Consider the following 112,610-nt stretch of genomic DNA (forward strand, 5'->3'; position numbering starts at 1 on the left):
TCGGCATCATTTCGCCGAGGATCATCGACAGCGACGTGGCCAGGATCAGCGCGACCGCCAGCGAGACGCCGTTCGCCACGCCTTCGGAGAACCCGACGGCGGTGAACAGCGGATGCAGCAGATCACCGATCACCGGTTCCGCGAGGTAACCGGTGATCAGGGTGGTGATGGTGATCGCCACCTGCGCGCCGGAGAGCTGGAACGAGAGCGTGCGGTGCGCCTTCTGCACGGTGTGCGCCCGTTTGTCGCCGACCTGGCGGACGTTCGCGTCGACCGTGCTGCGCTCGAGCGCGGTGAGGGAGAACTCGGCGGCGACGGCGAGGCCGGTGCCGACGGTCAGCAGGAGGAACAGGAGAATGCCGAGAACGGCGAGCAGGATTTCCATCATTTCCTGCCGGCGGGGTCGGCAGGAAGAGCCGCGGAACAGCCGGGTGTGCCACCCGGCTCGATACTGTCACCAGGTGACTGCGCGTCGCGCACGAAAAGAGTCACTCCTCGATCGGAATCCACTGACACCGCCGCTGTACTGCGGCGATGGGACAATCTTAACGTGTTCCCCCGGCCGCGTGGGCACGGTGCCGCCGCACGCTCTCCTCGACCAGGTCGAGGACGGGGCCGAGATCGTCTCCGGGCTGGCCCATCGCGAGGTGGGAGACGAGACCCTCGAGAACGAGTTCGAGGTACGCGGTCAGGACGTCGACGTCGACGTCGTCACGCAGGATCCCGGCGTCGCGCTGACGCTCCAGACGGCGGCGGGTCGCGGCGGTCAGCTGGTGGGACCGCTCGGCCCAGCGGGCACGGAACTCGGGGTCGGTGCGCAGCCGTCGGGAGACCTCCAGCCGCGTGCCGAGCCAGTCGGCGGGGTGTTCGCTGCGGTTCGTCAGCAGCTCGCGCATCACCTGGACGAGACCCTGCTCGGCGACGATGTCGGCCATGCGCACCGCGTCGTCCTCGGCCAAGGCCAGGAAGAGCGACTCCTTGTCGCGGAAATGGTGGAAGATCGCACCGCGGGACAGGCCGGTGGCTTCTTCCAGCCGCCGGACGGTGGCGCCCTCGTAGCCGTGGCGTGCGAAGCACACGCGGGAGCCGTCGAGGATCTGGCGCCGGCGTGCGTCGAGGTGATCCTGGCTGACCCGTGGCATCCTGGGATCCTGTCACCGGGAACCCGGTTAATGCAATCCGTACGTACGTACTGTGACCAGTTCGCGGGATGATCCGCCCGACCGGGAACCGGACGGCGCCGAGACACGTCCGACCACTCGGCCGGATCGGCTGACACGCCGTCCGCCGCTTGGCTACTCTTTGTCCATCACCGTGTGTGAGTGCTGAGGGGAAGGTGCGGGTGTGAACATCATCGGCGACGCCGCGAGCGCGATCAAGGCCGTCTGGGGTGACCTCACCACGCCGAAGGAACCGACCGTTTACGGCGGCGGGGGCGGCGGTGGCGGCGGGTTCGAGATGAGCCCCGAGGAGCTGAAGACCGTCATCGGGCTGTGGCAGGACGAACTGAAGAAGGTCTCCCAGGACGGCATGAAGATCGAGGACATCCTCGCCGATCTGAGGCCGCCGGGCCAGGACGAAGCCAGCTCCAGCTACGTCGATTCCGGCGTCGATTCGCTGCTCGCCTTGCAGAAGCAGAACGACTCGATGAAGGAATACATCACGGGCTACATCGCGAAGCTCGAGATCGCCAGGACGAAGACGATGGTCACCGACCAAGCCAACACCATGCGCACGACCTGAGGATGCCGAACGTGTTGAGGAAACGCGCCGCGGTGGCGGCGCTCATGCTCGTATCCGTCGCGGTGGCGGGCTGCACGGGGGAGAACCCCGGGAAACCGTCGCCCAGTAGCGGATCGGCGCCGTCATCGGACTCGTCGGCGGCACCGGAGGACCCGAACGTCCCGAAGGTGGCGGATCCGCTGGACGCCTCGGCGTACGTCGGCGACGCCTGCAAGCTGCTTCCCGCCGCCGCGGCCGCGGAGCTGGGGTTCACCGAGCCGGGCGAGCCCAGGTCCGAGTCGAGCAATCCGAGCTGCGGCTGGTTCATCAGGGGCAAGGGGGAGACGCTGCAGATCATCCTCGGCAGCGGAAACCGCGAAAAGGGCGCGGGTGGCCTGGCCGGAATGTACAAGGCCAAGGAATCCGGGCAGCTGCGGTTTCTGGAGCCCGGCCCCGAGGTCGACGGCTATCCGACCGTCTACTACGGAATCCAGGACCGGCGGGCGCGGGGGAACTGCGATCTCGCGGTGGGCGTCGCGGACGACCTGACGATCAACACCCTGGCCGCCGGCTACGGCGACGAACAGAATTCGTGCGGGACCGCGCGGAAACTCGCGTCGGCCATGATCAAGACACTCAAGGGGGCATGAGAGTGGACGGCAAACAGATCTTCGAGAACTTCACCCAGGGCGACACCCGCAACCTGCGTTCGGCGGCCGATCGCATCGCCGAACTCTCGGACGCCTATGTCGAACGCGGCATGGCCATCAAGTCCCTGCAGACACGGATGACGTCTTCCTGGACCGGTTCCGCCGCCGACGCGGCGAACGCCGGCGCGGGCCCGCTGGAGCAGGCCTTCAAGGAGACCGCGCAGCCGCTGTTCCAGACCAGGGATTCGGTGACGACGCAGGCCGACAGTTTCGACGACTCCGGGCAGACGGTCGTCCCCGTGCCGCCGAAGCCGGACAAGCCCAACCCCTGGACCACCGGCCTGAAGGGCGCGATCCCGATCGCCGGGCCGTTCATGGTCAACAACGACATCAAGAACTACCAAGAGGGCGTCGCGAAGCACGAGGCGGCGAACCAGAACAACGTCCGCGTGATGGACCAGTACGACTCGGTCACCAGCAGCACGAGTTCCAACCTGCCGACCGACTACGGCGTGCTGAAGAACGACGGCGCGGACGTCAGCGTCAAGACCCCCGGCGGTACGCCCCCGGTCCACCCGCCGATCATCCCGGTCAAGCCCATCCGGAACGGCGGCGGGGACGACAACGACGGCACCGACACCAGCGGCACGGACGACAACGGCACCGACCCGAACCAGAACAGGCCGGGCGGCGACGATCGCACGCCGACCAAACCGGGCCCGAACGACGACCGTCCGGTGATCCCGAGGGACCGGCCCGACCCCACCATCCCGCCGCCCACGCGCAAGCCGGGCGGCGACGGGGACGACACCACGCGGCCGTCCGGCGGTGGCAAGGGCAAGCCCGGGCCGACGACCGAGATCCCGGGCAGGATCCCCGGCCGTGGCCCCGGTGACTCGGACAACGTCATCGGCCTGCCGAACGGCCCCGGCCAGAACTACAACCCCAACGGTCCCGGCCAGAACCCGCCGGGAAGCACCGGCGGTCGCAACGTGCCCCCGCCCAACAGCGCCGCGGGCAGGCTGCTCGGTGGCGAGGGCGGCACCGGCGGCGGCCGGGCGGGCGCTCCCGGTTCCGGCGGTCTCGGCTCGGGCCGGGGATCCGGTATGGGCGGTCTCGGCGGCCTCGGTGGCGCCGACCACCTGGGCGGCGGTCGCGGAGCGGGCGGTCGTGGCGGCGGGCAAATGGGTCCGATGGGTGCCGGTGGCCGGCGTGCCGATGGGGACGATGACGACGAGCACCAGCGTCCCGACTACCTGATCGAGGCCGACCCGGACGCGATCTTCGGCACCGACCAGCGGACCAGTCCGCCGGTCATCGGCGAGTAGCGGATGACCGTGAGAACAGGCCGGGTGGACGTCCCGGTCGAAGCCTTGGCGGTGCTCGCCGAACGCGAACGCGTCGGCGACCTGCACATCACGCTGCGTCCCGAACCGCGCTGGCTGTCCAGGACGGCCCGCGCGGAGGCGGACAAGCGCGTGGAAGCGGCGCTGGCGCAGGCCGGGCTGCTGGATTCGAGCGGCCGCGCGTCGGTCGACTTCCTGGACTGGCTTCCGGTGCTCACGAAACCGGCCATCGAGTACTACGGCTGGGTGAACACCGGCGGCCAGACCTACGGCGTCCTCGCCGCTTCGCTGGGACTGCAGGCGGTCCTGGCGGTGGCGTCGGGTGACTGGGTCGGGCTGCAGGAGATCGATCGGCGACGGCTGCCCGAAACGCTGATCGAGCAGCTGCCGCCCGTCCCGGCGGGCGGCGGAAGGCTGCGCACGGTCCGCGCGTACGAGCTCGAGGAAGCGGCCCGCCGGGGCCCGGACACACATTCGCTGCCACCGGTGATCGCGGACATCGTCAGCCTCGTGCAACGGCCGGTCGAGGGGAGCGGCGAGCTCTACGTCGGCAAGCGGGACGAGGTCGGCAGGCATGTGGCCGCCGAGGATCCGCTCCATTTCGCCGACACGGACTGGGGCCGGTACCTGAGCTACACGACCGGCCATGGCAACGACGCCGTGGTCCACATCGGACCGGCCGGCCCGGCGGAGCTGGCAGACGCGCTCAGGCACGTCTCCAGCACCCTGGCCGGCTAGGCCGTCACCACGGGAACACCGCCCTGAGCGCGGCTGAGATCGGTTCGAGGTCGGCGACGAGACACTCGAGTTCTTGGGCGCTCAGGGCGTTGTACGGCGTCTCCGCGAGCCTGTCGGTCATGGCCTCGACGCGTTCCTTCGTGGCGCGCCCGGCCGGGGTGAGCCGGCCGTCGTCCCCGACGAGACCGCGGTCGCGCATCCCGTCGACGACCGCGGTCAGCCGGGCGGCGGGGAGGTGCCAGACCCGGCCGAACTCGTTCGCGGGGATGTCGACGGACAGGGCGTGGAGCACATGGGACTCCGTGCCGCCGATGCCCTCGGCCAGCAAGGCGACGGTGTGGCCGTCGCCGCGGTGTTCACGCAGGAGAGTGGCGGCGTGCCACAGCCTGGCCACGGGTTCCTGCGGGACCGGGACTGTGCGGAGGGCGGCGTAGAGGGCGCGTCCCTCCACCGGCGCGCTGGTCGCGGCTTTCAGCAGGAGGTCGCCTGCGCGGGTGATCTCGGAGGCGTCGGCGAGTTCGCCGAGGATCCGTCGCATCCCCGCGACGCATCCTCGTTCGCGGGCGGCCAATGCCGCCTCGGGGGTGGTCAGCTCCCAGACCGTCGGGATGTGGCGGGCCACCTCGCCGGGGGCGAAGTTGTAGAAGATCGCGTGGACGACCTCGGCGGGCACCGACCGGCCGAACGGCGCGGCCCGGCCGGCGAAGTAGGCGTCCCATTGGCCGCGCAGACCGAGCGCGATCAGGGCCTCGTCCGACTCGTCGGCGAAGTAGGGCACCAGACCGATGGGCTCGATCAGGTCGTACATGCGGCGGGCGTTCGGCATCTCATCCCCTGAGGCTTCGTGGCGGCACCCTCGTGGCGGCCGCTCACCTTGTCCACGAACGTCCGAGGCCGGAACAGACACTCGAGCCACAGGGATTCGCCGAGAGGCGCTAATGCCCTGAGTCAGAAGTTCGCGTCGTTCGTTCTTCTGGCCTCGGGGTGGGTGAAGGGGACTTTCACCGCATGGGACGCGGGTACAGCGCCCTTCATCGGCGGCTGGATGTCCGCTTGGTGTCCATATCCGGTTAGTCGGCGGGGTCGTGAGTGATTAAGAGCGTTAGAACGCTCTTAATCACTCACGACCCTCGCGTAGAACCAGGCAAAGTGTCCAAATCGGGCGCGACTTGACGACTCGGCACTAAAGAACGCGCGCCCGGGCACCGGCCCCGGCTATTGTGACAGCGCTGTTGTATTTCTGGCGGGGTCTGGGAGGACGAGAACGTGACACGGCTGTATCCGGAAATCGAACCGTACGACCACGGGATGCTCGACGTCGGCGACGGGCACCTCGTGTACTGGGAGGTCTGCGGGAATCCCGACGGCAAACCCGCCGTCACGCTGCACGGCGGCCCCGGTACCGGCTGCAGTACCGGCCTGCGCCGGTACTTCGACCCGGCCAAGTACCGCGTCGTGCTGTTCGACCAGCGAGGCTGCGGCCGGAGCACCCCGCACGCGGGGGAGCCCGAGGCCGACCTCTCCGCCAACACCACCGACCACCTGATCGCGGACATGGAACGCCTTCGCGAGCATCTGGGCATCGAGAAGTGGCTGCTCTTCGGCGGTTCCTGGGGCTCGGTGCTCGCGCTGGTCTACGCCGAGCGCCATCCGGACCGGGTCTCGGAGATGGTCCTGATGGGCTTGGCGACCGGACGGCGGAGCGAGACCGACCTGCTCACCCGCGGTCTCGGCGGCGTCTTCCCCGAGGCGTGGGCGAAGTTCCGCGACGGCGTTCCCGAAGAGGATCGCGACGGTGACCTGGCGGCGGCATACCTCAAGTTGCTGATGGACCCCGATCCGGCGGTGCACGAGAAGGCGGCGGCCGACTGGTGCGCCTGGGAGGACGCGATCATCCCGACCTCGCCGCCGTACAAGAGCTTCGAGACGCCGGAGTTCCGGCTCGCCTTCGCCAGGCTGGTCACGCACTACTGGAGCCAAGGGTCCTTTTTGGACGAAGGCGTGGTGTTGCGGGAAGCCGGGAAACTGGCGCACATCCCGGCCGTGCTCGCCGAAGGAAGTCTCGACCTGGGCAACCTCATCGGCACCCCGTGGGAGCTGGCGCACGCGTGGCCCGGCAGCGAGCTGGTGGTCATCGACGAGGTCGGTCACAGCACTCAGGACGAGCCGATGCGCGAAGTCCTCATCGGCGCGACGGACCGCTTCGCTTCCTGAGCCACGGATCGCGCGTGAAGGCCCCCTTCCCTCGGCTCAGCCGAGGGAAGGGGGCCTTCACGCGCATCCTCAGGGGATGACCAGCGCTGGGGCGGTTTCCGGGGTGGTGGCGTCCGAACGGGTGGTTTCGGCGAGCCGCAGCCCGGTGGTGCGGGGTGCGATCCGGTCGAGGTTCCACGAACTCAGCAGCAGGGCCACCTTCGCCCGCATCTCGGTCCGCAGGCGCAGGAACGAATCGGCGGGATCGGCGCCGACCTCGCCGAGCAGGAGCCACCAGGCCCACGCGGCCGCGCCGGCGTTCGCGACGAAGTCCGGGATCACCGGGATGCCACGGGCCGCCAGCCCCGCTTCGGCGTCGGGCGTGGTCGCCGCGTTGGCCGCTTCGATGACGACCTTCGCCTTGACGACGCCCTGGTTCCCGGCGCGCAGCGCGTAGGAGATCGCCGCCGGGACGAGGATGTCCGCCTCCGTCGCCACGATCTCGTCGCGGGGGAGCAGCCGGACGTCGGCGGGGAGCCTGCTCCGGTCGATCTCGCCGTAGGAGTCCCGCAGCTCCAGCAACGCCGGGATGTCGAGACCTTCGGGCCGGTACAGCGTCCCGGCCGCGTCGGCGACAGCGACGACCTTCATCCCGGCTTCGTGCAGGTACCAGGCCGCGCCGCCGCCCATGGTGCCGATGCCCTGGATGGCGACCGTGGTCTTGTCGGCGGCCCACTCCCACGCGTCGGCGACGCCGAGGCAGGCCTGCGCGACGCCGTAGCCGCCGATCACGTCGCCGAGCAGGAGCCCGCCGGGGACCGGAGTGCTCAGACCGGCCTGCACGCGGCGAAGGGTGCGCGCCGGATCGGCCGAACGACGGATCGCGGCGTGGTACGACTGCTCGAGCCCGAGCTTCGCGAACACCTCGTCGATCAGGTGCTGGGGCACGCCGAGGTCTTCGGCGGTCACCCAGTGGTTGTCGATCCACGGCCGCAGGAACGAGCAGAACCGTTCCAGCACACCGAAAGCACGCTCGTCCTTCGGATCGAAGTCGATGCCGCCCTTGGCCCCGCCGACCGGCAGGCCGAAGGTCGCGGTCTTGTTCGCCATCCCCCTCGCCAGGTCTTCGACCTCGGTCATCGTGCAGCCCGCGCGCATCCGGGTCCCGCCGGTCGCGATACCGGAGACCAGGCTGTGCACTACGAGGTAGCCGGTGGCACCGGTGACGGGGTCGGTCCAGACGAGCCTCATCAGCGGTTCGGCGTTCCTCGCGGCCATGCGGCCACCTCCTTCGTGGATTCGGGGTCGTTCCTGCGCCACTTCCGAGGGTGCGCCCACGTGGGCGCGCGCGTCCATTTACCGAATCTGAACGATGATGTGCAGAGAAACTGGTGTAACGCGTCACCGGGCGTCCGCGACCGCACCCGATTACGTTGGGGCCATGGAGCTTTCGTTGCACCGCCTGCGGATGCTCCGCGAGCTGAGCAGGCGCGGCACCGTCACGGCGGCCGCCGCTTCGCTGCATTACACCGCTTCGGCGGTATCGCAGCAGCTGGCTCAGCTGGAGCGGGACGTGGGCGCGAAGCTGTTCGAACGATTCGGCAGACGGGTGCAGCTGACCGAACTGGGGTTGCTGCTCACCGAGCACGCCGAGGAGATCCTGGGGTCGGTCGAACGGGCGACACTGGCCTTGGAAGAGGCGCAGGAGACCGTTTCGGTGCGCCTCATGGCCGGAGTGTGGGCGTCGGTCGCTTCGGGGCTGCTGCCGCACGCTCTGGCCGCGCTCGCGGGTGAGCATCCGGGCATCCAGGTCCGGACCCGTGAGCTGGCTCCCGAGGACACCGCCGACGCCGTGCGTGACGGCGAACTGGACCTGTCGTTCGTCCTCGACTATTCCGACGCGCCGATGCCGTGGGACGCGGGCCTGGAGCGCGCGGTGATCGCGGTCGAACGGCTGCACGCCGCCGTACCCGCCGGCGCGGTGCCCGCGGGGAGTGCGTCCTTGCTCGAACTGGGTGAGCATCCCTGGATCCTCGCCAGCCCGAAGAGTCATTTCGGCCGCGCGGTGCGCACGGCGTGTCACCGGCACGGGTTCGAGCCCAAGATCAACCACGAGGTCGAGGAGCAGTCCACGGCGATGGCGATGGTCAGGGCGGGGCTCGGGGTGACCCTTGTTTCCGACCTCGGGCTCGGGCTCCGGCCGCCGGGGATCGACGTCGTCGCGTTGACCACACCGTTGCTCCGGACGGTTTCGATCGCCTACCGGACGACCTCGTCGCGGCGGCCGGCGCTGCAGCTGGTGATCGAGGCGGTGCGGAACGCGGCGGCCGCGCTGGGCCTGGGCACGGAGCCCGCTTTGCCCTGATCATCCCGTCCCGGAAGGTGGTCCGGCGATCCTGCCCGGCAAGAACCGGACTGATTTTGTCGGACCCCGCGTGTAGCGTCCGAAGTCAAGGTATCTCAGTTATCGGACAACCGACTGGACGGCGGAAAGATGACTACTGTTCATGATTTCCCCGAGAAGTCCGGGAGCGCGTCGAACGCGACGGCGAAGGTCCTTTCGGACCGCGCCGAAGGTGAGGCGTATGTGGCTTCCGTGTGCTTCAAACACGGGCCACCGAGACTTCTCGGCGTAGAGCTGGAATTCACCGTGCACTACGCCGACGAACCCGCCCGGCCCCTCGATCCCGACGATCTCGCCGGCGCGCTCGGCCCGCACACACCGCGGACATTGCGCCCCGACAGCCCCGCCCTCCCGCTTCCGGCAGGTTCACCGCTGAGCCTCGAGCCCGGATGCCAGGTGGAGATCTCCGCTCAACCACAGACCACGCTGCGTCACCTGGACGCCGTCGTCTCGGCCGATCTGGCCCATCTCGAAAGTCTTCTCGCCGCACGAGGCCTGTACCTGGGGGACACCGGGATAGACAGGCATCGCGCCCCCGCCCGCAAGCTGGGCACCCCGCGCTACGCCGCGATGGAACGCCGTTTCGCCCCGATGGGCGACGGCGGCGCGACGATGATGTGCAGTACCGCGGGCCTGCAGGTCTGTGTGGACACCGGCGAGGCGCACGATCTGCCGGTCCGCTGGGCCGCCGTCCACGCGCTCGGCCCGCCTCTGCTCGCCACCTTCGCCAATTCCCGGATCCACGCCGGACGCGACACCGGCCACGCGTCCGCGCGCTGGCTCGCCGTCATGGAAACGGAGAAGGCCCGCACCCGGTCGGCGGAACCGGGCAAGGATCCGGCCGGTGGGTGGGCGGGCAGGGTCCTGGACACCCCGTTGATGGTCCTTCCCGGCCCCGACGGCCGCTGGGACGCGCCCGATTCCCTGACCTTCGCCGACTGGATCGACGGACGGGGCGAGGGTGCCGGGCTCGGCAAGCCGACCGAGGACGACCTGGCCTATCACCTGACGACGTTCTTCACCCCGGTCCGTCCACAGGGGTATCTGGAGATCCGTTACCTGGACGCCCAGCCCGCCGCCAGGTGGCTGCACCCGGTGGCCCTGCTGGCCGCACTGCTCGCGCGTCCGTCCACAGCGGACAAGGTGCTCGAACTGTGCGAACCGGTCATGGGCCGCTGGGAGTGCGCGGCCCGGTTCGGCCTCGCCGACCGGGCGATCGCCGACGTCGCGAGCAAGGTGGTGGACCTCGGCTGTGCCGAGCTGGGCACGACCGGTCTGCCGCCGGAGACCATCACCGAGATCAGCGAGGGCGTGCAATCCCTCGTGAGGGGTTCGAGGAGCCACCAGTCATGAGCGTGGAAAGCACCGAGACCAACCCGCTTCGCGCGCTGAGCCCGCAAGACCTGCGGGCTCACGCGGCCGAGGCGCTCACCAGGGCCCGTGAGCGCAGTGTCGCGCTGACGAGCGTCGACGACGAAGACCTGGTCCGCCAGCATTCGAAACTGATGTCGCCGCTGGTCTGGGACCTCGCGCACATCGGCAGCCAGGAAGAGCTCTGGCTGGTGCGCGACGTCGGTGGCCGCGAGGCGCTCCGGCCCGACATCGACGACATCTACGACGCGTTCCAGCACGCCCGCGCGGATCGCCCGGCGCTGCCCCTGCTGGGTCCGGAGGAAGCCCGCAGGTACGTCCGCGAGGTCAGGGAGAAATCCTTCGACATCCTGGAAACCGTTCCACTGCAAGGCAGGCGGCTCACCGAGGACGCCTTCGCCTTCGGCATGATCACCCAGCACGAGCAGCAGCACGACGAGACGATGCTGGCCACCCATCAGCTGCGCAAGGGTGATCCGGTGCTGCACGCGCCCGCCCCGCCGCCGTCGCGGTCCGGGCCGCTGCCCTCGGAGGTGTTCGTACCCGGCGGTGCCTTCACCATGGGCACCTCCGCCGAGCCGTGGGCGCTGGACAACGAGCGTCCGGCGCACGAGGTCGCGGTGGAGGCGTTCTTCATCGACACCGCGCCGGTCACCTGTGGGGCGTACGCCGAGTTCCTCGACTCCGGTGGTTACGAAGACCCGAAGTGGTGGAGCGAGCGCGGCTGGGCGTATCGCAGCGAACACGGCATCGACGCGCCGCGGTTCTGGAAACGGGAGCAGGACGGCTGGTGGCGGACGCGGTTCGGCGTCTACGAGAAGGTGCCGGCCGCGGAACCCGTGGTCCACGTTTCCTTCCACGAGGCCGAGGCGTACGCGGCCTGGGCGGGACGACGCCTGCCGACGGAGCCGGAATGGGAGAAGGCCGCCCGGTTCGATCCGGCGACCGGCCGGTCGCGCCGGTTCCCGTGGGGCGACGAGGAACCCACTCCGGACCACGCCAACCTCGGGCAGCGGCACCTGCGGCCCGCGGAGGTCGGCGCGTATCCGGCGGGTGTGTCGCCGCTGGGCGTGCATCAGCTGATCGGTGACGTCTGGGAGTGGACCAGCAGCGGTTTCGAGGCGTATCCGGGATTCGCCGCCTTCCCGTACAAGGAGTACTCGGAGGTGTTCTTCGGCGGGGACTACCGGATCCTGCGCGGGGGCTCGTTCGGCACGGACGCGGCGGCCATCCGCGGCACGTTCCGCAACTGGGATCACCCGATCCGGCGGCAGATCTTCTCCGGGTTCCGCTGTGCCCGGGATGCCCGGCCGAGCGAGGTGGCCTGAGCGGCATGTGCCGTCACGTCGCGTATCTCGGCGAGCCGCGTTCGCCCGCCGAGACGCTCTTTCACGCCCCTCATTCGCTGCTCGTGCAGTCGTACGCCCCCCGTGACATGCGGGGCGGCGGCTCGGTCAACGCGGACGGGTACGGCCTCGGCTGGTACGCCGACGGTCCCGAGCCGCTGCGCCTGCGCCGGTCCGCTCCTTTGTGGACGGACGGAGACCTGCCCGCCCTCGCCGGATCGATCCGATCGCACGCCTTCCTGGCGGCGGTCCGGAACGGTACGACGGGGATGCCCGTGGTCGAAGCGGCGAACGCGCCGTTCACCGGCGGCGGCTACCTCTTCAGCCACAACGGGCTGGTGCGGGGCTGGCCGGACTCGATGGCCGAGCTCGCCGCGAAGCTGCCGATCACCCGGCTGCTGACGCTGGAGGCGACCACGGATTCGGTGCTGCTGTGGGCTTTGCTGCGGGAACGGCTCCAGGCGGGCGAAGACCCGCTCGCGGCCGTCACCTGGCTGACCGGAGTGGTCGAGGAGGCGGGGCCGGGTTCGCGGCTCAACCTCCTGCTGACCGACGGCCGGACGCTCATCGGTACCGCGTGGACGCATTCCCTGTCCTATCGGGACATCGGTGACGGCGTGCTCGTCGCGTCGGAACCGTGCGACGACGATCCCGGCTGGACTCCCGTTCCCGACCACCACGCCGTCCGGGTCACCGGCGCCGGCGTGGAGATCCTGCCCCTCGAAGCCGATCGGAGCCCTGAGGCACGATGACCGAACTCGACCTCGACGTACACCACAGCGAATCGGATATCACCGAGCAGCTGCGCGCGGACGTCCGTGCCGGCCTGGAGGCGGACCAGAAGTGGTTGTCGCCCAAATGGTTCTACGACGCGCGCGGCAGCGAGCTGTTCGAAAAGATCACCGCCCTTCCCGAGTACTACCCGACCCGGAGCGAACGGGAGGTGCTCGCCGCGCGCGGCGGTGAGATCGCCGAAAGCTCGGGCGCGCACACCCTTGTCGAACTCGGCTCCGGATCGAGCGAGAAGACGAGGCTCCTGCTCGACGCGCTCACGAGCCACGGCACGTTGAAGGAGTTCGTCCCGCTCGACGTCTCCGAGACCGCGCTCGCCGAGGCCGCGGAAGCCATCACCGCCGACTACCCGTCCCTCGAGGTCCGGGGCGTGGTCGGTGACTTCACCCAGCACCTCGACCTGCTGCCGGGCGACCGGCCGCGGATGGTGGTCTTCCTCGGCGGCACGATCGGCAACTTCCTCCCCGCCGACCGCGCCACCTTCCTGCGCTCGGTCCGGGAGGTGCTCGACGAAGGGGAGTGGTTCCTTCTCGGGACGGACCTGGTGAAGGACAGGGAGACCTTGGAGCGTGCTTACGACGACGCCGCCGGGGTGACCGCCGAGTTCAACCGCAATATGCTCCACGTGATCAACAACGGCCTCGGCGCGAACTTCGACCCGGCCGCGTTCGACCACGTCTCGTATTGGGACGAAGAGAACGAATGGATCGAAATGCGCCTGCGGGCACGTGAGCCGCTGGCCGTCGACATCCCGGGTGCCGACATGCACGTGAAGTTCGACGAGGGCGAATACGTGCGCACCGAGATCTCCGCGAAGTTCCGGCGGGAGGGAATCGCGGTGGAACTGGCCGAAGCCGGTTTCTCGGTGGAGAAATGGTGGACGGACTCGGAATCGCGGTTCGGGGTGAGCCTGGCAAGATCTGTCCGTGGCTAACCCTCTCACGTCGCTCGCCCGTGTGCTCGGCACCAAACCGTGGCTGATGGGGCTCGCGGGCGGGATCATCTGGGTGGACAAGAGACTCCACCGGCTGTTCAAGGGGAAGGTGAGCCTGGTCGCGCTGGCCGGGCTCCCTTCCCTGCGGCTGACCACGACCGGCCGGAAGAGCGGGCTGCCCCGCAGTACCAATCTTCTGTACTTTCCGCACGAGGAAGGTTTCGTGCTCGTCGGCTCCAATTGGGGGAGGCCGAACGATCCGGCGTGGACGCACAACCTGCGCTCGCATCCCGACGCGGTCGTCGCGCTGGCGGGCAAGGAGATCCCGGTCAGGGCCAGGGAACTGCTCGGAGACGAGTACGAGGCGATGTGGAAACGGCTGCTGGAGTTCTGGCCCGGTTACTCCATGGAGGAGAACGCCGCTTGCCGTGTGTTACCGATTTTCGAGTTGAAGACAACCACTCGATAGGTTCGTACCATCCTTTCGGCCGGTGACTGGGTTACCGGCCTGTGCCAGGCTCCTTGGGTGTTACGCGCCGTGACGTCGGCGGCGCACCGTGCGACGTGGTCCGACACGTCGCCAGCCGAGGGAGGAGTCGTTTTGCCGAGATCCACAAGGAGGCCGGTGCGCGGTTTCGCACTGGTAGGGGCACTCGTGGCGGGCGCCGCGCTGACCGGGGCGTCCGGGACGGCGGTCGCCGCCCAAGAGGCCGGGCCGCCCGCCGCCCAGGTCGGTGCGACGGCGCCGGTGAACTGGGGTGCCTGCACGGCGGACCAGCTCCGCGGTGTTCCGGCCGATCAGGTGAAGTTCTACAGCTGCTCGCGGTATCGCGTGCCGATCGACCACGACAACGCGGCGCTCGGCACGATCGACATCGCGATGCTGAAGCGGGCGGCGAAGACGCCCGACAAGAAGGTCGGTTCGCTGTTCCTCAACCCGGGCGGCCCCGGCGGCTCCGGGTTCCGGATGCCGATCGGCGCGGCGAACTACTTCCAGCCGCAGGTGCTGGACCGGTTCGACCTGATCGGGTTCGACCCGCGCGGGGTCGGCGCCAGCAACCCGCTCAAATGCTTCACCACGCAGGAAGACGCGGACGACGTCTTCGCCGCGCAGATCCCCGTGCCGCTGTCGCGACAGGAGATCTCCGGGACGCTGGCCTCGTACCGCGACTACGGCCAGTTCTGCAAGAACAACGCGGGCGCGCTGCTGAACCACATGTCCACCAAGGACGTCGTGCGTGACCTCGACAAGATGCGGGCGGCCGTCGGCGATCAGAAGCTGACCTTCGTCGGCTTCTCGTACGGGACCCTGATCGGGTCGACGTACACGTCGATGTTCCCGAAGCAGAGCCGGGCGATCGTCATCGACGGCAACGTCGATCCGGCGCTGCGCACCAGCGACGGCGTGCAGTACGACCGCGAGCGCGCTCGCGGGTTCGAGATCGCGCTGGACGCCTTCCTGCGCAAGTGCGCGCAGGTCGGGCCGAAGTGCTCGTTCAGCGCGGGCACGCCGCGGGAGAAGTTCGACGAGATCCGCGACCACCTGCGGCAGCAGCCGGTCAAGCTGCCCGACGGGAGCAGCTACGACATCAACGCGTTCACCAGCACGGTGGCCGGGGTGCTGTACTCGCCGACCTCGTTCCCGCCGCTGGCCGACGACCTGCAGGCGCTGTACAACGTCGTCCACCCGCCCGCGGCGCAGGCGCAGACGGCTCAGGCCGTCGAGCTGAAGGTGCTGCGGTCCGGGGCGAACGGGCGCGCGGACGCGAACCCGGACAGCCCGTACACCGGCGACGACTCGTACTTCGCCGTGAACTGCTCGGACAAGAAGATCACGATCAAGCAGGAGAAGGTCCCCGAGATCGCCGCGAAGTGGGAGAAGGAATCGCCCACCTTCGGTCGCTACCAGGCGTTCTCGGACGTGGCGGGCTGCCCGGTGTGGCCGGTGAAGAAGCCGGACGTCTACCGCGGCCCGTGGCAGGCCAAGACCGACACCCCGGTCCTGGTCGTCGGCAACTTCTACGACCCGGCGACCCAGTACCTGTTCTCGAAGCGGATGGCCGACGAGCTGGGCAACGCCCGGCTGCTCTCGGTCGACGCCTTCGGGCACTGCATCCTGGGCGACTCGCTCGGAGTGGACAAGGTGACGGCCGACTACCTGATCGATCTGAAGGTCCCGGCCAACGGCCAGGTCTTCCAGCCGAACGTCCAGCCGTTCGAAACCGCCTGATCCCAGGCTGAACACCGCGAAGGCCACCGTCTCGGCGGTGGCCTTCGCGGCGTCCGGGGACCGGTCCCGAACTCCCGGCCCTAGGGTTCCGGACGGGGAGGGCCGGATTGGCCGGACGAACTGCTCGTCCAGGAGATCCGGGTGGGTAACCAGGGCACCGGCTTCGGCTTGGTCGCGGCCGCCGGTGCGCCTGGCTCACCCATCGGCCTCAGGTGTCGATGCTCGCGTAGGCGTCCAGACCGTAGTTCGTGGCATACGCGTTCTCGACCCCGACCAGAAGGTCGACCACCTCGAAGTACCGGTCCCAGAACGGCGTCTCGCGCAGCGCCTCGACGAGCAGCTGGTACGAGTGGTGGTCGTCGGCCTCCCACACCCACACGTCGGTCACTCGCGCGGAGTAGAACTCGGTGTCGAAGAAACGGGACCGGACGCCCTTCACCTTGCTCTCGATGGCGGGGAGGACCTCGGTCTTGAAGGCCGCCACCCGTTGTTCGACGGTGAGCCCGAGCCACTCGGGTGTGGTCTTCACCAGCATGAAAGCGGTCACTTCGGACATGGTGCTTCCTCTCGATCAGGCGTAAGCGCCGGCTTCGATGTCCTCGGCCAGGCTCGGGCCGTACGGGGTCCACTTCAGGAGTTCGCGGGTGCGCGCGCTGGACGCGGACATGTCCAGCGCGAAGAACCGGCCGACGAACCCGAAGTGCTCGGCGGCGTTCTCCGGCGCCACGGACACCACCGGGACGTCGAGTGTCCGTCCGATGGCTTCGGCGATCTCCTTCGTGGTGACGGCTTCTTCCGCGACCGCGTGGAGGAGCGAGCCGGTGGGCGCGCCTTCCAGCCCCAGCCGGACGAGCCGGGCGGCGTCGGTGCGGTGCACGGCGGCCCAAGCAGCGGTGCCGTCGCCGAGATACCCGGAGACGCCGTGCTTGCGAGCGGCCGCGACGAGCGCGGCGACGAACCCGTGGTCGCCGACGCCGTGCACGGACGGCGCGAAGCGGGCACTGAGCACCCGCATGCCCTTTTCGGCGTACTCCAGCGCGAGGTTCTCGGCGCCGCCACGGTGGGAGTCGGGGCCGACGGCGGGGGAGAGGTCTGTCTCGGTGGCGGGGCGTCCGGTGGCCAGGGTCGAGAGGCCCGCGGCGAGAACGAAGGCCCGGCCGGTGCCGGTCAAGGCGTCGGCGAAGGTCTGGACGGCCGCCCGCTCGGCCCGGTCGGACTCCGCGGGGTTGGCCCAGTCGTGCTTGTTCGCCAGGTGGATGACGGCGTCGGCCGACTCGGCGCCCGCACGGAGGCCGTCGAGATCGTCCAGGTCACCGCGGCGGACCCGGGCGCCCTTCCGCTCCAGGGCGGCGGCGGAGTCGTCCGATCGGGCGAGGCCGGTGACCTCGTGCCCGGCGTCGAGCAGTTCGTCCATGACGGCCGAGCCGATCCAGCCGGTCGCCCCGGTGACGAATACGTGCATGGGAATTCTCCTTCTACTTGGTGTTACGGGAAAGCCGTGATTGCAGGACGACGAGCGCCCCGAGGACGAGCACGCTCACCCCGATCACCCGGAGTGCCGTGCTCGCGCCGGTGACGAACGCGGAGATCACTTCGGGGGAGCGGCCGGGCGCGGCGACGGCCAGCGCCTGCGCGACGGTGTGCGGATCGTGGGCCTCGCGGATGTCTTCCGGCAGCGCCGCGACGAAGCGTCCGGTGAGGACGGTGCCGATGACCGCGACACCGAGTGCGCTGCCGAACTCGCGCGTGGTGGCCTGCAGCCCGGCGCCGACCCCGGCCTGCGCCGGGGGCAGCGAACCGGAGATCGCGGCGGACAACGTCGGCAGGGCCAGCGTCACACCGATCCCGGTCACCACGAGCCAGGCCGCGTAGACCGGATACGGCGTCGAAGCGTCGCTTGTGGACAGTCCGATGAGGCCGCAGCCGCAGAAGAGGAACGCGATGGCGACGACGACGTCGACTCCGAAGCGCTGGGCGAGCTTGCCCACGTGCCGCGCGCCGAGGACGACAGGGACGGTGAGCGGGATGATCCCGAGCCCGGTCGGCAGCACCCCGAAACCCTTGCCGTACTGGAGGAAGGACGCGTTGACGTAGAACAGCGCGAACATCCCGAAGAAGATCGCGGTCATGCCGAGACAGGCGCTGCGCAGCGCGGGCACCCGGAACAACCGGGGATCGAGCAACGGGTGCTCGGCCTTCAGTTCCACGAACGTCCACAGGGCGAACAGCACGACCGAACCGGTGAATCCGGCCAGGACGATCGGGCTGGTCCACCCTGCTTCAGGCCCTTCGACGATGCCGAGCAGCAGCGCGACCGACGCGCCGACGAGCAGGATGGCGCCGAGCGGGCTGAGCGGTCGCTCGTGCCGCGGCGACACCGGCGCGATCCGGGCGACGAGTGCGACGAGCACCAGCGAGAGCGGCACGGCGGCCGCGAACAGCCAGCGCCACGATCCGCCCGCCAGTACGGCGCCGCCGCCGACGTTCCCCACGACACCACCGATCCCGGTCATCGACGCCCAGGTCGCGATGGTCACGCCCTTGCGCTCGGCGGGAACGGCGTGCAGCAGGACGGCGAGCGTGTTGGGCAGCACCGCGGCGGCCCCGATCCCGGTGATCGCCCGGCCCGCCAGCAGGAAGGGCACGTTCGGCGCGATCGCCGACAGCAGCGCGCCGAGCGCGAAAAGCGCCAGGCCCGCGAGCAGGACCCCCTTGCGGCCGAAGCGATCGCCCGCCGCTCCACCGGGAATCACCAGACAGGCGAAGAAAATGACGTAGGTGTCGACGATCCAGATCAAGGCCGACGCGGACGGGTGGAGGTCGCTCGCGGCGAGCATCGGGACGGCGAGGTTGATCGCGGCGACCATCCCGACGACGAGTACGACACAGGCGCACATGGCGGTCAACAGGCCGCGTCGGTCCGCCGCGGTTTCGGGAGCGTCGCGGATTTGAAGTCGGAGTGGCATGCCCACGACGCTATGGGCCTGCGCGTTCTTTGTGCCACGCAACATTGGCAATAGAGAGTTGCGTACGATGCAACTATGGCCGATCAGCTGGACCTGAACCTCTTGCGGGTGTTCGACGCCTTGCTGCGGGAGGGCAGCGTGACGGCGGCCGCCGAACGCCTGCATCTGTCGATCCCGGCGGCGAGCCGGGCGCTGGGCCGGTTGCGGCGCGCGATGGGGGATCCGATCCTCGTGCGTGCCGGCCGCGGGATGGTGCCGACGCCGTTCGCGCTCCGCACGGCCCCGAGGGTGCGATCGCTGCTCGACGAGGCGTCGGCCTTGATCAGCGCGGACCGCGAGTTGTCGCTCGGCGACCTCGAACGCACTTTCACCATCCGCATCAACGACGGCGTCGCCGCGACACTGGCGACGGCGGCCGTCGAGGCGACCGCCGCCGTCGCTCCGGGCGTCGTCCTGCGCTTCGTCGCGGAAGGCAGCGAAAGCACCGAAGCCTTGCGAGACGGTTCGGTGGATCTGGACATCGGCGCGGGGGACATCACGGCCCCCGACATCCACTCGGCGCTGCTGTACCACGAACGTGTGGTCGCGATCGTCAGGGCGGACGGTCCGCTCGGCGGTGTGCGGCGCCCGACACTGGCGCAACTTTGCCGCCATCCCCATGTTTCCGCGTCGCGGCGTGGCCGGGGCAGAGGACCGCTCGACGACGTGCTCGAGGCGGCAGGCCTCCAGCGCCGGGTCGCCGCGGTCGTCCCCACCTCCGCGGTCGCCGCGTTCCTGGTCGCGTCGAGCGACTACATCGGGCTCGCGCCCCAGCGGCTCGCCGAGCACTACGGCCGGTCACTCGGCATCCGCTGGTTCCCGATCCCCGCCGAGCTTCCGCGGATCGAGGTCTGCCAGCTCTGGCATGCGCGGCTGGACGCCGACCCGGCCCAGCGCTGGCTGCGTGACACGATCCACGCCGCGCTCGGGCCGTCCGGTGGTAGAGTCCCGAAGGTTGATCAACACCGATCGAGTACGAAAGCGAGGTGAGCGGCACATGCCGGAAGACAGTTCTGGACCGATCGGACGTGGTCGCCGTTCACCCGTGTGCGCGGTGCGCTGACCTTCTCCGGTCTCCTTTCCCTGTCTGGCTTTGTGTACGCACGCCAGAAAAGAGCCGGAATCATGAACACCTTCGAAATGCTGCTCAGGGTCGGCACCGGCGTCGGCCTCGGCGCCGTCATCGGTATCGAGCGCCAGTACCGCGCCCGGATGGCCGGACTCCGCACCAACGCCCTCGTCGCCGTCGGCGCGACGCTGTTCGTCCTGTTGTCCGCCCACGGTTTCGGCGGACTGAACACCAGCGGTGACGCCGACCCGACGCGGGTCGCCGCCCAGATCGTCTCCGGTATCGGTTTCCTCGGCGCCGGCGTGATCCTGCGCGACGGCCTGAACGTGCGCGGGCTCAACACCGCGGCCACCCTCTGGTGCTCCGCCGCAGTCGGATCCCTTGCGGGAGCGGGACTTTACATCGTCGCGCTCGCCGGGACGGCGGTGATCGTCGGGGTCAACGTGCTGTTGCGCCCGCTCGGCCGCGTCGTCGACCGTCGCCCGGAACAGCGGGAAGACGACCTCGTGAGTGGTCAGGACGGTTAGACCTGGTCTCGCGAAGACGACGCGGCAGCGGCGGGTCGAAGACCGGCTCTGGGAGCTGATCGAACCCCTGATCCCGTCCCGACCAGCGCCGCGCGGTCGGGGTGGGCGGCCCCGGATCGATGACCGTGCCGCGCTAGTTGTCGGCGGCGAACACCCACGACAGCATGCTGTTCGAGCCGCTGCTGGACACGAACCCGACCGTGCGCGGCCACCACGGCCGGGCGGGCCGGCTACGATGCCGACCGGACAAGCTGCACGCCGACTAGGGCAACGACTACCGCCGCTGCCGCCGCTACCTGACCCGCCGCGGTATCAAGGTCCGTATCGCCCGGTCCGCGCACTCTCGTCGGGAAGTGATCAGCCGCCTCTTCAGAGGCGTTCGATGCGGTCGGCCTGCGGGCCCCGGTCGCTCTGACGCACCGCGTACCGGACCCGGTCACCCTTCTGCAGCGGCTCCGACCCCATGATCACGGACGCGTGGGCGAAGAGATCGTCGCCGCCTGCGTCCGGGGTGATGAAGCCGAAGCCGCGGTCGTCGTCGTAGCGCGCGACGACGCCCTCGCCGCCTCGTACGGGCACGTCCCGCGTCGCCGGCCCCGCGGCCGCGGCAGGTGCCGACCGCTGCGGCGCCGTCTGGGGCTCGGCGCCCCGGACCAGGTGCACGTCGCGGGCCTGCGGGCCCTTGTCTCCACTGGTCACCTCGTAGGCGACGCGGTCGCCCTCCGCGAGCCACGTCAGCCCCTCGGCCAGGGCCCGGGCGTGAACGAAGACGTCCCCGGCGCCTGAGTCGGGGTTGATGAAGCCGAAGCCCTTGTCCTCGTCGTACCAGGCCACCGTGCCGTCGGCACCGTCCGCGATACCGGCCGCGGCGGGTGAGCCGGCCCCTGCTCCCAGCGGGATCACGTGCCCTGCCTGCGGGCCGCGCTCGCCTTCGACGATCACGAAGGCCACCCGCTGCCCCTCGCTGACCACGCCGCCGGTCACGATGGCGGAGCTGTGCACGAAGATGTCGGCGCCGCCGCCGTCCGGTGACGCGAAGCCGTACCCCTTGCCCGGCTCGTACCAGTTGACGGTGCCGAGCAGGCCCACGGCGCTGCCGGTGGCCGCATCGGCGGTGACGCGAACGCGCAGCGCCTGGGGCCCGCGGTCGTTCTCGCCGACCTCGAACACGACGGCCTGACCCTCGCGGAGCAGTTTCGCGCCGCCGTCCCCGACGATCTCGGAGGCGTGCACGAACACGTCCGGCGAGCCGTCCTCGGGCGCGAGGAAGCCGAAACCCCGTTCGGCGTCGAACCAGCGGACGGTCCCTTGCGGCATAAAAGGCTCCAGGTCGAGAGGGCGGGCACTGACCCCCAGTCTCCCTGACAGACCTCCGGCCCGTCGGGCCGGGCCCTCTGTACCGACTGGACACACAGGGCTCGGCGTGAGCCGAGGCGTGACTCACGTGAGTGCGGTGCTCACGAGCAGGACAGGAAGTCCAGCAATATCCCGGAGAACTCGCCGGGCTTCTCCAGATTGATCATGTGCGCGACTCCGGGGACGACCAGTCTCCGGGCGTCGTGTGCCTCGCTTTCGACCTGGTCCGCGATGGCGATGATGTCCGAGGAATCCAGATCCCCCACCAAGGTCAGGGTGCGCGGGGTCAGCTCGCCGACGCGCTCGATGGCCCGTAGCTCGTCCATCAGCGTGAAACCGGCGAGCCCGTGGCGCACGATCGTCTGCGTGTACATCTCCTGGCACAGCAGCCGGACCCGCTGATCGACTTCCGTGGGCGCGCGCCGGGGCCCGTCCACCCACATGCGCAGGATGCACTCGATGGCGGCGGGAAGATCGCCCCGCGCACCCGCCTCTTCGAGTTTCCTGTTCTGTTCCAGGACGAAGGGATCCTTCGTCACCATCGCGCTGAGGCCGGTCGCGACGAGGACGAGGTTCTCGACCAGCTCCGGATATGTCAGCGCGAAATCGACCGCGATCCGCCCGCCGCCGGACAAGCCGACCAGTGACGCGCGGGGGAGGTCCAGCGCGGTCATCAGCGCGCGGAGATCCTCGTAGTGCCTGAACCGTTCCGTCGGCGTGGACGACTCGCCATGTCCGCGCGCGTCGTACCGGATGGCGGTGTGACGCCGGCTGAGTTCGCTCATCTCGGCATCCCACATCCGGGAGTCGAGCATCCCGCCGTGGAGCAGGACGACGGGGTCACCCTCGCCCCGGATCTCGTACGCGAGCTCGCCGTTCTCGACCGGGATTCGACCGTGGGTCATACGTCCACGCTACCGAAGAACGCACGAAGGCCCCTTTCCCGAAAGTGCGGGGAAAGGGGCCTTCGCGCGTGGTGCTTACGCCTGGGTCATCTTCCGCAGGACGTACTGCAGGATGCCGCCGTTGCGGTAGTAGTCCGCCTCACCCGGGGTGTCGATGCGGACGTCCGCATCGAACTCCACCTTGGTGCCGTCGGTCTTCGTCGCGGTGACGTGGACCGTGCGCGGGGTCTCGCCGTCGTTCAGCTTCGTGATGCCCGAGATGTCGAACGTCTCGGTGCCGTCGAGGCCGAGCGACGAGGCCGACTCGCCCGCCGGGAACTGCAGCGGGATGACGCCCATGCCGATCAGGTTCGACCGGTGGATGCGCTCGAAGGACTCGGTGATCACCGCGCGCACACCCAGCAGGCTCGTCCCCTTGGCCGCCCAGTCGCGGGACGAACCGGAGCCGTACTCCTTGCCGCCCAGGACGACCAGCGGGATGTCCTGCGCCGCGTAGTTCTGCGCCGCGTCGTAGATGAACGCCTGCGGGGCATCGGCCTGGGTGAAGTCGCGGGTGTAGCCGCCCTGCACGTCGTCCAGCAGCTGGTTGCGCAGCCGGATGTTCGCGAAGGTGCCGCGGATCATGACCTCGTGGTTACCGCGACGCGAGCCGTAGGAGTTGAAGTCCTTCTTCTCCACGCCGTGCTCGGTCAGGTACTGCGCGGCCGGGGTGCCCGGCTTGATCGCGCCGGCGGGGGAGATGTGGTCGGTGGTGACCGAGTCGCCCAGCTTCGCCAGCACGCGGGCGCCGGCGATGTCGGTGACCGGGGCGGGCTCCGCCTGCATGCCCTCGAAGTACGGGGGCTTCCGGACGTAGGTGGACTCCGCGTCCCAGTCGAAGGTCTTGCCCCCGGGGGTCGGCAGCGACTTCCACCGCTCGCCACCGTCGAAGACGTCGGCGTAGTCCTTGGTGAACATCTCCTGCGTGATCGCGTAGTCGATGGTCTCCTGGATCTCCTTGGCCGACGGCCAGATGTCCTTCAGGAAGACGTCGTTGCCGTCCGAGTCCTGGCCGAGCGGCTGGGCCTCGAAGTCGAAGTCCATCGTGCCGGCGAGCGCGTACGCGATGACCAGCGGCGGCGACGCGAGGTAGTTCATCTTCACGTCGGGGTTGATGCGGCCTTCGAAGTTGCGGTTGCCCGAGAGCACCGAAACCGCGGTGAGGTCGTTCTCTCCGATCGCCGCGGAGATCTCGTCCGAGAGCGGGCCGGAGTTGCCGATGCAGGTGGTGCAGCCGTAGCCGACCAGGTGGTAGCCCAGCTTCTCCAGGTACGGCCAGAGGCCGGCCTTGTCGTAGTAGTCGGTGACGACCTGCGAACCCGGCGCCATCGAGGTCTTGACCCACGGCTTGACCGCGAGGCCCTTGTCGACCGCGTTCCGCGCGAGCAGTGCCGCGCCGAGCATGACCGACGGGTTGGAGGTGTTGGTGCACGAGGTGATCGAGGCGATCACCACGGCGCCGTGGTCGAGGATGAACTCGCCGCGGTCCGAGGTGCTGACCTTGATCGGGTTGGTCGGGCGGCCGCTGTGGCCGTTCGCCGCCGACTGGATGTCGACCGCGCCCTCGTCCTTGAACGACAGGGCGGCAGGGTCGCTGGCGGGGAAGGACTCCTCGACGGCTTCGTCCACATTGGTGTGCGGGACCTCTTCGCCGCCGACGTAGTCGTGGATCGACTTGCGGAACGAGTTCTTCGCGTCGGTGAGCTCGATGCGGTCCTGCGGGCGCTTCGGGCCGGCGATCGACGGGACGACCGTCGAGAGGTCCAGCTCGATGTACTCGGAGTACTCCGGCTCGTGCGACGGGTCGTGCCAGAGGCCCTGCTCCTTGGCGTAGGCCTCGACGAGCGCGACCTGCTCTTCGGAGCGGCCGGTGAGCTTGAGGTAGCGGACGGTCTCCTCGTCGATCGGGAAGATCGCCGCGGTCGAGCCGAACTCGGGGCTCATGTTGCCGATGGTGGCGCGGTTGGCCAGCGGCACCGCGCCGACGCTCTCGCCGTAGAACTCGACGAACTTGCTGACCACGCCGTGCTTGCGCAGCATCTCGGTGATGGTGAGCACGACGTCGGTGGCGGTCACGCCGGTCGGGATCTCGCCGGTGAGCTTGAAGCCCACGACGCGCGGGATGAGCATGGAGACCGGCTGGCCCAGCATGGCGGCCTCGGCCTCGATGCCGCCGACACCCCAGCCCAGCACGCCGAGGCCGTTGACCATGGTGGTGTGCGAGTCGGTGCCGACGCAGGAGTCGGGGTACGCCTGGCCGTTGCGGGCCATCACCGTGCGCGCGAGGTGCTCGATGTTGACCTGGTGCACGATGCCGGTGCCCGGCGGGACGACCTTGAACTCGTCGAAGGCGCCCTGGCCCCAGCGCAGGAACTGGTAGCGCTCGCGGTTGCGCTCGTACTCGATCTCGACGTTGCGCTCGAAGGCGTCGGCGCGGCCGAAGACGTCGATGATCACGGAGTGGTCGATGACCAGTTCGGCGGGGGCGAGCGGGTTGACCTTGTCCGGGTCGCCGCCGAGGTCGGTGACGGCCTCGCGCATGGTGGCGAGGTCGACGACACAGGGCACGCCGGTGAAGTCCTGCATGATCACGCGGGCGGGCGTGAACTGGATCTCGATCGACGGGTCGGCCTTGGCGTCCCAGTTGCCGAGCGCGCGGATGTGGTCGGCGGTGATGTTCGCGCCGTCCTCGGTCCGCAGCAGGTTCTCGAGCAGGATCTTCAAGCTGTAGGGAAGGCGCTGGGAGCCCTCGACCTTGTTCAGGCGGAAAACCTCGTAGGAGGAGTCGCCCACCTTCAGCGTGTCTTTGGCGCCGAAGCTGTCCTTGCTGGCGGGTGCGGTCACTTCTAACTCCAGTGGCGGGTCAGTTCGGTGTGTTCTCCAGGTCGTTCGGGCCGACCCGGAGCGAGTGTTGCGCACCCCCACCGTAGGTCCGGACCCGGGATGGCACACCTCGTTCGTCCTTTCAAACAGTACGCCCGTCCTGTTTGGCTTGGCAAGCCGACACGCGGGTCGCGAAGGTCTCATCGACCTGCGGCCGTTCGAGTGACGAAACGTTCGTCTGTTCGTCCCCCGTTGAGGGGAAATGGTGCCTACGGTGTGTAAGTTCCTGGTGGTGCTTCTGGTAATGCTGTGACGGCAGTGGCACAGTGAGTTCATTGTTCAAGATCGGGAGGTGGGTGGATCGTGCGTGGTGAAGCCGGGTCGGGGACCGGTGCCCGCCGTGGCATGACCATCGGCGCCCTCGGCATCGCCCTGTTGCTCGGGGTGACGGGTACCGCCGTTGCGGTGCCGCCGCCTCCGCCTAACCCCAGTGACTCCGAGATCAACTCCAGCAAGGCCGACGCCAACGCCAAGGCGGGCGACGTCGGCAGGCTCACGAACCAGCTGGCCCAGGCCGAGTCGAAGCTCGCGCAGCTCAACGACGACGTCGAGCTGAAGATGGAAGAGGCCAACAAGGCCAGGGTCGACGCGGAGACCGCGCAGGACGAAGCCGCGCAGGCCGATCGCGAGGCGCGGTCCGCGCGCACCGAATCCGACGCCGCGCAGGCGACCATCGACAAGGCCCGCGCCGACCTCGACAAATTCGCCGCCGCGAGTTTCCAGCAGGGCAGCACGATCGGCTCGGTGTCGGCGTATCTGACCGCCAACAGCCCGAAGGAACTCCTCGGCCGCGCCCAGATGCTCGACGCGGTCGGCGGCAGCAGGCTCAACGCGCTCGACGCGATGAAGCGCGCGCAGACGGACAAGTCCAACAAGGACGCGACCGCGCGCAAGAAGCTGGAGATCGCGCAGGAGCGCAAGCGCGCGGCCGAGGCGGCCAAGCACGAGGCCGACAACGCGCAGAGTGCCGCGCAGCACGCCCAGGACACCCAGGCCACGCAGAACCAGAAACTCGAAGCCGACAAGGCCAGCGTCGAGAAGCAGCTCTTCGAAGCGCAGCAGAAGGTCAACGGCCTGCAGGGGCAGCGGCAGCGCTACGAGGACTGGAAGGCGCAGAAGGCCCGCGAGGACGAGGAGCGCGCCCGTCAGGCCGCTCTCGCCGCGGAAAGGCCCAGCCAGGGCGGCGGTGGCCGTCCGTCCGGCAGGCCCGTCCAGTCGGCTCCGGCCGGGGCGAGCGTCGAGGCCGTCGTCCGGCGGGCGCTGGCGCAGCTCGGAGTGGTCTACGCGTGGGGTGGCGGCAACACCTCCGGCCCCACCCGCGGTATCCGCGACGGTGGTACGGCCGACCGCTACGGCGACTACAACAAGATCGGCTTCGACTGCTCGGGCCTGATGATCTACGCGTTCGCCGGGGTGAAGTCGCTTCCGCACTACAGCGGCTACCAGTACAACGCCGGGCGCAAGGTGCCGCTCTCCCAGATGCGCCGCGGCGACATGCTCTTCTGGGGCGGCAGCGCGCGGGGCATCCACCACGTCGCGATGTACCTCGGGAACGGCCAGATGGTCGAGGCGCCGCAGTCGGGCCTGAGGGTCCGGATCGCGCCGGTGCGGTACGGCGGCATCATGCCGTACGCGACCCGCCTGATCGGATAGAGCGTGTCTCCCGAACTGAAGGCGGCAGGTCGGGCGACGACACGCGCGCGCGTTTCTTTTCGGCCGGAGGCCTCGGATTTGCGGAGGCGGGCCGTTGACACGGCTGAGCGAGTAGCTCCCCCATGCCGCGGCCCGGCTGCGGAAATCCGAAAGCGCGCTTCGAGAGACAGAGGCTAGGCGTGTCCTACGCGGGGATCGTGCTGGCGGGCGGCGCCGCGCGTCGGCTGTCCGGTGTGGACAAACCCGCGCTCCCCGTCGGCGGGAAACCGTTGCTGGCCAGGGCTTTGACGGCCCTCGCGGACGCGGAGCCGGTGATCGTCGTCGGGCCGGAACGGCCGGGATTCGGCGACGTCGTCTGGACCAGGGAATCGTCACCGGGAACCGGTCCGGTGGCCGCGCTGGCGGCCGGGCTCGCGTTGGTGCGCACGGAGCTCGTCGTGGTGCTGGCCGGTGATCTCGCCGGCGTCCGGAAGTCCACTGTGGACCGGCTGATGGCGGCGCTCGGCCGGGCTTCGGGGGCCGTGCTGGTCGACGCCACGGGGGAGCGGCAGTGGCTGCTCGGCGCCTGGCGTGCGGAGGCCTTGCGCGACGCCCTGCCGGAAACGGTGGAGAACGCGTCGCTTCGGCGGACGTTGGGCGGCCTGGAGATCGTCGACGTGCCCGAGGAGCCCGGCGAGAGCGCCGACATCGACACGCCGGAGGATCTGGACCGGTTTTCCTGACCGAAGCCGGGGAACGCGGGCGGGTGGTTCGGCATCATAAGCCGGTGAGCGACCTGCATCCGGACGAGTACGAGTCGGACCTCCTGCGCGACGGCGAGGGATTCATCGAGGATTTCGACACGTGGTCCGCGCTGCTCGCGCTGGAGGCCGTGCTCGACGAAGCGCTCACCGAACCGGAGATCGCTTCGGGACTTCGTAAGGAGGGGCTGCGCGCCGAAGACGCCCGCACGGCCGTGCTCGGCGACGTCACCGCGCTCGCCCGGATCCGGATGGCGCGGGAACGGGCGGACGTGGTCTTCGAACGACCCCGTCGCCTGCCGTTCCGGCGGGTGACCTTCCGTGAGGCGGGCTGGTTGCTCGTGACGTGCGCGCTTCTCGTCGGGTACCTCCGGATCCTGCAGCTGACGTGGTCGTCGATGCCGTTGCCGTTCCAGCTGGTCGGCGTGCTGGGGCTCGGCGGCGTGATCGGGATGGCCGTCCTGGTCATCGGCCGCCGGATCCCCGGGCTCTTCGTCACCGAGGGCTGGCAACGCACCGAGGAGTGGGCACATCCGGAGATGGTCGGCTTGGGCGACCGGTGGGAGTTCGCGCTGCGGGAGATCGTCCTGCCCGCCCTCCGGGACCATCTGCGGGATCACCGGCGGATCCGCTCGGGCCTGGAGCTCGTCTTCGAAGAGCCGGACGCCTCGGAGGAGCTGGAAGCGGGGCTCGTGCGGACGGCCGCGGTGAAACGGCTGCGGCGGATCGTCGATCGGGCGGATTCGGTGGCCGTCGCGCTCGCCGGGCACCGGGGGACCGGCAAGACCACGTCGATCCGTTCGCTGGAACAGGGCCTGCTGAGCCGGTCGGACCGGGCGGCGCCACTGGTCGTGGTCGCCTCCGCGCCCGCCGCGTACGAGGCCCGCGACTTCGTGCTGCACCTGCACGCTTTGCTCTGCAAGGCGGTGCTGGCGAAGATCTCGAAGGGCGCGCGAACGGTGTCCGGCCGTCTCCGTCGGCGGCGGATGCTCGGGCGTTCACTCCGGAAGGCGTTGGCGTTCCTGGTGTTCTGGGGAGTGGCGGCGTCGGCCGTCTGGCTGCTGTGGGGCGGGACGCCTTGGCAGGACCTCTGGACGCTCGCCCTCGATGTCGCCAACGGGCGCGTGACGCCTCAGCAGGTGTGGACGGGACAGTCCACGGCGAAGCTCTTCGCTCTCGGAGTGGTCTCACTGTTCCTGCTGCGGCTGGTGTTCGGCGTGGTGACGTCCGGGGCCGCGGTCGTCCGGCTGCTGATCGCGCGGCGCCGGGACATCCGCCTGGCGGGCTTCCGTCGCCTCACCGAACAGCAACTCGACCGGATCCGGTTCCTGCAGACCTACACGACCGGATGGTCCGGGAAGCTCAGCATGCCGCTGAAGGGGGAAGCGGGCCGCACCTGGTCGACTCAGCGTGCCGAACAGCAGCTCACCCATCCGGAGGTCGTGGACAAGTTCCGCGAGTTCGCCGAAGAGGCGGCTCGGCGGGTCGACGTGGAGCGGGTCGCCGGCCGGGTGGTGATCGCGATCGACGAACTGGACAAGATCGGCGAGCCCGGCAAGGCGCACCAGTTCATCAACGACGTGAAGGGCGTCTTCGACGTTCCGGGGTGCCTGTTCTTCGTGTCCGTCTCGGACGACGCCGTCCTCGGCTTCGAACAGCGGGGGCTCGGCGTCCGGGACGCCTTCGACAGCGCTTTCTCGGAGATGGTGCGGCTCGAACCGTTCACTTTGGACGAAAGCAGGCTCTGGATCGCCTTGCGGTTGCGGGGGATCTCCGAACAGTTCTGCTACCTGGCCCATTGTCTGTCGGGAGGCCTGCCCCGCGACCTCAAACGCTGCGCCACGGAGATGGTCGATCTCGCGAACGAGGTCTATCAGCCGTCTTTGGAGATCGTCGCGCGAAGCCTCGTCACGGGGGAGCTGGCGGGCAAGGCCCGCGCCTTCATCGCCACCGCGGCCACGTTGGACCGATCGCCGGAACTGGTCGCGCTGACCACGGAACTGCTCGGCATGCCGGGCACGGAGGAGCCGGAAGCGCTGGCCGCGATCGCCGAACGACTGGTGGCCGACGGCGACACCGACGCCGCCGCGATCAGCGATCTGCGCTGGCACAGCGGCTGTTTCGTGCTGTTCTGCGCGACCGTGCTGGAGGTCTTCGACGACACGCTGACCGGCGACCGGCTGACGCCCCGCCTGCACCGGCTCGCCGTCGTCCGGCAGCGGATGGCGATGCATCCGAAACAGGCGTGGGACGACCTGGTGAAGTTCCGCGGCGAGGCCCCTTCACAGCCGTCATACCGCTGATCGGGTTGGCTACCGTCACGAACGGCTGTGTCACCGACCACTACGGTCACATCCGGACGCAAGAACGCAAGCGGGGAACACAGGAGGCACGAGTGACCGAGCCCGGCTACGCCGACGGCGCGCAGCAGCAGCCCGGAACGCCGGCGCGGGACGCCCAGTTGCTGGAGCGGACCGTGTTCGAGGTCAAGCGGATCATCGTCGGCCAGGACAGGCTGGTCGAGCGGATGCTGGTCGGCCTGCTGGCCAGGGGACACCTTCTGCTCGAAGGTGTGCCCGGTGTCGCGAAGACCCTCGCCGTCGAGACCTTCGCGCGAGTGGTCGGCGGCTCGTTCTCGCGCGTGCAGTTCACCCCGGACCTGGTCCCCGCCGACATCCTCGGCACCCGGATCTACCGGCAGGGCGCCGAGCGGTTCGACGTCGAACTCGGCCCGGTGGTGGCGAACTTCGTGCTCGCCGACGAGATCAACCGCGCGCCCGCCAAGGTGCAGTCGGCGATGCTGGAGGTGATGGCCGAGCGGCACGTGTCGATCGGCGGCCAGACCTTCCCGATGCCCGACCCGTTCCTCGTGCTCGCCACGCAGAACCCGATCGAGAACGAGGGTGTTTACCCGCTGCCCGAGGCGCAGCGCGACCGCTTCCTGTTCAAGATCGTCGTCGAGTACCCGACGGCCGAGGAAGAGCGCGAGATCATCTACCGGATGGGTGTCACCCCGCCCACCCCGCAAGAGGTGCTCAGCCCGGCCGAGCTGGTGCGGCTGCAGAACGTCGCTTCGCAGGTCTTCGTGCACCACGCGCTCGTCGACTACGTCGTGCGCCTCGTGCTCACCACCCGTACGCCGAACGACCACGGCCTCGCCGACGTCGCGGGCTGGGTGTCCTACGGCGCCTCGCCGCGTGCCAGCCTCGGCATCATCGCCGCGGCCCGCGCGCTGGCGCTGGTCCGCGGGCGGGACTACGTGCTGCCGCAGGACGTCGTCGACGTCGTTCCCGACGTGCTGCGTCACCGGCTCGTGCTGTCCTACGACGCGCTGGCCGACGGCGTCCCCATCGACCACATCATCACGCGGGTGCTGCAGACCGTGCCGCTGCCGCAGGTCTCGGCCCGTCCGCAGGGCGGCGCCGGGCAGGGCGGCCCGGTCCCGGCCGGCGCACCCGTCAGGTAAGGAATCCGAGTGAAGAACGAGAAGGGCGAACGTCCTTCCTGGGCTCCGCCGGTACTCCGCGGGGAGCGGATGGAGGCGGGCCTGCGCACGCTCGAACTCGACGTGCGCCGCCGTCTCGACGGGCTGCTGCAGGGAAACCATCTCGGCCTGGTGCCGGGGCCCGGTTCGGAACCGGGGGAGGCCCGGCCGTACCAGCCCGGTGACGACGTCCGCCGGATGGACTGGGCGGTCACCGCGCGCACGACGAGCCCGCATATCCGGGAGACCGTCGCCGACCGCGAACTGGAGACGTGGCTGGTGGCGGACGTGTCCGCGAGCCTCGACTTCGGTACGGCGCTGTGCGAGAAGCGTGACCTGGTCGTCTGCGCGACGGCCGCGGTCGCACATCTGACCGGCGGTGGCGGCAACCGGATCGGCGCGCTCGTCTCCAACGGGGCGGGCAGCATCACGCGCATCCCGGCGCGCGGCGGGCTCCCGCACGCGCGGGGGCTGGTCCGCAAGATCGCCGAGACCCCGCGTGCCGAGGAAGGCGTCCGCGGGGATCTCGCCGCGGCACTGGAGAAACTGCGCCGTCCGCCGCGTCGTCGCGGGCTCGCCGTCGTGATCTCCGACTTCCTCGGCGACACCGAATGGCAGCGTCCGTTGCGGGCGCTCGGCGGGCACCACGACCTCATCGCCATCGAAGTCCTCGACCCGCGCGACATCGACCTGCCCGACGTGGGCACCGTCGTGCTGGCCGACCCGGAGACAGGGAAACAGCGCGAAGTGCACGCTTCGGCCTTGCTGCGCAAGGAATTCGGCGCCGCGGCGCACGCACACCGGCAGGAGGTCGCGGCCGCGCTGCGCCGGGCCGGTGCCGCGCATCTGGTGCTGCGCACCGATTCGGACTGGATCGCCGACATGGTCCGGTTCGTGGTGGCCCGCAAGCGCCGCTGGTCCGGTGGTGTCGCGTGAGCCTCACCGGATTCGCGTCGCCGTGGTGGTTCCTGCTGCTGCTGGCGGTCGCCGCGGTCGCCGTGGGCTACGTGCTGTCCCAGCGCGCGCGGCGCAAGCGCACCATGCGGTTCGCCAACCTGGAACTGCTGGAGAAGGTCGCGCCGAAGAGCCAGGGATGGGTGCGGCACGTTCCCGCCATCCTGATCGTGCTCTCGCTACTGGTGCTCACCGTCGCGCTCGCCGGTCCGACGGCCGAGCAGAAGGTGCCCCGCAACCGGGCCACCGTGATGCTGGTGATCGACACCTCGCTGTCGATGGAGGCGACCGACGTCGCCCCGACCCGGCTGAAGGCGGCGCAGGAGTCGGCGCGGTCGTTCGCGCAGAACATGACTCCCGGCGTGAACCTCGGGCTGATCTCCTTCGCGGGGACGGCGACCGTGCTGGTCGCGCCGACCACCGATCGCGGGGGCGTGGTGAAGGCGATCGACAACCTGAAGCTGGCGCAGTCGACGGCCACCGGTGAAGGGATCTTCGCCGCGTTGCAGTCGATCGAGAGCTTCTCGGCGATCGTCGGTGGCGCGGAGGGCCCTCCGCCTGCCCGGATCGTCCTGATGAGTGACGGCAAGCAGACCGTCCCGGACGACCTGTACGCCCCGCGCGGTGGCTACACGGCTGCTCAGGCGGCGAAGCAGGCTCAGGTGCCGATCTCGTCGATCTCGTTCGGCACCACGCACGGTTCGGTCGACATCGACGGCAAACCGCAGGACGTGAAGGTCGACGACGAATCGCTGGAGGAGATCGCGCGGCTTTCGGGCGGCGACTTCTACAAGGCGGCGAGCGCGGACGAGCTGAAACGCGTGTACGACGACCTCGGCGAGCAGATCGGGTACGAGCTCAAGGACGCCGACGCGAGCAGGCCTTGGGTCATCCTCGGGACGTTGGTGCTGATGATCGGGGCCGCGGCTTCGCTCTTCCTGGGGCAACGACTGCCTTAGATGGGCTTTTCGACCGAGTTCGGGCCGAAGCCGGTGTTGCGAAAGCCACTTTCGCAACGTTGAAGGTTGCGAAAGTGGCTTTCGCAACGCGGTCCGGCTCGGGGCCTGATCGGCGAGGCGCCATCGTCGAGCACGACTTGCCACCCGGCGGCCCGTATGTGTTGCCTGATTCGGCCCCCGAGCGTGCTATGAAAGGTCCTTTCCTTGCAAAATTTGCAAGGAAAGGACCTTTCATAGCATTCGGGAGCGGGCGGCTACGGGGTCGCGAAGCCGTTCTGCCGCCAAGCCTCGTACACGCTGATCGCGGCGGTGTTCGAAAGGTTCAGCGACCGGCTCGACGGCAGCATCGGCAGCCGCACCCGGTCCGTCACCTGCGGGGACTCCTGGATCTCGGCGGGCAGCCCCGCCGACTCCGGCCCGAACATCAGAACGTCGCCGGGCTCGTACGCGACGTCGGTGTGCAGCCGCGTCGCGGAAGCGCTGAACGCGTAGACCCGGGCGGGTAACAACGCCGCCCACGCCGCGTCGAGATACGCGTGGACGTGGACGCGCGCGAGGTCGTGGTAGTCGAGCCCTGCGCGCCGTAACTGCTTGTCCTCCAGCGTGAAACCGAGCGGCTCCACCAGGTGGAGCTCGCAGCCGGTGTTCGCGGTCAAGCGGATCGCGTTACCCGTGTTGGGCGGGATTTCGGGGCGGTAGAACAGGATGCGGAACACGAGGGTTGATCGTCTTTCGTTCACGGGCGCTTCGCCTGAGCGCGGCCGGGCGGCCATCAAGCCGGACGAGCATGAGGCCCGCCCGTGACCATCCCACCACAGGAGGGCTTACATGCCTTCGCTCCCTCACCCCCTGTCGCGGCGTCGCTTCCTCGGTTATGGCTCCGCCGGCGCGGCCGCCGTCCTGCTGGGGACCGGTGCCTGGAACGCCGCCGGCGCGATGCCGCTTGCTCGCGGTGCCGGCGACCCGTTCACCCTCGGTGTCGCGTCGGGCGACCCGTTGCCCGGCGGTGTCGTGCTCTGGACCAGGCTCGCGCCGAAGCCCTACGAGGCCGACGGGTTCGGCGGCATGCCGCGCACGCCGGTCCGCGTCGAGTACGAAGTGTCGCTCGACGAGCGTTTCCGCGCCGTCGTCCGCCGCGGGTCCGTGGTCGCCACGCCCGAACTCGGTCACTCCGTGCACCCCGAGGTCCACGGTCTCGCGCCGGATCACGAGTACTTCTACCGCTTCCGCACGGGCGGCGTGATCTCGCCGGTCGGGCGCACCCGGACGGCGCCGGTCGCCTGGTCGTCGCCGCGCGAGCTGAACTTCGCGTTCGCGTCCTGCCAGAGCTGGGAGGCCGGGCACTTCACCGCGTACGACCACATGGCGGCCGAGGATCTCGACCTGGTCGTGCACCTGGGGGACTACCTCTACGAAAGCGGTGTCACCGGGGTCGGCCGCGGGACGCCGGTGGGATCGCAGTTCAAGGGCGAGACCTTCGACCTGGCCCGCTACCGGCTCCAGTACGCGCTCTACAAGTCCGAAGCGCCGTTGATGGCCGCGCACGCCGCCTTCCCGTGGATCCACGTCAACGACGACCACGAGGTCGAGAACAACTGGGCGGGCGACATCTCGCAGATCGACAAGGAACCGGACCAGGACCGCGCGGTGTTCCGGCAGCGGCGGGCCGAGGCGTTCCAGGCGATGTACGAGCACCTGCCGTACCGCATCGCCCAGCTGCCGAAGGGGCCGGACGCGCGGCTTCACCGGCGGCTCAGCTACGGCACGCTGGCCGATTTCACCATGCTCGACACCCGCCAGTACCGCGACGACCAGCCGTGCGGCGACGGTCAGTCGGCGAACTGCACCGAGCGGTTCGACGAGAACCGCACCCTGCTCGGCTCGGAGCAGCGGAAGTGGCTGCTCGACGGGTTCTCGCGGTCCCGCGCGCGGTGGCAGATCCTCGGCAACCAGGCGCCGATGGGCCAGACCGACACCGACGCGGGCGAGGCGACGAACGTCTACCTCGACCCGTGGGACGGCTACGTCGCCGACCGCGACCGCGTGCTCGCCGCGGCGCAGGACCGCGGGGTGCGGAACCTGGTGGTCATCACCGGCGACAGGCACCAGAACTACGCCTGGGACCTCAAGCGCGACTTCAACGACCCCGGCTCGCCCACCGTGGCGAGCGAGTTCGTCGGGACGTCGATCACCAGCGGTGGCAACGGCGCGGACATGACGCCCGGCGGTGAAACCCTGCTGAAGGCCAACCCGCACATGAAGTTCTTCAACAGCCAGCGGGGCTACGTCCGGGTGAACGTCAACCGGCAGCGCTGGCGGAGCGACTTCCGGGTGGTGCCGTTCGTCAACACCCCCGGAGCGCCGATCAGCACACGGGCCAGTTACGTCGTCGAAGACCGGCGGCCCGGCGTTCAGTCCGGCTGAGCGGGCACGAAGGCGGCGTACGCCTCGCGTACCGCCGCGGGCGGCGCCGCCTTCGTGAGCGTCGAAGGGTCGACGAAGACGTAGCGGGTCTTGACTTCCGCGCACAGCCGGCCGTCGCGCGTGATCTCGAAGTCGATGATCAGCGACGTCGTGCCGAGGTGGTTCAGGTACACGGCGACGACCAGTTCGTCGTCGTAGCGGCAGGGCGCGCGGTAGCGGAGATTCGATTCGGCGACGACGACGTCCACACCGGCGGCCAGCGCCTCCTGGTGGGAGCCGAAAAGGGCTTTCTCCGCCTCGAACATGGCCATGTCCACATAGGCGAGGTAGTGCGCGTTGAACACGATGCCCTGCCCGTCGCATTCGTGGTAGCGCACGCGCAGCGGCATCTCGACGATCGGTTTCCGTGGCTCTGTCACGGTTCCAACCTACGTGAAGGCCCCCGTCCCGCGGCTGAGCCGAGGGACGGGGGCCTTCACGCGCGTCCGGTCAGTCGATGAAGTCGATGTTCGGATGACGCGGCGACTCGCCGTCGAGCAGGTGCCGGTCCCGGCCCTTCAGGTGCAGATCGAAGAACGCGCCGATGTAGTCCCGCTGCGCGGCCACGGAACGGCGGGGATCGATGGTGCCGATGACCGCCTCCCGCTTCTCCGGCGTCACTCGCGAACCGAGCTGCGGCACGACGACCTGCAGGTCGCTGTAGGCCATGTGCGTGCTGCCGCCGCGCAGGTACAGATCACGCTTCCAGCCCCGCTGGTTGGCCCAGAAATCCGCCAAGCTGCGGTCGAATTCGGGATGCCGGTGCGTGTGTTCGAGCGGTTTGCCGGTCTCATCGGTGCCCTCGGCGCCCATCAGCATGAACGGCCGGTCGAGGCCGCGTTCGGTGACCTCTCCGGGCACGTAGACGCTGCCCGGCGGGTAGCCGATCGCGCTCGCCATCGCGCCGTCGAGGTTGATCCCGGCATCGACGCGGCGGTCGTGGACCATCGTCTCGCCGGCGGTGAACCCGCCGTAGGAATGGCCGTAGGCGCCGACCCGCGACAGGTCGAGCGACCAGCCGAGCCCGCGGGGGAGCGGCCGGTTCTCCGCGTCCGGGTTCTGCCCGCGGGTGATCTTCGCCAGCTGGTCGAGGACGAACCGGCTGTCGGCGACGCGGGCGTCGAGCGCCTTCTTCATGAACTCGGGACCTTCGCCCGAGACGGCCGTTTCGAGCCGTCCGCCGGGGAACTCGACCGCGGCGCTCTCGTAGGTGTGCGAAAGCGAGACGACCACGTAACCGCGGCTGGCCAGGTCGTCGACGATCGCCGTGTACGTCTCGCGAGGGCCGCCGAAACCGGGGGAGAAGAGCGTGACGGGCTTCGGCGTGCCGTGCGCCACGGGCACGCCGAGTTCGGCCCGCCGCTTCGCCGAGGCCCAGTCGATGGAGCCCGCCGGCAGACCGAGGTAGTCCTCGCTCGCCAGCACTTGGTCGAGGACGGAACCCACCCCGGGCGCGAGCCACGGCGCTCGCGGGCCGTCGGCGAACCGGTCCGCCGGATAGGTGACGGTGACCATGAGCTCCCGTCGCCGCTCCGGTTTCCACGGATCGGGGCGGGACGGGTCGACGAGGTGGAGGTCGGTGGTGCCGACGTCGTAGGGGCCGGTGAGGGCCGGTGCGGTGAGCTTGGCCTGGTCGGCCGCGACGGCGGGGGCCGCCGTGGCGAGCCCGCCCGCGAGCGCGAGGCCCGCGATCAGCGCCGAACCCCGCACCACCCTGTTGTGTCTCAGTGACACTGCTGGAGTCCTTCCGGATCGGGGCGGCCCGATGGCCGCCTGTTTCCGACCCTGGCAGCGCCCGGGTGCGACGCGCATCCCTCTGGAGATGGAGCCGTGATCACCCGTGCAGGGCACGGTAGGCCGAGGCGGCTCCGGGATGCAGCGGGACCTTCCCGGTACCGATCAGCGTCCGGACGTCGAGGAACTGCGTTCCCACCGCGGCCGCGGGGACGAGGTCGGCGGCGTGCGCGGCCAGCACGCGTGCCACCGCGGCCGCGACGTCGTCGGGCAGTGACGGTGCGGCCAGCAGCAGGTTCGCGACGCCGATCGTCCGCAGCTCGCCGACACCCTGGTAGGCCTGCGCCGGGACGTGGACCTGGTCGTACACGGGTCCGTAGCCGGCACGCAGGGCGGGAAGGTGGCCGTCGAGCGGGAGGAGCGTGATCGGAGTGGTGCGGTTCAGTTCGGTGAGCGCGGGGGTCGGGATCCCGCCGGACCAGAGCAGCGCGTCGACCTCGTGCGCGGCCAGCGCGTTGATCGCTTCGCCCAGGAGTAGGTTCCTCGCCTTCACGGGCACCCCGGCGCGGGCGAACAGACGCGAGCTGAACACCGCGACGCCGGACCCGCTCGCGCCCATCGCCACCGGCCGTCCGGACAGATCGGCGAGCGACCGCACACCGCCGTCCACCCGGACGACGAGCTGGTGGTAGTTCTCGTAGACGCGGCCGATGGCCGAGAACGCGATCGGGACGGAGAACGGCTCCGCGCCGAGGAAAGCGGACTCGGCGACGTCGCCGAGGACGAGCCCGAGATCGGCCCTGCCGTCCCGCAGCCGCCGCAGGTTCTCGACGCTGGCCTCGGTGGCGACGGCCGTCGCGCGCAGTGCCGGTTCGGCGCGGTTCAGCTGCTGGGCGAGGAGTTCCGCGAAGGCGAGGTAGAAACCGCCGTTCTCGCCCGCCGCGATGACGATCTCTCGGTCCGGGCCCCGGTAGCCCGCGGTCGAGCAGCCCGCGAGTGTCGCGAGCCCGGCGAGGAGCGCGGTGCGCCTGGTGACCGTCATGACCGTTCCCCTGCCGCGAGAGGGAGTTCGACGCGGACTTCGAGGCCGTGCGGTTCCGCCTCGCGCAATTCGAGTTTCCCGCCCCTGGCGAGCACGTGCTGGCTCGCGATCGCGAGGCCGAGACCCGTGCCGCGCGGAGCGCCGTCGCCACCGGCACGCCAGAAGCGTTCGGTCGCGCGTTCCCTGTCCTCTTCGGACAGTCCAGGACCGTTGTCGGACACGAAGAGCGTCGCCGTCGTCTCGCCGGTTTCGTAACCGGTGGTTATCGTGGCGCCGCGTCCCGCGTAGTGCACCGCGTTGTCCAGCAGGACATCCAGCACTTGGGCCAGTTCGCTTTCTTCGCACCGCACCGGCACCGGCTCGTCGTGGCCCTCCGACGCCGCGAGGCCCACTCCCGCGTCTTCTGCCGAGGGCCGCCACGCGTCGACCCGTTCCGCCAGGACGGCGGGGAGATCGCAGGGTTCGTCGCCAGCTTCGCCCGCGGCGAGCCGGGTCGCGGCGCTTTCGGCGAGCGCCAGCGCGAGCAGCCCGTCGAGCAGGGACTCCAGACGCTCGACCTCCGCGACGGTCGCCCGGTAGGCCCGCTGGCCGTCGCCGTCGACCTGCGCGCCGAGCGAATCCACCCGCAACCGCAAGGCGGCCATGGGATTCCGCAGCTGATGCGACGCGTCCGCGACCAGCCGCCGCTGCTGTTCGGACGACTCGACGACGGCGTCGGACATCCGGTTGAACGATGTCGCGAGCGACCGCAGCTCCCGGGGTCCGGCCCGCTCGGGGACCTGCGCGCGATGTCCTTCGGTGACCGCCTGCACGCCGGTCTCCAGTTCGTGCAGCGGCCGCACCATCCAGCGGGCCAGCAGGACCGCGAGCAGTACGAACACGGCCGCGACCAGCACCGCGCCCGCGACGATCGCGGCCCAGCGGGCGGCGACGTCGGCCGCCGCGGTGGTCACCGACGCGCGGAGCACGACCACACCGGCCACCCGGGTCCCGGTGCCCACCGGGCGGGTGAAATGGACCGGATCCGCCGACCACGGGCTGAGCTGCTCCGGTCCCTTCGCGGGCTGGTTGCGCAGCGCGGCCTCGACGAGCGAGCGGACCACCGGTTCCGCGGCGGTCATCCCGCCGGTTTCGACCAGCGGCACGCCGCGCGCGTCGACCACGACGACCGCTTCGCCGTATAACGACGAATACCGTGCGGCGTCGACCGCCAGCGCGGTCGGGTCGGCGGCGTCGACCGCCTGCTGAGCGAGGACGACGAACCGGTCGACGTCGGCGTTGCGGGCGATCACGAGCTGCTGGGTGCGCTGTGCGGCCGTCGACCCGAACAGCGGGATCGCGAACGCGGCGACCACCGTCAGCGCGAGGGCGACGAGGACGACCAGCAGCCGGGTGCGCACCGGTCAGTCCCGGCCCAGCCGGTAGCCGAAACCCCGGATGGTGGTCAGCAGTCCCGGCCGGTCGAGCTTCGCGCGCAGCTGGGTCAGGTGCACGTCGAGCGAACGGGAGACGGCGAGGTACGCGTCGCCCCAGACCTCGTCCATCAGCTGCTGGCGGCTCACCGCGGTTCCCGGCCGGGCGGCGAGTACCGCCAGGACGGCGAACTCCTTGGCGGTGAGCCCGATGTCGTGCCCGTCGACCAGCACTCGCCGCGCGCCGAGGTCGATCTCGACGTCCTCGACGCGCACGACCCCGTCCTGCGGTGCCGCGGAGACGGAGGCGCGGCGGACGACCGCGTCCATCCTCGCCAGGAGTTCGGCGAGGCGGACGGGTTTGGTCAGGTAGTCGTCGGCGCCGAGCCGCAGCCCGCGCACGACGGACCGTTCGTCCCCGCTCGCGGTGAGCACGAGGACCGGTACCGGCGACACCTGACGGACCTTCCTGAGCACGTCGAGCCCGTGCATGTCGGGCAGGTTGAGATCCAGCAGGATCACGTCGGCGGCGCGATGCCGGTGCAGCGCGTCGCTGCCGCGGATCGCGTGGGAGACGGTGTGGCCGCGTGACTGCAGCGCTTCGGCGAGCGCGTCGGCGACACCGGCGTCGTCCTCGACGAGCAGCACCCGCACGGCCACACCTTCCCGCCTAGCCTTCGCGGCCGGGCACGAGCTCGGGCTCGGGCCGCTTCTTCTTGTCCAGCTCCGAGGTCTTCGAGGTTTCCCGCATTGTGCCGTACACGATCAGCGACACCAGGACACAGCCCGCGACGTAGTAGAAGAACACCGATTCGTGGCCCGCGCCCTTGAGCGCCTGCGCGATGAGCTCGGCGGTGCCGCCGAAGATCGCCACGGTGAGCGCGTAGGGGAGACCGACGCCGATCGCGCGGATCTTCGTCGGGAAAAGCTCGGCCTTCACGATCGCGTTGATCGAGGTGTACCCGGTGACGATCACCAGCCCGGCCAGCATCAGCAGGAAGGCGAGCACCGGCTGCTTCGTCCCGCCCATCAGCGTCATGATCGGGACGGTCAGCAGCGTGCCGGCGATCCCGAAGAACATCAGCAGCGGACGGCGGCCGATGCGGTCGGAGAGCTTGCCCGCGAACGGCTGCAGGATCGCGGCGACGAGGATCGCGCAGAACAGGATCAGCGTGACCGTCCGGCGCGGGATGCCCGCGGTGTTCTCCATGAACTTCTGGCTGTAGGTGGCGAAGGTGTAGAACGACACCGTGCCGCCGAGCGTGAGGCCGACGACGAGCGCGATCTCCTTGGGGTACTTGATCAGCGCGCGCAGGGTGCCCTTGTCGCCCGCGTCCTTGCCGGTGCCGGAGGCCTTGGCCTCCTCGAAGCTGGCCGACTCGTCCATCCCGCGGCGCAGGACCATCACCACGACCGCGGCGAGCGCGCCGACGACGAAGGCGATCCGCCAGCCCCACGAGGTCAGCTGCTGCTCGGTCAGCACGGCCTGCAGGAGCAGCTGGAGGCCCAGCGCCAGCAGCTGACCGCCGTACAGCGTCACGTACTGGAAGCTGGAGTAGAAGCCGCGCTTGCCCGGAGTGGCCACTTCGGACAGATAGGTCGCGGAGGTCGAATACTCGCCGCCGACCGAGAGTCCCTGGACGAGCCGGGCCACCAGCAGCAGGATCGGCGCGGCGATCCCGATCGAGGCGTAGGTCGGCGTCACGGCGATCATCAGCGACCCCGTCGCCATCAACGTGACGGAAAGCACGAGTGCGCTTCGTCGCCCGAACCGGTCGGCGAACCGGCCCAGCATCCAGCCGCCGAGTGGCCGCATGAGGAATCCGACCGCGAACACCGCCGCGGTGCCGAGGAAGGCCGCCGTCGTGTCCTTGGTGGGGAAGAAGGACTTCGCGAAGTACGTGGTGAAGGCGGCGTAGGCGTACCAGTCGTACCACTCGACCAGGTTGCCGATCGAGCCGCGCAGCACGTTGCCGACGACTCGACGCTCGCTCACGGGCGGCGACGCTTCGCCGATCCGGGTTGTCATCTTTGACCTCCTGTGTTCCGGCTCACGGTGAACAATCCGTGACGACCGGGCAAGGTTTCGGCGCGGTTCCTAACATCCGCTTAGGACGGTCGCGGTTACCCGGAGGTAGGGGTGGCGCGGCTCCGGCGCGAACCTGGCGAGCCGATAGCCTCAGTGCCGTCAGCGCGACAGGACGAGGCGAGGAGAGCTGAAGTGGGACGGTCGGTACTGGTCACCGGCGGCAACCGCGGCATCGGTTTGGCGATCGCGAAGGACCTCGCGGCGCAGGGGCACAAGGTCGCGATCACGCACCGCGGTTCCGGCGCGCCCGAAGGCCTCTTCGGGGTGCAGGCCGACGTCACGGACGCCGAGCAGATCGACGCCGCGTTCAAGCTCGTCGAGGAGCACCAGGGCCCGGTCGAGGTCCTCGTCGCGAACGCCGGGATGACCGACGACACCCTCCTCATGCGCATGAGCGAGGAGCAGTTCACCCGCGTGGTCGACGCCAACCTCACCGGCGCGTACCGGGTCGCCAAACGCGCCTCCCGCGGCATGCTGCGGGGCAAATGGGGCCGCTACATCTTCATCTCGTCCGTCGTGGGCCTCACCGGTTCGGCCGGTCAGGTCAACTACGCGGCCAGCAAGGCGGGCCTCGTCGGTCTCGCCCGTTCGCTCGCGCGTGAGCTGGGCTCGCGCAACATCACCTCGAACGTCATCGCGCCGGGCTTCGTCGCCACGGACATGACCGACGAGCTCGGCGAGGACCGCAAGAAGGAGATCCTCGCCCAGGTTCCCTCCGGCCGGTACGCCGAGCCGTCGGAGATCGCCGCCGCCGTCCGCTACCTCGCCTCCGAAGAGGCCGGTTACGTCAACGGTGCGGTGCTGCCGGTCGACGGCGGCCTCGGCATGGGCCACTGACGTCCCCGTTTTCCCTCACCGATCGAAACCACCCGGACTGGAGGTCCCGTGCCAGGACTGCTCGAAGGCAAGCGCCTGCTGATCACCGGCGTCATCACCGACGCCTCGCTCGCGTTTCACGCGGCCAAGATCGCGCAGCAGGAGGGCGCGAAGGTCGTGCTCACCGGCTTCGGCAGGCTGTCGCTCGTCGAGCGCATCGCCAAGCGTCTCCCCGAGGAGGCGCCGGTGCTGGAGCTGGACGTCACCAACCAGGAGCACCTCGACTCGCTCGCCGACCGCGTGCGTGAGCACGTCGACGGGCTCGACGGCGTGCTGCACTCGATCGGGTTCGCCCCGCAGTCGTGCCTCGGCGCGCCGTTCCTGGACGCCCCCGGCGAGGACGTGAAGGTGGCCGTCGACGTCTCGGCGTTCTCCTTCAAGTCCCTGGCCGTCGCGACGCTGCCTTTGCTCTCGCCCGGCTCGTCGATCGTCGGCATGGACTTCGACGCGCGCGTCGCGTGGCCCGTCTACAACTGGATGGGCGTGGCGAAGGCGGCGCTGGAGTCGGTGAACCGGTATCTGGCGCGCGACCTCGGCCCGAAGGGGATCCGGGTCAACCTGGTCAGTGCCGGTCCGATGAAGACCATGGCCGCGAAGTCGATCCCGGGCTTCTCCGAGCTGGAGGAGGGCTGGGGCGACCGCGCGCCGCTCGGCTGGGACAGCTCCGACCCGGACCCGACGGCGAAGTCCGTCTGCGCCGTCCTGTCGGACTGGCTGCCCGCCACCACCGGCTCGATGATCATGGTCGACGGCGGAGTGCACGCCCTCGGCATCTGAGTTCGCGAGTACATGAAGGCCCCCATCCTTGCGTCAGGCGCAAGGATGGGGGCCTTCATGTACCTCAGGGCTGGACGGCGTTCGCGACGTGCCAGGAGTCCTCGAGCAGCAGGTACTTGGTGATCAGGCCGTCGTCGTCCACCTCGAACTGGATGGTGAAGGGCGAGTCGATCACCTTTCCGGTGGCGCGGATGGTCGAGCGCAGGCGGCCGATCGCGACCGCGTGCGGCCCGTCGACGAGGACGCGCTCGACGTCGAACCGATCCGGGACGAGGCCCTTGTCGAGAAGGTCGTAGAACTCGTGGATCTCCGCCCGGTTCCGCCGGGGGCCGATCCAGGGAACGAGGTCGGTGGCACCGGGGATGTCCCAGCGGACGACCTCGGCGAAGAGTTCGGTGGCGCTGTCCCGGTCCCCTGTGGACATTCGGCGGAAGAACTCGTCGAGGGTGGCCTTGGTTCGTTCGGACATGATTCTCCTTACTGGGTAACGGGTTCGCGGAGCAGACGGCTGTCGTCGGTGCGCTGGACACCGGCGGCGAAGGTGAGCGCGACGACGGTGGCGACCCCGAGCCCGGTGCTCACCCACGCCACGCTGGGATAGCCGAGACCGGCGTCGATCGACTCGCCGCCGAGCCACGGGCCGACGGTGTTGCCGACGTTGAAGGCGGCGGTCGTGCTCGCGCCGACGAGCGTGGGCGCGTTGCCCGCCACGGCGAAGGCGCGGACGTTCAAGGCGGGATTGACCCCGAATCCGGCGACGCCGAACAGGAACACGGCGAAGATCGCGACCGGGGTCGCCGGGCCGGAGAGCGCGAGCAGCACCAGGGCGAGCAGGGCGACGGCGAGACCGCCGTAGAGGGTCGCGAACGGCCTCGCGTCGGCGAGCCTGCCGCCGGCGGTGATTCCGATCAGCGCGCCGAGCCCGAACAGGGAAAGCACACCCGGCACCCAGCTTTCCGGCAGCCCGGCGACTTCGGTCAGCAAGGGTGCGAGGTAGCTGAAGGTCGCGAAGATCATCGCCTGTGCGAGCGCGATCACGCCGAGGGCCAGCCAGAACCGGCCGCCGCGGTAGAGCCGCAGTTCGGTCGCGACGTCGGTCTTGTCTTCGCCGTTCTGTGTCTCCGGGACCAGCGCGAAGACCCCGATCAGCGCGATCACGGTCAGCGCCGTGACCGCCCAGAAGGCCGCCCGCCAGCCGGCGTGCTGGCCGAGGAAGGTCCCGGCGGGTACTCCGGCGATGTTCGCGACGGTGAGGCCGCCGACCAGGATGGCCAGCGCGCGGCCGCGGCGTTCGACCGGCACCAGCGCGACGGCGGTGGCCGCCGCGACCGCCCAGAACCCGGCGCAGGCGACGGCGCTGACGACGCGCGTCGCGAAGAGCAGGGCGTATCCCGACCCCAGCGCGCCCACGACGTGCGAGAGCCCGAAGACGACGAGGAGCGCCATCAGGGTGGCGCGCCTCGGCACCCTCAGCGTCGCGATCGCGAGCAGGGGAGCGCCGACGACCATGCCGATCGCGAAGGCCGAGATGAGCAGTCCGGCCTTCGGGATGCCGACGTCCAGATCGGCCGCCATCCCCGGTAGCAGGCCGGTGATCATGAACTCGGAGGTGCCGAGCGCGAACACGCTCAGTCCGAGTACGCAGACCGCCAAAGGCATGGGAAATCCCTCCAGTTTTGTATCGATCAGTCCAAAATGTGGGCAGCGTTGCCCACGTCGGTTGGTTCCAGGTGTCACTTCGCGGCGATCGCGTCCAGTGCGATGGCGGCGACGGCCTCCATGGCCGCTCGTCGGGCGCCGCGGCGGGACATCAGCCGGAGCCCGGCGACGGTGCTGTGCGCGAACTCGGCGACGGCGCCGGGGTCGCGACCGCTGTCGATCGTCCCGTCGAGTTGCCCTTCCTTGGCGCAGGCGGAAAGAAGGGCGAGGTGCCGCCGGGTGTCGGCGTCGATCCGCGCCTTAACCTCCGGGTCGCGCTCGCCGAACTCGGCCACCGTGTTGACCACGAGGCAGCCCCGTCCGGGATGCTCGACTTCCTCGTCGATCGTGTACGCGAACAGGGCGCGGAACCGCTCGACGCCGGTCCCGGATTCCTTCAGTAGGGCGGTCCTGGCCACGATCCCGCGTTCGGCGTAGTGGTCGAGCGCGCGCATGAACAGCGCGTGCTTGCTGGCGAAGGTGTTGTAGATGCTGCTGCGGCCAAGGCCGGTGGCTTCGCAGAGAGCCTGTGTCGACGTGCCTTCGTAGCCGCGTGCCCAGAACGCGTCCATGGCGCGCCCGATCGCGGCGTGCTCGTCGAATTCCTTCGGCCTGGCCATGAAAGTGACCGTACCAGGTTTTGGATCGGTCGGTTCAAAATGGGCCGGGTCAGCGTGCGGGGCGCCACAGCGGCAAGATGGCGGGGTGGGTTACGACGCGCTGCTTTGGCTTTCGTTCGGTGGTCCCGAGGGGCCCGACGAGGTTATGCCGTTCCTGGAGAACGTCACGCGGGGCCGGGGGGTCCCCCGGGAACGGCTGCTCGAGGTCTCCGAGCACTACCGGCATTTCGGCGGGGTCTCGCCGATCAACCGGCTGAACCGGGACGCGATCTCCGCGGTCGAGAAGCGACTCGCGGCCGCCGGGATCGATCTGCCCGTCCACTTCGGCAACCGCAACTGGCGGCCGATGGTCGAGGACGCCCTGGCCGAAATCACCGAGGCGGGTGCTCAGCGCGTCCTGGTGTTCCCCACGAGTGCGTACGGCGGCTATTCCGCCTGCCGCCAGTACGACGAGGACATCGAGCGTGCCCGCGCGTCGGTCGGCGACGGTGCGCCGGAACTGGTGAAGCTGCGGCAGTTCTTCGACCACCCGCTGTTCATCGCCGCCTTCGCCGACGCCGTCCGGGCCGCGCACGCGAAGCTGGGGAACCAGCCCGGGACCAGGACGGTGTTCTGCGCGCACTCGGTGCCCGAGTCCGCAGACAAGGCGTCCGGGCCGCCTTCGGAAGGCGGACGGCGTTACTCGCGCCAGATCGCCGAAGCGGCCCGGCTCGTCGCGGCCGAAGCGGGGATCGAGACCTACGACGTCGTCTGGCAGTCGCGCTCCGGCCCGCCGCAGGTGCCGTGGCTGGAGCCGGACATCGTCGACCACATCGACGCGCTGCACGCGGAAGGCGTCACCTCGGTGGTCGTCTGCCCGGTGGGTTTCGTGTCCGACCACCTCGAGGTGATCTGGGACCTCGACAACGAGGCCGCCGAGCGGGCCGCGGAGCACGGCATGGGCTTCGCGCGGGCCGCGACTCCGGACACCGACCCGCGGTTCGCGGAACTCGTCGTGGAGCTGATCCGGGAGCACACCGAGGGGGCGCCGGCGCGGAAGCTGTCGCCGTTCCCGGCGGCCGGGTGCACGATCAACGGAGCGCCTTGCGCGGTCGGGTGCTGCGAGCCCGCGAAGAGGCCCGCGCGCCCGTAATTGCCTTGAAGTACGTGAAGGCCCCCTTCCTTGCGCTAGGCGCAGTGAAGGGGGCCTTCACGTACTTGGGGAAGGTGTGAAGGTCAGGCGGCGATCCTCGACAGATGCAGATCGATCAGCGCGATGGCCTCGTCGCCGGATTGGTAGCCGAGCAGCACCGCGTCACCGAGACCGGCGACCAGCGCCAGCAGAAGGGCGGCTTCGGCGGCCGGATCGACGGACCGGGCGAGATCGCCGTCCGCCTGGGCACTGCTGAGCAGAGCCGCCACCGCGTCGCGAAGCAGCCCGTGGCCGGTCCGGAAGTGGTCGGCGATCTCCGGATCCTTGAGTGCGCGCACCAGGAAGGCGTTGGCGACCAGCGCGTCGTCCCGTCCAGCGTCGTCGAGGGGGAGCAGGGCGATGAGCAGGGCGCGGACACGAAGTGGGGTGGCGATGCGCTCCTCGAGCCCGCCTCGCAGGGTGGTCGCCGCGAACCGCAGCATGTCGTCCCGTGACTCGAAGTAGTGCTGGACGAAGCCTTTCGAGATACCGGCTTCGGCCGCGACTTCGTTCAGGCTGACCCCTTCGAGTCCCCGGTCGGCGGCGATGCGGCGAACGGCCGCGGCGATCCGCCGCCGCCGGTCCTCGTGATCGACACGCTTGGGCACCCGCTCCTCCTTTTGGCAGTCCGATCGGATTGCAAACTTCTCACCAACTGTTTACAATCCGATCGTACCGTAAAGAGGAGGGGTGCGAATGAAGGTGGGCGGTTTCGCCTCGTCGGCGGCGCGAGCCGAGTACGAGGCCGTCTATGACCGAGGTTTGGCGGCTTTGCCCGCGCCGTCCGGTGTGCACGACATCCAGACGGCGTTCGGGGTGGCGCGCGTGTACCGGTTCGGTGAACCGGGCGGGACACCGATCGTGCTGCTGCCCGGTCGCGCGGGCACCGCGGTGATGTGGGAGCCCAACCTCACGGCGCTGCTCGGGCACGGCGAGGTCTACGCGGTGGACCTCATCGGTGAGCCGGGCCGCAGCGAGCAGACCGTCCCGATCCGCGACGGCGCGGATCAAGCCGCGTGGTTGACGACAGTGCTTGAGGAACTCGACCTGCTCTCGGTACACCTGATCGGGTACTCGTTCGGGGGCTGGCTCGCCGCCAACCTCGCGGTGCGGGCACCGAAACGACTGAGGTCGCTCACCGTGATCGACCCCGTGCTGACCTTCGGCGGGCTGACCCCGGGACTCGTCGTCCGTGCCACCCTCACCGCGATCCCCGTCGTCAACCGCTGGGCCCGGCCGTCGTTCCTCAACTGGATTTCCGGTGGCGCGGAGGTCGACGCCACGGATCCGGTCGCGCGGGTGATCGACGAGGGGATGCGGACCTACCGCATCGCCCTGCCGTCGCCCAGGTTGTTCACCGACGAGCAGTTGCGCTCGCTGCGGATGCCCGTGCTGGCCCTGATCGCCGGGCGCAGCGTCATCCACGATCCGGACCGCGCCGCCGCCCGCGCCCGTGAGCTTCTGCCGCGGGGACAGGTCGAACTGTGGCCGTCGGCGACCCACGCCATCGCCGGTGAATCCGCGGCCGAGGTCAACACGAGGGTCCTGAAGTTCCTGGCCGACTGCGAAGCGGGCTCGTGACCGCGCGCGGCAAGAATCCCACGCTGTCGTTGCTGCTCTGGGACGTGGCGCTCCCGCTGGCCGCCTACTACGGGCTCCGGTTCGCCGGCCAGAGCGAGCAGATTTCGCTGCTGGCCGGGGCGGGGCTGGCGGCGGCGCGGATCGCGTGGGTCGCCGTTCGCGACCGGTCGTTCGACGGCTTCGCCGCGTTGCTGGCCGGTGTGCTCGGAGTCGGGCTCGTGCTCTCGCTGGTCACCGGTGACGCGAAGTTCTTGCTGCTGAAGGAATCCTTCGCCACCGCGACCGCCGCGATCGTCCTGCTGCTGAGCTGCTTCAGCCGCACGCCCATGGTGCTCGTCGCCGTGCGGGCCGGTTCCAGCGCGGCGAAACGCGCGGAGATCGACCGCCTCAGTGACGAGGTTCCCGCTTTCCGGCGGGCGTTCACCCGGATGTCGGCGGTGTGGGGAGTGGCGCTGCTGCTGGAAGCCGTGGTCCGGGTGCCGCTGGTCTACACGCTGTCGGCCGACGTGATGAACGCGCTCAGCGTGATCCTGCTGCTCGCCGTCATCGGCGGGCTTTCGCTGTGGTCCGTCCGGTATGCCGAACGGATCCAGGGCAAGCACACCGTGGCCGCGTGAACCCGGCTACGGGTGCCTGTCACCCTGCTCGGCGAACACCCGCACCGCTTCGTTGATCGCCGCGCACCGGGCGTTGCGGACGGCATCGGTCAGCGGCCGCAGGGCCTCCGCCCGCCGGAGCGCTGCCGACGACGAGAGCGCGCCACCCGGATCATCGGATTCGGCGATGGCGAGGATCGCCGCGATCTCCTGGGACCGCTGGAGCACCCGCAGCGCCCGGCTGGGCATCCCGGCGGGCCAGGGCGCGTCGGTGGCCGCACGGAGCCGGGCCGAGAGCTCGGCCCGCACCCCGGGCCGTTCGCTGGCGACGTCCAGTGCCTGCAGCGCACCCGCGCTCGCGCGGATCGCGTCGGTCAGGCCGTGTTCGGCCTCGCCCAGCGGGCGGTATTCGAGGACGCCGGGCATGGGCACCGAGTACACGGTCCAGCGCATGAGACCTTCGGCGATCGCCTCGGGGACCACTCCGTAGCCGAGATCCGGCAGCACGACGGCCTCGCCGGTCCGCAGCGCGGCCTCGGCGAACGGCCCGCCGCCACCCAGCCCCCGCACGTCACCGGGCACCGGGAGCACCAGCTGCATGCTCTTCGCCCCCTGCGAACGGAGGGCGAGCAGCAGCTGGACCGGGGTCGCGGCGCGGTTGAACGCGAGCGGCAGGTCGAACGCCTCGGCGGCGGCCGCGTCCGCGGCGACGAAGTCGTGGGCTTCGCCCCAGACCTGCAGGGCGTCAAGGACGTCGTCGGAGGCCGCGGCTCCGTTCAGCCACGCCGAAGACCAGACCGCGAGGGTCGCACTAGGACGGCACACCGGACTGATTTTAGTCGTGCTTTCGGCGAAACCAGGAAAGGGTCGCGTCGGCCGTTCGCTGTGGAGCTGGAGTTGCTTCACGTCGACAGCGGCCACGCCCGCGACGTAGCGTCGAACGGGTGAACGATGTTCCCGCAAACCTGCCCCGGACCGCCGGGGACCTCCGCGCCGCGGGTCACCTGCCGCGGTCGATCAACCAAGAACTGCACGACAACCTGCTCGCCAAGCTGCGTGCCGGCGAAGACGCCTGGCCCGGGATCGTCGGCTTTTCGCGCACGGTGCTGCCGCAACTGGAACGCGCGCTGCTGGCCGGCCACGACGTCGTCCTCCTCGGCGAACGCGGCCAGGGCAAGACCCGGCTGCTGCGGACCCTCGTGGGACTTCTCGACGAATGGACGCCCGTCATCGAGGGTGCCGAGCTGGGCGAGCACCCGCTCGACCCGATCACCCCGGAGTCGCGCCGGCGCGCCGCCGAACTCGGCGACGCCCTCCCCGTGACCTGGCGCCACCGCGACGACCGGTACACGGAGAAGCTGGCCACGCCGGACACCTCGGTCGGTGACCTGATCGGCGACGTCGACCCGGTGAAGGTCGCGGAAGGCCGCAGCCTGGGCGATCCCGAGACCATCCACTTCGGACTCGTCCCGCGCGCCCACCGCGGCATCGTGGCGATCAACGAGCTGCCGGACCTCGCCGAACGCATCCAGGTGGCGCTGCTGAACGTGATGGAGGAACGCGACATCCAAGTGCGCGGCTACACCCTGCGCCTGCCGCTGGACGTGCTGCTGGTGTCGACCGCCAACCCGGAGGACTACACCAACCGCGGCCGCATCATCACCCCGCTCAAGGACCGGTTCGGCGCCGAGATCCGCACCCACTACCCGCTCGACGTCGATGCGGAGATCGCGGTCGTCCGGCAGGAGGCCCATCTGGTCGCCGAGGTCGGCGAGCCGCTGCTGGAGGTGCTCGCCCGGTTCGTGCGGAACCTGCGTGAGTCGCCGGTGATCGACCAGCGGTCCGGCGTTTCGGCGCGGTTCGCCGTCGCGGCGGCGGAAACGGTCGGCGCCGCGGCGTTGCGCCGGTCCGCGCTGACCGGCGAGGAGCCCGCGGTGGCGCGCCCGGTCGATCTCGACGCCGTGCCCGCCGTCCTGCGCGGCAAGCTCGAATTCGAGCCTGGGGAGGAGGGACGCGAGACCGAACACCTCGTGCACCTGCTGCGCCGGGCGGTCGCGGAGACGGCCCGCTCACGATTCGCCGGCCTGGACCTGCTGCCGCTGGCCGACGCCGTCGAGTCCGGCCATCTGGTCGCCACCGGGGAACGCGTACCGGGCAAGGACGTCCTTGCCGCGCTGCCGGAACTGCCGGTCCTGCACGACGTCGCGGCGCGTGCGGGTGTCGCGCCGGACGAACCGGCCGGGCGCATCGCGGCCGCGGTCGAACTGGCGCTGGAATCCCTGTTCCTGTCGAGGAGACTCGCCAAGGACTCGGACGACTCGACGACCGTCTACGGCCGATGAGTTTCCTCCCGGAGGGGTATTCGTACGGGCCGTGGCACGACGGTCCCGATCCGCTGGCGCCGCCCGCCGATCTACGGGACGCGCTCGACGAGATCGGCCGCGACGTCATGGCCGGCGCGTCGCCCCGGTCCGCGCTCGAAGAGCTGCTGAGGCGCGGCACTCCGCGCACCGCGGGCCTCGACGAGCTGACCAGGCGGCTCTGGCAGCGCCGGTCGGAGATCCAGCGGCGGCACCGGCTCGACGGCACACTCCAAGAGGTCCGACGGCTTCTCGACCAGGCGCTGGAGGCCGAGCGGCGCGAACTGTTCCCCGATCCGGACGACGACGCCCGTTTCCGCGAGGCGCAACTGGACGCGTTGCCGCCGGGGACGGCCGCGGCGGTGCGCGAACTCGCCGAGTACGACTGGCGTTCGCGGGAGGGCAGGGAGAACTACGAGAAGATCCGCGACCTGCTCGGCCGTGAGCTGCTGGATTCCCGGTTCGAAGGGATGAAGGAGGCACTGCGGAACGCCGGGCCGGAACAGGTCGAGCAGGCGAACCGCATGCTCGCCGACCTCAACGACCTCCTGGCCGCGCACGCCCAGGGGCGTGAGGACGTCCCGGAACGGTTCGCGGAGTTCATGCGTCGGCACGGGGAGTTCTTCCCGGAGAACCCGAAGAACGTCGAGGAGCTGATCGACGTCCTCGCCGCCCGTGCCGCGGCCGCGCAGCGGATGCTGAACTCGATGACTCCCGAACAGCGGGCCGAACTGGCCAAGTTGTCCCAGCAGGCGTTCGGCGACCCCCGGCTCGCGCAGCAACTGTCCACTTTGGATGCTCAGCTGCGGGCTTTGCGGCCCGGCGAGGACTGGACGTCTTCGGAACGGTTCCGTGGCAACGATCCGATGGGCCTCGGCGAGGGTGCCCGGGCGATGTCCGATCTCGCCGAACTCGACGCGCTGGCCGAGCAGCTCGGCCAGTCGTATCCCGGCGCCAGGCTGGAGGACATCGACGTCGACGCGCTGGAACGCCAGCTCGGGCCGGACGCCGGCGTCGACGCGCGGCGGCTGTCCGAACTGGAACGCGAACTTCGGCGGCAAGGACTTTTCGAACGTGCTCCCGATGGCACGCTTCGCTTGTCTCCCAAGGCTTTGCGGCGGTTGGGCGAGACGGCGCTCGCGGACGTCGTGCACGCGCTGCGCGGCAAGACCGGGCAGCGCGAGACCGAGTCCGCCGGCGCGGCGGGCGAGCCGACCGGTGCGACTAGGCCGTGGCGGTTCGGCGACATGCAGCCGTGGGACGTCTCCCGGACGGTCCGCAACTCCGTCCTGCGCTCGGTTTCGGTGGGGGAGCGATCGGTCCGGATGGACGTCTCCGACGTCGAGGTGATCGAGACCGAGCATCGGTCGCGCGCGGCGGTGGCGTTGCTCGTGGACACCTCGTGGTCGATGGTGCAGGAGGGCCGCTGGCTGCCGATGAAGCGGACGGCGCTCGCGCTGCATCAGCTGATCAGCACCCGGTTCCGCAACGACGCTCTTCAGCTGATCACGTTCGGCCGCTACGCGACATCGGTCGAGTTGGCCGAACTCGTGGGCCTGGAAGGCGCTTGGGAGCAGGGCACCAACGCCCACCACGCGTTGCTCCTGGCCGGGCGGCATCTGCGGCGGCATCCCGACGCGCAGCCAGTGGTCCTGATGGTCACCGACGGCGAGCCGACCGCGCATCTGGAACCGGACGGATCGGCGGAATTCGACTATCCGCCCCAGCCGAGGACGTTGCTGAAGACCCTGTCCGAAGTGGACCGGATGGCGAAGCTGGGCGCGTCGGTGACGGTCTTCCGGCTCGGGGACGACCCACGGCTGACGGAGTTCGTCGACCTGCTCGCCCGCCGCTCCGGCGGCCGGGTGGTCGCTCCCGACCTCGACGGGCTCGGTGCCGCGGTGGTCGGCGACTACCTGCGGACCAGGAAGCGCTGAACTCGCCTACGCTGGCCCGATGGGGTATCCGGTCGGGAAGGTGGCGGCGCTCTCGGGCGTCACCGTGCGCACGCTGCACCACTACGACGAGATCGGCCTCCTGTCCCCGAGCGGGCGGACGGCCGCGGGGTATCGGAGCTACAGCGACGACGACCTCGACCGCCTCCAGCGCGTCCTGTTCTACCGGGAACTCGGCTTCGGCCTCGAAACGATCGCGAAGGTGATCGAAGACCCGGATGTGGACGCGCTGGAGCACCTGCGGCGTCAGCGCGCGTTGCTCGCCGACCGGATCGGTGAGCTGACGCGGATGGCCGAATCCGTCGAGCGGGTGATCGCGGCGAAGGAGGCCGGGAACGCGCTGACCCCGGAAGAGCGGTTCGAGGTCTTCGGCGAGTTCCGTGAGCCGGAGGGCTACGCGGAGGAGGCCGTCCGTCGATGGGGTGATACCCCGCAGTGGCGGGCGGCGGCCAGGCCGCGGTCCAAGGAGGAATGGCTCGAAGCGGAAAAGAGCCGGGAGGACTGGGTCCGGCGATTGCTCGCAGTCTTCGACTCCGGCGCGCCCGCCGACAGCTCCCCGGCGATGGACCTCGCCGAAGAACACCGCCGGATGCTCGCGGCGTTCATGGGCGACTGCGACCTCACGACGCACCGCGAGCTCGCCCTGCTGTACGCGACCGAACCGGTCCAGCTCGGCTTCCTGGTGCGCGAGCCGGACCAGCGGCCGGGCCTCGGTGAGTACATCCGGGACGCCGTGCACGCCAACGCGGACCGGGCCGCCGGATAGCGGGTCCGGTTACTCCGGCCGTGTTCGTCTCCCACCGGGCGGGAACGGCGCGGCGGCTCCGCTTACAGTCGGAGTATGCAGACTTGGTCATCGGTCGACGTGCCCCGTATCCCCGGCACCCCCCGTCCGCTGCGGCTCCACGACACCGCGACGGGACAGATCCGTCCCACCGCGCCCGGGCCCACCGCCCGGATGTACGTCTGCGGCATCACGCCGTACGACGCCACCCATCTGGGGCACGCGGCCACGTACCTGACGTTCGACCTGGTGAACCGCCTGTGGCGGGACGCCGGGCACGAAGTCCATTACGTGCAGAACGTGACGGACATCGACGAGCCCCTGTTGGAGCGTGCCGAGCGGGACAAGGACGACTGGGTCGTCCTCGGCATGCGTGAGACGGCGCTGTTCCGCGAGGACATGACCGCGTTGCGGGTGCTGCCGCCGCGGCAGTTCGTCGGGGCCGTCGAGAGCATCCCGGAGATCGTCGAGGTCATCGCCAAACTGCTGGCCAACGGCAGCGCCTACCGCGCGGACGACGCGGAATACCCGGACATCTACTTCGACCACAACGCGACCGGGCATTTCGGTTCCGAGTCGAACTACGACGCCGAGACCATGGCGAAGTTCTTCGCCGAACGCGGCGGCGACCCGGACCGTCCCGGCAAACAGCACCCGCTGGACGCGCTGCTGTGGCGGATGGCGCGGCCGGGCGAGCCGTCGTGGGAGTCCGAACTGGGGGAGGGCAGGCCCGGCTGGCATATCGAGTGCAGCGCGATCGCGGTCAACCGGCTCGGTCTCGGCTTCGACGTCCAGGGCGGCGGCTCGGACCTGATCTTCCCCCACCACGAGTACAGCGCCGCGCACGCGGAGGCCGTCGCGGGGGACAGGCCGTTCGCGCGGCACTACGTGCACGCCGGGATGATCGGTCTCGATGGCGAGAAGATGTCGAAGTCGCGCGGGAACCTCGTGTTCGTCTCGCGGCTGCGCGCCGACAAGGTCGACCCCGGCACGATCCGGCTCGCGCTGTTCGCCGGCCACTACCGCGAGGACCGGCCGTGGACCGAACAGTTGCACGCGGATGCCGAAGCGCGGCTGGCGCGCTGGCGTGACGCGGTCTCGCTCGCCACTGGCCCCGCCGCGGAGGACACCGTCGCGCGGCTGCGTGACCACCTCACCGACGACCTCGACACGCCCAAGGCGCTCGCGGCCGTCGACGCTTGGGTGGAGCAGGCGCTGAACCGCTCCGGCACCGACCCGGCCGCGCCCGGGCTGATCCGGAACGCGGTCGACGCGCTCCTCGGCATCGAGCTCTGAGGAACGTCATGAAAGGGTCGTTCAGGACATCGTTCGTCCTGAACGACCCTTTCATGACATCCGTATAACGCCCTACACGGCGACGCGACCTGCTTCCAGCCGAAGGTGGTCGCCCGCCCAATCGCGCCGCAGCCATCGATCGTGGGACGCGATGACGACGGCACCCGGCGCGGAATCGAGCGCGGTGAACAACTCCTCGGCCAAGGTGAGCGAGATGTGGTTCGTCGGCTCGTCCAGCAGGAGCACCTCCGGCGGGTCGGCGATGAGCAATGCCAGCGCGAGCCGCCGTCGCTGCCCGACGGACAACGCGCCCACCCGCGTCCCGAGATCACGCGGGGCCAGTAATCCCAGTCCACGCAACGGGGGAGCGTCCTCGCCGAGGGCTTCGGCGTAGGTCCGTTGCGCGGTCTTCTCCGGCTCGGCGAACACGACGTCCTGTGCCAGCAGGCCGATCCGCACGCCGCGTCCGGAAAGGACGGTGCCGGAGTCAGGGGTCAGCGAGCCGGCGAGGACGGACAGCAGCGTCGACTTCCCGGCGCCGTTGCCGCCGGTGATCAGGAGCCTCGACGTGGTCGTGACATCCAAGGTCGCCAGCCGCAGCCGTCCCGCGATCTCGATGTCCCGTACCGAGATCGCCGTCTTCCCCTCGCCGGGCTCGCCGGTCAGATCGCCCTGGAACCGCAGCGGCGCGGGTGGTTTCCGCACCTGATCACGTTCCAGTTCGTCCAGCCGCAGCTGGGCGTTGCGGACCCGGCGTGAGATCTGCTTCTGCACCCTCCCGGTCTTGAAGTCGTAGAGCATCTTGGCGTTGTCACGCTGCGGCCGGTTGTGCGCGACGTTGCGCGCGGTGACGGCCACCGACTCACGCAGTTCCTTGAGCTCGTCCTGTTCCTCGGCGTAACGCTGTTCCCAACGCGCCCGTTCGGCCCGTTTCTGGTCCAGGTAGTCGGAATACGTGCCGCCGTACCGGGTCGGGCCGCCCAGCGCCGGGTCGAGATCGACGATGTCGGTGCACACCGCGTCGAGGAACACGCGATCGTGCGACGACAGCACGAGGACACCGGTCAACGAAGCGAGATGCTGTTCGAGGAACTCCATCGCGGCGTCGTCGAGATGGTTCGTCGGCTCGTCCAGGACGAGGGTGCCCGGCCGCCGGATCAGCAACGCGGCGAGGCCGAGCCGCGACCGTTGGCCGCCCGAAAGCGTGCCCAGTTCGCGCGCCGGATCGATCCCGGCCAGCCCGAGCCCCGCGCACACGACCTCGGCGCGCCGGTCTGCGTCCCACAGGTCGTGCGCCTGGGCCCATTCGAGCACCGTGCCGTACTCGTCGAGCACGGCGGCGTCGTCCGGATGCCGGGCGAGCGCCGCGGTCAGTTCGTCGAGTCTCGCCGACGCTCGCCGGATTTCGGCGAGCGCGTCGTCGATGACGTCGGAGAATCGCGCCGTGAACGGGAACGGCAACTCCTGCAAGAGGAATCCGAGGTCGTCGCCGCGGAGCACCACGCCGCCCTGCGGCTCTTCGACCCCGGCCAGCAAGCGCAGGAGCGTGGACTTGCCGACGCCGTTCTCGCCGACCAGCCCGAGCCGCTGCCCGGCCGAAGCCGTCAGGTTCACGCCGTCGAGGACGACGCGGGCACCGTAGGAGTGGACGAGGTCCTTGGCGATCAGGGAAAGAGACATACGACATCACCGTGTTTCTTCGGACATGGGGGAACCCCGCCGGGCTTCGTGGCTTACGGGAGCTGTGCTCGACCGGAGCTGCCTCGGAAACGGGGTAGGTGCGATGTCAGTTGTCCATGATGCGAAGAGTCTAACGCAACACCAGTAGCATTAGTCAACCCCCTTCTTGTGCGTCGAGACGTGATTCGCTTGACAGCGGTGCGGCCGACTGTGAATCTGAAAGAGACCTTTCGAAAGAAGTCTTTCAGATTGGATCGGGCGATGGCCGGGTTACCGCCGCGCAAGCGGATCGAAGACGTCGAGCTGATGCGGGCGTTGGCGCATCCGCTGCGTTCGGCGCTGGTGGACCACCTCATGGCGGTCGGTCCGCGGACCGCGAGCGAGTGCGCGGCGGCCGTCGGCTCGACCGCCTCGAACTGCAGCTGGCATCTGCGTCAGCTGGCGCGGCACGGCCTCGTGGAGCGGGTCGAGGGGGAGGACGGGCGGGAGCGGCCGTGGCGGGCGTGCCAGGTCGGCATCGAGTTCGGTGACGACCCGGAGCTGCACGGGGCGCAACTGGCGGTCGTGGGCACCACCCTCGCGAGGGAAAAGGAGCTGACCGAGCGCTATCTCGACGCCGCCGACCGGCTCGGCGAGGAGTGGCGGGACGCGTCGGGGATCAACAACTACTCGCTGCGGGTGACCGCGGGCGAGCTGGAAGAGCTGGTCCAGCGGATCGACGCGCTCGTGCGGCCCTACGTCGGCGCGATCCGTGAAGACGCTCCCGCGCAGGCGCTCCCGGTCCACTTGGGACTGCGGGCGTTCCTCCGCATCGACGCCGAGGGGAAACCGGGCAGATGAAACCGTTGAGGGAACCCGCGTTCGCGCGGTTGTGGATCGCCGCGTTCTTCTCCGAGACCGCCGAGTGGATGCTGCAGATCGCGTTGCCGGTGTTCGTCTTCCAGGCGACCGGTTCGGCGGCCACCACGGCGTTGAGCATCGTCCTGGGCCTGGTGCCCGCGGTACTGCTGAGCCCGGTCGCCGGCGTGATCGCGGACCGCTGGAACCGGCGGCTGGTGCTGTGCGTGGTGTGCGCGGGACAGGCGTTCGTGGCGCTGCCTCTGCTGTTCGTCGCGTCCGGCGGCCCGGTCCACGTGATCTACGCGGTGATGGCCGCGCAGGCGGGCCTGGCTTCGTTGTTCGAGCCCGCGCGCAACGCGCTCGTCCCCGAACTGGTCCCGCCCGGCGAACTGATCGGCGCCAACGGCCTGATGAGCATCAACGGCAGCGTCGCGCGGCTCGCCGGTGGCTGGGCGGGCGGTCTCCTGCTCGGGTTCGGCGGCCTGGGCTGGGTCGTGGTCGCCTATCTCGGCGTGCTGGTGATCGGCTCCGCCCTGCTGGCGCGGCCGTTCCAGCGCGTCGCGGCGCCGAAAGCGGCCGGACCACACGAACCGGTGTTGCGAGCGTGGCTCGACGGGCTCCGCGAGATCGGCCGCGAAGGACGCCTTCGCCTCGCCGGTGTCGTCGTGGTCCTGACGTCGCTGGCGCAAGGGATGTTCCTGGTGCTGTTCGTGGTCTTCGTGCTCGACATCCTCGACGGCACCGAAGGCGACGTCGGCCTCCTGCGCGGCGTACAGGCGCTCGGCGGGCTGGCCGCGGGGTTCGCCGTCGCCACCGTCGCCCGCAAGGTCGCGCCCGCTGCACTGCTCGGCTGGGGCGGGCTCGCGCTCGGCCTGCTGTCGGCCGTGATCTGGAACCTGCCCGCGCTGACCGCTTCGCTGGGCGTCTTCATCGGGCTCTTCGGCCTGGTCGGCGCCCCCGGGGTGCTCGCCGGATCCGGGCTGCTCTCGCTGGTCCAGACCGCCGCGTCGCCGGCCCGCTCCGGTCGCGTGCTGAGCACCGTCTTCGCCGGGACCGCGGGGTTCACGGCGCTGGGCGCGCTGCTGACCGGCTGGCTGCTGAGCGTGCTGGGCACGGGGGTCTTGCTGAACGTCCAGACGGGTTTGCACACCCTCTCGGCGTTGATCGTGCTGGGTGTGTCGGCGTCGGGAAGGCTGCGCGGTAAGGCAATTCCGGCGGTTCCCCGGACCGGGTGAAGCTACGGTGGTGGAGTGCCGCATCTCTTCGCCACCAGCGACCTCCACGTCACCCATGAGGGCAACGCCCCGCTAGTCGACGAGGTCGTCCCCCGGACCCCCGACGACTGGCTGCTCGTGGCCGGTGACGTCGCCGAACGCGCCGAATCCGTGATCGGGGTGCTCAAGACCTTGCGTGAACGTTTCGCGAAGGTCGTCTGGGTGCCCGGCAACCACGAGCTGTGGACCACCCAAAAGGATGAATGTCAGCTGCGCGGACAGGCGCGCTACGAGCATCTGGTGGAACGCTGCCGCGAGATCGACGTCCTCACCCCGGAGGACCCGTATCCGGTGTGGGAGCACCAGGAGAAGCCGCTGACGGTCGCGCCGTTGTTCGTCCTGTACGACTACAGCTGGCGGACCCCGCTGGCCGACGGGCTGCCGATGCTGGCGGCCATCGAGCAGGCTCGCGAGGCTGGCGTGCTGTGCACGGACGAGTTCTTCCTGCACCCCGATCCGTATCCCAGCAGGCAGGCGTGGTGCGCCGACCGGGTGAAGATCAGCACGGAGCGGCTGGAGGCGATCCCCGAGGACCACGGGACGATCCTCATGTCGCACTGGCCGCTGCACCGCCACCCGACCGAACCGCTGTACTACCCGGAGTTCGCGCTGTGGTGCGGGACGACCGAGACCGAGGACTGGCACCTGCGCTTCCGTGCCGAGGTCGCCGTCTACGGGCATCTGCACATCCCGCGCTCCACGGAGGCGGACGGCGTGCGCTTCGAAGAGGTCTCGCTCGGCTATCCGCGTGAGTGGCGGAAGCGGGCACGGGGGCCGATCCCGCTGCGGCGCATCTTCTGAGGCCTCGTGACTGGTAAGGACGGTTGGAGCCGGCCATGTCTGGAGGGACGACACGTGTGTGTGGATGGACGACACGCGTGATCCGGCGGACGACTCGCGGTGGAACGGTGGCCGCGGTCGTGTCGTCCGTCCAGTCACGCGCGTCGTCCGCCGAATCACGCGTGTCGTCCGGTCGGTCACGCGAGACCGCCGGTCCTACGCCTCCCTCGGCTCAGCCGGGGAAACTCGACCCACACCTTGCCGAGTACATGAAGGCCCCCTTCCTTGCGCCTGACGCAAGGAAGGGGGCCTTCATGTACTGAGGCGAGCTCAGCCTCGTCCGGGGCCGTCCTGGCCGGGACGACGACGCCGCAGGTACCGCTCGAACTCGGCCGCGATCTTGTCCCCGCTGACGTCGTCCAGCGTGAACTCGGTCTCCGCGTCGCCGCGCTCCTCGAGCCCCCGGACGTACTCGCTGATCTCCTCGTCCTCCTCGGCCATCTCGGTGACCGTCCGCTGCCACTCCTCCGCCTGCTCGGGAAGGGCGCCGAGCGGGATCTCGACGTCGAGCACGTCCTCCAGTTTGTGCAGCAGCGCCAGCGTGGCCTTGGGCGACGGCGGATGCGAGACGTAGTGCGGCACGGCCGCCCAGATCGAGACCGCCGGGACGCCCGCCTGCACGCAGTAGTCCTGCAGGACTCCGACGATGCCGGTCGGTCCCTGGTAGTTGTTCAGCTCCAGCCCGAACTGCGAAGCGGTGTCCTTGTCGTACGCCGTCCCGGTGACCGGGACGGGCCGGGTGTGCGCGGTGTCGGCCAGTAGTGCGCCGAGGGTGACGACGGTGGAGACCTCCAGCTGCTGGATGTGCTCCAGCAGTTCGGCGCAGAAGGCGCGCCAGCGCATGTTCGGTTCGGGCCCCTGCACCAGCACGATGTCCCGGCTGAAGCCCTCCGGGCGGCACACCGAGAGCCGCGTGGTCGGCCAGTCGACCCGCCGGGTGACGCCGTCCACCATGCGCACGGTCGGTCTGCTGACCTGGAAGTCGTAGTACTCGTCAGGACTCAGCTCGCTCAGTGGGGTCGCATCCCAGTTGAGCTGGAGATGCTCGACCGCCCGGCTGGCCGCGTCACCTGCGTCGTTCCATCCTTCGAAGGCGACGATCATGATCGGCTTGGTGTCATCCGGGTGGTCGCGGCCGGGCCGCTGGGTCTCGTCGACGGGCTCACTCACCGGACCAGCCTACGACCAGGGGGCCGTGCGCCGTTGGGCATGTCCGGTGGCGTTTCGCGGCGGCGAACCGCGCGGAGCCGACGCAATGCGACATTTCGGGCAACCACCTGGCCGACGACGTGAATCCGTCTCGGCTACCGTGGGCTCCGGAAGGCCTGACCGAACGTGAGGGGGAGCCGTGACCGAACCGTCCACACCGGACGGACTCGCCGCCGTGCTGTGGGACATGGACGGCACGCTGGTCGACTCGGAGAAGCTGTGGGACGTCGCGCTCTACGAGGCCGTCGAAAGCCTCGGCGGCAGCCTGACCGAGGAACAGCGCCTGAGTCTCGTCGGGTCCAATATGGACGACACGGCCGCGTTCCTGCTCGAAGTGTGCGCCAGGCCCGTGACGCCCGAGTCGATCGCCGAGATGGGGGAGTGGATCCGCCGCCGCACGGCCAACCTCTTCGACGGTCCGCTCCCGTGGCGCCCCGGCGCGCAGGAGCTGCTCGAACTGTTGCGCGCCAACGGTGTCCCGATGGCGCTGGTCACCTCCACCGAACGGTCGCTGACCGAACTCGCGCTCAACACCATCGGCCGTGAGTACTTCGCCGCCACGGTCTGCGGTGACGAGGTCGATGGTCTGAACAAGCCGCACGCGAGGCCGTATCAGCTGGCCACGGAGTTGCTGGGAGTCCCGGCTTCCCGGTGCGTGGCGATCGAGGATTCACCGCCCGGCGCGGCTTCCGCGGCCGCCGCGGGCTGCACGGTGGTGGTGATCCCGAACGACGTCGACGTCGAACCGGGAGAGCGGCGGGTGTTCCGTTCGTCGCTGGTCGGGCTCGACGTGCCGGCGCTGACCGCGCTCCTGCCCTGACCGCCATGTCGCATTTCCGCTAGACCGCACCCGGTGCGGTCGGTGATGCTGGCCTGGTGCATGAGGATTTCGAACGCTGCGTCCGCGCGGTCCAGGCGAAGGACGCCCGGTTCGACGGCTGGTTCTTCACCGCCGTCCTGACGACGCGGATCTACTGCCGGGCGAGCTGCCCGGTCGTCCCGCCCAAGCCGGAGAACATGACGTTCTACCCGAGCGCGGCGGCCGCGCAGGAGGCCGGGTTCCGTGCCTGCAAACGGTGCCGCCCGGACGCCAGCCCCGGGTCACCGCAGTGGAACGAGCGCGCGGACCTGGTGGCCAGGGCGATGCGGCTGATCGCCGACGGCGTCGTCGACACCGACGGCGTGAGCGGACTGGCCGCCCGGCTCGGTTACAGCGTCCGGCAGGTGGAGCGGCACGTGCGCGCCGAACTCGGCGCGGGTCCGCTCAGCCTCGCCCGTGCGCAACGGGCGCAGACGGCGCGGCTGCTGATCGAGACGACCGGCCTGTCGATGATCGACGTCGCCCTCGCGGCGGGGTTCGGCAGCGTCCGGACCTTCAACGACACCGTCCGTGAGGTCTTCGCCCTGTCCCCGACGGAACTGCGCGCCCGTGTCCGCACCGCACCGGCGACCGCGCCCGGGACGCTCAACCTGCGCCTGCCGTACCGGAAGCCGCTGTTCCCGGACAATCTTTTCGGGCATCTCGTCGCGACCGGTGTCCCCGGTGTCGAGGAATGGCGCGACGGCGCGTACCGCCGCACGTTGCGGCTCCCGCACGGCGCGGCCGTCGTCGCGCTCAAGCCGGAAGACGGTTACATCGGCTGCCGGCTCACGTTGTCGGATCTGCGGGATCTCTCGACCGCCATCAGCCGTTGCCGCCGTCTGCTCGATCTCGACGCAGACCCGGCCGCGGTCGACGAAGCCCTGGCCGCGGACCCGCTGCTCAGCCCGCTCGTGGCCGCGGCCCCCGGTAGGCGGGTGCCGAGGACGGTCGACGGTGACGAGTTCGCCGTCCGCGCCGTCCTCGGTCAGCAGGTGTCCACCGCGGCCGCGCGGACCCATGCCGCCCGGCTGGTGCTCGCGCACGGTGAGCCCGTCGACGATCCGGACGGCGGTCTCACCCATGTCTTCCCGGACGCCGCCGCGCTGGCGGAAATCGACCCGGAAAGCCTCGCCATGCCACAGAGCCGCAAGCGGACCCTGCTCGGCCTTGTCGCCGAACTGAACGACGGCGGGCTCGACCTCGGCGCGGGAAGCGACTGGCAGTTCGCCCGCGAGCGGCTGCACGCGTTGCCAGGCTTCGGCCCGTGGACCGTCGAGAGCATCGCGATGCGCTCACTCGGCGACCCCGACGCCTTCCTGCCGACCGACCTCGGCGTCAAAGTCGCCGCGAAGGGGTTCGGGCTCGGCCCGGCGGCGTTCGCCGCGCACGCCGAACGCTGGCGCCCGTGGCGCGCCTACGCCGTCCAGCACCTTTGGGCGACCGGAGATCACCCGATCAACCGGCTGCCCGCCGCCTGAGCCCGAGGAGCGCCATGCGCACGCACACCGTCATCGACAGCCCGTACGACAAGCTGACCCTGGTCGCGGACGGCGAAAGCCTCTGCGGGGTCTACATGGTCCAGCAGCGGCACCGCCCGGCGGAGGAGAGCTTCGGCCATCCGGACCCGGGCGCGCCGATCTTCGCCGACACCGAGAAGCAGCTGAAGGAGTACTTCGCCGGACAGCGGAAGGAATTCGATCTTTCACTGAGCTTCGGCGGCACCGAATTCCAGCGGATGGTCTGGGAAGGCCTGCTCGGCATCCCATATGGCGAGACGGTTTCCTATGGTCAGCTCGCCGACCGTCTTGGCAGACCCACCGCGTCGCGCGCGGTCGGGCTCGCGAACGGGAAGAACCCCATCAGCATCATCGTGCCCTGCCATCGCGTGATCGGTTCCAACGGCGATCTCACCGGTTACGGCGGTGGTGTCGAACGGAAACGGCACCTGCTCGACTTCGAACGGGGCGGCGCCGCGCTGTTCTGAAGTGTGACGCGAGCGGCAACACACCGGCCCGGGGCAGCGCGACGCGGGCGCGGATGGAAGGATCTCCAGACCGTGAAGACCTTCGATGAGCTGTTCGCCGAGCTTGCCGAGCGCGCCCGCACGCGCCCTGACGGTTCCGGCACCGTCGCCGCGCTGGACGCGGGAGTGCACGCGCAGGGCAAGAAGGTGCTCGAAGAGGCGGGCGAGGTGTGGATCGCCGCCGAGCACGAATCCGACGACAGGCTCTCCGAGGAGATTTCACAGCTGCTGTACCGCGTACAGGTGCTCATGCTCGGCCGAGGACTGTCGACAGAGGACGTGTACCGGTACCTGTGACGCGTTCGCGTCCGGAGAACCAAGGAGAAGCAATGCTGCGTGTCGCCGTGCCGAACAAGGGAGCCCTCGCCGCCGCCGCGACGGAGATGCTCGGCGAGGCCGGCTACCGCAAGCGACATGAGGCCCGCGACCTGACCGTCCTCGACACGGTCAACGAGGTCGAGTTCTTCTTCTTGCGTCCCAAGGACATCGCGATCTACGTCGGATCCGGCGAACTGGACCTCGGCATCACCGGCCGCGACCTCGCGCTCGACTCAGGCGCCCCGGTCGAGGAGATCCTCGGCCTCGGCTTCGGCGGTTCCACCTTCCGGTACGCCGCGCCGGCGGGCCGGGAGTGGCGGGCCGAAGACCTGCAGGGCAAGCGGCTCGCGACGTCGTACCCGCGGCTCGTGCGCGAGAACCTGAAGCAGCACGGCGTGGAGGCGGAGGTCATCCGCCTCGACGGCGCCGTCGAGATCTCGATCCAGCTCGGCGTGGCCGACGCCATCGCGGACGTCGTCGAGTCGGGGCGTTCGTTGCGCCAGCACAACCTCGTGGCCTTCGGCGACCCGATCTGCGTGTCGGAGGCGGTGCTGCTGCAGCGGGCCGGCACCGAGCACACCCGGCCCAAGGATCAGCTGAAGGCACGGCTGCAAGGTGTCGTCTTCGCCCAGCACTACATGATGCTGGACTACGACTGCCCGCGGTCGCTGCTCGACGCGGCCATCGCGATCACGCCGGGACTCGAATCGCCGACCGTCGCGCCGCTGGCGCACGAAGACTGGGTGGCCGTGCGGGCGATGGTGCCGCGCAAGGAGGTCAACCGGATCATGGACGAACTCGCCGAGACCGGCGCCAAGGCCGTCCTCGCTTCGGACATCCGGGCCTGCCGCCTCTGACCCCGCTCCAGACGCCATGAAAGGTCCTTTCCTTGCAAAATTTGCAAGGAAAGGACCTTTCATGGCGTTGGCTAGCGGGGTCGGTTGGGCTTCTTGGGCATCAGGTCGTAGAGCTTCTTGCGCGCCCCGTTGTCCTTCGCGCTGCGAGTCACCGAGACCTCGGTGATGAAATCCTCGAAGACGAACTCCTCGTCCGCGGGCACGATCGCCGCGGCCGGATGGTTGCGCAGGTAGCCGTCGAGTGTCTCCGCGATCTCCCGGAACGACAGCGCCTGCAGCGTTTCCGGCGCGTACGTCGTCACCGGCACGCCGTGCGCGGCGGCTTCGTTCATCACGACGCCGAGCGGGACGTGCGACAGCATCGGGATCCCGAACGCGTACAGCTCCTGCAACGCCGCGGCCGCGTAGTGCGAGATCGGGCGGCGGTACAGCCCTGGCACGAGGCCGTAGTAGGCGATCGGCGGACGGCCGACGGTCTGTTCGACGTAACGCACCTGGTCCGAAAGCAGGCGCAGCGCGCGGATGCTCGTCCGGTCCGGCTGCACCGGCACGAGGATCCCGTGCGAAGCGGCGAGCGCGTTGTTGGTCAGCACGTCGAGCGCGGGTGGGCAGTCGATGATGATGTGGTCGTAGTTGGCGAACTGGATGACCCTGGCCAGCTGCCAGCCGGGCACCCGGAACTGGTCCAGCCGCCGGATCAGGTCGAACATCCCCGGCGAGGTCGGGATGACGTCGAACGCGCCGCCCCGCCCGAGGTTGCTGCGCGGATGCCGGACGACGAGTTCCTCGATCGGGCCCTTCCACACCTTGGTCAGGGCTTTCGCGAGGCTGGGCATGTCCGGTGCCACCTCGTCCAGGCCGAGGAGTTCAGTGGTCGCGTGGCCCTGTGGGTCGAGGTCGATCAGCAGCACCCGGCGGCCGCGTTCGGCCAGTGCGGCCGCCGCGCCCACGCTGAGTGAGGTCTTGCCGACCCCGCCTTTCTGGTTGACCACCGAGGTGATCTGCATGCCGAAGCGCTCCCTGTGTCTGTTGTTCCGGGAAGGCTATTGGAAACCCGCCGAGAAAGCGCGTCTATCAGCCCGCCTGTCGCGGCCGCACCAGCAAGGCCTGCGCCCCGGAGGCGATCGGCCCCGACGCGTCGTGCAGCGTCGTGGTCGCCGTGCCGATCCCGTTCGGGCCGACCAGGGTGGCCGCGTCGACGCCGATCCAGTCGCCGAGGGGCGGGCGGCGGAGGTGCACCGTCAGCTCGGAGTTGATGAACCACCACTCCCGCGGGTCCAGGAAGTTCGAGATCCCGTTGCCGGAATCCGCCAGCACGAACAACCGCTGCAACGGGCTCGGCTTCTCCCCGTCCACGAGCGTGACGCGCTGCCTTCCCCAGACGGTCGCGGGGCCGGGTTCGTCCAGTGCGCCCTTGACGCTGCGCCACTCGACGGCCTCCAGGTATCCGCCGTGCCAGCCCTCCGGCCAGTTCGACGCGGGCAGGCCGTCCGGCGACGGCAGCGCGGGAGCATCCGCCGTGGCCACCGCGGTGGTGTCCGACGTCGCGATGCGCCACGCCGAGGCGCGGGCGACGACCCGCTCGCCGTGGGAGAGCTCGGCCGTCAGCCACTCGACCGACCGGCCCGGCCGTTCCACCCGGGCCCGTACCGACAGCTCCTTCAACGGCGCGGGCCCGAGGATCTCGACCGTCACCCGTGCCAGCTGGCTCGCGTGCGGCGCCTCGACCTCTTCGAGCGCGCGGACCAGCAACGCCGAAGGCGGGCCGAAGTGCTGCGCATCCGGGGTCCACGGACCGGCGGTGTGCGGGGTCGGGAGGAAGACGCCGTCACCCGACGGCACGTAAAAAGCTTCTGTCACATACGCACCCTAGGCCGTGTCCGATGAGGCCGTTCGCGGTCTCCGCGCCCAGGCTCCCCCTGACGGCACAGGCGGATGCGGCCGAGTACGACCCGGTACGAGGCCGATCCGCCCGCACCGCCAGGAACCACGTGGATCACGAAGCCCATCGAACGGACTCATCGGACACGGCCTAGTCCGCACGGTCCAATACGGACTCCTCGCCGGGATCCGGTTCCGGCCAGCCCGGGTACGGCGGGGGAGTGCCGCCGTACTGCGGGCAGAGGGCCTGGTGATCGCACCACGCGCAGAGTTTGCTCGGATTCGGCCGGAAGTCGCCGGTCTTGCCCGCTTTGAGGATCGCCTGCCAGATCGCCTCCAGCGTGCGCTCGAAGCGGATCAGCTCGCCCTCGTCGGGCGTGTAGGCCAGGGACTGCCCGTCGGTGAGGTACATCAGTTTCAGCTGGCGCGGCACGACACCGCGAAGCCGCCAGAGGACCACGGCGTAGAACTTCATCTGGAACATCGCCTTGGCCTCGCCGATCTCGCGGGGCGCGGCACCGGTCTTGTAGTCGACCACGCGGATCTCACCGGTCGGCGCCACGTCCAGCCGGTCGACGTAGCCCCGGAGCAGCACACCGGAGCCCAGTTCGATCTCGACGTGCAGCTCACACGCTTCCGGCTCCAGGCGACGCGGATCCTCGAGGCCGAAGTAGGTGTCGACTAGCTGCTCGGCCGAGGAGAGCCACGAGGTGACGGCGTCGGGGTCCTCCTGATCGAACAGGTCGATCCACTCCGGACGTTCCGAGGACAGCTCCTCCCACGCCGGCGCGAGCAGCTCCTTGGCCTGCGGAGGGGTGCGATCGGCCTGCGGAAGGGAGAACAGGCGCTCCAGCACGGAATGCACCAGCGTGCCGCGCAGCTGGGCCTTCGTCGGGATCTCGGGCAGTCTGTCGACCGCGCGGAAGCGGTAGAGCAGCGGGCACTGCTTGAAGTCGCTGGCACGCGACGGGGACAGGGCCGGCCGACGGCGCGGGACTTCGGCGCCGGGCGGCGGATCGGCGGTGACCGTGTCGGTGTCGGGCATACGGGAAGCGTATCGCCGGGCACCGACAGTTCCGGGACCGCAACGCACCGGAGCGGCATGACCGACACCACCCGGACGGGAAGGGCGGGTTACCGGCACCCCACACCTGGGCATCTACGCTTCGACACATGGCGGTGACGGGTGAGCAGGGCCCGCCTCGACGAGGCGTGGCACCAGAGGGTGGGCTCCTGCTGTTCCGGGTCTCCGGGATCCCCGTGCTGCTGGCCCCTTCGTGGTGGATCGGCTCCCTGATCATCGTGGTGCTCTACACACCGCTGGTCGGCCGGATCCTGCCCGGAGTCACCACGCTGACCTCGTGGCTGCTGGCCGCCGCGTTCGCGGTCCTTCTCGGACTGTCGGTGCTCGCGCACGAACTCGGGCACTGCCTGGTCGCGCTGCGCCTCGGCATCCCGGTCAGGCGCCTGCGGTTGTTCCTGCTCGGCGGCCTCTCCGAGGTCGCCAGGACTCCCCGTCAGCCTCGGCAGGAAGGGCTCGTCGCCGCCGCGGGACCGGTGGTTTCGTTGCTGCTCGGCGGATTCTGCGGGCTGCTGATGTTCGCCGTCCCGCCGGAAAGCGCCGCCTGGCTGCTCATCGCCGAATGCGCCGTCGCGAACTTCGCCGTCGGGATCTTCAACCTCCTTCCCGGACTTCCGCTCGACGGCGGACGGCTGGTCCGCGCCGGGGTCTGGGCCGTCACGGGACGCCGCGAGAAGGGCACGCGCGCGGCGGTCGTCGGCGGCGGTGTCGTCGCGGCGGGACTGGTCGTCTGGGCGCTGTGGGGTTTGGCGGCGGGCAGCGAGGACCGTTGGCTCCGCCTCGGTGTCTGCGTCGTGACGGCGTGGTTCGTGGTCCTCGGCGCGCGAAGCGAGCTCGCCGCCGAAACACGCCGAGGGTGGCCGGAAGGCGTCCGGCTGAGCGAACTCATCCGGCCCGTTCTCCAGCTTCCCGCGGAAAGCCCCGTTTCGGACGCGCTGGCCGCTTCGGCCGGCCGCGGGGTGGTCCTGGTGCGCGCCGACGGCGTCGCCGCCGGGCTGCTCGACGAGACGGCCGCCGCGCAACTGGCCGGGACGTCGCCGCACGCGCCCGCGGAGATGGCCGCGGAGCCGATCCGCGCCGACACCGTGCTGCTCTCCTCGGAGTCGGGGGAGGAGATCGCCGAGCGGGTCAGGGAAACCGCCGCGTGGCAATTCCTCGTCGTAGACGACGAAGGCAGGCCCGCGGGGGTGCTCCGGCGGGAAGACCTGCGCGCCGCGATGACCCGGAGCCGACCCCCGGCGTAGCGCGGTACGGCCACCTGCGAGGATCGGTCGTCGATCAGTTTGCGTGTATGGAGGTTCAGTGTCGGTCCGTGGGCCGTTTCGTGTTGGTGACCGGGTTCAGCTGACCGACTCCAAAGGGCGGCACTACACCATGGTGCTCGCCGAGGGACAGCAGTATCACACCCACCGCGGCGCGCTGGCGCACGACGACGTGATCGGTGCGCAGGAGGGTTCGGTCGTCACTTCGGCCGGCGGCAGCCACTATCTGGCGCTGCGTCCGCTGCTGCCCGACTACGTGTTGTCGATGCCGCGTGGCGCGCAGGTGATCTACCCGAAGGACGCCGCGCAGATCGTGATGTGGGGCGACATCTTCCCGGGGGCGCGGGTGCTTGAGGCCGGCGCCGGTTCCGGCGCGCTGACCTGCTCGCTGCTGCGTGCGGTCGGTTCGGAAGGCACCGTGCAGTCCTACGAGATCCGGGACGACCACGCCGAACACGCCGAGCGGAACGTGGAAAAGTTCTTCGGCCACAAGCCGGACAACTGGTCGCTGACGGTCGCGGACCTTTCGACGCACACCGGCGAGGTCGACCGCGTCGTCCTCGACATGCTGGCGCCTTGGGATCAGCTGGAGACGGTCGCCGCGCATCTGGTGCCCGGCGGCGTGCTCACGGTCTATGTGGCGACGGTCACACAGCTTTCGCGGATCACGGAAGCCCTGCGGGATCAGCAGTGCTGGACCGAACCGGAGTCGTGGGAGACCCTCATGCGGCCCTGGCACGTCGTGAGCCTCGCGGTGCGGCCGGACCACCGGATGGTGGCGCACACCGCGTTCCTGCTGACGGCGCGCCGTCTGGCGGACGGGACCGTGTCGCCGCGGGTCCACCGGCGCTCCGGCAAGGGCTGATCGATACTGGTGGCCGTGCTCGCCTGAAGGACCCTTTCCCGGCACCTGACGCAGGGCACCGGCAAAGTCGTATAAGCGCTGGTCGGTGCCACTCTTGGTGATTCGGACCGGATCTTCGAACGGGGCGGTTGGCAGGAGGCTCGACCGGATTATGTCCACAAAGGACACCAGTCGTGTCTTGGGTTCTTCTGGCCTCGGGGTGGCTGAAGGGGCCTTTCACCGCATGGGACGGGGGTAAAGCGCCCTTCGTCGCATGCGATGAGGGGGACGTGCCGTGAATGCCCGCAGGGACGCTCTTCGCCGGCTGAATGTCCGATTGATGTCTACATACCCGATTTGTCGAAGGGGTCGTGAGTGATAAAACGCGTTAGAACGCTCTTTATCACTCACGACCCAGCCCACACGCATCACGACTGGACACCGATACGGACTTAAGGCACGAACTTCTGACGCAGGACACTAGGCGCGAGGAAGGGGTCCTTCACGGATCGCGGGCGATCACTTCACGCACCACTTGCCGTCGTGCTTCTTCAGCGGGAACGGCGTGTCCTTCTGGCCGCCCGCACCCTCGACGTGAACGGTCACCGAGGCGGAGTCGCCGCTGACCGACGGCGGATCGGGGACGGTGGCGGTGACCTTCCCCGCGGCCGCCCACTTCCGGCCGAGCTCGGCCAGATCGGCTGAGGACTGCTGGACGCAGGTGAGCTTCCCGAACGCCGTCGCGTCGTGATTGACGATGGCCGCGGCGATCGCCTTTCCGACGACTTCGACCGCGGCCACGTCCGGATCCACCGGCACCGGACGGGACGAACTCGGCCCCAGCGAGGGCGTGACACTGCTCGACGCGGCCGGGTCGGAGCCGGACGGGGCCACCAGCAGCAGCCCCACCACGACCCCGGCCACGACCGCGCCGCAAACCACCGCGACGGCGGTCAGCTTGTGGCTCACCGTCACGGGTAGGTCACTTCTTGTCGGCCTTGATGTCCTTGAGGCACCACAGGTCCGATTCCTTGGCCGCGGTGATGGTGCCTTCCGCGGTCTTGGTGCCCTGGGTGGCGCGGTAGCGCCCGGTCGCCCGGTCGCCGCTTTCCTTGGCGGGCTCGATGATCTCGAGCTTGATCGGGTCGAGCGGCTTGCCCTCGTCCTTGGTGTTCTCGCTACGGCAGATCAGGTCGAGGAACGTCTTCTTGTCACCCGCGCTATAGGAAGTCGCGGCGCCTTCGAAGACCTCCTGCGGCGTGGCCTTGCCGCCCGGCGCCGGACCGGAGCTCTTGGTCGACGACGTGCTCGGCGAGCTGGACCTGGTGCGCGTCGAGCTCGGCTTCTGCGACGAGGACGGGGCCTCCGACGGAGCGGCGCTGCTGGAGGGCGGCGCGGCGACCGGGTTGTCGTCGCCGGAGTTCAGCGCGATGACCAGCGCGGTGACACCGCCACCGACCAGCACGACCGCGCCGATCGCGATGCCGACGATCAGGCCGGTCTTCTTTTTCTTGGGTGGCTCTCCGCCGCCGTAACCGCCTTCCTGCGGGTACGCGTTGAAGCCGCCCTGCTGCCCGTACGGATCCGGCTGGCCGAACTGCTGCGTGCCACCGGGGTATCCCTGCTGGGGCTGAGGACCGCTCTGCGGGTAACCACCTTGCTGCTGGCCGTACGGGTCCTGCTGTCCGTACTGGCCGGCGCCGGGGTATCCCTGTTGCGGCTGGGGGCCGCTCTGCGGGTACCCGCCCTGCTGGCCGTACGGATCCTGTCCGTAGCCGCCGGGCTGCTGCGGCGGGTATGTCATGGCTGGTGCCCCCTAGCTGTTCCGCGAAAATGCTCAACATGACCTGCGGGTCCGCCTCCCCGGCGAACGTCGCCCGATGCTAGCCATCGAGCCGGATCGCCGCTCGATTAGGGCCGAACTGAGACCCGAAACCCGTTTGCACCCGGACGGAGCCGGGTATTCCGTCGCAGGTCAGGGCAGGTGGACGGATTGTGACCATGAGTGCGCCGGACCCGGCACCGGGATGGCCCCTTGCGCGTCGCGAAGGTACGTGCTGGTGGGTCGTCCGGAACGCGACGCGCCGATCTTGTGATGCGGAAAGGCCTTTTATTGTCGGTGATCGCCGGTACCGTGGAATGAAAAGCACTCCGAGGAGGTGCCCGATGCATCATGACCTTCCCGGAGGTCGGCGCGAGGAGGCCGACCCTTCAGAAACGACCGGAGCTGGAACCACGTCCGACGAGCAGGCACGTCAAATCCGCTTCCTCGAGGAGGAAGTCGCCCTGCTGCGCCGGAAGCTCACCGATTCCCCACGTCAGAACCGAGTGCTGGAGCAGCGACTCGCCGAGGCGTCGGAACGCGTGAGCCAACTCACGGAACGCAACACGAAACTGGTCGAGACGCTCCGCGAGGCGCGTGGCCAGTTGCTCGCGTTGCGGGAGGAGGTCGACAGGCTGGCCCAGCCTCCGAGCGGTTACGGCGTGTTCGTCACCGCGTACGAGGACAACACGGTGGACGTGTTCACCGCGGGCCGCAAGATGCGGGTTTCGGTCTCACCCGCGGTCGAGGTCTCGTCGCTGCAGCGCGGACAGGCGTTGCGGCTCAACGAGGCGCTCACCGTCGTCGAAGGCGGTGACTTCGAGCGGATCGGCGAGGTCTGCGCGCTGCGCGAGGTGCTGGCCCCGGACGTCGAGGGCGGCAGCCCCCGTGCGCTCGTGGTCGGTCACGCGGACGAGGAGCGGGTCGTCCTGCTCTCCGACCCGCTGGCCGAACAGCCCCTCAAGCCGGGCGATTCCCTGCTGGTGGACTCGAAGGCCGGTTACGCCTACGAGCGCGTGCCGAAGGCGGAGGTCGAGGATCTCGTGCTGGAGGAGGTGCCCGACGTCCGCTACGAGGACATCGGTGGCCTCACCCGGCAGATCGAGCAGATCCGCGACGCCGTCGAGCTTCCGTTCCTGCACGCGGATCTGTACCAGGAGTACCAGCTGCGTCCGCCGAAGGGCGTGCTGCTCTACGGGCCTCCTGGCTGCGGAAAGACCCTCATCGCCAAGGCGGTGGCCAACTCGCTCGCCAAGAAGGTCGCGGAAGCCCGCGGCGACTCGGCGGACGGGAAGTCCTACTTCCTGAACATCAAGGGTCCGGAACTGCTGAACAAGTTCGTCGGGGAGACCGAGCGGCATATCCGCCTGATCTTCCAGCGGGCTCGGGAAAAGGCCTCCGAAGGCACCCCGGTGATCGTGTTCTTCGACGAGATGGACTCGATCTTCCGCACCCGCGGTTCGGGCGTGTCCTCCGACGTGGAGACCACGATCGTCCCGCAGCTGCTTTCGGAGATCGACGGTGTCGAGGGCCTGGAGAACGTCATCGTCATCGGCGCCTCCAACCGCGAGGACATGATCGACCCGGCGATCCTGCGGCCGGGCCGGCTCGACGTCAAGATCAAGATCGAGCGTCCGGACGCCGAAGGCGCGAAGGACATCTTCTCCAAGTACCTGTCCGACGGCCTCCCGATCCACGCGGACGACCTCGCCGAGTTCGGCGGGGACGTGAAGGCGACCTTCGACGCGATGATCCAGCACACCGTCGAGCGGATGTACGAAGAGACGGACGAGAACCGGTTCCTCGAGGTCACCTACGCCAACGGTGACAAGGAAGTCCTGTACTTCCGCGACTTCAACTCGGGCGCGATGATCCAGAACATCGTGGACCGGGCGAAGAAGTCGGCCATCAAGTCGGTGCTGGAGACCAAGCAGCCCGGCCTGCGCGTGCAGCATCTGCTGGACGCGATCGTCGACGAGTTCGCGGAGAACGAGGACCTGCCCAACACCACCAACCCGGACGACTGGGCCCGGATCTCCGGCAAGAAGGGCGAGCGGATCGTCTACATCCGCACGCTCGTCACCGGCAAGAACCAGGATTCGGGGCGGGCGATAGACACCGCCACGAACACCGGTCAGTACCTGTAGTTCGAACCGAAGGGGCCCTTCACCGCGCGCGTTGCGGTGAAGGGCCCCTTCGCGTCACACGGCTACGGCTTCTTCGACCTTCTTGCGCGGGCTCAGCCGCCCGTGCGCGGCCAGGATGCCCAGAACGACGAGCAGCGCGCCGACGGGCTGGTTCCACGCCAGGGGTTCGTCGAGTACGAGAACGCCGAGCAGGACACCCACAACCGGTGTGAGGTAGGTCACTGCCGAAGCGTTCGACGCGCCCCACGCGGCGATGATCGACGCGTTCCAGGCGTACGCCAGACCGGTGCCGAGCGCCCCGAGCGCGATCATGCTGAGCACGATCGGCGTGTCGAGGCGCACGGGCGTCGTCGCGATGAACGGCGCCAGCGCCAGCATCACGACGGCGCCGCAACAGACCTGCCCGAGCGCGATGGTCGGCGCGTCGAGGTTCCGCCAGGAGATGAACCGTCGCACGTAGACGAACGAGATCCCGTAGCAGGTCGTCGCGCCCAAGCAGGCCAGCTGCGCGGTCAGCTCGTGGGAGACGTCGATCCCTTGCCAGACCCCGACGATGGTGAGCACTCCCAGGAATCCGAGGACCAGACCGGTCGTGCGGGCCTTCGTGAACCGTTCCGACGGCAGGGCCGCGGCGGCGATGAGCATGGTGATCAGCGGTGTCGTCGCGTTGAAGATGCTGGCGAGCCCGGACGAGATGTACTGCTCGGCCCAGGAGAACAACAGGAACGGGATGACGCACAGCAGCACGGAGACGACCGCGAGATGGCCCCAGAGCGCCGGATCGCGGGGGAGTGGCTTACGACGCCAGGCGGCGATGGCTATCAGCGCCACCGCGCCGAGGCAAACGCGGGAGAGTGCCACTTGAGCGGGTGACAGGCCGGTGAGACCGACCTTGATGAACAGAAAACTCGCACCCCATACGATCGCGAGCGCCGCGAACCGGATCGCGATACTGAAACGTCCCAATTGTCCTTCTCCTGATTCCGCAAGTCCGCGCTCAGTGAATCCCGGCATCCCCCTTGCGCTCCAGCGGTTTTCGGACGATGTGTCCGACGCCTCCCGCGTGGCGCTCGGCCGAATCGGCCGTATAACGACCTATACTTCCGGGCCGTGAGCGAATCCTCCGGGCGCCCGCGCGCGCCGATCACCGAAGCCGATGTCCTGGCCTGGCTGGAAACGACGGCCGCCGCCGTCCGCTCGGGCGAGGTGAGCGCGCCCGAGCTGATCGAGCTGCTGGGCGAGTTGCGCCGCGCTTCCGCCGCTTGCGCCGACGCCTCCGACTGGGCGCTGCTCGCCGCGAGGGAGGAGGGCGCCAGCCTCCGTCAGATCGCGCCGGTGTTCGGCAAGGGTTACGTTCGGGCCCCGGCGGCCCGCCTCGAAAAGCTGCACCGGCAGGCACAGAATTCGGGCCAGTGGCTCGCGATCCTCCGCCACAAGAACGAAGGAGCCCGGTGACGGACACGGAAATCCCCGTCGGCGACCGGATCGCCGTCGGACTGGCGGCACTCGGCAGGCCCGCCTACATCAACCTCGGCCGGGCCGAGGCGTTGCCGCCGGGACGTGGGTTCGAGGCGATGCGCGCGGCGACCTACGCAGTGCTGGACGACGCGTACGGCGCGGGCGTCCGCTGGATCGACGTCGCCCGTTCGTATGGTTCTTCGGAGGAGTTCCTGGCCGGCTGGCTCGCCGACCGCGGGCACGCGGACGTGACGGTGTCGAGCAAATGGGGCTACCGCTACGTGGGGGAGTGGAAGCTCGACGCGCCGGTGCACGAGGTCAAGGAGCACACCGCCGCGCGGTTCGCCGGGCAGTGGGCGGAAACCGTTGACCTGCTGGGAAAGGCGGTTTCGCTCTACCAGGTCCACTCGCTCACTGTGGACAGTCCGCTGTTCACCGACGACCGGCTGATCGGCGCGCTCGCCGAACTCGCCGCCGGCGGTGTCCCGGTGGGCTTCTCCACGTCCGGTCCCGCCCAGGCGGACGCGGTACGGCGGGCGTTCGAGCTGGAGGTGGCCGGAACGCCGGTGTTCAGCGCCGTGCAGTCGACGTGGAACCTGCTCGAACCCTCGGTCGGCCCGGCGCTCGCGGAAGCGCACGCCGCCGGGAAACGGGTGCTGGTCAAGGAAACCGTCGCGAACGGACGGCTCGTGGTCGAGCCGCCGTCGCCGCTCGCGCGGATCGCGCGGGAGCACGGGACAGGGCCGGACGCGGTGGCCATCGCGGCGGTGCTCGCGCAGGACTGGCGGCCGGTCGCGGTCATCGGCCCGTCGAGTACGGCGCAGCTGCGGGAGAATCTCGTTGCCGCGAAGGTAAAGCCGACCGCCGACGAACTCGCGGAACTCGCCACGCTCGCCGAGGAGCCGTCCGCGTACTGGCGGCACAGGTCCTGCCTCGGCTGGCAGTGAAGGGCTGGACTAGTCTCGCGGCAAACGTCAGGCGGGACATCGGGGAGGACTCGAGAGTGCGTCATCGGCAGGTACTCGCGGTGGCGACGGTCGCGCTGTTCGGCCTGTCGGGATGCGCCGACCGTCCCAACGACCTCGACACCTACTACGACGACCCGACACCGACGCCCACGGTCGAGCCCGCACAGCCTTCGGTCAAGCCGCAGGCCAATCCGGTTCCGCCGTCGTCGACCCAGGCTCCCGTCCCCGCGGCCGTCTCCGCCGCGTTGCTGACCGACGAGGACGTCGCCGAGGAAGAGGTCGTTCCCGGTGAGAGCAAGGTGTCCGGCTGTCTGACCGGTATGACGCGAGGCACGAGCCGTTCGGCGTCGTGGTCGTACCCGAGCGGCTCGACGCTGGAACACCAGGTCACCGAGTACGCCGACCAAGACGCGTCGGACGTCGTCACCCAGGCGGACTGCGAAGGCAGGAAACTCACCCTGACGAAGCAGACCGGCATCGAGGTCCAGCGCGCCTGGTGCGCGGACACGACGTGCACGGTGTTGCTCGCCAAGGGGAAACTCGTCTCCGCCCTCAGCGTGACCGCCGGAACCGAAGCGCGGGCGACGGACGCGGCGAAGCGGTTGTTGCCGATCGTCGCGCAGCGCCTCCGTTCGGCCTAGCGCGCGTCTTCCCGCCGGAACCATTCCAGAGCGCCCAGCCGACCGTCCGGGATGAACCGGCTCTCCGGATCGTCGAGCCACGAACGCAACTCACTCAGCGTCAGCCAGCGGCCTTCGACCACTTCGGACGGCTGATGGACGAAAGGGCCGTCCCAGCGCGTTTCGAAGGCGAAGTTGTGGGCCCGGATCGTGTCGTCGTCGGTGACGTGGACGAAAAGCGGGCGCAGTTCCACTCCGTGAACACCCAGTTCTTCAGCCAGTTCCCGGCGCGCGCATTCCTCCGGCGTCTCGCCCGCGGCGACGATGCCGCCTGCCCAGCAGTCCCATGTGGAGGGATAGACGTCCTTGGTGGCCGTACGGAGATGCACGTAGACACGCTCTCCGTCACTCGAACGGACCAACACCACGCCCGCCGCGTGCCAGAGTCCCTCGGCGCGGACCCGGGAGCGCGTGGCCGCTCCCACCGCGGTTCCGTCGAGGTCATAGAGCGCAACGAGTTCGTCACTGCCTGACATGGGGGGCATCGTCGCACGCCTCCGACCCCGTAGGGTGGTGGGTATGCGGCGGATCATGGGAACCGAAGTCGAGTACGGCATCGCGGTGCCGGGCGACGCGACGGCGAACCCGGTACTCACCTCGACCCAGGTCGTGCTCGCCTACGCGGCCGCGGCGGACGTCCCGCGGGCGAGGCGGGCACGCTGGGACTACGAGGTGGAATCACCCTTGCGCGACGCCCGCGGGTTCGACCTGACCGGCCCGAGCGGCCCAGGGCACGACCCGGACGTCGAGGACCTCGGCGCGGCGAACGTGATCCTGACCAACGGGGCGCGGTTGTACGTCGACCACGCTCACCCGGAGTACTCGGCGCCCGAGGTGACGAACGCGCGTGACGCGGTCATCTGGGACAAGGCGGGTGAACGGGTCATGGAGGAGGCGGCACGCAAGGCGGCCACCGTCCCCGGGCAGCCCCCGCTTCAGCTGTACAAGAACAACGTCGACGGCAAGGGCGCGAGCTACGGCACGCACGAGAACTACCTGATGCAGCGGTCGACCCCGTTCACCGCGGTGATCGGGGGACTGACGCCGTTCTTCGTCTCCCGTCAGGTGATCACGGGTTCCGGCAGGGTCGGCGTCGGGCAGCAGAGCGAGGAAGCGGGCTTCCAGCTCTCGCAGCGGTCCGACTACATCGAGGTCGAGGTCGGCCTGGAGACGACGCTCAAACGCGGCATCATCAACACCCGCGACGAGCCGCACGCCGACGCGGACAAGTACCGCCGTCTCCACGTCATCATCGGCGACGCGAACCTGGCCGAGTACTCGACGTATCTCAAGGTCGGCACGACGGCGCTGGTGCTGGACCTGATCGAGGCGGGTATCCGGTTCGACGACCTGAAACTGGACGAGCCGGTGCGGGCCGTGCACCAGATCAGCCACGACCCCACGCTGAAGGCCAAGGTGTCGCTGGCCAACGGGCGCAAGTACACCGGGCTGGACCTCCAGTTCGCCTACCACGAGATCGCGTCGGCGAACCTGGAGCGCACCGGCGCGGACGAAGCCTCCAAGGAGGTCCTGCGGGTCTGGGGCGAGATCCTCGACGCGCTGGCACGGGACCCCCAGGAATGCGCGGACAGGCTGGACTGGCCGGCGAAGCTGCGGTTGCTCGAGGGCTACCGCGCGCGGGACCAGCTGGCCTGGGGCGCGCCGCGGTTGCGGCTGGTCGACCTGCAGTACTCGGATGTCCGGTTGGACAAGGGCCTGTACAACAGGCTCGTCACCAGGGGCTCGATGAAGCGCCTGGTGACCGAGGAGGAGGTGCTGGAGGCGGTCACGACCCCGCCTTCGGACACCAGGGCCTATTTCCGGGGCCGCACGCTGGAGAAGTACGCCAACTCCATCGCCGCGGCGTCGTGGGATTCGGTCATCTTCGACGTCGGCAGGGAATCGCTGGTGCGGATCCCGACGTTGGAGCCGTTGCGGGGCACGAAGGCCCACGTGGGGAAGTTGCTGGACGACTCCGCGACCGCCGAGGAGCTGGTGGAGGCGCTCACCGGTTCGGACTAGCGGGATTTCCTTTCATCGGGGTTAAGCGATCACGGATCCCACGGAATGTCGGGACCGCTGGGTAGGCTAGGAAACATCGGCCACACCGGGAGGCGAGATGGCTCAGGAAAAGATCGAAAAGCACGGCGGAGGCGACTCGGACGAAGAGTTCGAGGGCGGCGGTCCGGCGGGCCAGGAGCGGCGCGAGAAGCTCGGTGAGGACGTCGACACGATCCTCGACGAGATCGACGACGTGCTCGAGGAGAACGCCGAGGACTTCGTGCGCGCGTACGTGCAAAAGGGCGGCGAGTAGCTCGTTTTCCGGCGGCCCCGGGCCGGGGCCGCCTGTGCGGAGCCGGCGGATCACACAGATTGGAACTTTGAGCACGTATGGAACACACCTCGGGTAAGTCGGCGCTGCCCGCCGCGTACTTCTCGTCGGCGACCTCGTCGTTCTCGGACTTCCTTCGGGCGCAGGCGCCCGAGCTGCTCCCGGAGCGGCGGGTCGCGACGGGCGCGGGCGGGCTGGACGCGCCGCACGGCACGACGATCGTCGCGGTCAAGTTCGCGGGCGGGGTGCTGATCGCCGGTGACCGGCGGGCGACGTCGGGCAACCTGATCGCCTCACGCGACATGGAGAAGGTCCACGTCACCGACGAGTACTCGGCGGTGGGCATCGCGGGCTCGGCCGGGCTGGCGATCGAGATGGTGCGGCTGTACGCGGTCGAACTGGCGCACTACGAGAAGATCGAGGGTGTCTCGCTCTCGCTCGACGGCAAGACGAACAAGCTCGCGGGGCTGGTGAAGTCCAACCTCGAGATGGCGATGGCCGGGCTGGCCGTGCTGCCGCTGTTCGTCGGATACGACCTCGACGCCGAGGACGCGAAGCACGCGGGCCGCATCGTCTCGTACGACGCGACGGGCGGGCGCTACGAGGAGAACGCCGGCTACCACGCCATCGGCTCGGGTTCGCTGTTCGCCAAGGGCTCGCTGAAGAAGCTGTACGACCCCGACGCGGACGCCGAAGGCGCGATCCGGACGGCGGTGGAGGCCCTGTACGACGCGGCGGACGACGACAGCGCGACCGGCGGACCGGATCTGGTGCGCCGGATCTTCCCGACGATCGTGACGGTCACCGCGGAGCAGGGTGCGGTGGCGTTGCCGGTCGAGCAGACGACCGCGGTGGCCGAGGCGGTCGTGGCCGGACGAGCCGAGCGCGGGCGCTAGCCCTTCTCCCTGTCCCCTTCCCGATGAGAGCCCGAAAGAGCGGAGCACCACAGTGACGATGCCGTTGTACGCCTCTCCCGAGCAGTTGATGCGGGAGCGTTCCGAGATCGCGCGCAAGGGCATCGCGCGTGGCCGGAGCGTGGTCGTGCTCAAGTACCGCGGTGGCGTGCTGTTCGTGGCCGAGAACCCCTCGGCGACGTTGCACAAGGTGTCGGAGATCTACGACCGGATCGGTTTCGCGGCCGTCGGCCGCTACAGCGAGTTCGAGAACCTCCGTGTCGCCGGTATCCGGCACGCGGATCTGAAGGGCTACCAGTACGACCGGCGGGACGTCAGCGCGCGTGCGCTGGCGAACGCCTACGCCGCGACGCTGGGCAGCATCTTCACCGAGCAGCTGAAGCCGTTCGAGGTCGAGGTCTGTGTCGCCGAGGTCGGCGCGACCGCCGCCGAGGACCAGCTGTACCGGTTGACCTACGACGGTTCGATCTTCGACGAGCCGAAGTTCGTCGTGATGGGCGGTCAGGCCGACACGCTCACCACGAAGCTGAAGGAGAGCTTCGAGCCGGACATGGAGCTGGGCGTGGCGCTCGGTGTCGCGGTGAAGGCGTTGCGCGACAACACTCCCACTCCCACACCCGCGAACGGCGATTCGGACCCGGTGAAGCTCGAGGTCGCCGTGCTGGAGCGGGAGCGGCGGGGCCGCAAGTTCCGCCGGGTCGCAGGTGCGGCTCTGGAGGCGCTGCTGCCCGCCGAGCCCGAAGAGCCGAAGAAGGACGACGCCGACGGCGACAAGCCCGAAGGTGAGTCCAAGAAGGACTGAGCCTCTCTGTACGCGAAGGGCCCCTTCCCGCTTTGGGAAGGGGCCCTTCGCGTTCTCGCCCCACGTTTGTACACAGTGGAGCGTAGTGGCGGCGTGGTGTGGGCTGAAGGCTCCCTTCACCGAGTCTGATGCGGCGAAAGGAGCCTTCGCCCCCGGTCGGCTACGGGAGCGGCGGTCCGGTCCTCGGCAGCGAATCAGGGATCACTTGAGCGACGTGGACGCCGGAAAGCCGTGAAGGCCTCCTTCCCTACCTTGAGAGCAGGGAAGGAGGCCTTCACGGAGCGATCAGCCGAGATCAGGCGGGGGTGTCGCCCCACCACTGGCTGCGGCCGCCGGCGATGAAGCTCCACAGCTGGAGCCGCGTGCCGTTGGTGGACGAGTTGCCCTCCGCGGTCAGGTAGCGGCCGCTGGCCGGGCTCTGGAAGCGGACGTAACCCTCGGGGTTGACGGTGCCGCTCCACCACTGGTTCTTGGCACCGGCGATGAAGTCCCAGAGCTGGACGATGGTGCCGTTGCGGTTGATGCTGTTGAGGTCCGCGTCCAGGTAGCGGCCGCTGGCCACGTTCTGGAAGCGGGAGTAGCCCTCGGGGTTGTCGGTGATGTAGAACGCCTGGTGGTCCGCGTTCAGGTTGCAGTCCCAGAGCTGCATCTTGGTGCCGTTGCGGTTGATGCTGTTCAGGTCGGCGTCCCAGCACTTGTTCGGGTTGAGCCCGGACGGGATGAGGTACATGTCCGCGTCGGCGACACCCGCGGCCTGCGTGCGCGCACCGGTCGAGGTGCGCTTCACCGGGATGAGCTTCATGCCGTGCACGGTGACCGTGTTGAACCCGTCGCCGGCGGGCTTCGGGGCCGCGGTCGCGGCCGGAGCGGTGACCAGGGTCAGGACACCCGCGGCGGCGGCGATGATTCCCGCCAGGCGCTTCATTTTCGTCATTTTCTTTCCCCTTTGTGGAAAGCGTTTTCTCCCAGTGAGTGAAGGGGAACGGCGGAAGACGACAGGCCGCGACGAAACGCGGCCCGCAGGCCAAGCCGATGAATCCCCCTCGTGGAAGGCTCCGCGTAAACCCCCGAGAAGCGGGCCTTCTCCGAACATCATTCAGGTCTGAACCACGGCCGTCGAGGAGATTTCCGATAGCGGCAATAATGCTGTTCAGCGATGTAACGGAATGGCGCGCCTCGCGATCACACGGCGACGACTTCGAGCAAGGCGAGGACATCCGTGCGCATCGAGCTGACGTTGCAGGACCTGACGCGTGTTCGGCTCGCGCCCGAAGCCGATCCCTTGGCCGAGCTGGTTTCGAGTCTGCAGATCCTGCAACGGCGCGACGCGGGTTCGGCGTTGTTCAACCGGTGGCGGCATCGGGTCCGGCTCGGACTGGGGGAGTCGGCTTCGGTGCTGTTGTGGTTGTGTCGCCCGTATGCGCCGATTCCGGCGTTCCTCGTACCGGGCGTGGACGAAAGTGGTTTGGAGGCGGGGCTCGCGGAAGTCGCCCGCACCGACCCGCTGTGCTTGAAATCGGCGTTGCGGGATTTCCCGGTGAACCGGGAGCTGCCGTCGTGGGCGGCGGGATTGCCGGACGGGGACACGGCCGGGTTGCCGAAGCTCGTCCAGGCGATGCAGGACTACTTCGAACTGTCGTTGGCGCCGGGCTGGGAGCCGGCGCGCGCACAGGTGGACGCGGACCGGGGGATGCGGGCGCAACTGCTCCTGCACGAAGGCGCCGACGCGATGCTCACGAGTCTGCGGCCGCTGGTGCGCTGGGCTTCGCCGGTGCTGGAGGTCGGCGACGGGATCGTCGGTTCCTACGGCGCGGACGGCGGCGGGCTGATCATCTCGCCGACGTACTTCGCGGTGTGCCCGGTGATCGTCCCGGCGGCGGGACGATCACCGGTCCGGCTGCTCTACCCCTCGGTGCGGCAGGCGGCCCCGTCGACCGGATACGGCCGCGACGTGCGGAGATCGCCGGACACCGCCCTCGCCGACCTGCTCGGCCCGACGCGGGCGGCGACACTGGCGGTCCTGGCGGTCGGCTGCAGCACGTCGGAGCTGGCCGCCCGGCTGGGCGTGACCCCGTCGGCGGCCAGTAAGCACGCCGCCGTGTTGCGGCGCGCGGGGCTGATCACCACCGAACGGGACCGCAACGCCGTGCTGCACGCGCTGACGCCCCTGGGTACCGCGCTGCTCGGTAATTAGAGCCGGTAGATGGTGAGCGCGCTGGGCCGGGACCGGAAGCGGAAGTCGTTGCCGAGCGGGCCGACCTCGCCGTCGGTGGCGACCCGGCGGTTGCCGTTGAGCAGCCGGACGTGCAGCTCCGGGACGTCGAGCTCCTGGTAGACGTGGCTGGCGTTGAGGCTGTTCGTGATCGTCGCGAGGATGAACCGCGCCCGCGAATACGGCAGGTCGGCGCGCAGGTAGCGCACGTCGAGAAGACCGGTGTCGAGGGCTGGGCGGCGTGAGGGCGCGAAGCCCTTCGGCGAGTAGGTGCCGTTGCCGACGAACAGCAGCCAGATGCTGGTGTGCTTGCCGTTGAGGGTCACTTCGAGCGGCTTCGCACGCCGGAGGGTGCGGGCGAGCGCGATCGCCGCGGACGGCCACTTCGGATGCCGCTTCTGCAGCTTTTCCCGGATGCGGACCATCTCCGGGTAGCCGCCGAGGCTGGCGGTGTTGACGAAGTAGCGGTGGTCATCGTCGTCGTTGATCTCGACCTCGCCGAGGTCCACTCCGACGGCGTTGCCGGCTTCGGTCGCGGCGTCCGCGTCGGGCATCGAACGCATGCCGACGTCGCGGGCGAAATGGTTGAGGGTGCCCGCCGGGATGAGCGCGAGCGGCAGGTCGTGGTCGGCCGCGACGGCGGCCACCGCGGCGACGGTCCCGTCGCCACCGGCGACACCGAGCGCGCGCACGGTGTTGTCGCGGGCGGCGATCTCGTCGCAGAGCTGATCGCGCAGGTCCCGTTTCGCGTCCGGGTACAGGATGGTGGCCTTGGGCCAGGCGAAGCGGGCTTCCTCGGTCGGGTCCTGGCCGTCGATCCCCGAATGCGGGTTGACCAGGACGAGCATGTCCTCGCCGTCGCGCATTTCGGGCGCCTCGGCGGTGTGCGCGGTGCGGCCGGGGACGTCGTCGTTCAGCGGCCACCAATGCCGCGTCAGCAGGCCCGCGCCGACGCCGATGCCGATCCCCACCCCGACGTCACTGGGCCAGTGGACGCCCGTGTGGATCCGGGAATAGGCGACCGCGGCGGCCAGTGGTGCGAGGGCGGCGCCCGTCTTGGGCGATTCCATCGCGACGGCCGTGACGAAGGCGGCCGCCGACGCCGAGTGTCCGGACGGGAACGACGACGAAGTCGGGCGCCGGACGAGGCGCCGGTGCATCGGCACCTCCTCGGCGGCGGGACGGCGGCGCGGGAACAGCGGCTTGCCGATCAGGTTCGCCGCCGCGCTGGCCCCGGCGATGGCGGCCACGCCGCGGAGCGCACCCCGGCGCGTCGGACCCTTCTTCGCGGCGAGAGCGATCGCGACACACCACCAGAGTTTGGACTTGTCCGCACTTTTGGAGAGTGAGGTGATCACGTCGTCGGCCCTGGTCCTCGGCAGGGCCGCACTGCGGGCCATCAGCCGCCGATCGGTCCGTCCGACCTTGCGGAAAGGGCGTTTGAGCTGCTTTAACACGGGTTCCCCACTTCCGGGCCGGGACGTCATGCGCGTGATACCCGATCGGGACTTCCCGCACACCTTTCACCGAATGCAACGTACCGACCGCGTGTCGCCGCCCGAACGGCGCACCTTCAGTGGGTCCTCACCGCCTACTCTGGTGGGATGCAGCGGCGGATCTTTGGCATCGAGACCGAGTACGGGGTCACGTGCACCTTTCACGGGCAACGCAGGCTCTCCCCGGACGAAGTGGCGCGTTACCTGTTTCGGCGTGTCGTGTCCTGGGGGCGTTCGTCGAACGTCTTCCTGTCGAACGGCTCGCGGCTCTACCTCGACGTGGGCTCCCACCCCGAGTACGCGACGGCCGAATGCGACGACCTCGTCCAGCTCGTCACGCACGACAAGGCCGGTGAGCGCATCCTCGAGGACCTCCTGGTCGACGCCGAGCGGCGGCTGGCCGACGAGGGCATCGGCGGCGACATCTTCCTGTTCAAGAACAACACCGACTCGGCGGGCAACTCCTATGGGTGCCATGAGAACTATCTGGTGACCCGTGCCGGGGAGTTCTCGCGGATCGCCGACGTGCTGCTGCCGTTCCTCGTGACCCGGCAGCTGATCTGCGGCGCGGGCAAGGTGCTGCAGACGCCGCGCGGCGCCGTGTACTGCCTGTCCCAGCGAGCGGAACACATCTGGGAAGGCGTCTCCAGCGCCACCACGCGTTCGCGGCCGATCATCAACACCCGCGACGAGCCGCACGCCGACGCGGAGCGCTACCGGCGCCTGCACGTGATCGTCGGCGACTCGAACATGGCCGAGCCGACCACGATGCTCAAGGCGGGCTCGGCGAACCTGGTGCTGGAGATGATCGAGGCCGGCGTCCAGTTCCGCGACTTCACGCTGGACAACCCGATAAGGGCCATCCGCGAGATCAGCCACGACCTCACCGGCCGCCGCCAGGTGCGGCTCGCCGGCGGCCGCGAGGCGTCGGCGCTGGACATCCAGCGCGAGTACCACGCCCGCGCCGTCCAGCACGTCAAGGAGACGGGTTCGTCGCCGCAGTCCGAACGCGTCGTCGAGCTGTGGGGCCGGGCGCTGGAGGCGGTCGAGCAGCAGGACTTCAGCAAGATCGACACCGAGATCGACTGGGCGATCAAGCACCGGCTGGTCGAGCGCTACCGCAACAAGCACGACCTCGATCTGTCGAGCCCGCGGATCGCCCAGCTCGACCTGGCCTACCACGACATCCGGCGTGGCCGCGGCATCTTCGACCTGCTGCAGCGGAAGGGGCTCGTGCGGCGGGTCACCGACGACGGCGAGATCGAACTGGCCAAGGACACCCCGCCGCAGACCACGCGGGCGAAGCTGCGTGGTGACTTCATCGCCGCCGCGCAGGCCGCCGGGCGCGACTTCACCGTGGACTGGGTGCACCTCAAGCTGAACGACCAGGCGCAGCGGACCGTGCTGTGCAAGGACCCGTTCCGTTCGGTGGACGAACGCGTCGAGAGGCTCATCTCCTCGCTCTGATCGACACCCGGCTCAGAACCGGCCGACACGCGGTTGTCACTCCAGGTACCGTGGACGTCGCTGTGGGTTCTGAGCCGGGGAGGGCGAGGATGGACGACGATCGGTGGGCTTTCGAGGACGAACTGGAACAGGACGACGATCCGCCGAAGTCGTCCTACACCCATCCGGTCCCCGAGGAAGACCGGATCAGCGGTCAGGACCAGGACGGTGTCGTCACCGTGGTCGTGTCACCGGAGGCTGACGTCCTTTCGGTGGTTCTCGCCCAGCAATGGAAACACTCGGTCGATCCGCGTGGACTGCCCAGTGCTGTAGTAGCCGCTGCGAACACCGCCACCATCGCTGCTTTGGCCCGGCAAGTGGACGATGTGGCCCGTAACCCGCCTGCCATGCCGACCTTCGGCGCGACACTCGCGTCCACCGCCGACGAGTCGCCTCTCGGAACTCAAGACATGCTCCGGCTCGTGGAGGCCGCGACCGCCGAGTTGGCCCGGTTCACCCAACAGGCCGCCGCGGTCGTCGACCGTCGCATCACCGCTGAGAGCGGCGGTGGCCATGTCCGCGGCACAGTGGTCAACGGGCAGATCGTCGCCATGGAAATCGACCCGTCGTGGGTGGCGCAGGTGCGTGCGGGTGAGATCGAGAGTGAAGTCCTCGACGTTCTCCGTCAGCTTCGAGGGGCCAGCGTCCCGCCAGGCCTCTCCGACGGCCCGCAGGGCCCCGCGATCGCCGAGATCATGGGGTTGCTCTTCGACCCGCATCGGATGGCCCGTCGTGTCGGTCTCGAACCGTCGATCAGCAAGGAGCAGCCGTAATGGCGGACGCCTACGACATCGCGCTGGCGCTGGACGCGCTTCGTTCGGACGCGGACCTGTGGGACGCCGCCGCGGACGATCTCGCCCCTCCTCGCGCGGCGATCGACCCACTCGGCTTGACGCCGGATGACGTCATGTCCTACGCGGCGGCGAAAGGGCTCGACAAGCAATACAACCAGGCCCGCGCCCTCATTCAGGACATGATCGACCAGGCAGGAAGCAATTTCCGCGCACTGTCCACCTCCTTGCGAGCGGCGGCCGATCGGTATGCCCACGACGAGGACCAGCATGTACTCGACATCGATCGTGCCGGCCGAGGCTAGCGACACCTCCGAGGGGAATCCACCATGACGACCGCTGGAGCCAATCCGGTCATCGATCAGTCGATGGAAAAGCTTCGTGAAATCGAAGACAAGATCCGTGAGCTGTTCGACAAAGTGAACGATGTGATGAGCTGGGTGCCGGACATCCTTTCGGACTTGATCGAACCTGTCCGCCGGGCATGAACGCGCTGAACGCGAAGATGACGGAGTTCTGGGACGCGATCAACAGGTTCACGACCAACATCGGTGACCCCGCCAAGCTGAGGCGAGTGGCCGCCGAATGGTCCGATCGGATCGGTAACAGCATCGGCGAGATCGCCGGTTCGGTCTCTCTGGACAAGCTCAAGACGAATATCGAATGGAGTGGCAAGGCGGCCGAGACGTACAAGGCCACTGTGCCCGCCCAGGTCGCGGGGCTGAACTCGCTCAAGGATCTGGGGCTGCAGATCCGGAACTCGCTCGTCAACCTCGCCAACGGTCTCGACAGCTTCTGGACCCAGATAATCGGCACCTTGGCCGCCCTGCTCATCGCCATCTTGGTGGCCATCCTCAGCGCGATTACCGTGGTCGGGATCCCGGCGGCGATCGCCATCCTGGTCGGCGCGATCGGGGCTGGAATCGCATCGATCTTCACCACCATCAGCGCAGTGGACACGCTCACGAACAGTATCGCCGTGGAGCAGACCGCGATTCTCGACAAGGTCAACTCGCTCGGGTCCACCTGGCCGAGGACCGATACGGGCTCGATGTCGCATTCATCCGACTGGAAGCGGAATTCGTGACATACCCGACCGTGTGGCCGACGGAGCCTTATCGCTGGCTCCCGCCCGGCATGATCAGCAGAATACGTGAAATTGCAACGAGTCTGGGGGCGGGCACGGCCGCCATCGGCATTGCGATCGCCGTCGTGTTGCCGATAGAAGGATACAATATTCATCCTTCCTATAACTATTTGACCAGTAGGATAACCGTCATCATGGGCCTCCTTGTGGCTGCTTGCCTATTCGGCTCGGGGATTGCGATGTTGACGTCCTGGTTGCACGTCGCTACCGGCTACGTCAGGAACAAGAGTGCGATCCTGGTGCGTGGAGTCGAAGGGGGCACGCTCGCTGGTGCGGTCTTCGGCACCTGCATCTTCTTGGTTTTTCATCTGAGCGAGGTCGCGGGTTCCGGGCGGTACGACTCGCAGGATCGCATCGAGGTGACGCCCGGCGTCGTCATGTACGCACTCTTGCCGGTTCTCGCCACGATTCTCATGATCGTGAACCTCGTCGTCGCTCACCGGTTGCTCTTCCCGACCGTCGAGAAGGTGCGGAAGCACCTTGCACGGGAATCCGGCTGACTCGGGTCTCGCCACGTCGCCGCCGGCCGGGCTAGGGTGACCCGCGCGATTCTTCGACCGAGGGAGAGGTGCGCCGATGCGCCGTGCGTTGCTGGTCCTGCTGGGAGCGGTCGTCCCGCTGGCGTTCACCGGCGTCGCGCACGCCGCGCCGGACTGCCCCGATCCCGCGTGGGTGGAGACCCCGACGGGCACGGACGCGCAGCTTCGCGGTCTCTCCGCGGTGGATTCCCGTACGGCGTGGGTCAGTGGCAGCAGGGGCACCATCCTGCGCACCACGGACCGCGGACGCACTTGGAAGCCTGTCGCTCCGGCCGGTACCGAGGCGCTCGACTTCCGCGACATCGAGGCCTTCGACGCCGAGCATGCGGTCGCCCTGTCGATCGGGCCCGGCGACGCGTCGCGGATCTACCGCACGGACGACGGCGGCGCGAGCTGGCGACTGTCCTTCCAGAACAGCGAACCGGCCGCCTTCTACGACTGTCTCGCGTTCTTCGACCACCGGCGCGGTCTCGCGATGAGCGATCCGGTGGACGGCAAGTTCCGGCTGCAGTCCACTTCGGACGGCGGCCGCACCTGGAAACCCGTACCCGCCGAGGGCATGGTGCCCGCGCTCGACGGCGAGTTCGGCTTCGCCGCCAGCGGCCAATGCCTTACGACGTCGGGTCCGCGTGACGCCTGGATCGCCACCGGCGGCGGTGCCCGCGCCCGGGTCCTGCATTCCGGCGACGGCGGGAAGACCTGGGAAGCGGCCGACACCCCGTTGCCCAGCGGCGCGTCCGCGGGCGTCTTTTCGGTGACCTTCCGGGATCCGCGGCACGGCGTGGCGATCGGCGGCGACTACGCGGCGCCGAACGCGCCCGGCCCGGCGGTCGCGCTCAGCGCGGACAAGGGCCGCACCTGGCGGACGCCGTCCGAGGCGCCGGTCGGGTACCGCTCAGGCCTGGCTTGGCTGGGGAACACGGTGCTCGCCGTCGGCCCCGGCGGAAGCGACTTGAGCCCGGACGGCGGACGCCACTGGAAGTCGTTCGACACCGGATCGCTGGACTCCGTCGACTGCGCCCGCGGTGCGTGCTGGGCGAGCGGGGCGAAGGGGCGGGCCGCGCGCCTCGGGACGGCCTAAGCTCGAAGGACTATGACCGCACAAGCCGAACCGGTCCCGCAGACCACCGAGCAGCTGGTCGAGGTGCTGAAGGCGCTCGCCAACCCGATCCGGCTCCAGGTGCTCGGGTGGCTGCGCGAGCCGGACCGCCATTTCCCGCCGGAGAAGGCGATCGCCGACCAGAACGAGGTCGGCGTCTGCGTCAGTCATCTCCAGGCCAAGCTGGGGCTCGCGCAGTCCACGGTGTCCGCGTACATGGCGTTGCTGCAGCGCGCCGGGCTCGTCGAGTCCACTCGGGTGGGGAAGTGGACGCACTACCGTCGCGACGAGCGGCGGATCGCGCAGCTCGTCGACCTGCTCGGACGCTCCATCTGACCTCACCGGGAATAACATATCGAGAATCTGCGATACTTCGATATGTTGGACTCGACCTGAGGAGAGACAGATGGAACTGGGGCGTTTCGGGATCTGGACGTTCGACTTCGAGGATCAGCCCGCGAGCATGCTGCGGGATTCGGTACGGGAACTGGACGAACTCGGCTGGCCCGCGATCTGGATCCCGGAACGGGACGGACGTGAAGCGCTGACCCACGCCGGATTCCTGCTCGCGTCCACCGAGCGCATGGCCGTGGTCAACGGGATCGCGCGCATCGGCTCCCGTGGCGCGCGCTGGACCCATGGCGCGGCGCTCCTGCTCGCCGACGCGTATCCCGGCAGGCATGTCCTGGGGCTCGGCTTCGGTGGCGCGCAGCCTGGCGTCAAGCCGCTCGACGCGATGAGCGAGTACCTCGACGAACTCGACACCGTCACCAGTGCGAACCCGTTGCCCGAGGTGCCGATCCAGCGGCTGCTCGCGGCGTACGGACCGAAGATGCTCGGCCTGGCCCGCGACCGGTCCGAGGGTGCGCACACCTACCACGTGACGGTGCCGCACACCGCCCAGGCGAGGGAAGTGCTGGGGGAGAAGGCCTTCCTCGGCGTCGAGCACGCCGTGCTGTTCGAAACCGATCCGGGCAAGGCGCGCGAGATCGCCCGTGAACACCTGCACGACTACCTGACGTCGGAGTACAACGTCGCCAAGTTCCGTCGTCTCGGCTACACCGAAGCCGACATCGACGGCGGCCGCGGCAGCGACCGGCTCGTCGACGACCTTGTGTTCTGGGGCGACCTCGACACCATCGTCGCGAAACTGCACGGGCACCTCGACGCCGGCGCCGACCATGTCGGAGTCCAGGTCATCGGTGTCGAACCCGGCGAGTCGGCCATGCCGCACTGGCGGCGGCTGGCCGAGTCGCTGCTGCCGCGCTAGCGGAGCTGGCCGGTCGGGCGGACCACGATCTCGTTGACGTCGACCGAGGGCGGCTGCTCCAGCGCGTAGAGCACCGCCCTCGCGATGTCGTCGGGCTCCAATTTCGGCTTGGACTTCGAGTCCTCGGGGATCATCGAGGTGTCGACCAGGCCCGGCTGCACGACCGTGACCCGGACGCCGGTGCCGACGGCCTCCTCGCGGATGGAGCCGGCGAGCCCGGTCACCGCCCATTTCGTCGCCGAGTAGAGGTTCCCCGGCCGGTGGTAGCGCCCGGCGACCGAGCCGGTGAGCACGAGGTGTCCCTTCGATTCCGCGAGCGACGGCAGGGTCGCCCGCGCGGTCAGGGCGGTGCCGTAGACGTTCGTCAGCACCATGTCCCGCCACTGTTCCGGGTCCGCGCCGCCGTCGCCGAAGAACGAGACCACGACGCTCTGTCCAGCGTTGGCGAACACCGCGTCCAGCCTGCCGAAGGTGTCCTTCACCGTTTCGACCGCCGCGGCCAGCGAACCCCAGTCGGTGACGTCGGCCGCGAGCGCGAGAGCGCGATCCTCGCCGAACTCGGCGACGAGCGGGAGCAGTGCCTCGCGGTCGCGGGCGATCAACGCCAGCCGGAAACCGGCGGCCGCGGCCCGGCGTGCGGTGGCTTCGCCGAGACCACGGGAGGCGCCGGTGATCAGCAGTACTCGATCGTTCATGCCTCCAAGCTAGGCGGCGTGTAGGTGTCCCACTCCGGCGCCGGTTCGCCCACGAGCGCGGCGCCCAGCCGGTCGAGGTAGAAATGCCAGCCCTTGAGGATGTCCGAGGTGTCCCAGTCGGTCTTGGACAGCAGGTGCACGAAGTCGAGCACCGTTCCGTCGCCGCGCTCGGCCAAAGTCAGCTCGACCCGCCACGGGGGCTGATCGGTCACGCCCAGATCCATCACCAGCCGCTTCGGCGGGTCGCATTCGCGGATGACGGCGGGCCCCGGCTCAGAGCCCTCCTCCGCGGTCATCGTCAGCATGATCGTGCTGCCGACCCCCGCCTCGCCCGTCCACGGGCCGATCCAGCGCGCCGTGCGCTCGGATTCGGTGAGCGCCGACCAGACGTCTTCGATCGGGTCCGGGTACTCGCGCCGGAGTTCGAGCCGGGTCACGTCGTTGTCCATGAAGCGAAGATAACCGTGGACTTAATTAAGCGTCAACTTATGAGAACCAGTCGTCCGCGGAGGCCGCCCGTCGCCAGGAGTTCGTGGGCTTTCACCGCCTCACTCAACGGCAGGGTGTCCGCGACCCGCAGGACGAGCGTGCCGTCGTCGACCATGGCCGCCAATCCGGTGAGTGCGGCGCCGTCGGCGCGGATCCAGACATGCTCGACCGTGATGCCACGCAAGGGGATCGGCGCCGCTCCGGCCGCGAACACCACGAACCGGCCACGGCTCGCCACCGCGTCCAGGGCTTCGAGCCCGAGCAGGGCCGTGTCCAGTGCGGCGTCGACACCGCCGGGGATCACCGCCCGCACGCGATCGGCGAGGAAATCCCCACGGGGCACGAAAATCTCCGCGCCGAACCCGCGGACCAGTGCCTCGTCGGCGGAACCGGCGACCGCGACCACCCGGAAGCCGCGTGCCTTGGCCAACGTGACCGCGTAGCCGCCGACGGCCCCCGCCGCACCGGTCACCATGACCGTCGCTCCCGGCGGGAGATCGAGAAGATCGAGCGCCTGGACCGCGGTGAGACCGTTCAACGGCAGGGTCGCGGCCTCCTCGGGAGACGCCGTCCGCGGTGCCGCGGCGAGCGCGTCCGCGTCGAGGACGACGAACTCGGCGTATGTGCCGAGCGCCGCCGACGGCCGGTCCCGCAGACCGATCACGCTGTCGCCGGTGGTGAATCCGGTGACCCCGTCGCCCACGGCGTCGACCGTCCCCGCCACGTCCCACCCGAGCCCGAGTACCTCACGCGGCGGGACGATCCCTGCCTCGGTCAGGAACCCCGACCGGGTCCCGGCGTCGACCGGGTTGACGCCGGCCGCGGCCACTTTCACCCGTACCTGCCCGAGTCCCGGTTCGGGCACCGGGACTTCGGCGAACTCCAGGACTTCCGGGCCGCCGAACCGGCGGACCACCACTGCACGCATCGTTTCTCCTCCAAGGGATCGTTCCCCGCGAACGTATGGGGAGTTACTCTCCATCGGGAAGTACGCACTTCGAGGTGCCCAACCCACACGGAGGTACGCGCACGTGGTCACGCGCACGGCACAGGAACGGCGAGACGACGAGAAACGGGCTTACGACGCCTATCTCGCGGCCTGTCCCGCCCGGAAACTGCTCGACGAGGTTTCGGGCAAATGGGTCAGTCTCGTCCTCGTGGCGCTCGGCGACGGGCCCCAGCGCTACAGCGATCTCGCCCGCCGGATCGCCGGAGTCAGCCAGAAGATGCTCACGCAGACCCTGCGGACCCTGGAGCGGGACGGCCTGCTGACCCGCACCGTCACTCCGTGCGTGCCGGTGCGGGTGGACTACGAACTGACCGAACTCGGCCGGAGTCTCCGGCAGCTGCTGGCCGGGATCAAGGACTGGGCCGAGACCCGGTTCGACGAGGTCGAGACCGCCAGGGATCGTTACGACGCGCGATCGGCGGCTGTCACCATCGGGTCGGACGGCGCGGGCTAGGGTAGCCGGGTGTCCACCGCACGCGCCGAACGTCTGGTCAACCTGGTTCTTGCCCTCCTGTCCACCCGGCAGTACCTCACCGCCGAGCGGATCCGCGGCATCGTGCCCGGATACGCCGACGCGGCCAGCGACGAGGCGTACTTCCGCATGTTCGAGCGCGACAAGACCGAACTGCGCGAGCTCGGCATCCCGCTGGAGACCGGCCGCAATTCCGCGTTCGACGCGATCGACGGCTACCGCATCGCGCGCCGCGACTACGAACTCGGCGAGATCGACCTCGCGCCCGACGAAGCGACCGCGGTCGGGCTCGCCGTCCGGCTCTGGGATTCGCCGGAACTGACCGGCGAAGCCCAAGGCGCGTTGGTGAAACTCCGCGCGGCCGGGGTCGAGGTCGACGACCACGCCCCGACCGTCGTCGAACCCCGTGTCCGGGCCGAACCGGCGTTCGGGCCGCTGCTGGCCGCCGTCCAAGCCGGACAGGCGGTGCGCTTCGAGTACCGCCGCAGTGGTTCGGCCGAGCGCAAGATCCGCACCCTCGAACCGTGGGGCGTGGTGTCGTGGAAGGGCCGTTGGTACGTCGTCGGGCATGACAGGGACCGTGGCGCGTCCCGCTGTTTCCGTCTCTCGCGCGTGACCGGGAAAGTCGACGCCTTCGGGGAAACCGGCGTCGTCGAACGTCCGGAAGGGGTCAACCTGCTGAAGATGGTCTCCGCCAGTAGTGGCGAGGACCCGTCCGCGCCGACCATCGCCAGTGTCTGGGTCGCCGACGGCCGGGCCGCCGGGGTCCGCCGCCGCGGCCGGGTGGTCGGCCGCAGCGACGCCGGGGGAGAAGAAGGCGACCTCGTGGAGATCGAGCTGTACTACCCGGAATCGGCCGCGGACTGGCTCACCGCCCACGGCCCGGACGTCCTCGTCCTCGAACCCGACGTCCTCGCGAAGTCGGTCTTCAGCCGTCTCGAAGCCATCGCGCACGCCGGTGGTGCCCGATGAGCACCACCGGACGGATGCCGCGCCTGCTCGCGCTCGTGCCCTACCTCCTCGCCAGGCCCGGGATCAAGATCGACGACGCCGCCCACGACTTCGACGTCACTCCCAAACAGCTGCGCAAGGACCTCGAACTGCTGTGGATGTGCGGGCTGCCCGGCTACGGGCCTGGCGACCTGATCGACCTCTCCTTCGAGGGCGACACGATCGTCGTCACGCACGACGCCGGCATGAACCGCCCGCTGCGGCTCACCGGCGGCGAAGCGACGGCGATGCTCGTCGCGCTGCGGGCCTTGGCCGAGACACCCGGAGTGGTCGACGCCGACGCCGTTCGCCGCGCCATCGCGAAAATCGAAGCCGCCGCGGGTCAGGCGCAGCCGTCGGGGATCGTCGTCGGCGGGGGAGTGCGCGAAGGCAAGAAGACCGCCGGGACGCGCGAAGCCGTCCGGGCCGCGCTCACCGCGAAGCGCGCGCTACGGATCCGGTACTACACCGCGTCGAAGGACGAGATCACCGAACGGACCGTCGATCCGATGCGGTTGCTCATCGTCCAGGCGGTCGGCTACCTCGAAGCGTGGTGCCGCCGCGCCGAGGGCGTCCGGTTGTTCCGGCTCGACCGCATCGACGAACTGACCGTGCTCGACGAACCCGCCGTCCCGCCGGCACACGCCCGGCCCACTGACATTTCCGATGGTGTTTTCCGGCCGCGTCCCGACCAGCAGGAAGCCGTCCTCGTCCTCGATCCCGACACACGCTGGGTAGCCGAGTATTACCCCTGCGAGGAGCTCGACGAGCTCGACGGCGGACGGCTGCGCATCCGGATGCGCTACGCGGACGAGTCCTGGATGGTCCGGCTGCTCCTCGGTCTCGGCGGGGACGCGCAGGTCGAGAGCCCGGCCGCGCTGGGAGAGGCAGTTCGTCGACGAGCGGCCGACGCGCTGGCCCGGGTTCGTCACCTAACGTCAACCTACGAGCAGTAGGGTGACGCCGTGTCGTACCTGCCGAGCATCGCGCTCGCCGTCGCCGGGCTGATCCTGCTCTTCGTTCTGCTAATCAAATTACGCAGAGTCTTGCGCGTGCTCACCCATACGGTGAGCATGGTGGCTACGAACACCCGAAAACGGACAGGGCTTCTTCGTGCCAGGTCGGCCGCGCTCCGCGTGGCGATCGCGCAACGACGCGAGCCCGAAGACCGGTAACATCACCTACGACAGACTCGAGAAGGAGGCCGCAAACGATGAACGCGCTGCAGCCGTGGCACATCATCATCCTGGTGCTCGTCGTTGTTCTGCTGTTCGGCGCCAAGAGGCTTCCGGACGCCGCGCGGTCCATCGGCAAGTCCATGAAGATCTTCAAGGCCGAGACCAAGGACATGGCCGGGGACAAGGACAAGGCCGCCGAGACCGAAGAGGTCGAGACCAAGCAGCTGCCGCAGGCCACCACGCCCGCGCCCGCCGCGAACGCGCAGGACAAGCAGGTCGCCGACCTCCAGCGTCAGCTCGACGAGCTCAAGAAGCAGCAGGCCGCCACGCCCGCTCCGGCCGAGCAGGCGCAGAAGAACGCCAGCTGAGCGGTCTTACTAAGCCAAGCGGAGCCTGTTCGCGGATGAGCGCGCCGAAATCACGGCGCGCTCATGGTGGACCCTGACGAGAACGGACTGTCCAGTGGCGGATTCCGCCTCCGGTGAGGAGCGCCGCGGCACGAAGCGGCGCAAGCGCAGCCGTCGGACCAACCCCGACGGCACGATGACGCTCATCGAGCACATCTACGAGTTCCGGCGCCGGCTGGGCTTCGCGCTGCTCGCCATCCTGGCGGGCGGGATCATCGGCTTCATCTGGTTCCAGACCAGGGTCGGCCCGATCCCGTCGCTCGGCCAGATCATGACCGGCCCGTACTGCGGGATTCCGTACCAGCGCAGGCTCGGCGGTTCTCCGACCGGTCCTTGTCAGCTGCTCCAGACGGTGCCGTTCGAAGCCTTCATGATCCAGCTGAAGGTCGGTCTGGCGGCAGGCGCGGTGTTGCTGGCGCCGCTGTGGCTCTACCAGATCTGGGCGTTCATAGCGCCCGGCCTCTACTCGAAGGAGCGCAAGTACGCGCTCACCTTCGTCTTCTTCGCGTCGATCCTCTTCGCCTTCGGCGCGGTGCTGGCGTACCTGCTCATCCCGCACGCTCTCGAGCTGCTGATGAACTTCGGTGGCGACCAGTTCATCACCGCCCTCACCGGTGACAAGTACATCTCGTTCATCCTGTCGCTGCTGCTGATCTTCGGCGTCAGCTTCGAACTCCCGCTGTTCGTGGTGATGCTGAACCGCGTCGGCGTCCTGAAGTACCAGACGCTGAAGAAGTGGCGCCGCGGCCTGATCATGGTCGTGTTCGTCTTCGCCGCCTTCGCGACGCCGGGTTCGGACCCGTTCTCCATGATCGCCTTGGCCGGCGCGTTGGTGGTGCTCCTGGAGCTGTCCATCCAGATCGCGCGCTTCCACGACCGCAAGCTCGACAAGGAACGCGGCACCGAGGGCTGGGACCAGCTCGCCGACGACGAGGCCGCACCGTTCGACTACACGCCGAGCACGATCGACGAGGAGCCGTCGGCCGCCACGAACGGCAAGCGCGCCAGCACCGACGACGTCACCTGAGCCGGGGGATGCACGCGGCGCTGGCCGTCCACCCCGCCTCGGGTAACGGGGCCGCGGAACGGCTGATGGAGTCGGTCGCGGCGCGGCTGCGGCCCGTCGTCGACCGGCTCGACGTCCTCGTCGCGCACACGGTCGGGGAATCCCGCGCGCTGATGACCGACTCGCGTGCGGCCGGTCTGGACGTCCTCGTCGTGCTCGGCGGCGACGGTGCGGCACATCAGGGCGTTCAGTTCTGCGCCGAATCCGGTGTCGCGCTCGGGCTCGTCCCCGCGGGCACCGGCAACGACTTCGCCAGGGCGCTCGACATTCCCGACCGGCCGCACGCCGCCGCGGATCTCGTCGCCAGGCGGATCGCGGACGGGAAACGGCGGAGGATCGACCTCGGCCGGGCCGGTGGTGAATGGTTCGCTACGGTGCTGTGTTCGGGCTTCGACGCCCTGGTCACCGAGCGCGCCAACCGGCTGACCTGGCCGCGCGGCCCGCGCCGCTACGACGTCGCGATCCTGGCCGAACTCGCCGCGTTCCGGCCCCGGCCGGTGGTGCTCCGCACGGACGTCGAGACACTCGAACTCGACGCCACCATGATCGCCGTCGGCAACACCCCGTTCTACGGCGGCGGCATGCGGATCTGTCCTGGAGCCGATCCGGAGGACGGGCTGTTCGACGTCACCGTCGTGGGCAGCGCGACCCGGCGCGACCTGCTCCGCATGCTGCCCGGTGTCCGCTCCGGGCAGCACATCGCGCATCCGGCGGTCCGGACCCTCAAGGCCGCCCAGATCCACCTGGCGGGCAGCGACCTGCCCGTCTACGCCGACGGTGAGCCGGTGGGCAGGCTGCCGCTTGACGTCACCTGCGTCCCCGGAGCGCTCACCGTCGTCGGGTGAGCCCGGCGTAGTCGCCCGCCCGCCACACCTGCCCGCGGAACGTCATGGCCGACATCAGGTCCCCGCGCGGGAAGAACACCCCGCCGCAGCGATGGCAGAACCACGCCTGCCGCCAGTACGCCAGCGCGTCCGGGATACCTCGCCGGATCCGCGCGTTGCGCCGTAACCGGAGTACGAACAGCACGGCGAACAAGCCGACCAGCGCGAAGGCGCCGAAGGGGAAGATCCAGGCGCCGATGGCCGCACCGACACGGCCGCTCGCGGTCGGCGCGGGGTTCTCGGCGAGCGAGTCGGTGGCGAAGGAGACGAACGCGAACGCGGGGATCAGCAGCACCAAAGCGAGCGTCAAGAAGCACCCGCCGCCGCGAAGCACCGGGTACGGGTTGAGCGACGCCGCGGTCGCGGTCACCGACACACCCGTGTGCGTCGTCGCGGTGTAGACCACGCCGTCACCGGCGGGGATGGCCGTCATACCGCCTTGCACCCGGTAGGTCGTCTGCCCGCTCTGGAACACCGCCGGCACGCTCTGTACCTGGTCGACCTGCGCGCACTGCGGGCAAGCGATCTCCATGCCGTCCCCTCTCGATCACGAATCCGCCCCTTGGATGACAGAGAGGTGGCGGCCGTTCCCGAGATCGTCACACCGAATGCGAACTGTCGGTGGGGTATGGAACCCTGACGAAGTGGTCAATAGCCCTTCTCAGACCCCGGCCGAGGCCTACGCGGCCTCCCAGCGCCGCGCTCGATACCCCCAGCTGACCCGCTTCGCGGCCGAATCGTCGTTCGAGTTCGACGACTTCCAGGTCCGCGGCTGCGAGGCGCTCGAAGACGGTCACGGTGTGCTCGTCTGCGCGCCCACCGGCGCAGGGAAGACCGTGGTCGGCGAGTTCGCGGTGCATCTCGCCCTCGCCGAGGGGCGCAAATGCTTCTACACGACGCCCATCAAGGCGTTGTCGAACCAGAAGTACGCCGACCTCGTCGGCCGTTACGGCGTTGACGCGGTCGGGCTGCTGACCGGCGACACGTCGATCAACGGCAACGCGCAGGTCGTGGTCATGACCACCGAGGTTCTGCGCAACATGCTGTACGCCGGGTCGTCGACCATCGGTGAGCTCGCGTACGTGGTGATGGACGAGGTCCACTACCTCGCCGACCGGTTCCGCGGCGCCGTCTGGGAAGAGGTCATCCTCCACCTGCCCGAGCACGTCCGCGTCGTCGGCCTGTCGGCCACGGTGAGCAACGCCGAGGAGTTCGGCGAATGGCTCGTCGAGGTCCGTGGCGACACCACCGTCGTCGTCGACGAGCATCGCCCCGTGCCGTTGTGGCAGCACATGCTGGTCGGCAACCGCCTGCTGGACCTGTTCGCCGGCCAGGAGGAACACGCGCCCGGCGCCGAACTGCGGATCAACCCCGGCCTGCTGCGCCGCACCGAGGAGATCGGTGGACGGTTCGCCCCGGCCGGGTTGCGCGGACCGCGCGGGCGGCGAGGCGCGCCGTCGCGGATGCCGCGGTTCCGGCCCACGTCCCGCACGGACACGGTCGAGCGGCTGGACAACGCCGGTCTGCTCCCCGCCATCGTGTTCATCTTCTCCCGCGCCGGCTGCGACGCCGCCGTCGGTCAATGCGTCCGGTCGGGTCTGCGGCTCAACGGCCCCGAAGAGGTCGAGAAGGTCCGCCGGATCGTCGCCGAGCGCACCAAGGACCTGCCCGAAGGCGACCTCGGCGTCCTCGGCTACTGGGAATGGCGTGAGGCGCTCGAACGCGGCATCGCCGGGCACCACGCCGGGCTGCTCCCGGCGTTCAAGGAGACCGTCGAGGAACTGTTCGTCCAAGGGCTGGTGAAGGTCGTCTTCGCCACCGAGACGCTCGCGCTCGGCATCAACATGCCCGCGCGCACCGTGGTGCTGGAACGGCTGGTCAAGTACAACGGCGAGGCACACGTCGACCTGACACCGGGGGAGTACACGCAGCTCACCGGGCGAGCCGGGCGGCGCGGGATCGACGTCGAAGGCCACGCGGTCGTCGTCTGGCAGCCGGGGATCGACCCGAAGCAGGTCGGCGGCCTGGCCTCGACCAGGACGTATCCGCTGCGGTCGTCGTTCCGGCCCGGGTACAACATGGCGGTGAACCTGGTCGCCCAGGTCGGCGCCGACGCGGCCCGTGACCTGCTGGAACAGTCGTTCGCCCAGTTCCAGGCCGACCGGTCGGTGGTCGGGACGGCGCGGCGGATCGAGCGGAACAAGGAGGCCCTGCGGGGTTACACCTCCGCCATCACCGGCGATTTCGACGATATGCTGGAGTACGTCGAGCTGCGGGCGAAGATCTCGGCGCGGGAGAAGGCACTCTCGCGGCAGAACACCTCCGCCCGCCGGGCAGGCACCGCCGAGTCGCTGGAGAAGCTCCGCAAGGGCGATGTCATCGCGGTGCCCGCGGGGCGGCGCGCCGGGCTGGCGGTTGTCGTCGACCCGGGGCTCGACCCGATCCGCGAGCCGCGTCCCGTCGTGGTCACCGAGGACCGCTGGTCCGGACCACTCTCGGTCTCGGACTTCCCGTCGCCGGTCGAGGCGCTGGGGAACATCAAGCTGCCGAAACACATCGAGCTCCGCTCGCCCAAGACAAGGCGCGACATCGCCTCCAGTCTGCGCAACGCGGGAATCTCCTTGCCCGGCAGGCAAAAACGCCGCGCCGGGGCCAATGAGGACGGTGAGCTGGCCGCGCTGCGGCGGGCGCTGCGGGCGCATCCGTGCCACGGTCTGGCCGAACGCGAGGCGAACCTGCGCTGGGTCGAGCGGTACCAGCGGCTCACGGCCGAGACCGAGCAACTGGAACGCAAGGTCGCCGCGACCACGCACTCGCTGGCGCGCGCCTTCGACCGCATCCTGCGGCTGCTCGGCGAGCGCGGCTACCTTGGCCCCGCGTCGAAGGGCGACGGCGAGGATCGGGTCACCGAACACGGCAAGCGGCTCACCCGTCTCTACAGCGAGTCGGATCTGCTCGCGGCCGAATGCATCCGGCACGACGTCTGGAAGGGCCTGGCCCCCGCCGAGCTCGCGGCCGTCGTCTCGACGCTGGTCTTCGAGGCACGCCGGGACACCGCGGGGGAGCCTCGCCTGCCCGCGGGCAAGGTGGTCGACGCCTGGCAGGCGACCACGCGCCTGTGGATGGAGCTCACCGAAGACGAGCGGCGGCACAAGCTGGACCGCACCCGCGAGCCCGACGCCGGTTTCGCCTGGCCTGTCTACCGGTGGGCGCGCGGCGAATCGCTGGAGAAGGTCCTCACCGCCGCCGAAGCGAACGGGCAGGAGCTCTCGGCCGGTGACTTCGTCCGGTGGTCGCGGCAGGTCATCGACCTGCTCGACCAGATCCGCGACGTCCTCGGCAAGGCGGATCCGGTCGGCGCGGCGGCTTCGGACGCGGTGAAGGCGTTGCGCCGCGGAGTCGTGGCGGCCGGCGGCGCGTGACTGGAGGCGTGACTCGCGTGATCAGGGACGTGACTCGCGTGATCAGAGGCCGCACTCGGCGTGTTCCGCCTCTGATCACGCGAGTTCCGGCTTCGATCACGTGAGTGCGGCGTTGGGCTGACCGGCGGAACGGACGCGCCTCCGGTGTGAGCACGGTCGCGGGGAGATGGCCCGACACCACCCGGGAACAGTGGGCAGGGGCGCCGACCTGTGGTTGGATCGCCCACGACGGCCATGCAGGTCGGCCGGTGACGATGGCGGAACAGGCGGAGGCGAACGATGAGCACGCCGTATGGCGGCAACGACCCGCAGCAGCAGCCCCAGTGGGGGCAGCAGCCGGGCTACGGCCAACAGCCGGGCGGCGCTCAACCGCCGAGCGGCCCGCAGCAGCAACCGCAGTGGGGCCAGCAGCCGCAGTACGACCCGTCGCAGACCCAGCAGCAACAGCCTCAATGGGGTCAGCAGCCCGCGCCGTACGACCCGTCCCAGCAGCAGCCCGGGTATCCGCAGCAGGATCCCTCCCAGACGCAGCAACAGCAGCCCCAGTGGGGCCAGCAACCGCAATACGGCCAGCAGCCGGGATATCCGCAGAGCGGGCCCCAGCAGCAGCCGGGCTACCCGCAGAGCGGCCCGCAGCAGCAGCCCCAGTACGGGCAGCAGCAGCCCGGCCAGTACGACTACGGCCAGAGCCAGTTCCCGGGCACCCAGGGCGAGGCGCAGGACAAGCCGAAGTCCAAGAAGGGCCTCTTCATCGGCATCGGCGCGCTCGTGGTGATCATCGCCGCGGTCGGCATCCTCGGGTTCGTCACGCCGGGCTGGTTCAACACCCAGGTCTTCAACAACACCCAGATGCAGACCGACGTGCAGAAGCTGCTCACCGAGACCTACGGGATCAAGGAGATCAGCGCGGTCACCTGCCCCTCCGGCCAGGAGGTCAAGGACGGGGTGAAGTTCACCTGCACCGCCACGATCGAGGGCAAGCCGCAGGAGGTGCCGATCACCGTGAAGGGTGACACCGGCAACTACGAGGTCTCGCCACCCGCCACCACCAAGTAAACCGCGGGCGCCTGACACGGTCGATCCTGCATGATCGTGTCATGAGCGACTTTTCAGTGCGGCCGCTGCGGTCCGACGAGGAACGGGCCGCGACGGATCTGTTCAGGCGGGCCTTGCACGCCAAGGAGATGACCGACGAGGAATGGTCGGCCATCGCCCCGTCGATGCAGCCGGATCGTGGATTCGGCGCGTTCGACTCGGAGCTGATCGGCACCCTCCGGTCCTTCGACTCCGAGGTGACGCTGCCCGGTGGCGGTACCACGCCGCTCGCCGCGGTCAGCCTGGTCGGGGTCCGCGCCGATCGCATCCGCCGTGGCGTGCTGACGGCGCTGATGCGTGCCCAGTTCGAGGATTTCGCCGCCCGCGGGGTTCCCGCGGCGATGCTGCACGCGTCCGAGGGCGCCATCTACGGCAGATTCGGGTACGGCGTCGCCGTGCGGGCCAAGTCGATCGAGATCGACAAGCGCCGCGCCCGGTTCCGTCCCGAGGTGCCCGCCGGTGGGCAGATCTCCCTCCTCGATCTCGAGAACACCATCGAGCAATGGCCTTCGCTCTTCGACGCGCTCCCACGCACCCGGCCCGGCATGATCGCGCGCAGCCCGCATCTGTGGCCGGGCTACGAACGCGAACTGCGACGGGCGACAACGCCGGTCACGACTGCGGTGCACAGCGGCGCGGATGGTGTCGACGGCTATGTCACCTACACCGTGGAGCGGGCCCAGTTCGGCTCACCGGCACTGCTTAAGGTCCAGTCCTTCCACTACGCGAGTCCCGACGCGTTCGCCGGGCTGTGGCGCTACCTGCTGTCCGTGGACCTGGTCGACCGCATCACCGCCGAGAAGCGGCCGCTCGACGAACCGGTGGAGCTGCTGTTCACCGACCCGCGTGACGTAGCGGTGAACAAGGTCCAGGACGAGGGCTGGTTCCGGCTGGTCGACGTCGAGACGATGCTCGGCGCCCGCACGTACCGGGGTGAGCCGGTCGTCATCGAGGTCACCGATCCCTTCCTGGAGCACAACTCCGGCCGCTATCGCCTGTCCGGGGACGGCGCCGCCCGCACCACCGACCCGGCGGATCTCGAACTGCACGCCGACACCCTGTCGATGGTGTACCTCGGCGGCTGGCGTCCCTCGGATCTCGCGTTCGCCGGACGCGTCCGCTCGACCGGGGAGACCGCCCTGGAGCGAGCGGACCAGCTGTTCGGCACGCGGGTGAACCCCTGGTGCGGTACCTTCTTCTGACGTTGGATGATCACACCGGTGGGGGTGCAGAAGCTTGAGCAGGCGAGCCGTCGCGACGGTCGGTCTGTGTGGTGCCGCTTTCGCGGTGCTGGTGGCGTGTTCGGACACCCCGGCGCCCGCGCCGGCGACGAAGACCGTCACGGTACCGCCGACGTCGAGACCTTCGTCGAGCGCGCCCGCGACCGCCGGCGGTTCGTCCTCCAACGCTCCGGGCAGGGTCTTCGATCCGAGGACGATGCAGGCGGACGTGCGGAAGATCCTCACCGAGACCTATCAGGTGAACGAGGTCGGCGACGTGCTCTGCCCGTCGAACCAGAAGGTCGAGGACGGCAGCACGTTCACCTGCACCGTGCAGGTCGCCGGCGAGGGCAAGACCGTCACGATCACCGTCACCGGTGAAGACGGCCGCTACGAAGTCGGCGCTCCCGCCTGAAAAACCGGTTGGGGCTCCCCGGGCCGGACGGCAGGATCCACGGTATGAGCGAATTCCTTGTGCGTGCCGTGGCCGAAGGCGAACAGCGAGCCTGCCTCGACGTCCTGGCGGAGTCGTTGCACGGCAAGCCCGCCACGGACGAGGTCTGGGCGAAGATGGCTCCGTCCTGGACCGCCGCGGGCAAATTCGCCGCGTTCGACGAGCACGGCGCCCCGGTGGGGATCGCGAGTTCGTTCGACGTCGAGCTGACCGTCCCGGGTGGACAGAAGCTCGTGACGGCGGCCGTCGACGGTGTCGGCGTCCGTGCCGACTGGACCCGCCGCGGGATCCTCACCACGATGATGGCCGTACAGCTGGAGGACTTCGCGGCGCGAGGTGTCCCACTGGCCGCGTTGCACGCCTCCGAAGCCGTCATCTACGGCCGCTTCGGGTACGGCGCGGCGACCTTCGGCAAAGGCGTGTCGATCGAACGCCCGCGCGCCCGGCTTCGGGACGGCGTCGGCCGGACCGGCGAGGTCAGGTTCGTCACCCCCGACGAAGCGGTGGAGCGCGTTCCCGCGCTGTACCACCGCTTCGAGGGAGCACGACCAGGGTTCGTCTCCCGGCCGCCGGCTTGGTGGCCGGGCTTCTTCGAGCGCGTGGTGAAGGGGGACGGCGGCTACCGGGTGGCGGTCCACAGTGGACCGGACGGTGACGACGGTTTCGTCGTCTACCAGACCATCGACGCGCGCGACCGGCAGGCGCCGGAGCGTGGGGCGATCCTGGACATCCGCGAACTCCATGCCGCCACGCCACAGGCCTGGGCGGGGCTGTGGCGTTTCCTGCTGTCGGTCGACCTGGTCTCGGAGGTCTCCGGACGGGGTCGCCCGCTGGACGAGCCGATCGCCGAACTGCTCACCGACCCGCGCGCGGTGAACACCACCGAGATCATCGACGACCTGTGGCTGCGGCTCGTCGACGTCCTCGCGGCGTTGCGGGCGCGCTCCTACGGCACCGCCGAACCCGTGGTGCTCGAAGTGCACGACAAGCAGCTTCCGGACAACAACGGCCGTTACGCCGTCGGCCCGGACGGCGTGGAACGCACGAGCGCCGAGGCCAATTTGCGGCTGGACGTGGCCACTTTGTCGTCGCTGTACCTCGGCCACGGTCTCTTCGGCGACCTGGCCCTGTCCGGGCGGGTCGAGGTGCTGGACGAGGCGGCGGTCGCCCGGGCCGACACCCTGTTCCACACCGCGCGCTCGCCGTGGTGCGGAACGTTCTTCTAGGCACTCGGGCCCCTGCAGTACGTGAAGGCCCCCTTCATTGCGTCTAGCGCAGTGAAGGGGGCCTTCATGTACTTGGGAAGGAGACCTTCACGGACTTGCGATCAACTGGCCGCTAGGACGGATTCCGCCGCGGTTTGATCCGCACCTGCGGCAACGTGGGCGCGGGCAGCCAAGCCGTGCTGCCCTGGTAGCCCTCCACCCGGCTGAACCGGTCCGCCTGCGCCTGCCACGCCTCGCGGTACGCGGCGATGTCCTCGTGGCTGCGGCCCACGAAGTTCCACCACATGACGAGTTCCTCGGTGAACGGGATTCCGCCGAGCAGGAGCACCCGAGCCGGTTCGGTGCCGGGGTTCGCCAGCTCCAACCGCCCGGTGCCGGGCGCGAGGTAGGCGAGTTCCCCGGTGTCCAGCGCGACTCCGGCGACGGTGACGGAGCCGATGTCCTGCAGGACACCGTGTTCGAAGGCCGGATCGACGTCGAGGGCCACGGTCGCGCCGGGCCCGACGGTGAGTTCGGCGCCCAGCAGGGGAGTGAACGCCGGGACCGGCGAGGTGGTCCCGGCGAGGCTACCCAGGAACACCCGCGCCGTGGCGCCGGGCAGATCGAGCAGCGGCGGCGCGTAGTGCCGGAAATCCCGTACGGTGTCACGGTGTTCGCCGGGCAGTGCGATCCAGAGCTGGACTCCGTGCAGGGTCGAAGTGTCCGGTGTGGACACTTCCGAATGCGCGATACCGTGCCCGGCGGTCATCAGGTTGAGCTCACCCGGCCGCACCATGGCGTGGGTGCCGATGCTGTCGCGGTGCTCGATCTCGCCACTGAACAGCCAGCTCGCGGTCTGCAATCCGGTGTGCGGATGCGGTGCGACGTCCATCCCGCCGGACGCCGAAACGTCCTGCGGGCCGTAGTGGTCGGCGAAACACCACGCGCCGATCAGCGACCGCTGCCGCTGCGGAAGGGTGCGGCGGACCCGGATCGCACGCGGGCCGCCGAGCGGGACGTCGCGCGGGGTCAGCACGGTGACGCCTTCGCCCGGCCGCTCTGAGCACAGCAGCTCGGCCGGGTCGGCCTCGGTGTTGCTCATGACTTCGGGAGCGCGGCCAGCAGACGCTCCACCGAACGGCCGAGGTTCCAGCGTTCCGCGAGTTCCGCGACCTTGTCCGGGTCGGCGGGCTCGGACGGGACGATGTCCGGGCGGGACTGCTCGACCGGCGCGTCCGCCGCGACCCGGACGACGGTCGGGGCCACCGCGAGATAGTCGGCGGCGTCGGTCAGCCGCAGCCGGGTCTTGAGCGGAACCCGCGAGTCGCCGGCGTTCGACGCCTCGATCAGCTCCTGCAGCGAACCGAACTGGGTGATCAGTTTCGCCGCGGTCTTCTCGCCGATCCCGGCGACACCGGGCAGGCCGTCCGACGGGTCTCCGCGCAGCGCGGCCATGTCGGCGTATCCGGGACCGGCGTTCCCCGCCGGGATCCCGTACTTCTCGGCGATCTCGTCCGGGCCGAGGACTTCGGCCTTGTTCCAGCCCTTGCCGACGTAGATGACCACAGTGGACGTCGGCTCATGACGCACCAGCTGGAACAGGTCGCGGTCACCGGTGATGACCTCGACCGGGGACTCCTGTTCGCGGATCGCGAGGGCGCCGATGACGTCGTCGGCCTCGTAACCGTCCGCCTCGGCCGTCGCGATGCCGAAGGCCTCCAGCAGTTCGAGGATGATCGGCACCTGCGGGGTCAGGGTGTCCGGCACCTCTTCGACGTCGCTGCCTTCCGGGACCTCTTCGGCCACCCGGTGCGCCTTGTAACCGGGCAGCAGATCGGTGCGGAATTTCGGCCGCCAGTCGGCGTCGAGACACGCGACGAGCCGCGAAGGGCGCCGGTCGACGAGGATCCGCGCGATCGTGTCGGTGAACCCGCGCACGGCGTTGACCGGTGTCCCGTCCGGGGCGGTCATGGAATCGGGCAGTGCGTAGAACGAGCGGAAGTAGAGGCTCGCGGAATCGAGGAGAGCGAGTGGTCCGGTCACGCGGACAGCCTGCCATGTTCCGCCCCGGATGTCCGTGAAGGACCCGACCCCCAGCCGAGTCCTCCACGGACACCGTCAGCCCGCGTAGGGCCGCACCTGGCGTGCGTCGCGGAGGGCGTTGGCCCACCAGTTCAGCTGATTCAGCAGCGTGGTGGCCGCGAGCGAGGCGCCTTCGAAGTCGTCGTGCTCACCGTCCGGGCCGAAGTGGTTCCAGGCGTACGGGAAGCTCACGGTCTCGCGGATGGTGGCGGCGTGAAGCTCGGCGAAGACCGGGCGCAGATGCTCCACCGCGCGCAGGCCGCCCGAGATACCGCCGTAGGAAACGAAGGCGACCGGTTTGCCGTGCCACTCGGGACCGGTGGCGTCGAGCGCGGTTTTGAGCGGGCCGGGGTAGCTGTGGTTGTACTCGGGGACGATCACGACGACGGCGTCCGCGCCGGCGACGCCGGGGGAGAGGTCGCCGGGGGCTTCGGCGAGGTCGATGACGGACAGGGTGACGTCGTCGCGCTGTTTGGCGCGGTCGAGGAACCAGTTCGCGACGACGGGGGCGAAGCGGCCCTCGCGGACGCTGCTGATCACGACGGCGAGCTGATAAGGCGAGTTCGTTGTCATGGCACAGACCGTAAAACTTAGAGTTAAGTTGAAGTCAAACTCCAGAATCGCCACATGGCGCGAACTAATCGCAGAGAAGTCTTTGCAAAGAGACCTCTGCGGTCATAGGGTGGCGGGCATGGGGAAGACCGAGCGCTATCTCGCGCGGGTCGACGGCCGCATCTTGCGGGCGTTGTCGCATCCGTTGCGGGTCGAGATCCTGGAGTTGCTGCGAGAGGACGGTCCGGCCACGGCGTCCGGGCTGGCGAAGCGGGTGGGGGAGAGTTCCGGGACCACGAGCTGGCATCTGCGCCAGCTGGCCGAATCCGGGCTGATCGCCGAGGACACCGGACGCGGCAGCAGGCGCGACAGGTGGTGGAAGGCGGTGCACGAGGGGGATCGGATGAGCGCCGCGGATTTCCTCGACGATCCCGACTTGGCCGGTCCGCTCAACGCGTACGCGCACACGATGATCGAGCGGCGTTACGCCGCCGAATCGCAGTTCGTGGCCGAAGTGCGGGACTGGGCCGACGACTGGATCGACAAGGTCAACTTCCACGACTCGTCGCTCGCGCTGACGCCCGACGAGGCGGCCGCGTTGAGCGACGAGATCCTTGAGGTGATCAGCCGCTATCGCCGTCCGGAGAAGGACGGCGATACCCCAGTCCGGGTGCATTGGGCCGCCTTCCCGAGGAAAACCCGGCCGGAGACGCCATGAGCCGGATGCCACTGGGGGCCTTGGTCGTGGCGTCGGGGTTCTCCTCGGCCGGAGTGATGATGACGCTGCTCGCGATTCCCTGGTTCGTCCTGCAGAGCACCGGGAGCGGCACCAAGACCGGCATCGTCACCGCTGCCGAGGTGCTGGGCCTGATGGTCGCCGCGTTGCTGGGCGGGCCGGTCGTGGACCGGGTCGGCACGCGCCGGGCCAGCGTCGGCGCGGATCTGCTGACCACGGTGACGGTGCTCCTGATCCCGCTCGCGATGGCCACCACCGGCCTCAGCCTGCCCGGACTCGTCGCGTTGTCGTTCGTGATGGGTGGTGGGCGGACCCGCCGCCGGCGCGTTGATCGCGCTGATCGGGCCCATTCCGGTCCTGTTCGTGGACGCGGGCGCGCTCCTGGTGTCCGCGTCGCTGATCTTCGCGCTCATCCCGGTCGCGGCCGGTCCGCCGAGGCCGCCGTCGGGCGGCTATCTCAAGCAACTGCGCGAAGGACTGGGATACGTCAAACGCGACGCGGTGCTGCGTGCGATCGTCGGCATGCTGATGCTCACCAACAGCCTCGACTTCGGGCTGCTCGGCGTCCTGTATCCCGCCTACGGCGACCAAGTCCTGCACAGCACCGCGCTGATCGGGGCCATGATCACCGCCGTCGCGGTCGGCGCGCTCATCGGCTCGGCGCTCTACGGCTGGGCGGGCCACCGCCTTTCGCGGCGGACGGCGATCCTCGTCGCCGTCGGCATCGAAGGCGCGCCGAGATTCGCCTTGCTCGCGCTGGAACCGGCACCGGCCGTCTTGCTCGCCGGTCTGGTGGTCGCCGGGATCGGGGCGGGCGCGCTCAATCCGATCCTGCTCCCCGTGGTGTACGAACGGGTTCCCGAAGCCGTCCGCGGCCGCGTGCTCAGCCTTCTCGTGGGCGGGGTGCTCGCCGCGATGCCGCTCGGTTCGATGGCGGCCGGGTTGCTGCTGGACGGGATCGGGCTCGTCGGCGCGCTCGCCGTGTTCGGTGGTCTGTACCTGATCGCCGGCACGTTCCCGGCGATCTTCCGGGTCTGGCGCGGCCTCGACGATCCCGCCCCGATCGGGGGTGACCGGCCGGTGAGCCAAGGGGCGCGGACCGACTAGGCTCGCCATCATGTCGCGCCGTTCCCTTCACAACCCAGCCCCCGACGCCGCCAGCCTCCGCGCCCGCCTCGACCGGGCCCGCGCCGCGGCGGCCGCCGCCGACACCGACGCCCTGCTGATCGCACCCGGCTCGGACCTGCGCTACCTCATCGGCCAGGCCGGGGGCTCCTTCGAACGGCTGACCACGCTGGTGATCCCGGCCGACGGCGTCCCGGCGCTGGTCCTGCCGAAGCTGGAGGCCCCCGGCTACGCCGACGTCCCCGCCGACGAACTCGGCATCGAGATCGTCACCTGGGTCGACGGCGACAACGCCTACGAACTGGTCGCCGACCGGCTCGGCAAGCCCGGCCGCGTGGCGGTCAGCGACTTCACCCCGGCGCTGCACGTGCTCGCCTTCCGCGGCGCGCTCGGCGACGCCGAGCAGACGCTGGCCGGCCCGATCGTGCGCGAACTGCGGATGCGCAAGGACGCGGCCGAGATCCAGGCGCTGCGCGACGCGGGAGCGGCGATCGACCGCGTGCACGCCCGCGTGCACGAATGGCTGCGCCCCGGCCGCACCGAGGCCGAGGTCGGCGCGGACATCACCGCCGCCATCGTCGAAGAAGGCCACACCCACGCCGACTTCGTGATCGTGGGCTCGGGCCCCAACGGCGCCAGCCCGCACCACGACGTCTCCGAGCGGGTGATCGAGCGCGGCGACGTCGTCGTGGTCGACATCGGCGGCCCGATCGCCGAGGGCTACAACTCCGACTCCACCCGCACGTACGCGGTCGGCGAGCCGCGTGACGCCGACGTCGCCGAGACCTATGCCGTGCTGCAGCGCGCCCAGAAGGCCGCCGTCGACGCCGTCCGTCCCGGTGCCACCGCCGAGTCGATCGACGCCGCCGCGCGCGACATCATCGCCGAGGCCGGGTACGGCGAGTACTTCATCCACCGGACCGGTCACGGCATCGGCCTCGACGTGCACGAGGAGCCCTACATCATCAAGGGCAACGCGCTGCCGCTCGAGCCGGGCATGGCCTTCAGCGTCGAGCCCGGCATCTACCAGCCCGGCCGCTGGGGCGCCCGCATCGAGGACATCGTTGTGGTCACGGAGGACGGCGTCGAGTCGGTCAACCAGCGTCCGCACGACCTGATCGTGCTCGACGCATGACCGGTTCCCTGGAGCCGCTGGACCAGGCCATCGTGCAGGAACTGGCCGCCGACGGGCGGCGCAGTTTCACCGATCTGGCCGAACGGGTCGGGCTTTCGGTGTCGGCGGTGCACCAGCGGGTGCGCCGCCTGGAGCAGCGCGGGGTCATCCTCGGCTACACGGCGCGGCTCGACGGCGAGCAGATCGGCCTGCCGCTCACGGCGCTGATCTCGCTGACGCCGAACGATCCGGCCGCGCCGGACGACTATCCGCAGCGTCTGGAGCACATCAAGGAGATCGAGTCCTGCTACTCGGTCGCCGGCGACGAGTCGTACATCCTCCTGGTCCGGGTGGCTTCGCCGCTCGGCCTGGAGGATCTGCTCCGCCGGATCCGCGAGTCCGCCAAGGTCTCGACCCGGACCACGGTGGTGCTGTCGACGCCGTTCGAGGGGCGCTCGCCCACCCTGTGAGACGAGAGGAGGGGCGGGCTTGCGCGGCGCTGGTACG

The 112,610-nt window shown here is 69.5% G+C and carries 114 protein-coding genes (1 of these 114 running past the window's edge); 74 read left to right on the plus strand and 40 right to left on the minus strand.

Annotation, left to right across the window (positions count from 1 at the left end):
• Together ACSMFO_RS01755 and ACSMFO_RS01760 are read right to left on the minus strand one after the other, a co-directional pair.
• On the minus strand, positions 1–388 hold the beginning of the coding sequence (locus tag ACSMFO_RS01755; protein WP_436456569.1) for a hemolysin family protein. The gene continues 959 nt to the left of window position 1, outside the view; the window shows 388 of its 1,347 coding nt (coding positions 1–388); the start codon lies at positions 386–388; the stop codon falls past the left edge of the window.
• 157 nt (positions 389–545) lie between these two features.
• Positions 546–1,142 (minus strand): TetR/AcrR family transcriptional regulator, encoded by a 597-nt coding sequence (locus tag ACSMFO_RS01760; RefSeq protein WP_037337340.1) that lies wholly within the window; start codon positions 1,140–1,142, stop codon positions 546–548.
• Positions 1,143–1,344: 202 nt separating this feature from the next.
• On the opposite strand from ACSMFO_RS01760, the gene ACSMFO_RS01765 reads away from it, so the two are divergent.
• The 4 genes from ACSMFO_RS01765 to ACSMFO_RS01780 are packed head-to-tail and all read left to right on the plus strand — an operon-like array spanning position 1,345 to position 4,456.
• Positions 1,345–1,743, plus strand: coding sequence for a hypothetical protein (locus ACSMFO_RS01765; protein WP_360134816.1), 399 nt, complete (start codon positions 1,345–1,347; stop codon positions 1,741–1,743).
• A gap of 2 nt (positions 1,744–1,745) precedes the next feature.
• Entirely contained in the window at positions 1,746–2,372 is a 627-nt protein-coding gene (locus ACSMFO_RS01770) for a DUF3558 domain-containing protein (protein ID WP_360134819.1), read from the plus strand.
• On the plus strand, positions 2,369–3,700 hold the full coding sequence (locus ACSMFO_RS01775) for a hypothetical protein (RefSeq protein WP_436456570.1): 1,332 nt from the start codon (positions 2,369–2,371) through the stop codon (positions 3,698–3,700). The genes ACSMFO_RS01770 and ACSMFO_RS01775 overlap by 4 nt, the downstream gene beginning before the upstream one ends.
• Before the next feature lie 24 nt (positions 3,701–3,724).
• Positions 3,725–4,456 carry an ESX secretion-associated protein EspG gene (locus ACSMFO_RS01780; RefSeq protein WP_083649725.1) on the plus strand — a complete coding sequence of 244 codons (732 nt, stop codon included), beginning with the start codon at positions 3,725–3,727 and terminating at the stop codon, positions 4,454–4,456.
• Positions 4,457–4,460: 4 nt separating this feature from the next.
• Here ACSMFO_RS01780 and ACSMFO_RS01785 read toward each other — a convergent pair whose 3' ends face one another.
• Positions 4,461–5,282, minus strand: a complete 822-nt coding sequence (locus ACSMFO_RS01785) for a MarR family winged helix-turn-helix transcriptional regulator (protein WP_436456571.1) — start codon at positions 5,280–5,282, stop codon at positions 4,461–4,463.
• 482 nt (positions 5,283–5,764) lie between these two features.
• Between ACSMFO_RS01785 and pip the strand changes: the two genes are divergently transcribed.
• Positions 5,765–6,670, plus strand: coding sequence for a prolyl aminopeptidase (gene pip / locus ACSMFO_RS01790; RefSeq protein ID WP_051972829.1), 906 nt, complete (start codon positions 5,765–5,767; stop codon positions 6,668–6,670).
• Positions 6,671–6,739: 69 nt separating this feature from the next.
• Here the strand turns inward: pip and ACSMFO_RS01795 are convergent, their stop codons facing one another.
• Complete coding sequence (locus ACSMFO_RS01795; protein WP_436456572.1) at positions 6,740–7,927, minus strand: Glu/Leu/Phe/Val dehydrogenase dimerization domain-containing protein; 1,188 nt, start codon at positions 7,925–7,927, stop codon at positions 6,740–6,742.
• A gap of 163 nt (positions 7,928–8,090) precedes the next feature.
• On the opposite strand from ACSMFO_RS01795, the gene ACSMFO_RS01800 reads away from it, so the two are divergent.
• From ACSMFO_RS01800 to ACSMFO_RS01830, 7 genes are all read left to right on the plus strand, one after another.
• The gene (locus tag ACSMFO_RS01800) at positions 8,091–9,014 is read left to right on the plus strand and encodes a LysR family transcriptional regulator (RefSeq protein WP_037337353.1); all 924 of its coding nucleotides are present in this window, start codon (positions 8,091–8,093) and stop codon (positions 9,012–9,014) included.
• Between the two features lie 129 nt (positions 9,015–9,143).
• On the plus strand, positions 9,144–10,406 hold the full coding sequence (locus tag ACSMFO_RS01805; RefSeq protein WP_436456574.1) for a glutamate-cysteine ligase family protein: 1,263 nt from the start codon (positions 9,144–9,146) through the stop codon (positions 10,404–10,406).
• Positions 10,403–11,752 (plus strand): ergothioneine biosynthesis protein EgtB, encoded by a 1,350-nt coding sequence (gene egtB, locus ACSMFO_RS01810; RefSeq protein ID WP_436456576.1) that lies wholly within the window; start codon positions 10,403–10,405, stop codon positions 11,750–11,752. Before ACSMFO_RS01805 ends, egtB begins: the two co-directional genes overlap by 4 nt.
• Positions 11,753–11,757: 5 nt before the next feature.
• A complete protein-coding gene (egtC, locus tag ACSMFO_RS01815; RefSeq protein ID WP_436456578.1) occupies positions 11,758–12,522 on the plus strand; it encodes an ergothioneine biosynthesis protein EgtC in 765 nt (254 codons plus the stop codon).
• Positions 12,519–13,496: an L-histidine N(alpha)-methyltransferase gene (gene egtD / locus ACSMFO_RS01820; RefSeq protein ID WP_436456579.1), complete on the plus strand. Its 978-nt coding sequence runs from the start codon at positions 12,519–12,521 to the stop codon at positions 13,494–13,496. Before egtC ends, egtD begins: the two co-directional genes overlap by 4 nt.
• 46 nt (positions 13,497–13,542) lie before the next feature.
• The gene (locus ACSMFO_RS01825) at positions 13,543–13,965 is read left to right on the plus strand and encodes a nitroreductase family deazaflavin-dependent oxidoreductase (protein WP_435826494.1); all 423 of its coding nucleotides are present in this window, start codon (positions 13,543–13,545) and stop codon (positions 13,963–13,965) included.
• Positions 13,966–14,121: 156 nt separating this feature from the next.
• Complete coding sequence (locus tag ACSMFO_RS01830; RefSeq protein ID WP_395865062.1) at positions 14,122–15,726, plus strand: alpha/beta hydrolase; 1,605 nt, start codon at positions 14,122–14,124, stop codon at positions 15,724–15,726.
• Between the two features lie 208 nt (positions 15,727–15,934).
• Here ACSMFO_RS01830 and ACSMFO_RS01835 read toward each other — a convergent pair whose 3' ends face one another.
• The 3 genes from ACSMFO_RS01835 to ACSMFO_RS01845 are packed head-to-tail and all read right to left on the minus strand — an operon-like array spanning position 15,935 to position 18,623.
• Positions 15,935–16,282 (minus strand): darcynin family protein, encoded by a 348-nt coding sequence (locus ACSMFO_RS01835; protein WP_436456580.1) that lies wholly within the window; start codon positions 16,280–16,282, stop codon positions 15,935–15,937.
• A gap of 15 nt (positions 16,283–16,297) precedes the next feature.
• The gene (locus tag ACSMFO_RS01840; RefSeq protein ID WP_436456581.1) at positions 16,298–17,188 is read right to left on the minus strand and encodes an SDR family oxidoreductase; all 891 of its coding nucleotides are present in this window, start codon (positions 17,186–17,188) and stop codon (positions 16,298–16,300) included.
• A 13-nt stretch (positions 17,189–17,201) separates the two neighbouring features.
• Positions 17,202–18,623: an MFS transporter gene (locus ACSMFO_RS01845; RefSeq protein WP_436457057.1), complete on the minus strand. Its 1,422-nt coding sequence runs from the start codon at positions 18,621–18,623 to the stop codon at positions 17,202–17,204.
• A gap of 144 nt (positions 18,624–18,767) precedes the next feature.
• Here ACSMFO_RS01845 and ACSMFO_RS01850 point away from each other — a divergent pair, with 144 nt between their 5' ends.
• Positions 18,768–19,721, plus strand: a complete 954-nt coding sequence (locus ACSMFO_RS01850) for a LysR family transcriptional regulator (RefSeq protein ID WP_436456582.1) — start codon at positions 18,768–18,770, stop codon at positions 19,719–19,721.
• 135 nt (positions 19,722–19,856) lie between these two features.
• Positions 19,857–20,327: an MgtC/SapB family protein gene (locus tag ACSMFO_RS01855; RefSeq protein ID WP_436456584.1), complete on the plus strand. Its 471-nt coding sequence runs from the start codon at positions 19,857–19,859 to the stop codon at positions 20,325–20,327.
• A 369-nt stretch (positions 20,328–20,696) separates the two neighbouring features.
• On the opposite strand, the gene ACSMFO_RS01860 is transcribed toward ACSMFO_RS01855, so the two are convergent.
• The 3 genes from ACSMFO_RS01860 to ACSMFO_RS01870 form a co-directional block, all read right to left on the minus strand.
• Entirely contained in the window at positions 20,697–21,644 is a 948-nt protein-coding gene (locus ACSMFO_RS01860; RefSeq protein ID WP_436456585.1) for a cold-shock protein, read from the minus strand.
• 140 nt (positions 21,645–21,784) lie between these two features.
• Positions 21,785–22,588 carry an alpha/beta fold hydrolase gene (locus ACSMFO_RS01865; RefSeq protein ID WP_436456586.1) on the minus strand — a complete coding sequence of 268 codons (804 nt, stop codon included), beginning with the start codon at positions 22,586–22,588 and terminating at the stop codon, positions 21,785–21,787.
• 75 nt (positions 22,589–22,663) lie between these two features.
• Positions 22,664–25,471, minus strand: coding sequence for an aconitate hydratase (locus ACSMFO_RS01870; RefSeq protein WP_436456588.1), 2,808 nt, complete (start codon positions 25,469–25,471; stop codon positions 22,664–22,666).
• A gap of 342 nt (positions 25,472–25,813) precedes the next feature.
• On the opposite strand from ACSMFO_RS01870, the gene ACSMFO_RS01875 reads away from it, so the two are divergent.
• From ACSMFO_RS01875 to ACSMFO_RS01900, 6 genes are all read left to right on the plus strand, one after another.
• Positions 25,814–27,163, plus strand: a complete 1,350-nt coding sequence (locus ACSMFO_RS01875) for an NlpC/P60 family protein (RefSeq protein ID WP_038513988.1) — start codon at positions 25,814–25,816, stop codon at positions 27,161–27,163.
• Positions 27,164–27,342: 179 nt separating this feature from the next.
• A complete protein-coding gene (mobA, locus tag ACSMFO_RS01880) occupies positions 27,343–27,885 on the plus strand; it encodes a molybdenum cofactor guanylyltransferase (RefSeq protein WP_038513985.1) in 543 nt (180 codons plus the stop codon).
• Positions 27,886–27,929: 44 nt separating this feature from the next.
• Complete coding sequence (locus tag ACSMFO_RS01885; protein ID WP_436456590.1) at positions 27,930–30,206, plus strand: hypothetical protein; 2,277 nt, start codon at positions 27,930–27,932, stop codon at positions 30,204–30,206.
• 92 nt (positions 30,207–30,298) lie between these two features.
• Positions 30,299–31,369 (plus strand): AAA family ATPase, encoded by a 1,071-nt coding sequence (locus ACSMFO_RS01890; protein ID WP_037305078.1) that lies wholly within the window; start codon positions 30,299–30,301, stop codon positions 31,367–31,369.
• 69 nt (positions 31,370–31,438) lie between these two features.
• Positions 31,439–32,323: a DUF58 domain-containing protein gene (locus ACSMFO_RS01895; RefSeq protein ID WP_225950060.1), complete on the plus strand. Its 885-nt coding sequence runs from the start codon at positions 31,439–31,441 to the stop codon at positions 32,321–32,323.
• Positions 32,320–33,300 (plus strand): VWA domain-containing protein, encoded by a 981-nt coding sequence (locus tag ACSMFO_RS01900; protein WP_016334115.1) that lies wholly within the window; start codon positions 32,320–32,322, stop codon positions 33,298–33,300. Before ACSMFO_RS01895 ends, ACSMFO_RS01900 begins: the two co-directional genes overlap by 4 nt.
• 254 nt (positions 33,301–33,554) lie before the next feature.
• Here ACSMFO_RS01900 and ACSMFO_RS01905 read toward each other — a convergent pair whose 3' ends face one another.
• On the minus strand, positions 33,555–34,016 hold the full coding sequence (locus ACSMFO_RS01905) for a tRNA (cytidine(34)-2'-O)-methyltransferase (protein WP_436456591.1): 462 nt from the start codon (positions 34,014–34,016) through the stop codon (positions 33,555–33,557).
• Positions 34,017–34,128: 112 nt separating this feature from the next.
• On the opposite strand from ACSMFO_RS01905, the gene ACSMFO_RS01910 reads away from it, so the two are divergent.
• Positions 34,129–35,724 carry an alkaline phosphatase D family protein gene (locus tag ACSMFO_RS01910; RefSeq protein ID WP_436456593.1) on the plus strand — a complete coding sequence of 532 codons (1,596 nt, stop codon included), beginning with the start codon at positions 34,129–34,131 and terminating at the stop codon, positions 35,722–35,724.
• Here ACSMFO_RS01910 and ACSMFO_RS01915 read toward each other — a convergent pair.
• From ACSMFO_RS01915 to ACSMFO_RS01940, 6 genes are all read right to left on the minus strand, one after another.
• Entirely contained in the window at positions 35,712–36,143 is a 432-nt protein-coding gene (locus ACSMFO_RS01915) for an acyl-CoA thioesterase (RefSeq protein ID WP_436456594.1), read from the minus strand. The two genes, ACSMFO_RS01910 and ACSMFO_RS01915, sit on opposite strands and share 13 nt — an antisense overlap.
• Positions 36,144–36,213: 70 nt before the next feature.
• A complete protein-coding gene (locus ACSMFO_RS01920) occupies positions 36,214–37,497 on the minus strand; it encodes an alpha/beta hydrolase family protein (RefSeq protein WP_436456596.1) in 1,284 nt (427 codons plus the stop codon).
• A gap of 100 nt (positions 37,498–37,597) precedes the next feature.
• Positions 37,598–38,539, minus strand: a complete 942-nt coding sequence (locus tag ACSMFO_RS01925; protein WP_436456597.1) for a TAXI family TRAP transporter solute-binding subunit — start codon at positions 38,537–38,539, stop codon at positions 37,598–37,600.
• A complete protein-coding gene (locus tag ACSMFO_RS01930) occupies positions 38,536–39,939 on the minus strand; it encodes a sensor histidine kinase (RefSeq protein WP_436456599.1) in 1,404 nt (467 codons plus the stop codon). Before ACSMFO_RS01930 ends, ACSMFO_RS01925 begins: the two co-directional genes overlap by 4 nt.
• Before the next feature lie 3 nt (positions 39,940–39,942).
• Entirely contained in the window at positions 39,943–40,611 is a 669-nt protein-coding gene (locus ACSMFO_RS01935; RefSeq protein WP_350583687.1) for a response regulator transcription factor, read from the minus strand.
• A gap of 10 nt (positions 40,612–40,621) precedes the next feature.
• A complete protein-coding gene (locus tag ACSMFO_RS01940; RefSeq protein WP_436456601.1) occupies positions 40,622–41,980 on the minus strand; it encodes an MFS transporter in 1,359 nt (452 codons plus the stop codon).
• 192 nt (positions 41,981–42,172) lie between these two features.
• Here ACSMFO_RS01940 and fabG point away from each other — a divergent pair, with 192 nt between their 5' ends.
• Together fabG and fabI are read left to right on the plus strand one after the other, a co-directional pair.
• Positions 42,173–42,877: a beta-ketoacyl-ACP reductase gene (gene fabG / locus ACSMFO_RS01945; protein ID WP_016334125.1), complete on the plus strand. Its 705-nt coding sequence runs from the start codon at positions 42,173–42,175 to the stop codon at positions 42,875–42,877.
• Between the two features lie 48 nt (positions 42,878–42,925).
• Positions 42,926–43,693 carry an enoyl-ACP reductase FabI gene (fabI, locus tag ACSMFO_RS01950; protein WP_005150156.1) on the plus strand — a complete coding sequence of 256 codons (768 nt, stop codon included), beginning with the start codon at positions 42,926–42,928 and terminating at the stop codon, positions 43,691–43,693.
• A 64-nt stretch (positions 43,694–43,757) separates the two neighbouring features.
• On the opposite strand, the gene ACSMFO_RS01955 is transcribed toward fabI, so the two are convergent.
• The 3 genes from ACSMFO_RS01955 to ACSMFO_RS01965 form a co-directional block, all read right to left on the minus strand.
• Entirely contained in the window at positions 43,758–44,162 is a 405-nt protein-coding gene (locus ACSMFO_RS01955; protein ID WP_436456602.1) for a nuclear transport factor 2 family protein, read from the minus strand.
• A gap of 8 nt (positions 44,163–44,170) precedes the next feature.
• The gene (locus ACSMFO_RS01960; RefSeq protein WP_436456603.1) at positions 44,171–45,352 is read right to left on the minus strand and encodes a Cmx/CmrA family chloramphenicol efflux MFS transporter; all 1,182 of its coding nucleotides are present in this window, start codon (positions 45,350–45,352) and stop codon (positions 44,171–44,173) included.
• Positions 45,353–45,426: 74 nt separating this feature from the next.
• Entirely contained in the window at positions 45,427–46,011 is a 585-nt protein-coding gene (locus ACSMFO_RS01965; protein ID WP_436456605.1) for a TetR/AcrR family transcriptional regulator, read from the minus strand.
• Between the two features lie 85 nt (positions 46,012–46,096).
• Between ACSMFO_RS01965 and ACSMFO_RS01970 the strand changes: the two genes are divergently transcribed.
• The gene (locus ACSMFO_RS01970; protein WP_436456607.1) at positions 46,097–47,143 is read left to right on the plus strand and encodes a ferrochelatase; all 1,047 of its coding nucleotides are present in this window, start codon (positions 46,097–46,099) and stop codon (positions 47,141–47,143) included.
• 83 nt (positions 47,144–47,226) lie between these two features.
• On the opposite strand, the gene ACSMFO_RS01975 is transcribed toward ACSMFO_RS01970, so the two are convergent.
• A complete protein-coding gene (locus ACSMFO_RS01975; protein WP_436456608.1) occupies positions 47,227–47,790 on the minus strand; it encodes a TetR family transcriptional regulator C-terminal domain-containing protein in 564 nt (187 codons plus the stop codon).
• Between the two features lie 88 nt (positions 47,791–47,878).
• On the opposite strand from ACSMFO_RS01975, the gene ACSMFO_RS01980 reads away from it, so the two are divergent.
• Together ACSMFO_RS01980 and ACSMFO_RS01985 are read left to right on the plus strand one after the other, a co-directional pair.
• Complete coding sequence (locus tag ACSMFO_RS01980; protein WP_436457058.1) at positions 47,879–48,763, plus strand: alpha/beta fold hydrolase; 885 nt, start codon at positions 47,879–47,881, stop codon at positions 48,761–48,763.
• Positions 48,760–49,380 (plus strand): VC0807 family protein, encoded by a 621-nt coding sequence (locus tag ACSMFO_RS01985; protein ID WP_436456609.1) that lies wholly within the window; start codon positions 48,760–48,762, stop codon positions 49,378–49,380. Before ACSMFO_RS01980 ends, ACSMFO_RS01985 begins: the two co-directional genes overlap by 4 nt.
• 6 nt (positions 49,381–49,386) lie before the next feature.
• Here the strand turns inward: ACSMFO_RS01985 and ACSMFO_RS01990 are convergent, their stop codons facing one another.
• On the minus strand, positions 49,387–50,184 hold the full coding sequence (locus ACSMFO_RS01990) for a hypothetical protein (protein WP_436456610.1): 798 nt from the start codon (positions 50,182–50,184) through the stop codon (positions 49,387–49,389).
• 119 nt (positions 50,185–50,303) lie between these two features.
• Between ACSMFO_RS01990 and ACSMFO_RS01995 the strand changes: the two genes are divergently transcribed.
• The 4 genes from ACSMFO_RS01995 to mshC all read left to right on the plus strand — a co-directional run bounded on the left by ACSMFO_RS01995 (position 50,304) and on the right by mshC (position 55,754).
• Complete coding sequence (locus tag ACSMFO_RS01995; protein ID WP_436456612.1) at positions 50,304–51,701, plus strand: sigma 54-interacting transcriptional regulator; 1,398 nt, start codon at positions 50,304–50,306, stop codon at positions 51,699–51,701.
• Entirely contained in the window at positions 51,698–53,656 is a 1,959-nt protein-coding gene (locus ACSMFO_RS02000; RefSeq protein ID WP_436456614.1) for a hypothetical protein, read from the plus strand. The genes ACSMFO_RS01995 and ACSMFO_RS02000 overlap by 4 nt, the downstream gene beginning before the upstream one ends.
• Positions 53,657–53,675: 19 nt before the next feature.
• Positions 53,676–54,440 carry a MerR family transcriptional regulator gene (locus tag ACSMFO_RS02005; protein ID WP_436456616.1) on the plus strand — a complete coding sequence of 255 codons (765 nt, stop codon included), beginning with the start codon at positions 53,676–53,678 and terminating at the stop codon, positions 54,438–54,440.
• 75 nt (positions 54,441–54,515) lie between these two features.
• The gene (mshC, locus tag ACSMFO_RS02010; protein WP_436456618.1) at positions 54,516–55,754 is read left to right on the plus strand and encodes a cysteine--1-D-myo-inosityl 2-amino-2-deoxy-alpha-D-glucopyranoside ligase; all 1,239 of its coding nucleotides are present in this window, start codon (positions 54,516–54,518) and stop codon (positions 55,752–55,754) included.
• A 72-nt stretch (positions 55,755–55,826) separates the two neighbouring features.
• Here the strand turns inward: mshC and ACSMFO_RS02015 are convergent, their stop codons facing one another.
• Positions 55,827–57,434, minus strand: coding sequence for an ABC-F family ATP-binding cassette domain-containing protein (locus tag ACSMFO_RS02015; protein ID WP_436456620.1), 1,608 nt, complete (start codon positions 57,432–57,434; stop codon positions 55,827–55,829).
• Positions 57,435–57,695: 261 nt separating this feature from the next.
• Here ACSMFO_RS02015 and ACSMFO_RS02020 point away from each other — a divergent pair, with 261 nt between their 5' ends.
• Genes ACSMFO_RS02020 through ACSMFO_RS02030 form a run of 3 tightly spaced genes read left to right on the plus strand, consistent with a single transcriptional unit; the run spans position 57,696 to position 60,349 of the window.
• Positions 57,696–58,274, plus strand: a complete 579-nt coding sequence (locus ACSMFO_RS02020; RefSeq protein WP_436456622.1) for an ArsR/SmtB family transcription factor — start codon at positions 57,696–57,698, stop codon at positions 58,272–58,274.
• The gene (locus ACSMFO_RS02025) at positions 58,271–59,509 is read left to right on the plus strand and encodes an MFS transporter (protein WP_436456623.1); all 1,239 of its coding nucleotides are present in this window, start codon (positions 58,271–58,273) and stop codon (positions 59,507–59,509) included. Before ACSMFO_RS02020 ends, ACSMFO_RS02025 begins: the two co-directional genes overlap by 4 nt.
• A 15-nt stretch (positions 59,510–59,524) precedes the next feature.
• Positions 59,525–60,349 (plus strand): metallophosphoesterase family protein, encoded by an 825-nt coding sequence (locus tag ACSMFO_RS02030; RefSeq protein WP_436456624.1) that lies wholly within the window; start codon positions 59,525–59,527, stop codon positions 60,347–60,349.
• 309 nt (positions 60,350–60,658) lie between these two features.
• Here ACSMFO_RS02030 and ACSMFO_RS02035 read toward each other — a convergent pair whose 3' ends face one another.
• Positions 60,659–61,558, minus strand: coding sequence for a PAC2 family protein (locus ACSMFO_RS02035; protein WP_037337460.1), 900 nt, complete (start codon positions 61,556–61,558; stop codon positions 60,659–60,661).
• Between the two features lie 178 nt (positions 61,559–61,736).
• On the opposite strand from ACSMFO_RS02035, the gene ACSMFO_RS02040 reads away from it, so the two are divergent.
• The 5 genes from ACSMFO_RS02040 (at position 61,737) to hisG (ending at position 65,657) form a co-directional block, all read left to right on the plus strand.
• Positions 61,737–62,417 carry an HAD family hydrolase gene (locus tag ACSMFO_RS02040; protein ID WP_038513912.1) on the plus strand — a complete coding sequence of 227 codons (681 nt, stop codon included), beginning with the start codon at positions 61,737–61,739 and terminating at the stop codon, positions 62,415–62,417.
• 56 nt (positions 62,418–62,473) lie between these two features.
• Positions 62,474–63,937 carry an AlkA N-terminal domain-containing protein gene (locus ACSMFO_RS02045; protein WP_436456626.1) on the plus strand — a complete coding sequence of 488 codons (1,464 nt, stop codon included), beginning with the start codon at positions 62,474–62,476 and terminating at the stop codon, positions 63,935–63,937.
• A gap of 14 nt (positions 63,938–63,951) precedes the next feature.
• Positions 63,952–64,443, plus strand: coding sequence for a methylated-DNA--[protein]-cysteine S-methyltransferase (locus ACSMFO_RS02050; protein ID WP_038513907.1), 492 nt, complete (start codon positions 63,952–63,954; stop codon positions 64,441–64,443).
• A gap of 72 nt (positions 64,444–64,515) precedes the next feature.
• Complete coding sequence (locus tag ACSMFO_RS02055; protein WP_016334149.1) at positions 64,516–64,779, plus strand: phosphoribosyl-ATP diphosphatase; 264 nt, start codon at positions 64,516–64,518, stop codon at positions 64,777–64,779.
• A 32-nt stretch (positions 64,780–64,811) separates the two neighbouring features.
• On the plus strand, positions 64,812–65,657 hold the full coding sequence (gene hisG, locus ACSMFO_RS02060; protein ID WP_038513903.1) for an ATP phosphoribosyltransferase: 846 nt from the start codon (positions 64,812–64,814) through the stop codon (positions 65,655–65,657).
• A 71-nt stretch (positions 65,658–65,728) separates the two neighbouring features.
• Here hisG and ACSMFO_RS02065 read toward each other — a convergent pair whose 3' ends face one another.
• From ACSMFO_RS02065 to ACSMFO_RS02075, 3 genes are all read right to left on the minus strand, one after another.
• Positions 65,729–66,664, minus strand: a complete 936-nt coding sequence (locus tag ACSMFO_RS02065) for a ParA family protein (RefSeq protein WP_037337476.1) — start codon at positions 66,662–66,664, stop codon at positions 65,729–65,731.
• Between the two features lie 67 nt (positions 66,665–66,731).
• Complete coding sequence (locus ACSMFO_RS02070; RefSeq protein WP_436456629.1) at positions 66,732–67,517, minus strand: thioesterase family protein; 786 nt, start codon at positions 67,515–67,517, stop codon at positions 66,732–66,734.
• 172 nt (positions 67,518–67,689) lie between these two features.
• Complete coding sequence (locus ACSMFO_RS02075) at positions 67,690–68,583, minus strand: RecB family exonuclease (protein ID WP_038513898.1); 894 nt, start codon at positions 68,581–68,583, stop codon at positions 67,690–67,692.
• A gap of 128 nt (positions 68,584–68,711) precedes the next feature.
• On the opposite strand from ACSMFO_RS02075, the gene ACSMFO_RS02080 reads away from it, so the two are divergent.
• Both ACSMFO_RS02080 and ACSMFO_RS02085 read left to right on the plus strand, forming a co-directional pair.
• Entirely contained in the window at positions 68,712–69,863 is a 1,152-nt protein-coding gene (locus ACSMFO_RS02080; protein WP_051972523.1) for a M50 family metallopeptidase, read from the plus strand.
• 58 nt (positions 69,864–69,921) lie between these two features.
• Positions 69,922–70,746 carry a tRNA (adenine-N1)-methyltransferase gene (locus ACSMFO_RS02085; protein WP_007035384.1) on the plus strand — a complete coding sequence of 275 codons (825 nt, stop codon included), beginning with the start codon at positions 69,922–69,924 and terminating at the stop codon, positions 70,744–70,746.
• 498 nt (positions 70,747–71,244) lie between these two features.
• Here the strand turns inward: ACSMFO_RS02085 and ACSMFO_RS02090 are convergent, their stop codons facing one another.
• The gene (locus ACSMFO_RS02090) at positions 71,245–71,700 is read right to left on the minus strand and encodes a hypothetical protein (protein ID WP_436456630.1); all 456 of its coding nucleotides are present in this window, start codon (positions 71,698–71,700) and stop codon (positions 71,245–71,247) included.
• A gap of 7 nt (positions 71,701–71,707) precedes the next feature.
• Entirely contained in the window at positions 71,708–72,529 is an 822-nt protein-coding gene (locus ACSMFO_RS02095) for a hypothetical protein (RefSeq protein WP_038513892.1), read from the minus strand.
• 362 nt (positions 72,530–72,891) lie between these two features.
• Here ACSMFO_RS02095 and arc point away from each other — a divergent pair, with 362 nt between their 5' ends.
• Entirely contained in the window at positions 72,892–74,694 is a 1,803-nt protein-coding gene (arc, locus tag ACSMFO_RS02100; protein WP_037337492.1) for a proteasome ATPase, read from the plus strand.
• 54 nt (positions 74,695–74,748) lie between these two features.
• Here arc and ACSMFO_RS02105 read toward each other — a convergent pair whose 3' ends face one another.
• Positions 74,749–75,660, minus strand: coding sequence for a DMT family transporter (locus ACSMFO_RS02105; RefSeq protein WP_436456631.1), 912 nt, complete (start codon positions 75,658–75,660; stop codon positions 74,749–74,751).
• Positions 75,661–75,804: 144 nt separating this feature from the next.
• Here ACSMFO_RS02105 and ACSMFO_RS02110 point away from each other — a divergent pair, with 144 nt between their 5' ends.
• From ACSMFO_RS02110 to ACSMFO_RS02120, 3 genes are read left to right on the plus strand one after another with little or no spacing between them, the layout of a single operon-like run.
• Positions 75,805–76,149, plus strand: coding sequence for a hypothetical protein (locus ACSMFO_RS02110; RefSeq protein ID WP_038513887.1), 345 nt, complete (start codon positions 75,805–75,807; stop codon positions 76,147–76,149).
• On the plus strand, positions 76,146–77,099 hold the full coding sequence (locus tag ACSMFO_RS02115) for an aldo/keto reductase (protein ID WP_436456632.1): 954 nt from the start codon (positions 76,146–76,148) through the stop codon (positions 77,097–77,099). Before ACSMFO_RS02110 ends, ACSMFO_RS02115 begins: the two co-directional genes overlap by 4 nt.
• Before the next feature lie 56 nt (positions 77,100–77,155).
• Complete coding sequence (locus ACSMFO_RS02120) at positions 77,156–77,761, plus strand: hypothetical protein (protein ID WP_436456634.1); 606 nt, start codon at positions 77,156–77,158, stop codon at positions 77,759–77,761.
• On the opposite strand, the gene ACSMFO_RS02125 is transcribed toward ACSMFO_RS02120, so the two are convergent.
• A complete protein-coding gene (locus ACSMFO_RS02125) occupies positions 77,758–78,276 on the minus strand; it encodes an NUDIX hydrolase (protein ID WP_038513880.1) in 519 nt (172 codons plus the stop codon). The genes ACSMFO_RS02120 and ACSMFO_RS02125 overlap by 4 nt on opposite strands.
• A 43-nt stretch (positions 78,277–78,319) precedes the next feature.
• Between ACSMFO_RS02125 and dop the strand changes: the two genes are divergently transcribed.
• The 4 genes from dop (at position 78,320) to prcA (ending at position 81,848) form a co-directional block, all read left to right on the plus strand.
• Positions 78,320–79,822: a depupylase/deamidase Dop gene (gene dop, locus ACSMFO_RS02130; protein ID WP_038513877.1), complete on the plus strand. Its 1,503-nt coding sequence runs from the start codon at positions 78,320–78,322 to the stop codon at positions 79,820–79,822.
• Between the two features lie 97 nt (positions 79,823–79,919).
• Entirely contained in the window at positions 79,920–80,114 is a 195-nt protein-coding gene (locus tag ACSMFO_RS02135) for a ubiquitin-like protein Pup (RefSeq protein WP_005150863.1), read from the plus strand.
• A 77-nt stretch (positions 80,115–80,191) separates the two neighbouring features.
• The gene (prcB, locus tag ACSMFO_RS02140; protein WP_038513874.1) at positions 80,192–81,028 is read left to right on the plus strand and encodes a proteasome subunit beta; all 837 of its coding nucleotides are present in this window, start codon (positions 80,192–80,194) and stop codon (positions 81,026–81,028) included.
• A 52-nt stretch (positions 81,029–81,080) separates the two neighbouring features.
• Positions 81,081–81,848 (plus strand): proteasome subunit alpha, encoded by a 768-nt coding sequence (prcA, locus tag ACSMFO_RS02145; protein WP_436456636.1) that lies wholly within the window; start codon positions 81,081–81,083, stop codon positions 81,846–81,848.
• A 295-nt stretch (positions 81,849–82,143) separates the two neighbouring features.
• Here the strand turns inward: prcA and ACSMFO_RS02150 are convergent, their stop codons facing one another.
• Positions 82,144–82,782, minus strand: a complete 639-nt coding sequence (locus ACSMFO_RS02150; RefSeq protein WP_436456637.1) for an RICIN domain-containing protein — start codon at positions 82,780–82,782, stop codon at positions 82,144–82,146.
• A 285-nt stretch (positions 82,783–83,067) separates the two neighbouring features.
• Here ACSMFO_RS02150 and ACSMFO_RS02155 point away from each other — a divergent pair, with 285 nt between their 5' ends.
• Entirely contained in the window at positions 83,068–84,042 is a 975-nt protein-coding gene (locus ACSMFO_RS02155) for an ArsR/SmtB family transcription factor (RefSeq protein WP_436456639.1), read from the plus strand.
• Here ACSMFO_RS02155 and ACSMFO_RS02160 read toward each other — a convergent pair.
• Positions 84,039–85,517 (minus strand): bifunctional phosphatase PAP2/diacylglycerol kinase family protein, encoded by a 1,479-nt coding sequence (locus ACSMFO_RS02160; RefSeq protein ID WP_436456640.1) that lies wholly within the window; start codon positions 85,515–85,517, stop codon positions 84,039–84,041. The genes ACSMFO_RS02155 and ACSMFO_RS02160 overlap by 4 nt on opposite strands.
• A 147-nt stretch (positions 85,518–85,664) precedes the next feature.
• Here ACSMFO_RS02160 and pafA point away from each other — a divergent pair, with 147 nt between their 5' ends.
• The 9 genes from pafA to ACSMFO_RS02205 all read left to right on the plus strand — a co-directional run bounded on the left by pafA (position 85,665) and on the right by ACSMFO_RS02205 (position 91,908).
• Positions 85,665–87,023 carry a Pup--protein ligase gene (gene pafA, locus ACSMFO_RS02165; RefSeq protein WP_037337524.1) on the plus strand — a complete coding sequence of 453 codons (1,359 nt, stop codon included), beginning with the start codon at positions 85,665–85,667 and terminating at the stop codon, positions 87,021–87,023.
• An 89-nt stretch (positions 87,024–87,112) separates the two neighbouring features.
• Positions 87,113–87,835 carry a hypothetical protein gene (locus ACSMFO_RS02170; protein WP_436456641.1) on the plus strand — a complete coding sequence of 241 codons (723 nt, stop codon included), beginning with the start codon at positions 87,113–87,115 and terminating at the stop codon, positions 87,833–87,835.
• A complete protein-coding gene (locus ACSMFO_RS02175) occupies positions 87,835–88,158 on the plus strand; it encodes a hypothetical protein (protein WP_436456643.1) in 324 nt (107 codons plus the stop codon). Before ACSMFO_RS02170 ends, ACSMFO_RS02175 begins: the two co-directional genes overlap by 1 nt.
• Positions 88,159–88,182: 24 nt before the next feature.
• A complete protein-coding gene (locus ACSMFO_RS02180) occupies positions 88,183–88,341 on the plus strand; it encodes a hypothetical protein (RefSeq protein ID WP_436456645.1) in 159 nt (52 codons plus the stop codon).
• Positions 88,338–88,940, plus strand: coding sequence for a hypothetical protein (locus tag ACSMFO_RS02185; protein ID WP_436456647.1), 603 nt, complete (start codon positions 88,338–88,340; stop codon positions 88,938–88,940). The genes ACSMFO_RS02180 and ACSMFO_RS02185 overlap by 4 nt, the downstream gene beginning before the upstream one ends.
• The gene (locus ACSMFO_RS02190) at positions 88,937–89,500 is read left to right on the plus strand and encodes a hypothetical protein (RefSeq protein WP_436456648.1); all 564 of its coding nucleotides are present in this window, start codon (positions 88,937–88,939) and stop codon (positions 89,498–89,500) included. The genes ACSMFO_RS02185 and ACSMFO_RS02190 overlap by 4 nt, the downstream gene beginning before the upstream one ends.
• Positions 89,501–89,576: 76 nt before the next feature.
• Complete coding sequence (locus ACSMFO_RS02195; RefSeq protein ID WP_436456650.1) at positions 89,577–90,620, plus strand: WD40/YVTN/BNR-like repeat-containing protein; 1,044 nt, start codon at positions 89,577–89,579, stop codon at positions 90,618–90,620.
• 12 nt (positions 90,621–90,632) lie between these two features.
• Entirely contained in the window at positions 90,633–90,974 is a 342-nt protein-coding gene (locus ACSMFO_RS02200) for an ArsR/SmtB family transcription factor (RefSeq protein ID WP_037337530.1), read from the plus strand.
• Positions 90,975–91,044: 70 nt separating this feature from the next.
• Complete coding sequence (locus ACSMFO_RS02205; protein ID WP_436456652.1) at positions 91,045–91,908, plus strand: TIGR03620 family F420-dependent LLM class oxidoreductase; 864 nt, start codon at positions 91,045–91,047, stop codon at positions 91,906–91,908.
• Here the strand turns inward: ACSMFO_RS02205 and ACSMFO_RS02210 are convergent.
• The 3 genes from ACSMFO_RS02210 to ACSMFO_RS02220 are packed head-to-tail and all read right to left on the minus strand — an operon-like array spanning position 91,905 to position 94,020.
• Positions 91,905–92,603: an SDR family oxidoreductase gene (locus ACSMFO_RS02210; RefSeq protein WP_436456653.1), complete on the minus strand. Its 699-nt coding sequence runs from the start codon at positions 92,601–92,603 to the stop codon at positions 91,905–91,907. The two genes, ACSMFO_RS02205 and ACSMFO_RS02210, sit on opposite strands and share 4 nt — an antisense overlap.
• Positions 92,600–93,052 carry an SRPBCC family protein gene (locus ACSMFO_RS02215; RefSeq protein ID WP_436456654.1) on the minus strand — a complete coding sequence of 151 codons (453 nt, stop codon included), beginning with the start codon at positions 93,050–93,052 and terminating at the stop codon, positions 92,600–92,602. Before ACSMFO_RS02215 ends, ACSMFO_RS02210 begins: the two co-directional genes overlap by 4 nt.
• A gap of 32 nt (positions 93,053–93,084) precedes the next feature.
• Positions 93,085–94,020, minus strand: a complete 936-nt coding sequence (locus ACSMFO_RS02220; RefSeq protein ID WP_436456655.1) for an NADP-dependent oxidoreductase — start codon at positions 94,018–94,020, stop codon at positions 93,085–93,087.
• A 103-nt stretch (positions 94,021–94,123) separates the two neighbouring features.
• Between ACSMFO_RS02220 and ACSMFO_RS02225 the strand changes: the two genes are divergently transcribed.
• The 7 genes from ACSMFO_RS02225 (at position 94,124) to ACSMFO_RS02255 (ending at position 99,059) form a co-directional block, all read left to right on the plus strand.
• Positions 94,124–94,555 (plus strand): winged helix-turn-helix transcriptional regulator, encoded by a 432-nt coding sequence (locus ACSMFO_RS02225; protein WP_360089835.1) that lies wholly within the window; start codon positions 94,124–94,126, stop codon positions 94,553–94,555.
• A 9-nt stretch (positions 94,556–94,564) separates the two neighbouring features.
• Positions 94,565–95,545 carry a helix-turn-helix transcriptional regulator gene (locus tag ACSMFO_RS02230; RefSeq protein ID WP_038513844.1) on the plus strand — a complete coding sequence of 327 codons (981 nt, stop codon included), beginning with the start codon at positions 94,565–94,567 and terminating at the stop codon, positions 95,543–95,545.
• Complete coding sequence (locus ACSMFO_RS02235; RefSeq protein WP_436456656.1) at positions 95,542–96,519, plus strand: helix-turn-helix transcriptional regulator; 978 nt, start codon at positions 95,542–95,544, stop codon at positions 96,517–96,519. Before ACSMFO_RS02230 ends, ACSMFO_RS02235 begins: the two co-directional genes overlap by 4 nt.
• A 9-nt stretch (positions 96,520–96,528) precedes the next feature.
• Entirely contained in the window at positions 96,529–96,738 is a 210-nt protein-coding gene (locus ACSMFO_RS02240) for a bacteriophage holin (RefSeq protein WP_038513838.1), read from the plus strand.
• A gap of 38 nt (positions 96,739–96,776) precedes the next feature.
• Positions 96,777–97,109 (plus strand): Sec-independent protein translocase subunit TatA, encoded by a 333-nt coding sequence (tatA, locus tag ACSMFO_RS02245; protein WP_073842897.1) that lies wholly within the window; start codon positions 96,777–96,779, stop codon positions 97,107–97,109.
• 94 nt (positions 97,110–97,203) lie between these two features.
• Entirely contained in the window at positions 97,204–98,175 is a 972-nt protein-coding gene (gene tatC, locus ACSMFO_RS02250; RefSeq protein ID WP_436456657.1) for a twin-arginine translocase subunit TatC, read from the plus strand.
• Between the two features lie 8 nt (positions 98,176–98,183).
• The gene (locus ACSMFO_RS02255) at positions 98,184–99,059 is read left to right on the plus strand and encodes a diacylglycerol/lipid kinase family protein (RefSeq protein ID WP_436456658.1); all 876 of its coding nucleotides are present in this window, start codon (positions 98,184–98,186) and stop codon (positions 99,057–99,059) included.
• On the opposite strand, the gene ACSMFO_RS02260 is transcribed toward ACSMFO_RS02255, so the two are convergent.
• Positions 99,043–99,630 (minus strand): hypothetical protein, encoded by a 588-nt coding sequence (locus ACSMFO_RS02260; protein WP_436456660.1) that lies wholly within the window; start codon positions 99,628–99,630, stop codon positions 99,043–99,045. The genes ACSMFO_RS02255 and ACSMFO_RS02260 overlap by 17 nt on opposite strands.
• Before the next feature lie 112 nt (positions 99,631–99,742).
• Between ACSMFO_RS02260 and ACSMFO_RS02265 the strand changes: the two genes are divergently transcribed.
• The 5 genes from ACSMFO_RS02265 (at position 99,743) to ACSMFO_RS02285 (ending at position 106,515) form a co-directional block, all read left to right on the plus strand.
• A complete protein-coding gene (locus tag ACSMFO_RS02265) occupies positions 99,743–102,520 on the plus strand; it encodes a DEAD/DEAH box helicase (protein WP_436456661.1) in 2,778 nt (925 codons plus the stop codon).
• A 279-nt stretch (positions 102,521–102,799) separates the two neighbouring features.
• Positions 102,800–103,576, plus strand: a complete 777-nt coding sequence (locus tag ACSMFO_RS02270) for a DUF4333 domain-containing protein (RefSeq protein ID WP_037337566.1) — start codon at positions 102,800–102,802, stop codon at positions 103,574–103,576.
• A 41-nt stretch (positions 103,577–103,617) separates the two neighbouring features.
• Positions 103,618–104,817, plus strand: coding sequence for a GNAT family N-acetyltransferase (locus ACSMFO_RS02275; RefSeq protein ID WP_436456663.1), 1,200 nt, complete (start codon positions 103,618–103,620; stop codon positions 104,815–104,817).
• Between the two features lie 34 nt (positions 104,818–104,851).
• On the plus strand, positions 104,852–105,250 hold the full coding sequence (locus ACSMFO_RS02280) for a DUF4333 domain-containing protein (RefSeq protein WP_084098254.1): 399 nt from the start codon (positions 104,852–104,854) through the stop codon (positions 105,248–105,250).
• A gap of 44 nt (positions 105,251–105,294) precedes the next feature.
• Positions 105,295–106,515, plus strand: a complete 1,221-nt coding sequence (locus ACSMFO_RS02285) for a GNAT family N-acetyltransferase (RefSeq protein WP_436456665.1) — start codon at positions 105,295–105,297, stop codon at positions 106,513–106,515.
• 112 nt (positions 106,516–106,627) lie between these two features.
• Here ACSMFO_RS02285 and ACSMFO_RS02290 read toward each other — a convergent pair whose 3' ends face one another.
• From ACSMFO_RS02290 to ACSMFO_RS02300, 3 genes are all read right to left on the minus strand, one after another.
• Complete coding sequence (locus tag ACSMFO_RS02290; protein ID WP_436456667.1) at positions 106,628–107,596, minus strand: pirin family protein; 969 nt, start codon at positions 107,594–107,596, stop codon at positions 106,628–106,630.
• Entirely contained in the window at positions 107,593–108,537 is a 945-nt protein-coding gene (locus ACSMFO_RS02295; RefSeq protein ID WP_436456668.1) for a 5'-3' exonuclease, read from the minus strand. Before ACSMFO_RS02295 ends, ACSMFO_RS02290 begins: the two co-directional genes overlap by 4 nt.
• 75 nt (positions 108,538–108,612) lie before the next feature.
• The gene (locus ACSMFO_RS02300) at positions 108,613–109,149 is read right to left on the minus strand and encodes an NADPH-dependent FMN reductase (protein WP_436456670.1); all 537 of its coding nucleotides are present in this window, start codon (positions 109,147–109,149) and stop codon (positions 108,613–108,615) included.
• Positions 109,150–109,267: 118 nt separating this feature from the next.
• Between ACSMFO_RS02300 and ACSMFO_RS02305 the strand changes: the two genes are divergently transcribed.
• From ACSMFO_RS02305 to ACSMFO_RS02320, 4 genes are all read left to right on the plus strand, one after another.
• A complete protein-coding gene (locus tag ACSMFO_RS02305; protein ID WP_436456672.1) occupies positions 109,268–109,846 on the plus strand; it encodes an ArsR/SmtB family transcription factor in 579 nt (192 codons plus the stop codon).
• 321 nt (positions 109,847–110,167) lie between these two features.
• Positions 110,168–110,971, plus strand: a complete 804-nt coding sequence (locus ACSMFO_RS02310) for an MFS transporter (RefSeq protein WP_436456674.1) — start codon at positions 110,168–110,170, stop codon at positions 110,969–110,971.
• A gap of 10 nt (positions 110,972–110,981) precedes the next feature.
• Positions 110,982–112,124 carry a M24 family metallopeptidase gene (locus ACSMFO_RS02315; RefSeq protein ID WP_038513803.1) on the plus strand — a complete coding sequence of 381 codons (1,143 nt, stop codon included), beginning with the start codon at positions 110,982–110,984 and terminating at the stop codon, positions 112,122–112,124.
• On the plus strand, positions 112,121–112,573 hold the full coding sequence (locus ACSMFO_RS02320) for an Lrp/AsnC family transcriptional regulator (RefSeq protein WP_016334198.1): 453 nt from the start codon (positions 112,121–112,123) through the stop codon (positions 112,571–112,573). The genes ACSMFO_RS02315 and ACSMFO_RS02320 overlap by 4 nt, the downstream gene beginning before the upstream one ends.
• Positions 112,574–112,610 lie beyond the last annotated feature (37 nt).

Source organism: Amycolatopsis sp. w19, from assembly GCF_051373225.1.
Taxonomy (GTDB): Bacteria; Actinomycetota; Actinomycetes; order Mycobacteriales; family Pseudonocardiaceae; genus Amycolatopsis; species Amycolatopsis japonica.

Bases quoted from the DNA above. Each gene is read 5' to 3' on its own strand.
- ACSMFO_RS01760 (WP_037337340.1), bottom strand. From the start codon at position 1,142: ATGCCACGGGTCAGCCAGGATCACCTCGACGCACGCCGGCGCCAGATC.
- ACSMFO_RS01770 (WP_360134819.1), top strand. From the start codon at position 1,746: ATGCCGAACGTGTTGAGGAAACGCGCCGCGGTGGCGGCGCTCATGCTC.
- ACSMFO_RS01775 (WP_436456570.1), top strand. From the start codon at position 2,369: ATGAGAGTGGACGGCAAACAGATCTTCGAGAACTTCACCCAGGGCGAC.
- ACSMFO_RS01785 (WP_436456571.1), bottom strand. From the start codon at position 5,282: ATGCCGAACGCCCGCCGCATGTACGACCTGATCGAGCCCATCGGTCTG.
- pip (WP_051972829.1), top strand. From the start codon at position 5,765: ATGCTCGACGTCGGCGACGGGCACCTCGTGTACTGGGAGGTCTGCGGG.
- ACSMFO_RS01795 (WP_436456572.1), bottom strand. From the start codon at position 7,927: ATGGCCGCGAGGAACGCCGAACCGCTGATGAGGCTCGTCTGGACCGAC.
- ACSMFO_RS01800 (WP_037337353.1), top strand. From the start codon at position 8,091: ATGGAGCTTTCGTTGCACCGCCTGCGGATGCTCCGCGAGCTGAGCAGG.
- ACSMFO_RS01805 (WP_436456574.1), top strand. From the start codon at position 9,144: ATGACTACTGTTCATGATTTCCCCGAGAAGTCCGGGAGCGCGTCGAAC.
- egtB (WP_436456576.1), top strand. From the start codon at position 10,403: ATGAGCGTGGAAAGCACCGAGACCAACCCGCTTCGCGCGCTGAGCCCG.
- egtC (WP_436456578.1), top strand. From the start codon at position 11,758: ATGTGCCGTCACGTCGCGTATCTCGGCGAGCCGCGTTCGCCCGCCGAG.
- egtD (WP_436456579.1), top strand. From the start codon at position 12,519: ATGACCGAACTCGACCTCGACGTACACCACAGCGAATCGGATATCACC.
- ACSMFO_RS01825 (WP_435826494.1), top strand. From the start codon at position 13,543: ATGGGGCTCGCGGGCGGGATCATCTGGGTGGACAAGAGACTCCACCGG.
- ACSMFO_RS01835 (WP_436456580.1), bottom strand. From the start codon at position 16,282: ATGTCCGAAGTGACCGCTTTCATGCTGGTGAAGACCACACCCGAGTGG.
- ACSMFO_RS01840 (WP_436456581.1), bottom strand. From the start codon at position 17,188: ATGCACGTATTCGTCACCGGGGCGACCGGCTGGATCGGCTCGGCCGTC.
- ACSMFO_RS01845 (WP_436457057.1), bottom strand. From the start codon at position 18,623: ATGTGCGCCTGTGTCGTACTCGTCGTCGGGATGGTCGCCGCGATCAAC.
- ACSMFO_RS01850 (WP_436456582.1), top strand. From the start codon at position 18,768: ATGGCCGATCAGCTGGACCTGAACCTCTTGCGGGTGTTCGACGCCTTG.
- ACSMFO_RS01855 (WP_436456584.1), top strand. From the start codon at position 19,857: ATGAACACCTTCGAAATGCTGCTCAGGGTCGGCACCGGCGTCGGCCTC.
- ACSMFO_RS01860 (WP_436456585.1), bottom strand. From the start codon at position 21,644: ATGCCGCAAGGGACCGTCCGCTGGTTCGACGCCGAACGGGGTTTCGGC.
- ACSMFO_RS01865 (WP_436456586.1), bottom strand. From the start codon at position 22,588: ATGACCCACGGTCGAATCCCGGTCGAGAACGGCGAGCTCGCGTACGAG.
- ACSMFO_RS01895 (WP_225950060.1), top strand. From the start codon at position 31,439: ATGGAGGCGGGCCTGCGCACGCTCGAACTCGACGTGCGCCGCCGTCTC.
- ACSMFO_RS01910 (WP_436456593.1), top strand. From the start codon at position 34,129: ATGCCTTCGCTCCCTCACCCCCTGTCGCGGCGTCGCTTCCTCGGTTAT.
- ACSMFO_RS01925 (WP_436456597.1), bottom strand. From the start codon at position 38,539: ATGACGGTCACCAGGCGCACCGCGCTCCTCGCCGGGCTCGCGACACTC.
- ACSMFO_RS01940 (WP_436456601.1), bottom strand. From the start codon at position 41,980: ATGACAACCCGGATCGGCGAAGCGTCGCCGCCCGTGAGCGAGCGTCGA.
- ACSMFO_RS01955 (WP_436456602.1), bottom strand. From the start codon at position 44,162: ATGTCCGAACGAACCAAGGCCACCCTCGACGAGTTCTTCCGCCGAATG.
- ACSMFO_RS01960 (WP_436456603.1), bottom strand. From the start codon at position 45,352: ATGCCTTTGGCGGTCTGCGTACTCGGACTGAGCGTGTTCGCGCTCGGC.
- ACSMFO_RS01965 (WP_436456605.1), bottom strand. From the start codon at position 46,011: ATGGCCAGGCCGAAGGAATTCGACGAGCACGCCGCGATCGGGCGCGCC.
- ACSMFO_RS01980 (WP_436457058.1), top strand. From the start codon at position 47,879: ATGAAGGTGGGCGGTTTCGCCTCGTCGGCGGCGCGAGCCGAGTACGAG.
- ACSMFO_RS02000 (WP_436456614.1), top strand. From the start codon at position 51,698: ATGAGTTTCCTCCCGGAGGGGTATTCGTACGGGCCGTGGCACGACGGT.
- ACSMFO_RS02005 (WP_436456616.1), top strand. From the start codon at position 53,676: ATGGGGTATCCGGTCGGGAAGGTGGCGGCGCTCTCGGGCGTCACCGTG.
- mshC (WP_436456618.1), top strand. From the start codon at position 54,516: ATGCAGACTTGGTCATCGGTCGACGTGCCCCGTATCCCCGGCACCCCC.
- ACSMFO_RS02015 (WP_436456620.1), bottom strand. From the start codon at position 57,434: ATGTCTCTTTCCCTGATCGCCAAGGACCTCGTCCACTCCTACGGTGCC.
- ACSMFO_RS02020 (WP_436456622.1), top strand. From the start codon at position 57,696: ATGGCCGGGTTACCGCCGCGCAAGCGGATCGAAGACGTCGAGCTGATG.
- ACSMFO_RS02025 (WP_436456623.1), top strand. From the start codon at position 58,271: ATGAAACCGTTGAGGGAACCCGCGTTCGCGCGGTTGTGGATCGCCGCG.
- ACSMFO_RS02050 (WP_038513907.1), top strand. From the start codon at position 63,952: ATGCGCACGCACACCGTCATCGACAGCCCGTACGACAAGCTGACCCTG.
- hisG (WP_038513903.1), top strand. From the start codon at position 64,812: ATGCTGCGTGTCGCCGTGCCGAACAAGGGAGCCCTCGCCGCCGCCGCG.
- ACSMFO_RS02065 (WP_037337476.1), bottom strand. From the start codon at position 66,664: ATGCAGATCACCTCGGTGGTCAACCAGAAAGGCGGGGTCGGCAAGACC.
- ACSMFO_RS02075 (WP_038513898.1), bottom strand. From the start codon at position 68,583: ATGCCCGACACCGACACGGTCACCGCCGATCCGCCGCCCGGCGCCGAA.
- ACSMFO_RS02080 (WP_051972523.1), top strand. From the start codon at position 68,712: ATGGCGGTGACGGGTGAGCAGGGCCCGCCTCGACGAGGCGTGGCACCA.
- ACSMFO_RS02095 (WP_038513892.1), bottom strand. From the start codon at position 72,529: ATGACATACCCGCCGCAGCAGCCCGGCGGCTACGGACAGGATCCGTAC.
- arc (WP_037337492.1), top strand. From the start codon at position 72,892: ATGCATCATGACCTTCCCGGAGGTCGGCGCGAGGAGGCCGACCCTTCA.
- ACSMFO_RS02125 (WP_038513880.1), bottom strand. From the start codon at position 78,276: ATGTCAGGCAGTGACGAACTCGTTGCGCTCTATGACCTCGACGGAACC.
- dop (WP_038513877.1), top strand. From the start codon at position 78,320: ATGCGGCGGATCATGGGAACCGAAGTCGAGTACGGCATCGCGGTGCCG.
- ACSMFO_RS02135 (WP_005150863.1), top strand. From the start codon at position 79,920: ATGGCTCAGGAAAAGATCGAAAAGCACGGCGGAGGCGACTCGGACGAA.
- prcB (WP_038513874.1), top strand. From the start codon at position 80,192: ATGGAACACACCTCGGGTAAGTCGGCGCTGCCCGCCGCGTACTTCTCG.
- ACSMFO_RS02150 (WP_436456637.1), bottom strand. From the start codon at position 82,782: ATGACGAAAATGAAGCGCCTGGCGGGAATCATCGCCGCCGCCGCGGGT.
- pafA (WP_037337524.1), top strand. From the start codon at position 85,665: ATGCAGCGGCGGATCTTTGGCATCGAGACCGAGTACGGGGTCACGTGC.
- ACSMFO_RS02170 (WP_436456641.1), top strand. From the start codon at position 87,113: ATGGACGACGATCGGTGGGCTTTCGAGGACGAACTGGAACAGGACGAC.
- ACSMFO_RS02175 (WP_436456643.1), top strand. From the start codon at position 87,835: ATGGCGGACGCCTACGACATCGCGCTGGCGCTGGACGCGCTTCGTTCG.
- ACSMFO_RS02180 (WP_436456645.1), top strand. From the start codon at position 88,183: ATGACGACCGCTGGAGCCAATCCGGTCATCGATCAGTCGATGGAAAAG.
- ACSMFO_RS02185 (WP_436456647.1), top strand. From the start codon at position 88,338: ATGAACGCGCTGAACGCGAAGATGACGGAGTTCTGGGACGCGATCAAC.
- ACSMFO_RS02195 (WP_436456650.1), top strand. From the start codon at position 89,577: ATGCGCCGTGCGTTGCTGGTCCTGCTGGGAGCGGTCGTCCCGCTGGCG.
- ACSMFO_RS02200 (WP_037337530.1), top strand. From the start codon at position 90,633: ATGACCGCACAAGCCGAACCGGTCCCGCAGACCACCGAGCAGCTGGTC.
- ACSMFO_RS02205 (WP_436456652.1), top strand. From the start codon at position 91,045: ATGGAACTGGGGCGTTTCGGGATCTGGACGTTCGACTTCGAGGATCAG.
- ACSMFO_RS02210 (WP_436456653.1), bottom strand. From the start codon at position 92,603: ATGAACGATCGAGTACTGCTGATCACCGGCGCCTCCCGTGGTCTCGGC.
- ACSMFO_RS02215 (WP_436456654.1), bottom strand. From the start codon at position 93,052: ATGGACAACGACGTGACCCGGCTCGAACTCCGGCGCGAGTACCCGGAC.
- ACSMFO_RS02220 (WP_436456655.1), bottom strand. From the start codon at position 94,020: ATGCGTGCAGTGGTGGTCCGCCGGTTCGGCGGCCCGGAAGTCCTGGAG.
- ACSMFO_RS02235 (WP_436456656.1), top strand. From the start codon at position 95,542: ATGAGCACCACCGGACGGATGCCGCGCCTGCTCGCGCTCGTGCCCTAC.
- tatA (WP_073842897.1), top strand. From the start codon at position 96,777: ATGAACGCGCTGCAGCCGTGGCACATCATCATCCTGGTGCTCGTCGTT.
- ACSMFO_RS02255 (WP_436456658.1), top strand. From the start codon at position 98,184: ATGCACGCGGCGCTGGCCGTCCACCCCGCCTCGGGTAACGGGGCCGCG.
- ACSMFO_RS02260 (WP_436456660.1), bottom strand. From the start codon at position 99,630: ATGGAGATCGCTTGCCCGCAGTGCGCGCAGGTCGACCAGGTACAGAGC.
- ACSMFO_RS02270 (WP_037337566.1), top strand. From the start codon at position 102,800: ATGAGCACGCCGTATGGCGGCAACGACCCGCAGCAGCAGCCCCAGTGG.
- ACSMFO_RS02275 (WP_436456663.1), top strand. From the start codon at position 103,618: ATGAGCGACTTTTCAGTGCGGCCGCTGCGGTCCGACGAGGAACGGGCC.
- ACSMFO_RS02285 (WP_436456665.1), top strand. From the start codon at position 105,295: ATGAGCGAATTCCTTGTGCGTGCCGTGGCCGAAGGCGAACAGCGAGCC.
- ACSMFO_RS02290 (WP_436456667.1), bottom strand. From the start codon at position 107,596: ATGAGCAACACCGAGGCCGACCCGGCCGAGCTGCTGTGCTCAGAGCGG.
- ACSMFO_RS02300 (WP_436456670.1), bottom strand. From the start codon at position 109,149: ATGACAACGAACTCGCCTTATCAGCTCGCCGTCGTGATCAGCAGCGTC.
- ACSMFO_RS02305 (WP_436456672.1), top strand. From the start codon at position 109,268: ATGGGGAAGACCGAGCGCTATCTCGCGCGGGTCGACGGCCGCATCTTG.
- ACSMFO_RS02315 (WP_038513803.1), top strand. From the start codon at position 110,982: ATGTCGCGCCGTTCCCTTCACAACCCAGCCCCCGACGCCGCCAGCCTC.
- ACSMFO_RS02320 (WP_016334198.1), top strand. From the start codon at position 112,121: ATGACCGGTTCCCTGGAGCCGCTGGACCAGGCCATCGTGCAGGAACTG.